The organism is Acinetobacter seifertii, assembly GCF_000368065.1.
Classification (GTDB): domain Bacteria; phylum Pseudomonadota; class Gammaproteobacteria; order Pseudomonadales; family Moraxellaceae; genus Acinetobacter; species Acinetobacter seifertii.
This window is the reverse complement of sequence record NZ_KB851203.1, coordinates 1-115343: the sequence shown is the minus strand read 5'-3', so window position 1 is coordinate 115343 and position 115343 is coordinate 1. Positions and strand designations below refer to the sequence as shown.

107 protein-coding genes, 1 rRNA gene and 4 pseudogenes (1 of these 112 running past the window's edge) are annotated in these 115343 nt (G+C 39.4%); 56 read left to right on the top strand and 56 right to left on the bottom strand.

From position 1 onward, the window contains the following. From F985_RS20610 to F985_RS20580, 7 genes are all read right to left on the bottom strand, one after another. Positions 1 to 268: the 5' end (the start) of a hypothetical protein gene (locus F985_RS20610; protein ID WP_004704868.1), read on the bottom strand. The gene continues 404 nt to the left of window position 1, outside the view; 268 of the gene's 672 nt are visible here — the first part of the coding sequence; its start codon is at positions 266 to 268; its stop codon lies beyond the left edge, outside the window. Between the two features lie 69 nt (positions 269 to 337). Further along, positions 338 to 1063, bottom strand: a complete 726-nt coding sequence (locus F985_RS20605) for an SH3 domain-containing protein (RefSeq protein WP_004704866.1) — start codon at positions 1061 to 1063, stop codon at positions 338 to 340. A 161-nt stretch (positions 1064 to 1224) separates the two neighbouring features. Then, complete coding sequence (locus tag F985_RS20600) at positions 1225 to 1440, bottom strand: hypothetical protein (protein ID WP_004704863.1); 216 nt, start codon at positions 1438 to 1440, stop codon at positions 1225 to 1227. Next, positions 1431 to 1679, bottom strand: coding sequence for a hypothetical protein (locus F985_RS20595; RefSeq protein WP_228128588.1), 249 nt, complete (start codon positions 1677 to 1679; stop codon positions 1431 to 1433). The genes F985_RS20600 and F985_RS20595 overlap by 10 nt, the downstream gene beginning before the upstream one ends. Before the next feature lie 580 nt (positions 1680 to 2259). Then, a complete protein-coding gene (locus F985_RS20590; protein WP_004704859.1) occupies positions 2260 to 2721 on the bottom strand; it encodes a hypothetical protein in 462 nt (153 codons plus the stop codon). Between the two features lie 521 nt (positions 2722 to 3242). Then, the gene (locus F985_RS20585) at positions 3243 to 3716 is read right to left on the bottom strand and encodes a hypothetical protein (protein WP_004704858.1); all 474 of its coding nucleotides are present in this window, start codon (positions 3714 to 3716) and stop codon (positions 3243 to 3245) included. An 8-nt stretch (positions 3717 to 3724) separates the two neighbouring features. Next, positions 3725 to 4231: a M23 family metallopeptidase gene (locus F985_RS20580; RefSeq protein ID WP_004704857.1), complete on the bottom strand. Its 507-nt coding sequence runs from the start codon at positions 4229 to 4231 to the stop codon at positions 3725 to 3727. 10 nt (positions 4232 to 4241) lie between these two features. Here F985_RS20580 and F985_RS20575 point away from each other — a divergent pair. Then, a pseudogene (locus tag F985_RS20575) lies at positions 4242 to 4475 on the top strand (IS3 family transposase); the annotation flags it as partial. 6 nt (positions 4476 to 4481) lie between these two features. Here the strand turns inward: F985_RS20575 and F985_RS20570 are convergent. The 3 genes and pseudogenes from F985_RS20570 to gshA form a co-directional block, all read right to left on the bottom strand. Further along, positions 4482 to 6095: pseudogene (locus F985_RS20570) on the bottom strand (type VI secretion system Vgr family protein); the annotation flags it as partial. Positions 6096 to 6262: 167 nt separating this feature from the next. After that, on the bottom strand, positions 6263 to 6778 hold the full coding sequence (locus F985_RS20565) for a disulfide bond formation protein B (RefSeq protein WP_004704854.1): 516 nt from the start codon (positions 6776 to 6778) through the stop codon (positions 6263 to 6265). A 14-nt stretch (positions 6779 to 6792) separates the two neighbouring features. Beyond that, positions 6793 to 8370: a glutamate--cysteine ligase gene (gene gshA / locus F985_RS20560; protein ID WP_004704853.1), complete on the bottom strand. Its 1578-nt coding sequence runs from the start codon at positions 8368 to 8370 to the stop codon at positions 6793 to 6795. Positions 8371 to 8538: 168 nt separating this feature from the next. On the opposite strand from gshA, the gene F985_RS20555 reads away from it, so the two are divergent. From F985_RS20555 to F985_RS20535, 5 genes are all read left to right on the top strand, one after another. Next, complete coding sequence (locus tag F985_RS20555; RefSeq protein ID WP_004704852.1) at positions 8539 to 9078, top strand: DUF924 family protein; 540 nt, start codon at positions 8539 to 8541, stop codon at positions 9076 to 9078. 60 nt (positions 9079 to 9138) lie between these two features. Further along, a complete protein-coding gene (locus F985_RS20550; protein WP_004704850.1) occupies positions 9139 to 9702 on the top strand; it encodes a CC0125/CC1285 family lipoprotein in 564 nt (187 codons plus the stop codon). A 13-nt stretch (positions 9703 to 9715) separates the two neighbouring features. Next, positions 9716 to 11026 (top strand): DUF445 domain-containing protein, encoded by a 1311-nt coding sequence (locus tag F985_RS20545; protein WP_004704848.1) that lies wholly within the window; start codon positions 9716 to 9718, stop codon positions 11024 to 11026. A 27-nt stretch (positions 11027 to 11053) separates the two neighbouring features. Further along, positions 11054 to 12208: a pyridoxal phosphate-dependent aminotransferase gene (locus F985_RS20540; RefSeq protein ID WP_004704846.1), complete on the top strand. Its 1155-nt coding sequence runs from the start codon at positions 11054 to 11056 to the stop codon at positions 12206 to 12208. Positions 12209 to 12313: 105 nt separating this feature from the next. After that, positions 12314 to 13681, top strand: a complete 1368-nt coding sequence (locus F985_RS20535; RefSeq protein ID WP_004704845.1) for an MATE family efflux transporter — start codon at positions 12314 to 12316, stop codon at positions 13679 to 13681. A gap of 56 nt (positions 13682 to 13737) precedes the next feature. Here F985_RS20535 and F985_RS20530 read toward each other — a convergent pair whose 3' ends face one another. After that, positions 13738 to 14571 (bottom strand): SDR family NAD(P)-dependent oxidoreductase, encoded by an 834-nt coding sequence (locus F985_RS20530; protein WP_004704843.1) that lies wholly within the window; start codon positions 14569 to 14571, stop codon positions 13738 to 13740. Between the two features lie 194 nt (positions 14572 to 14765). On the opposite strand from F985_RS20530, the gene F985_RS20525 reads away from it, so the two are divergent. From F985_RS20525 to phoR, 3 genes are all read left to right on the top strand, one after another. Then, positions 14766 to 15437, top strand: a complete 672-nt coding sequence (locus tag F985_RS20525) for a TetR/AcrR family transcriptional regulator (RefSeq protein ID WP_004704841.1) — start codon at positions 14766 to 14768, stop codon at positions 15435 to 15437. A gap of 255 nt (positions 15438 to 15692) precedes the next feature. Then, on the top strand, positions 15693 to 16403 hold the full coding sequence (gene phoB, locus F985_RS20520; protein WP_000650776.1) for a phosphate regulon transcriptional regulator PhoB: 711 nt from the start codon (positions 15693 to 15695) through the stop codon (positions 16401 to 16403). A gap of 9 nt (positions 16404 to 16412) precedes the next feature. After that, on the top strand, positions 16413 to 17771 hold the full coding sequence (phoR, locus tag F985_RS20515) for a phosphate regulon sensor histidine kinase PhoR (RefSeq protein ID WP_004704839.1): 1359 nt from the start codon (positions 16413 to 16415) through the stop codon (positions 17769 to 17771). 67 nt (positions 17772 to 17838) lie between these two features. Here the strand turns inward: phoR and F985_RS20510 are convergent, their stop codons facing one another. The 6 genes from F985_RS20510 to pncB form a co-directional block, all read right to left on the bottom strand. Next, on the bottom strand, positions 17839 to 19035 hold the full coding sequence (locus tag F985_RS20510; protein ID WP_004704836.1) for an alpha/beta fold hydrolase: 1197 nt from the start codon (positions 19033 to 19035) through the stop codon (positions 17839 to 17841). Positions 19036 to 19074: 39 nt separating this feature from the next. Then, positions 19075 to 19494 (bottom strand): hypothetical protein, encoded by a 420-nt coding sequence (locus F985_RS20505; RefSeq protein ID WP_004704834.1) that lies wholly within the window; start codon positions 19492 to 19494, stop codon positions 19075 to 19077. A gap of 130 nt (positions 19495 to 19624) precedes the next feature. Continuing rightward, on the bottom strand, positions 19625 to 20845 hold the full coding sequence (locus F985_RS20500; protein WP_025469222.1) for an acetamidase/formamidase family protein: 1221 nt from the start codon (positions 20843 to 20845) through the stop codon (positions 19625 to 19627). Between the two features lie 408 nt (positions 20846 to 21253). Beyond that, on the bottom strand, positions 21254 to 22105 hold the full coding sequence (asd, locus tag F985_RS20495) for an archaetidylserine decarboxylase (RefSeq protein WP_004704831.1): 852 nt from the start codon (positions 22103 to 22105) through the stop codon (positions 21254 to 21256). After that, on the bottom strand, positions 22102 to 22950 hold the full coding sequence (locus tag F985_RS20490) for a sulfurtransferase (RefSeq protein ID WP_004704828.1): 849 nt from the start codon (positions 22948 to 22950) through the stop codon (positions 22102 to 22104). Before F985_RS20490 ends, asd begins: the two co-directional genes overlap by 4 nt. Before the next feature lie 150 nt (positions 22951 to 23100). Further along, positions 23101 to 24315 carry a nicotinate phosphoribosyltransferase gene (pncB, locus tag F985_RS20485; protein WP_004704827.1) on the bottom strand — a complete coding sequence of 405 codons (1215 nt, stop codon included), beginning with the start codon at positions 24313 to 24315 and terminating at the stop codon, positions 23101 to 23103. A 168-nt stretch (positions 24316 to 24483) separates the two neighbouring features. On the opposite strand from pncB, the gene dtd reads away from it, so the two are divergent. After that, entirely contained in the window at positions 24484 to 24927 is a 444-nt protein-coding gene (gene dtd, locus F985_RS20480) for a D-aminoacyl-tRNA deacylase (protein WP_004704823.1), read from the top strand. A gap of 40 nt (positions 24928 to 24967) precedes the next feature. Here the strand turns inward: dtd and F985_RS20475 are convergent, their stop codons facing one another. From F985_RS20475 to serB, 3 genes are all read right to left on the bottom strand, one after another. Continuing rightward, positions 24968 to 25447: a hypothetical protein gene (locus F985_RS20475; RefSeq protein ID WP_019458571.1), complete on the bottom strand. Its 480-nt coding sequence runs from the start codon at positions 25445 to 25447 to the stop codon at positions 24968 to 24970. Positions 25448 to 25700: 253 nt separating this feature from the next. Next, a complete protein-coding gene (aciT, locus tag F985_RS20470) occupies positions 25701 to 26036 on the bottom strand; it encodes a ciprofloxacin tolerance protein AciT (RefSeq protein WP_004704819.1) in 336 nt (111 codons plus the stop codon). Positions 26037 to 26445: 409 nt separating this feature from the next. Next, the gene (serB, locus tag F985_RS20465) at positions 26446 to 27669 is read right to left on the bottom strand and encodes a phosphoserine phosphatase SerB (protein ID WP_004704817.1); all 1224 of its coding nucleotides are present in this window, start codon (positions 27667 to 27669) and stop codon (positions 26446 to 26448) included. A 59-nt stretch (positions 27670 to 27728) separates the two neighbouring features. On the opposite strand from serB, the gene F985_RS20460 reads away from it, so the two are divergent. From F985_RS20460 to F985_RS20390, 15 genes and pseudogenes are all read left to right on the top strand, one after another. Further along, on the top strand, positions 27729 to 29036 hold the full coding sequence (locus tag F985_RS20460; RefSeq protein WP_081401403.1) for a hypothetical protein: 1308 nt from the start codon (positions 27729 to 27731) through the stop codon (positions 29034 to 29036). 239 nt (positions 29037 to 29275) lie between these two features. After that, entirely contained in the window at positions 29276 to 30397 is a 1122-nt protein-coding gene (gene ribBA, locus F985_RS20455; protein WP_004704813.1) for a bifunctional 3,4-dihydroxy-2-butanone-4-phosphate synthase/GTP cyclohydrolase II, read from the top strand. 11 nt (positions 30398 to 30408) lie between these two features. Continuing rightward, on the top strand, positions 30409 to 30879 hold the full coding sequence (ribH, locus tag F985_RS20450) for a 6,7-dimethyl-8-ribityllumazine synthase (protein ID WP_001007829.1): 471 nt from the start codon (positions 30409 to 30411) through the stop codon (positions 30877 to 30879). Positions 30880 to 30882: 3 nt separating this feature from the next. Then, complete coding sequence (nusB, locus tag F985_RS20445) at positions 30883 to 31332, top strand: transcription antitermination factor NusB (protein WP_004704812.1); 450 nt, start codon at positions 30883 to 30885, stop codon at positions 31330 to 31332. 19 nt (positions 31333 to 31351) lie between these two features. Then, positions 31352 to 32269 carry a thiamine-phosphate kinase gene (gene thiL, locus F985_RS20440; RefSeq protein WP_004704810.1) on the top strand — a complete coding sequence of 306 codons (918 nt, stop codon included), beginning with the start codon at positions 31352 to 31354 and terminating at the stop codon, positions 32267 to 32269. Next, positions 32247 to 32780 (top strand): phosphatidylglycerophosphatase A family protein, encoded by a 534-nt coding sequence (locus tag F985_RS20435; RefSeq protein ID WP_000380679.1) that lies wholly within the window; start codon positions 32247 to 32249, stop codon positions 32778 to 32780. Before thiL ends, F985_RS20435 begins: the two co-directional genes overlap by 23 nt. Positions 32781 to 32788: 8 nt before the next feature. Further along, positions 32789 to 34153, top strand: a complete 1365-nt coding sequence (gene glmU / locus F985_RS20430; RefSeq protein WP_004704807.1) for a bifunctional UDP-N-acetylglucosamine diphosphorylase/glucosamine-1-phosphate N-acetyltransferase GlmU — start codon at positions 32789 to 32791, stop codon at positions 34151 to 34153. A gap of 12 nt (positions 34154 to 34165) precedes the next feature. Beyond that, positions 34166 to 36004 (top strand): glutamine--fructose-6-phosphate transaminase (isomerizing), encoded by a 1839-nt coding sequence (glmS, locus tag F985_RS20425; RefSeq protein WP_004704805.1) that lies wholly within the window; start codon positions 34166 to 34168, stop codon positions 36002 to 36004. A 158-nt stretch (positions 36005 to 36162) separates the two neighbouring features. Beyond that, positions 36163 to 36972, top strand: a complete 810-nt coding sequence (locus F985_RS20420) for a heteromeric transposase endonuclease subunit TnsA (RefSeq protein WP_000085285.1) — start codon at positions 36163 to 36165, stop codon at positions 36970 to 36972. Continuing rightward, the gene (locus F985_RS20415; RefSeq protein ID WP_004704804.1) at positions 36956 to 39046 is read left to right on the top strand and encodes an integrase catalytic domain-containing protein; all 2091 of its coding nucleotides are present in this window, start codon (positions 36956 to 36958) and stop codon (positions 39044 to 39046) included. Before F985_RS20420 ends, F985_RS20415 begins: the two co-directional genes overlap by 17 nt. Beyond that, positions 39043 to 40695 (top strand): AAA family ATPase, encoded by a 1653-nt coding sequence (locus F985_RS20410; RefSeq protein WP_000181344.1) that lies wholly within the window; start codon positions 39043 to 39045, stop codon positions 40693 to 40695. The genes F985_RS20415 and F985_RS20410 overlap by 4 nt, the downstream gene beginning before the upstream one ends. A gap of 2 nt (positions 40696 to 40697) precedes the next feature. After that, a pseudogene (locus F985_RS20405) lies at positions 40698 to 42017 on the top strand (Tn7-like element transposition protein TnsE); the annotation flags it as partial. A gap of 351 nt (positions 42018 to 42368) precedes the next feature. After that, complete coding sequence (locus tag F985_RS20400) at positions 42369 to 42656, top strand: hypothetical protein (RefSeq protein WP_000384516.1); 288 nt, start codon at positions 42369 to 42371, stop codon at positions 42654 to 42656. Positions 42657 to 42660: 4 nt separating this feature from the next. Beyond that, entirely contained in the window at positions 42661 to 44565 is a 1905-nt protein-coding gene (locus F985_RS20395) for a Dam family site-specific DNA-(adenine-N6)-methyltransferase (RefSeq protein ID WP_004704801.1), read from the top strand. Between the two features lie 2 nt (positions 44566 to 44567). Continuing rightward, on the top strand, positions 44568 to 45026 hold the full coding sequence (locus F985_RS20390; protein ID WP_000215928.1) for a DUF7226 domain-containing protein: 459 nt from the start codon (positions 44568 to 44570) through the stop codon (positions 45024 to 45026). A 185-nt stretch (positions 45027 to 45211) separates the two neighbouring features. On the opposite strand, the gene F985_RS20385 is transcribed toward F985_RS20390, so the two are convergent. After that, entirely contained in the window at positions 45212 to 45709 is a 498-nt protein-coding gene (locus F985_RS20385; RefSeq protein WP_004704799.1) for a GNAT family N-acetyltransferase, read from the bottom strand. A 190-nt stretch (positions 45710 to 45899) separates the two neighbouring features. Here F985_RS20385 and F985_RS25455 point away from each other — a divergent pair. After that, a pseudogene (locus F985_RS25455) lies at positions 45900 to 46046 on the top strand (LysE family translocator); the annotation flags it as partial. On the opposite strand, the gene murI reads toward F985_RS25455, so the two are convergent. The 10 genes from murI to hutC all read right to left on the bottom strand — a co-directional run bounded on the left by murI (position 46033) and on the right by hutC (position 58215). After that, positions 46033 to 46830, bottom strand: a complete 798-nt coding sequence (gene murI, locus F985_RS20380; protein WP_004704794.1) for a glutamate racemase — start codon at positions 46828 to 46830, stop codon at positions 46033 to 46035. The pseudogene F985_RS25455 and the gene murI overlap by 14 nt on opposite strands. Before the next feature lie 23 nt (positions 46831 to 46853). Then, positions 46854 to 47492 carry an HAD family hydrolase gene (locus F985_RS20375; RefSeq protein WP_025469220.1) on the bottom strand — a complete coding sequence of 213 codons (639 nt, stop codon included), beginning with the start codon at positions 47490 to 47492 and terminating at the stop codon, positions 46854 to 46856. A 99-nt stretch (positions 47493 to 47591) separates the two neighbouring features. After that, positions 47592 to 49418 (bottom strand): DUF885 domain-containing protein, encoded by a 1827-nt coding sequence (locus F985_RS20370; protein ID WP_004704791.1) that lies wholly within the window; start codon positions 49416 to 49418, stop codon positions 47592 to 47594. Between the two features lie 253 nt (positions 49419 to 49671). Next, positions 49672 to 50592: a formimidoylglutamase gene (gene hutG, locus F985_RS20365; RefSeq protein WP_025469219.1), complete on the bottom strand. Its 921-nt coding sequence runs from the start codon at positions 50590 to 50592 to the stop codon at positions 49672 to 49674. A gap of 10 nt (positions 50593 to 50602) precedes the next feature. Then, a complete protein-coding gene (hutI, locus tag F985_RS20360; RefSeq protein WP_004704782.1) occupies positions 50603 to 51808 on the bottom strand; it encodes an imidazolonepropionase in 1206 nt (401 codons plus the stop codon). A 51-nt stretch (positions 51809 to 51859) separates the two neighbouring features. Next, on the bottom strand, positions 51860 to 53272 hold the full coding sequence (locus F985_RS20355; protein WP_004704780.1) for an amino acid permease: 1413 nt from the start codon (positions 53270 to 53272) through the stop codon (positions 51860 to 51862). Positions 53273 to 53336: 64 nt separating this feature from the next. Continuing rightward, a complete protein-coding gene (gene hutH / locus F985_RS20350; RefSeq protein WP_004704779.1) occupies positions 53337 to 54875 on the bottom strand; it encodes a histidine ammonia-lyase in 1539 nt (512 codons plus the stop codon). An 87-nt stretch (positions 54876 to 54962) separates the two neighbouring features. Beyond that, positions 54963 to 56639, bottom strand: a complete 1677-nt coding sequence (gene hutU, locus F985_RS20345; RefSeq protein WP_002054061.1) for a urocanate hydratase — start codon at positions 56637 to 56639, stop codon at positions 54963 to 54965. A 251-nt stretch (positions 56640 to 56890) separates the two neighbouring features. Then, entirely contained in the window at positions 56891 to 57466 is a 576-nt protein-coding gene (locus tag F985_RS20340) for a HutD/Ves family protein (protein WP_004704778.1), read from the bottom strand. Continuing rightward, positions 57463 to 58215, bottom strand: a complete 753-nt coding sequence (gene hutC, locus F985_RS20335; RefSeq protein WP_004704777.1) for a histidine utilization repressor — start codon at positions 58213 to 58215, stop codon at positions 57463 to 57465. The genes F985_RS20340 and hutC overlap by 4 nt, the downstream gene beginning before the upstream one ends. A gap of 355 nt (positions 58216 to 58570) precedes the next feature. Here hutC and F985_RS20330 point away from each other — a divergent pair, with 355 nt between their 5' ends. Continuing rightward, complete coding sequence (locus F985_RS20330; RefSeq protein WP_004704775.1) at positions 58571 to 59683, top strand: acyltransferase family protein; 1113 nt, start codon at positions 58571 to 58573, stop codon at positions 59681 to 59683. A gap of 35 nt (positions 59684 to 59718) precedes the next feature. Here F985_RS20330 and zigA read toward each other — a convergent pair whose 3' ends face one another. The 3 genes from zigA to F985_RS20315 form a co-directional block, all read right to left on the bottom strand. Further along, on the bottom strand, positions 59719 to 60984 hold the full coding sequence (zigA, locus tag F985_RS20325) for a zinc metallochaperone GTPase ZigA (protein WP_025469218.1): 1266 nt from the start codon (positions 60982 to 60984) through the stop codon (positions 59719 to 59721). 148 nt (positions 60985 to 61132) lie between these two features. Beyond that, on the bottom strand, positions 61133 to 61813 hold the full coding sequence (gene zrlA / locus F985_RS20320) for a D-Ala-D-Ala carboxypeptidase ZrlA (protein ID WP_004704772.1): 681 nt from the start codon (positions 61811 to 61813) through the stop codon (positions 61133 to 61135). A gap of 158 nt (positions 61814 to 61971) precedes the next feature. Further along, positions 61972 to 63360, bottom strand: a complete 1389-nt coding sequence (locus F985_RS20315; RefSeq protein WP_004704770.1) for an amino acid permease — start codon at positions 63358 to 63360, stop codon at positions 61972 to 61974. A gap of 357 nt (positions 63361 to 63717) precedes the next feature. Between F985_RS20315 and fahA the strand changes: the two genes are divergently transcribed. From fahA to F985_RS20295, 4 genes are all read left to right on the top strand, one after another. Next, a complete protein-coding gene (gene fahA, locus F985_RS20310) occupies positions 63718 to 65025 on the top strand; it encodes a fumarylacetoacetase (protein ID WP_004704767.1) in 1308 nt (435 codons plus the stop codon). After that, complete coding sequence (gene maiA / locus F985_RS20305) at positions 65012 to 65644, top strand: maleylacetoacetate isomerase (RefSeq protein ID WP_004704760.1); 633 nt, start codon at positions 65012 to 65014, stop codon at positions 65642 to 65644. Before fahA ends, maiA begins: the two co-directional genes overlap by 14 nt. A gap of 16 nt (positions 65645 to 65660) precedes the next feature. Continuing rightward, positions 65661 to 66209, top strand: a complete 549-nt coding sequence (locus tag F985_RS20300; protein WP_004704758.1) for a VOC family protein — start codon at positions 65661 to 65663, stop codon at positions 66207 to 66209. Positions 66210 to 66504: 295 nt separating this feature from the next. Beyond that, positions 66505 to 67284, top strand: coding sequence for an IclR family transcriptional regulator (locus F985_RS20295; RefSeq protein ID WP_004704756.1), 780 nt, complete (start codon positions 66505 to 66507; stop codon positions 67282 to 67284). 65 nt (positions 67285 to 67349) lie between these two features. Here F985_RS20295 and hppD read toward each other — a convergent pair whose 3' ends face one another. Next, the gene (gene hppD, locus F985_RS20290) at positions 67350 to 68405 is read right to left on the bottom strand and encodes a 4-hydroxyphenylpyruvate dioxygenase (RefSeq protein ID WP_004704754.1); all 1056 of its coding nucleotides are present in this window, start codon (positions 68403 to 68405) and stop codon (positions 67350 to 67352) included. A 519-nt stretch (positions 68406 to 68924) separates the two neighbouring features. Here hppD and F985_RS20285 point away from each other — a divergent pair. After that, positions 68925 to 69395: a 2-thiouracil desulfurase family protein gene (locus F985_RS20285; RefSeq protein ID WP_004704752.1), complete on the top strand. Its 471-nt coding sequence runs from the start codon at positions 68925 to 68927 to the stop codon at positions 69393 to 69395. Positions 69396 to 69410: 15 nt separating this feature from the next. Here the strand turns inward: F985_RS20285 and F985_RS20280 are convergent, their stop codons facing one another. From F985_RS20280 to pncA, 3 genes are all read right to left on the bottom strand, one after another. After that, complete coding sequence (locus F985_RS20280) at positions 69411 to 70754, bottom strand: MATE family efflux transporter (RefSeq protein WP_004704748.1); 1344 nt, start codon at positions 70752 to 70754, stop codon at positions 69411 to 69413. Between the two features lie 177 nt (positions 70755 to 70931). Beyond that, positions 70932 to 71870: a bile acid:sodium symporter family protein gene (locus F985_RS20275; protein ID WP_004704746.1), complete on the bottom strand. Its 939-nt coding sequence runs from the start codon at positions 71868 to 71870 to the stop codon at positions 70932 to 70934. A gap of 54 nt (positions 71871 to 71924) precedes the next feature. Continuing rightward, positions 71925 to 72569 carry a bifunctional nicotinamidase/pyrazinamidase gene (gene pncA / locus F985_RS20270; protein WP_004704744.1) on the bottom strand — a complete coding sequence of 215 codons (645 nt, stop codon included), beginning with the start codon at positions 72567 to 72569 and terminating at the stop codon, positions 71925 to 71927. A 329-nt stretch (positions 72570 to 72898) separates the two neighbouring features. On the opposite strand from pncA, the gene dapA reads away from it, so the two are divergent. The 5 genes from dapA to F985_RS20245 all read left to right on the top strand — a co-directional run bounded on the left by dapA (position 72899) and on the right by F985_RS20245 (position 76726). Further along, the gene (dapA, locus tag F985_RS20265; protein WP_004704743.1) at positions 72899 to 73792 is read left to right on the top strand and encodes a 4-hydroxy-tetrahydrodipicolinate synthase; all 894 of its coding nucleotides are present in this window, start codon (positions 72899 to 72901) and stop codon (positions 73790 to 73792) included. Between the two features lie 15 nt (positions 73793 to 73807). Further along, positions 73808 to 74407: a lipoprotein-34 precursor (NlpB) gene (locus tag F985_RS20260; protein WP_077165362.1), complete on the top strand. Its 600-nt coding sequence runs from the start codon at positions 73808 to 73810 to the stop codon at positions 74405 to 74407. 36 nt (positions 74408 to 74443) lie between these two features. Continuing rightward, positions 74444 to 75163 (top strand): phosphoribosylaminoimidazolesuccinocarboxamide synthase, encoded by a 720-nt coding sequence (gene purC / locus F985_RS20255; RefSeq protein ID WP_002119240.1) that lies wholly within the window; start codon positions 74444 to 74446, stop codon positions 75161 to 75163. 192 nt (positions 75164 to 75355) lie between these two features. Further along, on the top strand, positions 75356 to 75559 hold the full coding sequence (locus F985_RS20250) for a hypothetical protein (RefSeq protein ID WP_025469217.1): 204 nt from the start codon (positions 75356 to 75358) through the stop codon (positions 75557 to 75559). Positions 75560 to 75886: 327 nt separating this feature from the next. Then, positions 75887 to 76726, top strand: coding sequence for a formate/nitrite transporter family protein (locus F985_RS20245; RefSeq protein ID WP_025469216.1), 840 nt, complete (start codon positions 75887 to 75889; stop codon positions 76724 to 76726). 15 nt (positions 76727 to 76741) lie between these two features. Here F985_RS20245 and F985_RS20240 read toward each other — a convergent pair whose 3' ends face one another. From F985_RS20240 to F985_RS20230, 3 genes are all read right to left on the bottom strand, one after another. After that, positions 76742 to 78007, bottom strand: a complete 1266-nt coding sequence (locus F985_RS20240) for a replication-associated recombination protein A (RefSeq protein ID WP_004704731.1) — start codon at positions 78005 to 78007, stop codon at positions 76742 to 76744. A 105-nt stretch (positions 78008 to 78112) separates the two neighbouring features. Then, a complete protein-coding gene (locus F985_RS20235) occupies positions 78113 to 79282 on the bottom strand; it encodes a PQQ-dependent sugar dehydrogenase (RefSeq protein WP_191013303.1) in 1170 nt (389 codons plus the stop codon). A 111-nt stretch (positions 79283 to 79393) separates the two neighbouring features. Then, positions 79394 to 79852 carry a YcgN family cysteine cluster protein gene (locus F985_RS20230; protein WP_004704725.1) on the bottom strand — a complete coding sequence of 153 codons (459 nt, stop codon included), beginning with the start codon at positions 79850 to 79852 and terminating at the stop codon, positions 79394 to 79396. A gap of 193 nt (positions 79853 to 80045) precedes the next feature. Between F985_RS20230 and F985_RS20225 the strand changes: the two genes are divergently transcribed. The 8 genes from F985_RS20225 to ahr all read left to right on the top strand — a co-directional run bounded on the left by F985_RS20225 (position 80046) and on the right by ahr (position 85332). After that, entirely contained in the window at positions 80046 to 80204 is a 159-nt protein-coding gene (locus F985_RS20225) for a DUF1328 domain-containing protein (RefSeq protein ID WP_002053759.1), read from the top strand. Positions 80205 to 80376: 172 nt separating this feature from the next. Further along, positions 80377 to 81114 carry a dienelactone hydrolase family protein gene (locus F985_RS20220; protein ID WP_004704724.1) on the top strand — a complete coding sequence of 246 codons (738 nt, stop codon included), beginning with the start codon at positions 80377 to 80379 and terminating at the stop codon, positions 81112 to 81114. Positions 81115 to 81296: 182 nt separating this feature from the next. Next, positions 81297 to 81659 carry an HIT family protein gene (locus F985_RS20215; RefSeq protein ID WP_004704723.1) on the top strand — a complete coding sequence of 121 codons (363 nt, stop codon included), beginning with the start codon at positions 81297 to 81299 and terminating at the stop codon, positions 81657 to 81659. A 141-nt stretch (positions 81660 to 81800) separates the two neighbouring features. Continuing rightward, positions 81801 to 82835 carry an A/G-specific adenine glycosylase gene (gene mutY, locus F985_RS20210; RefSeq protein ID WP_004704717.1) on the top strand — a complete coding sequence of 345 codons (1035 nt, stop codon included), beginning with the start codon at positions 81801 to 81803 and terminating at the stop codon, positions 82833 to 82835. A 47-nt stretch (positions 82836 to 82882) separates the two neighbouring features. After that, complete coding sequence (locus tag F985_RS20205; RefSeq protein WP_004704715.1) at positions 82883 to 83419, top strand: M23 family metallopeptidase; 537 nt, start codon at positions 82883 to 82885, stop codon at positions 83417 to 83419. Positions 83420 to 83428: 9 nt separating this feature from the next. Continuing rightward, a complete protein-coding gene (locus tag F985_RS20200) occupies positions 83429 to 83674 on the top strand; it encodes a hypothetical protein (RefSeq protein ID WP_001287364.1) in 246 nt (81 codons plus the stop codon). Between the two features lie 30 nt (positions 83675 to 83704). After that, a complete protein-coding gene (locus F985_RS20195) occupies positions 83705 to 84265 on the top strand; it encodes a DNA-3-methyladenine glycosylase I (RefSeq protein ID WP_004704714.1) in 561 nt (186 codons plus the stop codon). Positions 84266 to 84303: 38 nt separating this feature from the next. After that, a complete protein-coding gene (gene ahr / locus F985_RS20190; protein WP_004704713.1) occupies positions 84304 to 85332 on the top strand; it encodes an NADPH-dependent aldehyde reductase Ahr in 1029 nt (342 codons plus the stop codon). A 2-nt stretch (positions 85333 to 85334) separates the two neighbouring features. Here ahr and F985_RS20185 read toward each other — a convergent pair whose 3' ends face one another. Continuing rightward, positions 85335 to 86759 (bottom strand): aminotransferase-like domain-containing protein, encoded by a 1425-nt coding sequence (locus tag F985_RS20185; protein WP_004704712.1) that lies wholly within the window; start codon positions 86757 to 86759, stop codon positions 85335 to 85337. 90 nt (positions 86760 to 86849) lie between these two features. Between F985_RS20185 and F985_RS20180 the strand changes: the two genes are divergently transcribed. Further along, positions 86850 to 87224 (top strand): hypothetical protein, encoded by a 375-nt coding sequence (locus F985_RS20180; RefSeq protein ID WP_004704710.1) that lies wholly within the window; start codon positions 86850 to 86852, stop codon positions 87222 to 87224. Here F985_RS20180 and F985_RS20175 read toward each other — a convergent pair. Further along, positions 87208 to 88110, bottom strand: coding sequence for a LysR family transcriptional regulator (locus tag F985_RS20175; protein WP_004704708.1), 903 nt, complete (start codon positions 88108 to 88110; stop codon positions 87208 to 87210). The two genes, F985_RS20180 and F985_RS20175, sit on opposite strands and share 17 nt — an antisense overlap. Before the next feature lie 120 nt (positions 88111 to 88230). Between F985_RS20175 and dkgB the strand changes: the two genes are divergently transcribed. Further along, a complete protein-coding gene (dkgB, locus tag F985_RS20170; protein ID WP_004704707.1) occupies positions 88231 to 89034 on the top strand; it encodes a 2,5-didehydrogluconate reductase DkgB in 804 nt (267 codons plus the stop codon). A gap of 4 nt (positions 89035 to 89038) precedes the next feature. Next, the gene (locus F985_RS20165; protein ID WP_004704706.1) at positions 89039 to 90229 is read left to right on the top strand and encodes an MFS transporter; all 1191 of its coding nucleotides are present in this window, start codon (positions 89039 to 89041) and stop codon (positions 90227 to 90229) included. Between the two features lie 41 nt (positions 90230 to 90270). On the opposite strand, the gene F985_RS20160 is transcribed toward F985_RS20165, so the two are convergent. Further along, positions 90271 to 90924 (bottom strand): START domain-containing protein, encoded by a 654-nt coding sequence (locus tag F985_RS20160; protein ID WP_004704705.1) that lies wholly within the window; start codon positions 90922 to 90924, stop codon positions 90271 to 90273. Between the two features lie 51 nt (positions 90925 to 90975). Beyond that, positions 90976 to 91797, bottom strand: a complete 822-nt coding sequence (gene dapB, locus F985_RS20155) for a 4-hydroxy-tetrahydrodipicolinate reductase (RefSeq protein WP_004704703.1) — start codon at positions 91795 to 91797, stop codon at positions 90976 to 90978. A 184-nt stretch (positions 91798 to 91981) separates the two neighbouring features. On the opposite strand from dapB, the gene F985_RS20150 reads away from it, so the two are divergent. Next, positions 91982 to 92305, top strand: coding sequence for a hypothetical protein (locus F985_RS20150; RefSeq protein WP_004704701.1), 324 nt, complete (start codon positions 91982 to 91984; stop codon positions 92303 to 92305). A gap of 113 nt (positions 92306 to 92418) precedes the next feature. On the opposite strand, the gene dnaJ is transcribed toward F985_RS20150, so the two are convergent. The 4 genes from dnaJ to F985_RS20130 form a co-directional block, all read right to left on the bottom strand. Beyond that, positions 92419 to 93531: a molecular chaperone DnaJ gene (dnaJ, locus tag F985_RS20145; protein WP_004704700.1), complete on the bottom strand. Its 1113-nt coding sequence runs from the start codon at positions 93529 to 93531 to the stop codon at positions 92419 to 92421. A gap of 104 nt (positions 93532 to 93635) precedes the next feature. Continuing rightward, positions 93636 to 94013: a hypothetical protein gene (locus F985_RS20140; RefSeq protein ID WP_004704698.1), complete on the bottom strand. Its 378-nt coding sequence runs from the start codon at positions 94011 to 94013 to the stop codon at positions 93636 to 93638. Between the two features lie 139 nt (positions 94014 to 94152). Beyond that, a complete protein-coding gene (locus tag F985_RS20135; RefSeq protein ID WP_004704697.1) occupies positions 94153 to 97278 on the bottom strand; it encodes an efflux RND transporter permease subunit in 3126 nt (1041 codons plus the stop codon). Beyond that, the gene (locus F985_RS20130) at positions 97275 to 98381 is read right to left on the bottom strand and encodes an efflux RND transporter periplasmic adaptor subunit (protein ID WP_004704696.1); all 1107 of its coding nucleotides are present in this window, start codon (positions 98379 to 98381) and stop codon (positions 97275 to 97277) included. The genes F985_RS20135 and F985_RS20130 overlap by 4 nt, the downstream gene beginning before the upstream one ends. Positions 98382 to 98531: 150 nt before the next feature. Here F985_RS20130 and F985_RS20125 point away from each other — a divergent pair, with 150 nt between their 5' ends. From F985_RS20125 to F985_RS20110, 4 genes are all read left to right on the top strand, one after another. Next, the gene (locus F985_RS20125) at positions 98532 to 99155 is read left to right on the top strand and encodes a TetR/AcrR family transcriptional regulator (RefSeq protein ID WP_004704695.1); all 624 of its coding nucleotides are present in this window, start codon (positions 98532 to 98534) and stop codon (positions 99153 to 99155) included. A 171-nt stretch (positions 99156 to 99326) separates the two neighbouring features. Continuing rightward, positions 99327 to 102011, top strand: a complete 2685-nt coding sequence (gene ppc, locus F985_RS20120; RefSeq protein WP_004704694.1) for a phosphoenolpyruvate carboxylase — start codon at positions 99327 to 99329, stop codon at positions 102009 to 102011. Between the two features lie 297 nt (positions 102012 to 102308). After that, positions 102309 to 103604 (top strand): solute carrier family 23 protein, encoded by a 1296-nt coding sequence (locus F985_RS20115; RefSeq protein ID WP_004704691.1) that lies wholly within the window; start codon positions 102309 to 102311, stop codon positions 103602 to 103604. 79 nt (positions 103605 to 103683) lie between these two features. Beyond that, a complete protein-coding gene (locus F985_RS20110; RefSeq protein ID WP_004704688.1) occupies positions 103684 to 104574 on the top strand; it encodes a LysR family transcriptional regulator in 891 nt (296 codons plus the stop codon). A 9-nt stretch (positions 104575 to 104583) separates the two neighbouring features. On the opposite strand, the gene F985_RS20105 is transcribed toward F985_RS20110, so the two are convergent. The 3 genes from F985_RS20105 to ilvD all read right to left on the bottom strand — a co-directional run bounded on the left by F985_RS20105 (position 104584) and on the right by ilvD (position 108826). Beyond that, positions 104584 to 105315, bottom strand: a complete 732-nt coding sequence (locus F985_RS20105) for a sulfite exporter TauE/SafE family protein (RefSeq protein ID WP_004704683.1) — start codon at positions 105313 to 105315, stop codon at positions 104584 to 104586. Positions 105316 to 105393: 78 nt separating this feature from the next. After that, positions 105394 to 106683, bottom strand: a complete 1290-nt coding sequence (locus tag F985_RS20100) for a hypothetical protein (protein ID WP_004704681.1) — start codon at positions 106681 to 106683, stop codon at positions 105394 to 105396. Between the two features lie 313 nt (positions 106684 to 106996). Then, complete coding sequence (ilvD, locus tag F985_RS20095; protein WP_019458622.1) at positions 106997 to 108826, bottom strand: dihydroxy-acid dehydratase; 1830 nt, start codon at positions 108824 to 108826, stop codon at positions 106997 to 106999. 348 nt (positions 108827 to 109174) lie between these two features. Here ilvD and fmt point away from each other — a divergent pair, with 348 nt between their 5' ends. Then, positions 109175 to 110137 (top strand): methionyl-tRNA formyltransferase, encoded by a 963-nt coding sequence (gene fmt / locus F985_RS20090; protein ID WP_004704677.1) that lies wholly within the window; start codon positions 109175 to 109177, stop codon positions 110135 to 110137. Then, positions 110134 to 111438 (top strand): 16S rRNA (cytosine(967)-C(5))-methyltransferase RsmB, encoded by a 1305-nt coding sequence (gene rsmB, locus F985_RS20085; RefSeq protein ID WP_004704676.1) that lies wholly within the window; start codon positions 110134 to 110136, stop codon positions 111436 to 111438. The genes fmt and rsmB overlap by 4 nt, the downstream gene beginning before the upstream one ends. A 42-nt stretch (positions 111439 to 111480) precedes the next feature. Here rsmB and F985_RS20080 read toward each other — a convergent pair whose 3' ends face one another. Then, positions 111481 to 111624 carry a methionine/alanine import family NSS transporter small subunit gene (locus tag F985_RS20080; RefSeq protein ID WP_004704675.1) on the bottom strand — a complete coding sequence of 48 codons (144 nt, stop codon included), beginning with the start codon at positions 111622 to 111624 and terminating at the stop codon, positions 111481 to 111483. Positions 111625 to 111636: 12 nt separating this feature from the next. Continuing rightward, the gene (locus F985_RS20075) at positions 111637 to 113115 is read right to left on the bottom strand and encodes a sodium-dependent transporter (RefSeq protein WP_004704674.1); all 1479 of its coding nucleotides are present in this window, start codon (positions 113113 to 113115) and stop codon (positions 111637 to 111639) included. 631 nt (positions 113116 to 113746) lie between these two features. Here F985_RS20075 and F985_RS20070 point away from each other — a divergent pair. Further along, positions 113747 to 114439 (top strand): TIGR04219 family outer membrane beta-barrel protein, encoded by a 693-nt coding sequence (locus F985_RS20070; protein WP_004704673.1) that lies wholly within the window; start codon positions 113747 to 113749, stop codon positions 114437 to 114439. Positions 114440 to 114485: 46 nt separating this feature from the next. Here the strand turns inward: F985_RS20070 and F985_RS20065 are convergent, their stop codons facing one another. Together F985_RS20065 and rrf are read right to left on the bottom strand one after the other, a co-directional pair. After that, positions 114486 to 115082, bottom strand: a complete 597-nt coding sequence (locus F985_RS20065; RefSeq protein ID WP_004704672.1) for a glutathione S-transferase family protein — start codon at positions 115080 to 115082, stop codon at positions 114486 to 114488. A gap of 186 nt (positions 115083 to 115268) precedes the next feature. Then, a 5S ribosomal RNA gene (rrf, locus tag F985_RS26365) occupies positions 115269 to 115343 on the bottom strand; the annotation flags it as partial.

Here is a 115343-nt window from a genome sequence, read left to right as displayed (position 1 = left end):
ATTTTTCGTCCTCTTTATAGATAATTACGATATCCTTATTAAGAGGTTTTTCACTTACTATACAGCCTTCATCAGAATCTAATAATAAATAAATTTTATTATCTAAACTCTTTTTTATTTTTCTAATTTTTTCAGTAGATTCAATAAATTGGCTATTATTTACTTTCTTTATTTCAAAAGAATTTGCATAAGCTCCTTCAATCAGATATTGAATAGTACATACGTTTAAACCTAATAAACATACAAAAATTAATTTTTTATAAATCACTCGTATTTTCTCGCATCACTAATAAAATTAATATTTATAACCATTCATAACTTTACTATATGAATTTTATCAAACTTCAACTTTCCAAGCTTTATTAGTAACTATTTTTCTATTCTTTACATTTAAAACAATATTGTAAGCTGCCGCACCACCATCGTTAAAAGTATTTAAAATATAAATATTATTATTTAAATAATATATTTTAAAATCAGCAAGCTCATTCTTGTCCCCATCGATACCATCTTTAGGGAAAAAATATTGCTCGAGCTCAATTCTACTGATTTCCATTCTGTTATCTTTTTCTTTAACAATAATTTTATCAAGTTGTAAAAAATTATTGTCAGGTAGACTACCATCTGTACCAAAGAATTTTTTATCATTAAAATACTTATATTCACCTTTAAAATTTTTATAAAGTTTAGGATCTAAAATAGCCTTTTTTGCATACACTTCTACTATTATATTTTTATCACTATAGATAACCTTTTCTCTAGAATATTGAGATAGCTTAATAGAAGTGTAACCACTGAAATTATTTATTCTATTTTTATAGACAAATCCTGTTACACCATTGCTTGCATTAACTAAACAAAAATTATTAGTTTCTTCATCCATCACACAAGAAACAATTTCATTATTATTTAATTTGGATGTAACTTTCGAACTTAAACTTGAATTTTCCCTTACATTCACATACCCATCTTTATCTTGAATAAAACCAAAATCAGCATATGAAGTCTCAATAGATCCAATCATGAAAGAAGTAAAAACTATAAATTTAAGATATTGTTTCATTTAAGCTAAGCTCATTATTTACTTTGAATGATCTCTGTTATAATAATATAATCAAAATTTAAAAAATCATAGTTATTCTTTATCACCATGACAATCATTTTAATATTTCTACCAAGCCGTAATTTATGTACTACAATAACATAATCACCAAATAAAAAATATTATTGCTGCAAGATCTTAATCGAATTAGTATTATTTTCGTATTTTATATTCTTAATAACCTTGCACTCACCTTTACCTTCTATCAAAAAATCAACAAATTCACTATGTGCAGGCATATTAAAATTATTATCTGCATAAGCGGCATTAATATTAAAATATACAATTATTTTCTTAAACACAAACATAATCACAAAAAAACCATTAATTAAAGACATTTTCTTATATAATCTTTTTTATCCAAAAGATTCATTGGAATATTATTTTCTTCATCATATGTAATGTCATATAATTTATTATCCTTCCTATCAATTCTTATCCAACCAAAAGTCGCACCATAATTAACTCCACTTTTACTTTTAACAAAAATTTTTATAAAATCTTTTTCAGAAAAATCAAAAATTATATCATCCTTATTAATACCATTAAAATCAAAATTCTTAGATGCTATTAACATCAGATCATTCTTACATTGCTTTTTTTGATCATAAGTAATTTTATAAATTTCTGCATTGCATCCCGAAATTAGAAATAATGTAAATAAAAAACAACCAACTCTCACTATACAACCTCTATAAAATCAAGAAAATTACTATGATTATTTTAAAATTTTAATAAAATATTAAAATTAAATAAGCCCAAAAGTAAGTTAGTCTTATTTAATACAACTAAAAATATTTAATAAAGATCAAATAACAACTATTATTTATCCTTAAAGAAAAAGTTTTTTCTACCATCTATAACATAATGGGAATAAAGATAATTTTTCCAAATTTCTTATGGCTATTAGCATCAAATATGTATAGAACATTATTTTTTTCTCCCACCTTACGTGAATAAGTTTTATCCACTTGAAAACCCAAAATAGAGAAAACACAATTTTCTGATGTTAGTGTTAAAATCACTTCCCTAGTTGCAACATTATATCCTAAAAGTTTTATGAGCCAGAATAATGATAGGTATCACTCCATATATCTGTATTTACAAATGTATGGTTAGCAAATAGTAAAATTAAGAATAATATTGAATATTTCATATTATTTCCGCAGCATTTTAATTAAATCACTTCCATCATCATATTTTATATTTCCTATTTTTTTACAAGAAGATTCTTTATTAATAACAAAGTTAATAAATTCTGAGTATTGATGATATTCAACTTTAACTGTTACTAAATTATCCGCATCCTGTAATATCTTATATTTATTTGGGGCATCTTGAGAATGAATTAAAATATTAAAATCTATATTGCATACACCATTTAAATTACTTCTACATGTATAATCTTTTACTAACATATTTGTTAATTGATTAGAAAAAAACCTAGAAATAGTTTTTCTATCAGCATTCTCAATAATTTTATTTCCATCTACAGGATAATTTTTATATAAGTTTGTGATTAAAATTTTTGAGTCTTTAAAGCATTTCTCTTCATTACTTGCATTTGCAACACCATATAAAAAGAATAAAAAAATAAATGTAAATAATTTGTATTTCATAAATTACACCTAAGCTGGTGCTTTATTTTATAAGAAAACTTACAAAAAAACATCATAACAATATTTTTATTTAACACATCTATAATTATATTTTGCATATATTTTTAGAATTACACATTTTATCTTATACTTTTATTAAAACTCACATAAAGTAATATTTTTTAGCTTAAAGTATTTTTAAATTCAGTCCCATCCAATTTTTCTAAAAAAATTTCTTGCTAGTTTTTTCCTCATGTACATGATTATGTACAAGAAGGTATTCAAACTCATAATTGATAAGTGAAACTATACACTCAAAGATTTGGAAGTGTTGTAAAGAAATAAAAAAGCCCAACTATGATAGAGATAGTTGGGCTTTAAAATAGAGTTAATAACTTAACATGTCTTATAACAGGTTAGATAAAAATCATCTAAAAATCTAGAATTATTTTAGCTCTTCATTAAAACTACTATTAATGAAGTAATTTTATATTTTCTAAATAAATATAATAATTAACGACTCTAATCAATTTTTTTAAATTCTAAACACCATTCGCTTCCCACATTTCAACAGCTTCTTGACATTGCTCAAGAGAATGGAATGCAAATACTCTAGCATCTTTCATTGTAATTCTAATAGCATCAGAATTTAAATCGAATACATTTTTCTCAATAGAACATTGATAATTCTTTAATTTATAACCGTTTAATTTCTTACATTTTGGCTGTTCTAAATTTTCATCAAAAGTATACCAATCATTTAAGGTTTTACCCATACAAGTAATTTTATCCTGAGCATCCATTTGCGGTTTTGAATTTTCCTTTTTTTTATCTTTTACTTGAGAAACAGTAGTTTCTTTTATTAGTGAGTCACTAGCGTTACTTAACTGTGACTTTATAACTGAATTTGATTCTTTTTGCTGTTCATTAGATGCATTAGATTCTTTTTCCAGTTTGTTAAAATCATTGCAAGCCGTCAAAAATAAAAAACTTAGCGCTATTAAAATTTTATTCATTACCAATCTCATAATGTTGAATTGTCTAAAAAAGTAGTAGGATCTATTAGATCAGAGCGTCGTTGATAGGCATTATTGCCACGAACTGTTAATGGACTAGTATCTTTAGGATTAGAATACATCTCCAAATGCAACATCATACTTGGAACTTGTACTGTGAGTTTACCGACATAGCCAATAGTTTGTCCGCGTTTTACATCATCTCCAACTTTTACTAAGGACTTCCCTGCCAGAACCTCGCCATAGCGTATAATATGTTTTTTATGTACAATTTCAATTACATCAGTACCAGAATAAAAAGCTTTTACTACACGTACTTTTCCATCAGCCATCGCTCTAATCTCAGTTCCTGTTGGTGCATACAGATCACAACCTGCGTGTTTACGGTTTCCACCATTCCGATTAGAACCAAATCGAGCAAATCCATTTTTATATGAATTTGTCCGTATCTTTAAAGGGAATAAATATGAGCCATCATCTTTTGGCTTATCTATTCTTATTTCAATGACTGGCATAGGATTCTTCAATATGGGGGATAATGCAGTGACTGAAAGCTTCTTTCATACATTGAAAGGTCATGTGGTCCATGGCAGTGTGTTTGCCACTCGAAAAGAAGCGAATGCTGTCTTGTTTGACTATATTGAGATTTATTACAATCGGGTCAGAAGACATTCTGCAAATGGCTGGTTAAGCCCTGAAGCCTTTGAGAAGAAATATTTTAAGAATTTAGAGGGATTTGTTGTCCACGATACTGTCTAGGATCAAGCGCTGCGCTTCATGGATGCGCCCAGTCACAAATGGACGGTCAATATTGCCGTCAAAGAAATCAATGACAACCACTTCACCAATACGTGGCAAGAAACGTGCGCCATAGCCTTCTCCTGCCCAAGGAGTCAGTACATCCACCCAAGCCGAGTCGGTATCGTTATCATTGCTACCTGCACCACCGTCATGGCCATGATCATCACTACGGGTAAATAGAAAACGTACCTTAATGCGCCCCCATTCATCGACATGAATGGTTTCTCCTTGTGGTCCCACGACTTTCGCTCTTTGTGGGTAGGCAATTGGTCGATGCTGCTCTGGATTATATTCAGGTGCAGTTTTGATTTGACGGCGTATTAATGTCAGCTCATTACCTTGACGCTCTATATCATCATAACCCTGTTGATCCCAACGACTTTGGGTTAATAACTGGCTAACCTGCTGGTGTAAATCTTTAGGTAAGTTATTTTGGTTATAGAAGTTTTTAGCAATGATCAAGAACTCTTGATCTGTCCCTTCATGCTGATCAATTTCCGGGTGTTCACGTAGATTAAACCAATAACCGACTTGGCTATCGCGGACACTACTATAGGCTTTAAAGTATTTGGCCCGACTCGCATGCATGTCGGTGAAGTGTTGATTTAATTTTTCTAACTGACTACTGCCTGAAGCGGTTGCCTGATCTTCCCCTTTTAAATCTTGCATCCAAGCGGGGCTTACGTGCCATGCTTGCTCAAGACTTAAACTGGCTGAATCAAAGTTATCTGAATGTGTATGCGTGGTAACAACCGAACCATTACCCTCTTCTTGTGCAAGGGCATCGGGTTGCCAGCGCTGCACATGTACAGCTGTCGGTTGCAAACTTCGCACTGCAACAAAACCAGTAATACTATCTTGATATTCGGTTGCGCTACTTCTGTGATAGCGAATACTACGACGCTCTAAAGCCTGATACTGGCTATTGTCATCAATGAGTCTTAGTTTTTGAGCTTGTATTGGCGCAGTAAAATGCGGAACAAAAAGCTCTGACTCATCAATGAGCCAACTAATGCCTTCACTTCGCCATAAGCGCGTAAGAAAGTCATAGTCAGACTCATTGTGCTGCATGGTGAAAGGTCGAATATCATAGTTTTGACTTAACCCACCCAAGTCTAGACTTAAACTCGCAGCAAACAGTGGACTTTTTTCTTGCCACTCTTTAAATAGAACTTCGGTAATTTCTACGATACTTTTATTCATGAAAACACGACTATTACGGCGTTTGTGCCATAAATTTGTCGCATCTTCTATAGTCAGCTTATAAAGCGTTAAAGCACCATCGCTTTGTCCATAACTGGCTTCAGTCACAATACCTGTTGTTCGGAACAATTGTCCCGAATCCGTGACCTGATCAACAGCGACTTGCACACCAATAAATTGCTTCAATGCAATTTGGGCATTGGTTGAAAGACAGATCAAATCTGCCATTAGACCACCATTCAGCTGATGTTGGCCTTCTATACGTTGTAAGAATATTTGGTTATTGAGTAGTTCATTAGAGAACTGTACATGGATAGCACGTTTCTGAGCATTTAGCCCTATTTTTTCCAAGACACTAAATATATTAAAAAGCATTTTTTTATAATCGTAAGGATATATAAACGGGTGCACTTTATAAAAAACAGAACTATCTGTCTACAAAATTATGCGCTATTTTTATCAATTTTTCTTATATTCTCACTTATTCTAAAGTGATTAAAAAAAGCCCAACTTAAGTTGGGCTTTTTTTAATCATATTAAACTTAGTTTTTAGCCGTCTTAAATACTGGATAAAAACGGAATAATTGCCATAAACAAACCAGTAATAGCAAAACAAAATACACTAATGACCAAACTGGCAAAGACTGACCTAAAAAGGTCCAATCAATAGCAGCACATTCACCTGAACCAGAAAGCACTTCTTGTAAAACAGCTTTCATCGGTAAAGCATCAATCAGGTAATTTAAACCCGGTCCACAACTTGGTACTTGGTCTGGTGGTAAATGTTGTATCCAGACATGACGGCCTGCCACACCTACAGACCATAAAATTGCAATGCCTGCTAAAAATGCGTAGAAGCGTTTAATCGCATTGGAAACTGGGTTATGCAAAAATGCGATGAGTGCCACAAAACCCATTGCCATTAAGCCAACACGTTGAAAAATACAGAGCGGACATGGCTCTAAACCTTTTACATGTTCCAAATATAACGCAAAAGACATGCCGACAATGCTTGCCAGTACAAGCAGTCCACTCACCAAACGGTAACTTAATCGCATGTAAAACCTCGTTTTTATCTATATTGTTCAAGATACTGATCAAAGCTGATCTGACTATCTTGTTCAAGTTGTTCTTGCTGCTGTAAAGATTGTGCAGCCAATTGTTCAAAATATTGTAAAGTCTCTGCACTGATTTCATGCTTTTCATAACTTTCAGCATGCATCTGTGCCATATGACTGCCAAAGCTCCAAGTTCCACCATGCTTTAACGTGTCATCAATCACATGTGCAGATAATGTTTCATCTACTTCATCAATGCGTTCTTGCATTACGGTCAAAGCCGAGCTGTACAGATTTGTCACATAGGTCTGATCGAGTAACTTGGCACAAGCCTGCATGTTTGAAATATGCTGACGTGCCCAGTCCTCAATATGATAAGACCCATTTAAATCAGTAATGGTTGCGTTTGGCGCTCGACCACGGTTAACCACTTCTGTCTGGTTCTTCTCAATCAAATCTTGCTCAGCACATAACAATTCAGGGCTATCACTGAGTAAGCAATAAAGCGCCAGTGCTTCAAGGAAACCAGCCGTTGTTTCATTTACACCAATTGGTGAATATGGATTTACATCTACTGCACGGAGTTCAACATAACCCACGCCTCGATTTTGCAAGGCTTGAGATGGTGTTTCACCCGCATGCGGTACCTGTTTTGGACGCACGAGACTGTAATATTCATTCTCGATTTGTAAAACATGGTCATTAATTTGCAACGGTTCACCAGAGGCATCATTTAACCCTAAACGGCTAAATGGCGGGTAAGGAGAATGTACTGCTTTTTGTAAACCAGCCAGATAACCAGATAGGTTGTTGTAGTGAATACCTAAACTTTTTTGTGCCGAGTTTTGGTAGCCTAAACGTCCCATACGGAGTGCTGTAGCATACGGTAAATAGTATGACCCTTTGATTAAAGGCAATAAATGATGTTGATGTCCGGTCAAAAAACAACGACAAACCGAAGGACTTGCCCCGACTAAGAACATTACCAGTGGTGTTAAACGAATAAAGTTACGAATAAGTCCAAAATAACGGTGACTACGATAATCTTGCAGACTGAGTGATTTTAATTTTTCGTCAGTTTCATGTGCCTGCAAAGCAGAAAAAAGAGAATCTGGAAAAGATAAATTATAGTGTACCCCCGAAATGGTCTGCATACGGCGACCATAACGGATCCCCAAACCACGGCGATAAAGCGTTTTAAAGCGGCCAATATTAGAAGTACCGTATTGAGCTAAACGAATTCGTTCTTCGTTGTCATCTAGCATACATGGCATAGACAACGGCCAGAGCTTTTCACCATTTTCTAAATGACGGTGTACAACCGCATGAATATCGGTGAGTTCATGCAAGGCATCACCAATCGTTGGCTGTGGTGAAGTAATAAACTCCATCAAGGCTTCTGAATAGTCAGTCGTAATTTTTGGATGTGTTAAAGCTGAACCTAATGCCTTTGGATGTAACTCTTGTGATAAGAACCCATTACTTTGCATACGTAGGCTTTCACGTTCTATTCCACGTAACATGCCTTGTAGTAGCGACGAATCCACCCAAGCAGGAATAACTGATTGAGATGGTGTAGTGGGTTGACTCATGCATTTGCTCGCTTATAAAAGATCACTATATACAAAATCGTGACATGATATGGATGTTGATATGATCACATCATTTCAGTTTGGCAATTTTTATCACAATCTTGTTATTTAAGACACGAAAGAATTGTGATTTTATTGAAGAATAATTGCTAAAGAGTTGTCAATATCATGAACGATCAAGACATTTTAAACTTCTGGTTTTCACCTGAACACCGTTCACTTTGGTTTGCAAAAAGTGATGATTTTGACAAAAAAATCCGTGATCAATTTGCAGACATTCATCGTCAGGCGACTCAAGCAGAACTTTGGTCTTGGCGAAAAACAGCAGAAGGTCGTCTTGCAGAGATTATTGTGCTAGATCAGTTTTCTCGCAACATTTATCGTGATCAACCTGAATCTTTTGCTTATGACAGCCTCGCTTTAGCTTTGTCACAAGAAGCAATTAGCTTGCAACTCGATGCACAGCTTAATCCTGACCAACGCTCATTTTTGTATATGCCATTTATGCATAGTGAATCAAAATTGATCCATGAGTTTGCTTTAAAGTTATTTCAACGCCTCGGCAATGAAATTAATTTAAGCTTTGAGAAAAAGCATAAAGTGATTATTGATCGCTTTGGACGTTATCCTCATCGCAATGCCATCCTCGGACGTGTTTCAACACCAGAGGAAACCGAATTTTTATTAGAACCGAACAGCAGTTTTTAAGACTGCTCTATTTTTTAATGCTGAGTTATCCATTCTTCCATGCTCAGCTGGGAGTTCACCATGAAATATCTCTCTCTTTGTTTAGCTTTAGGCACTGCCTTAACTCTAGGTGCTTGTTCTACCATACCTAGCAAACCAAAAACTTTCGATCAACTTGGCCAGTTTTCAGCCTATCCGTTAAATGCACAAACGTTCCGAATCAGCTTCCAAGCTGACTCAAACATGAGCTATGGAACAGCTGAAGAAATTACCTTGGTGAAATCAGCACAAACGACTGTACAAAAAGGCTTCCGCTTTTTTAAAGTACAAAATGACCCAAGTAATCAAAGCCAGAAACCACCTCGTCAGGCTGTGGTTTACCCAGCTGCGCCAAGCTTTTACCCGTATGGTTATGGTCGTCGTTATCCGGGTTTCTGGCATGATCCGTTCTATGATTTCCCACAAGTGGTCAATATCGACCCTGTTCAAGTGTCGTATACTATTGAATGTTATCGGGATCAAAAGCAGGCTCCTCAAGATGCTTTTGATGCAACGTTAATTCTCAAATCAATCGGACAAAAATATGGCTTAAGCCCGACAGGAGAATTGCTGCCACCGCCTGAGCCTCCAGTAAAACAAAAATGAATAGGATGACCGTATGAATATGGCAGAAGAAGTACACCATGCACCCAATCTGAAGCGCAGCAAATACTTTGCGACGATGGCGCTGGTTATTGTTGTAGTGTTGTGGATTGGCTTATTGGTTGCCAATCGCTTTTTGCCAGAGTACACAAACTTAATTCATATTTTAATGTTAGGTGCAGAAGCTGGCGTAGTCGGTGGACTTGCAGACTGGTATGCCATTACCGTTCTGTTTCGAAACCCATTTGGTAAGCTTCCTATCCCTAAATTTTTGCGCGATCATACCGAAATTATTCCGCGCAATAAGGCTCGTATTGCAGAGTCAATGGGCCGATTTGTGCAGGAAAACTTCCTGTCACCTCAAGTGGTTGAACGAAGCTTAGAAAAAACTGACCTAAGCCTCGCCATTGGACAATGGCTAGCAAGCCCACAAAACAACACACAAGTGGTACAGCTCATTCAACAAACGGTACCGAAAATTTTTGAGTTTGTGAGCCAAGAGCAAATTGCTAATTTCGTGCAAAACAACAGCGTGCAATGGGTACGCAATACGCAAGTCAATAAACTTGCCAGTGAAATGTTACGTGCGGTCTTGGAAAATGACTTCCACCAAGACGTATTGCAGCGTGGTCTCGATATCGCGCATGAGTGGGTCGTACAAAACCCTGATAAAACTCGTGAATTGACCCGAAAAATGTTTAAAGCGCTGGGAGTCTGGTCACTGGCAAAGGGTGCAAGCTGGATTGGTATTGATGTTCAGCAGCGCACCATCGACTCATTGATTGAAAAAGTAGAATCAATGCTAGCTGACCCTGAACACCCATGGCGGCAAGAAATTGAAACTGTTGCTCACTCTCTCATGCTTGAGCTGGCAAAACCAGATAGTGTTGCGAGCCAACGTCTAAATAGCGGTAAAGATGCACTGCTAGATAGTCCTCAAGTCCTGAACTTCATTAGCGGTGCTGTGACAATTTTATGTGATGCCATTAAAGAAGATTTAATGAAAGAAGACTCTGGCATTGCAATGAACCTACGTGCAGCAATCCAGCAACTCGGTGAAAACCTTGTTCAAAATACCAAAGTACGTGAAGTTCTCAACAAAGAAATGACAGGGCTTGCACTGACTTTTACCGATCAATATAGCGATAAAATCATACGCTATGTGAGTGAACGCATTCATGAATGGGACTCACGTGAAATGATTGGAAAAATTGAAAATGAAGTCGGTGGCGATTTACACATGATTCGCGTAAACGGCGTTGTAGTTGGTGCATTTATCGGTTTAACTCTAGGTGTAATCCGCGCAGCAATTGAATCGATTTTATAACCCTAATCATTTCTTTAAGAGAACAACATGCTACAGCTTCAGTCAAAATTGCCCGCACAAGGGGTCACTATTTTTAGTACCATGACGGCAATGGCACAGCGTTTGGGTGCACTTAACCTTTCACAAGGTTTCCCTGACTTTCCTGCACCTCCTGCTTTGCTCGAAGCCCTCTCACAGGCAACTTTGGCTGGACATAATCAATACCCACCAGGTGATGGCATTCTCGCTCTGCGTGAACAGCTTGCTTTACAGTTTCAACAGCGCGACCAACTTCAACTTGATCCTGTCACACAAATCACGATTACACCTGGCGCGACCATCGCTATTTTCTGTGCCATACAAGCCTGCATCAACACAGGTGATGAAGTGATTATTTTTGACCCGAGTTATGACAGCTACAGCCCTTCTGTTCAGCTAGCAGGTGGCAAAGCTGTTCGTATTGCTCTGCAAGCACCTGACTTTAAGGTTGACTGGCAGCAAGTTAAAGATCTGGTCAACGACAAAACCCGTATGATTGTGGTGAACACGCCCCACAATCCAACTGGCACCATATGGGAAAAACAGGACTGGTTAGAGCTTATTGAACTGATTCGAGATAAAAATATTGTGGTTTTATCTGATGAAGTGTATGAACACTTAGTTTTTGACGGTCAGCGACACTTAAGTGCATTGCATTTTCCAGAGCTTAGAGAACGTAGTTTTGTGATTGGTTCTTTTGGGAAAACCTTTCATGTGACAGGTTGGAAAACAGGTTACTGTGTGGCTTCACCTAAATTAATGGGTTTATTCCGTCAGATTTACCAATATGCGAATTTCTGTGGCACGACACCTTGTCAGATTGCCTTAGCGCAATATATGCAACAGCATCCGGAACATATTCGGGAACTTTCACAGTTTTATCAAACTAAGCGGGATCGATTTAATCACGCAATTCATAATAGCCGTTTTTTACTTAAGCCATCTCAAGGCACTTATTTCCAAAACCTTGACTACAGCCAGATTAGACCAGATTTACACGATGTTGAAATGTGCCAGTTTCTTGCCGAGCAACATAAAATTGTGGCCATTCCAGTTTCGGTGTTTTACCAACAAGCACCTGAGTCTTTACGCCTCATTCGTTTCTGCTTTGCTAAAAATGATGAAACATTGCAAAAAGCAGGAGAAATCTTGAATGAATGTTAATAAATTTAGAAACTTAGCATAGCAAAACACTACAAGAAATTTCCTCTAAATATGCTAAGTTGAATATCTGCCCCGCTCATCAAAGAGATGGGCGATGGAGAATACATGCCACCAAGACAGTCTTTAATTCATCAGCAAAATCTATGGAAAACATTTTTTGTTTTCTTATTGCCACTCATTGCAACCAATATTTTGCAGAACTTGTCCGGCACTATTAACACCATTTTTGTTGGCCAAATGATGGGGGTCGATGCAATTGCCGCAGTTTCTGTATATTTCCCCATTTTGTTTTTACTGCTGGCTTTTATTATCGGAATTTCAACGGGTACGACTATTTTAGTCGGGCAAGCATGGGGTGCGCAGGATATAGAAAAAGTTCAAAGTGTCGTAGGGTCTACTCTGTTTATGACCATTATTGGCGGTATCATTACCGCAATTATTGGTGTGTTTTTTGCCCATGATATTTTAGAGATTTTAGGCACCGACCCAAAGGTCATGCATCTCTCGTTGCCTTATGTGCAGTGGATGTTGGCAGGTAGTCCACTTCTCTTTGTCTATATTATCTATACCTCTATTTTACGCGGTGTAGGTGACAGTACGACACCTTTACTGGCACTTGCTTTAACTAGTGTAATTGGCGTAATTATTACCCCTATATTGCTTAAGGGTTATTTTGGTTTTCCTGCTCTCGGTATTATTGCACCGGCTATAGCGTCTATTATTAGTTATATTGCGATTCTAATTTTTCTGGCAATTTACCTAAACAAGAAAAAGCATCCGCTTCGACCGAACCGCCAACTTTTGCAGCATATTCGTCATAACCCAGACTTAAGCAAAATCATTTTGCGCCTAGGTGTGCCAACTGGTATTCAAATGATTACCACCTCTATGGCAGGACTCGTGATTGTAGGTTTAGTCAACCGTTTTGGCGCTCATGCGACAGCTGCATATGGTGCTGTAAACCAAGTACTCAACTATATTCAGTTTCCTGCTTTATCAATCTCAATTGCAGCTTCAATTTTTGCAGCACAAGCCATTGGTGCAGGTAAATCAGATCTACTCGCACGTGTTACCCGCACGGCTCTAGGTATGAACTTTTTATTTACGGGTACTCTAATTGCTCTTGGCTATCTATTTTCAAAATATTTGATGGCTTTATTCATTACCGACCCAACTGTGGTGATGTTAGGGCAGCAGCTTTTATTTATTGTACTTTGGGCAATTTTATTCTTTGGTGCAGGTGCTATTTTTGCATCCATCATGCGTGCCAGTGGTACCGTAACAGCCCCAATGCTATTAAACATATCGGCTATTTTATTTATTGAAATTCCATGTGCTTACTGGTTTAGCTCTATGTGGGGACTTAAAGGAATTTGGTTTGCTTATGCTTTGGCATTTGTCAGCCTCTGTATTGTTCAAGGCTTGTATTACCAGTTTATTTGGAAGAAAAAGAAGATCAAAGTTCTTATTTAGAATGCATTAAGCCTTATAAAAAAAGCCATCAAATGATGGCTTTTTTACGTTAAAAGTTATTTCATTAATTTGGTCACAATGGTTGAAGCACGTTGGTATCCTGTCGGGAATAAACGTTGGAATGCATCCAGAATTTTTGCATCACTACCAATGAGTAAACGACGCTTATTTTTCAAAACTGCATCCAAAATTTGACGAGCCGCTTCTTCTGGTGGGGTACGCAATAACTTGTCAAAATTTTGAATCGATTTTGTCGGATCCATACCCAAGGTGTTCAAGCTATCACTCATTTTTGCAGCTTTAGCAATATTGGTGCGGATACCACCCGGATGTACGCACAACGAGCTTACGCCACATTTTTCAATATCTAGCTCTTGGCGTAATGACTCGGTAAAACCACGCACCGCAAATTTAGTGGCATTATAGCCAGACTGAGTAGGTTGAGCAGTTAAACCAAATAAGCTCGAAATATTAATAATATGACCATCTTGAGTTTGCTTAATAAACGGTAAAAATTCTTTAGTACCGTAAACCACACCCCAGAAGTTAATTCCAACGATCCACTCTAAATCTTCATAGGTCGCGCCTTCTACAGTTGAACCTAAGGCAACCCCGGCATTGTTAAAAATGAGATTAACAGAACCATGATCTTGCACGGTTTCCTGTGCCCACTGTTTTACAGCTTCTCGGTCAGAAACATCCAGCTTTTTAGTTGTTACGCTAATGTTGCTGTAGGGTTTTAATAGCTCAACAGTTTTCTCTAAGCCCTTTTCATTAATATCACTCAAAGAAAGATGGCAGCCTTGTTTTGCCAAGAGAATTGCTAGTTGTTGCCCAATGCCAGAACCTGCGCCCGTAATTGCAGCGACTTTGTTTTTAAAATTTTTCATTGTCCATCCTTTGTTTTTCGATTTGCACAATCGGTTCATTGCATGTGCACTTTAGACTCTTTTAATATAATTTTGACAATATTCATTGTCAATATAGTACACTGTAATTTCAGATAGATTGGCACAATTCTGCTGACGGCTTTATCATAGGCCCATATTTGCCGAAAAACCGATAAATCAGGAAACCATTTTTTATGGCGACAAACGACTCAACCAGTAAAAAGAAAACAAAAACTGTGAGTAAAGAACGTCAGTTCAAAGGGTTATCTCTTACTGAGCGTAAAGAGGCACGCCGCGAAAAACTGATTGAAGCAGGTATTGCAACTTATGGAACTCTCGGCTTTTTTTCAGTGACGGTAAAAGATGTTTGCCAAGAAGCAAAACTCACCGAGCGCTATTTTTATGAATCTTTTAAAAAGAGTGAGGATTTATTCCAAACTATCTTTTTAAAAATGATTGAAGAGTTACAACAAAACTTAATGCAAGCTGTGATTAAAGCTGCGCCAGATCCAGAAAAAATGGTCGATGCTGGCTTAAGGGCACTGCTGACAACCTTAAAAGACGATCCAAGACTAGCTCGTATCATCTATGTTGATGCAGTTCTTGTTCAAGAATTACATAATCAGGCCACCATTCAGGAAACACTTGCTCAGTTTGACCGTATGATTCAAGCTTTCGTTATGCTGACCATGCCGCAAATTCAACATCATGAAAATGAGCTATCTTTAATCGCAACTGGCTTAAACGGATACGTGACACAAATTGCGATTCGCTGGGTGATGGGAGGCTTTGAGCAGTCTCTGGAGCAAGTTTTGACAGCTTGCCGTATTGTTTTCTTATCTTTATTGGCACAAGTTTCAAAATAATATTAAAGTTTTTTGACACGACTTTGACCCAAGAAACCTATTGGAAAGCAAACTGGTAACACATTGAATGATTTTAAGAAAATTTATGTTTTCCTGTCATCATTCGGTCATGTGCTTGCCGTATTTTTGTCACAAATTATTGCTAAATTCGATTTTATAGACTTTTCTGCAATGAAATTGTCATAATTAATCTTTGTAATAAGCCTGTCATAACTACAAAACGGTTCACCGTTAAAATCTACAAGGTATTACGCTGTGAAAGATGACTATATTTTAATTGTCGATGATGAGCTTCCTATTCGTGAAATGATCCATACTTCTTTGGACATGGCAGGCTTTCAATGTTTACAGGCTGAAGATGCTAAACAGGCTCATCAAATTATCGTCGACCAACGTCCGGCGCTTATCTTGCTCGATTGGATGTTACCTGGAGGGGTGAGTGGTGTCGACTTATGCCGCCGCTTAAAACGCGATGAAAATTTAGCAGAAATTCCAGTCATTATGCTCACCGCTCGCGGAGAAGAAGACCACAAAGTACAAGGTCTAGATGCCGGTGCAGACGACTATATGACTAAGCCATTTTCAACACGTGAACTGGTTTCTCGTATTAAAGCAGTTCTACGCCGTGCAAATGCATTAAGCGGTGAAAAAACAATTGATGCCAATGGTTTAATTCTTGATCCTGTAAGCCAGCGTGTAAGCTTTGGCAACAGCATTTTAGATATGGGACCAACTGAATATCGCTTGCTTGCATTTTTTATGACCCATCCAGAGCGTGCATATACACGTGCACAGTTGCTCGATCAGGTATGGGGCGGTAATGTATACATCGAAGATCGTACCATCGATGTACATATTCGTCGTTTGCGTAAAGTCTTAGAACCTTTTGGTGTTGACCGATTTGTTCAGACAGTACGTGGTACAGGTTATCGTTTCTCAACACGTGCAGATTTAGCCGCAGGTTAACCAAAATTTATGTATGAACCCTACCCCGTCCCTGAACAGGTACGTGAACAAAAACTTTCTCGTTACAGTAGTTTATGGACGTTCGCTAAACAAGATTTACGGCTTTTATTATTTTTCCTGATTATTGCGGGTTTAGTCGGTTTAGGGGTTGGGTATTTCTGGAGCTGTATCTTTATCGCCTTCGTGGTGTTTTTTGCACTCCAGTTACGTTCTTTATATTTGGTCAATGATTGGATTGCCAATAATCCTTATGATGTTCCTCCCAACTTAAGTGGTATTTGGGGGGCACTATTGTTTAATGTGTATCGTGCTCAGCGTCAGGAACGTATTGTTCAAGCCGAAATGGTTGGGCTGATTGACCGCGCTCAATCCTCTTTAGTTGCGCTTGCTGAAGCAGTTGTACTCATTGATGATCAACATCAAATTGAATGGTGGAACCCTGCCGCAGAGCGTTTATTGGGTATTAGCCCACTCGACCGTGGTCGCAACTTATTAACGATTTTGCGCCAGCCTACTTTTATTGAATATTTTAACAACATTGATCAGGCACCTGACGGCATTAAGCTGCATTCCAACTTTGATGATGATCGTTATGTGCAAGTCAAACTCACACGGTTTGGTGGTGAAAGCCGCTTACTTGTCGCTTACGACGTAACGCGTATGCACAACCTTGAGCAAATGCGTAAAGACTTCGTCGATAATATTTCGCATGAGCTTCGTACGCCGTTAACTGTGCTCAGTGGCTATATCGAAACATTTACCGACCAAGAAGATATTAGCCCACGCTGGAAACGCGCATTTGATCAGATGCAGTCTCAAACTAAGCGTATGAACGCGTTAGTGAATGATTTACTGCTGTTATCAAATTTAGAAAATAACAAGAAAATTGCAAAAAACCAGATTATTGAAATGCCGAGCTTAATGAATCAACTGTTTGATGATGCTCAAGCCTACAATGCCGATTATGGGCATACACTCAATTTACATATTGATAGCCACTGTGACCTCATCGGTTCAGACATGGAAATTGCCAGCGCATTTAGTAATTTAATTACCAATGCCATTAAGTACACGCCAAAAGGCGGAACCATTACCATTGGCTGGCACGACGATGGTGAACATGCTTACTTTAGCGTACAAGATACCGGTATCGGGATTAATCCAAAACATTTACCGCGTCTGACCGAACGCTTTTATCGTGTAGACAGTGACCGTAGTCGCCAAACAGGTGGAACGGGTTTAGGCCTTGCGATTGTAAAACACGTACTTATGCAGCATGGTGCTTATTTAGACGTGCAATCTAAAGAAAATGAAGGATCAACCTTTACCGCAGTTTTTCCAAAAGAAAGACTATATAACATGAGCTAAAATTATCGCTCGTACATATAAAAAGCCGACTCATGAAAGTCGGCTTTTTTGTCACATTTAAATCTATTTATTTAAAATTAGAGCAATAAGATTTAGCCTGATTTTTCTCAATGACATTTAAAAAGTTGGTGGCAAAAGTGTTGCTCTGGCGTAATGCATCACGATGATCTCCGCCATCAATCGTTTGATAAATGGTTGGTTTTTTTAATTTACATAACTGTTGGTAATAAGCATATGTTCCTCTCGGGTCAACTAAATGGTCTTTAGAACCCTGCACGATCATTAACGGTACAGTCGGCACCATATTTTGAATGGACTGCTGTTTTAGATAAGCCAAAAGAGGTTTTAAGTCTGCATCAGCTTTAAATATGCTCGAAGGAGATTTCTTCAAATCAGATTGAAGTTCAGATAAACAGCGGCTACGTCCTTGAGTCAGCACAGTGTTCATTTCTGGACTGACTAAGTTTTCAGGAACAATGCTTGGTTCAGCTGCTTGTGCGCCCAATAATACAATCGGGAAAAAAGCAGCCACACTAGGTTCTGGGTTCGGATTAGTTTTCACATATTCTGCAATACCTTCATATTGATAACCGCCTGGCGCAAGCGCAATCGCTCCTTTTAAATCCAGTTCAGGCGCATCTTTTTGGCCATAAGCAGATATTGCAATTGCCGCAGCCCCGCCTTGGCTATGTCCCATGACTAACCACTGTTTATTGAAATCTTTTGGCTTCAGCACATGTAATGCTCGTACGGCATCGACCACCGTATGCAGTTGGCTTTTTGCATTCATATAAGGATGCCCACCCGGTGTACCTAAACCCTGATAATCAGGTGCAACAACTGCGTAGCCTCGTGCAAGCCAACTATCTAAAGCTTTAGAAGCAACTTCTTGATATGAATGAACTGGGCCACCTACATAGTCACCCGAAGGTGCGCAGGTGTCAGCAACTCCTGTCGTACCATGTGCCCAAGCAAGTATAGGCCAGCCATTTTTAGGCGGTGTTCCTTTCGGTAGTAAAATAAATGCTGAGGTAACGATAGGTTCACCGTTCACACCTCGACTACGATAATTTATTAACAAACGCTGATCGGCGTGAGGAAATAAATTCGTTACATCTTGCTGTGCTATAGACAGTATTGAACCTGGTTTATCGTTCACAATTTGCTTGTTCAAATCTGTAATTGGCGTAGCCATAGCAGAGCCAGACACTAAACAAGCACTACTAAATAAAATTTTAAAAAACAAATTACTTTTTTTAATCAAGGGATTACTCCTCTACTTTCTAATCATTTCAAGTTGAACTTATAAAAAATATGCCCCTATTGCATATAACGAACCCAACAAGAGGCAAATGAAAGAACTTATATACCAAAATAGATCACTATTCCCACTAAATCTAGCCTTTAACCACGGAAATGCCAAACCACGCAAAATAAATATAATCGCAACGAGAGAAATAATAATTTTTTCAACTGGCAAACTGATAAAGCCACTTGCTGCACAAAAAGCATAAAAAGAAAAAATACAAAGAATAAAACCAACCGAAATTGCCATAAAATTCGGATACCAATCACCTCTTTCAACCATCTGGACAATACTTTTTCCAGCCCCTAAAAACCGAAAACCATTTGCTCCCCAGAACACACAAATAAAATGAAGTAATGCAGCGCAGAATGTTAATATCGCAGCAAGATATAGTGAGACGTTCGGAAGTAAGTTCATTAGATTTTATAGTAGTAAATATATATGAGACTTATTATACTCAACTATAAAATATATAAAACTTATTAATAGTTAAAATGAGATTTAGCTTGATATTTAAAATATTAAATACCAAGCACAGATCATCTAATTATTTGCTCTCAAACTCTTTAAAATCAGCTTTTCTGATTTTTGCGTGAATACCTTTAGTTTTATCTACAACTTGTGAAACTTCAAAATCTGTTGCAGCACTTAAATACGCATATGCTGTCGCTTCATCAATACCATATTCTTGGTTTAAGAAACGGATGGCTTCACGTGTAGATTTCCTCATTGCTTCATCTAGATCTTCATCAAGTCCCGGCGTAATCCAAAACTCAGCATTTTCAGCTAAAGGTTGTTTTAGCTCTTTGCCCGGTATTTTGTCTTTACCCGCTTTAAGCAAGGTAAATTTTAGTGTTGCACGTGCTGAAGCTTCGAGTGCAGTTAATGCGACTTCACCATCCCCTTGCGCGAAATGGCTATCACCCGTATAGAATAATGCGCCTTTGACCTGAACAGGATAATAGGCTGTTGAACCTGCACCTAGTTCATTAATATCAATATTTCCGCCATACATTGCGGGTGGTACAGAGTGAACAGGCTCAGACGTATTGGCTGCTACCCCCATAATTCCCATAAAAGGATACAGCGGGAAACGTATTGATTTACCCGATTCTGTTTTTAATACACCTTCGTACTCACCTTTAGCATTTTTTTCAATTGGGGTGAAAATCGATACATTTCCATAGCATTCAGGATGCTCAGCCGATGCATTTTCTTGCTTTACTTTCTTAGGAAACTCACCCACTAAAGCACCTTTACCATGTCGATTTGAAATAACACCGTAAGGTACACGCGGCTCAACTTTAAGTACTTCAACTTTTAAAATATCGCCGGGCTGTGCGCCTTCAATTGCAACAGGACCTGTCACAATATGTGGCCCATCTTTATGAAAATCATGCTTTAAATTTGACTGGGTAATTGTTTTTGCTTCTTCCAATATTTCATTAGATTTTACACCTTTCGATTTAAAGAACTTTTCAGCATTACGCCCTTGGTCTTCAAGCAAACCTTCATGAGAAACCGTATCAAACGTTACAACACTACCCGACGGAACAGTAAGCACAGGTTTAGCATCTCGATTTGGTAAATATCCCCATGTAATCGTATTTAAAGTAGAAGGAACATAATAATTACCTTTATATTCTCCAGTTTGAATTTGAGTAGGCTGTTTTGAAATTTGGTTTAAAACTTTAAAATCATCTGCATGAGTGAGTGAAATGCAAAATACAGATAAAACCGAAGCTGTCAGCTGTTTAACATTTAACATGATTTCAGAACCTAAATATAGAAAGTTAGAGTAAAGTCCTGAATAATTAGCAAACATTATGCCAAAGCTAATTTTTTATAATATGTAAAAGGAACTTAATGTTTATAAAAAAATAAATAATTTTTTAGATTTAAATACTTATCTTCAAATAAAATTAAAAGTACGACTTAAGTCTAAACCAAATATCTATTTTCGTTTTTATTTACGAACGTTAAATATTCTTGATCATTTCAATCATACATATATATGTCTAGTGCATATAATGTCCTAATTTAGACCATTAATAATATTATTTCAAAATAATATAAACAAGAACATAATAATATATTATATTTTTACATCACTTAAATTTAAAAACCCTGAATAACTTTATTCAGGGTTCATATTTTATATAAGTTATATAGCTTATTAAACTGTATGCCCCATACGTTCGCCCATCACAACAACAGACTCAGCTTTAAAACGCTTTTCCCACTCGACCTTATCTTTTTCAAATAAGATAACCGCAGTAGAACCTAAATAAAAACGGCCAAGCTCAGCACCTTTTTCTAGCTTTAACTGATGATGTTGTAATTCGATACGACCTGAAGGCTTTACCTTGCCTGTTGCTACAGTTTCAATACCAGCAACAATCATAGCGCCGACTAAAACAACAGCCATACGTCCAAGTTCAGTATCAAACAAACACACCATGCGTTCATTACGGGCAAATAATCCCGGTACATTTTCAGCAGTCACCTGATTTACTGAAAATAGCTCACCCGGTACATACAACGTTTCAGTTAATGTACCTGCAAATGGCATATGAACACGGTGATAGTCGCGTGGTGAGAGGTAAACTGTTGCAAACTCACCTTCTTGGAAAGGTTGAGCAAGTTGTGGGTCGCCAATGAGTTTCTCTACAGAGAAGCTTTGGCCTTTTGCCTGAAAAACTTCGCCAGCAGTAATTTTACCAATTTGTGAAATAGCGCCATCTGCTGGTGAAACAATGCTATCTGCATTTTCGTCGACCAAACGTACGCCATCTTTTAAAGCACGGGTAAAAAAGTCATTAAAAGATTTATATTTCAGTGCATTGCCTTGTTCAGCAATCGATAAATCAATCCCATACTTAGTTTTAAATGCTTGAATAACAGCAGTTTTTATAACTGGATTTTCACTCGCAGCAACTTTACCCACTACACGGCTCAATTGATGTTGAGGAACAAGATTTTGTGCCTTAATAAATAATTCTTTTTTTAATCGAGATGTGAAACTCACGACGGTGATTCTCCAGTAATAATAGGACTATCGAGGCGATTGCCCCATTCACTCCACGCACCATCATAGGCTTTTGCTTCCCAACCCAAAAGTCTAGCCAAAATGTAGGCCAAACCGGAACGGTGATGTGACTGGCAGTACACGACTACAGGTTGCTGTAAATCGAACCCAAGTTGTTCAAGGCGCTGCCGCGTGCGTTCAAGCGGATGCAATTTTAGATGATTTTGACGATTAAGTGCAGTACTCCACTCAAAATGAAGGGCATTTGGAATGTGACCACCGCGTCGCGCTGCTAAACGGATACCACTATATTCATCAATTGTTCTACAGTCCCATAACTGAATACTTTCTTGCTCGACTTGCTTTCTTAGTTCCTCATAGTTCACTCGGTACTGAGTAGCATGCGATAAATCAATTTGAATTAAATCGGTAACAGGAGAAACTTTTTCGACTTCTGCCGTTGTGGGTAAGCCTGCTCCTAACCATGCATGAATACCACCATTAATTAAACTGGTACGCGTAAATCCTAAGCAATGTAAATTCCAGATTAAACGCCCAGCCCATGCCCCACCTTCATCGTCATAGACCACAACGTGATGATTTGGTGAAATATTCAATTTTTCAATCAGCGCTTGTAAGCCAGATTCATCAGGCAAGATGCCAGTGGCTTCTTCATGTTGAGCCACCAACCATTTAGGTTGTAAATGAATTGCATGTGGAATATGAAGTTGCTCATAAACAGATGCACGGCTTAAATCCACAATACGGATATATTCATTGCCTAAATAAGGCACTAACTCTTCAGCTTCTATGAGTAAATCAAGTTTAAAATCAGGAGGGGTCATCGTCATGGTTACTTTTTATACCAGCTTAATTTCATCTTAGCATAAGCTTATATCTATCAAACTCTGATTTTCTGCTACCATTTAGCAAAAAATCAGATATAAACATTCTTAAGCGCCAAGTCTTTGCCAAGTCGTCAAACGACATTGTCATTAAACAGCTTCATCAAGCTCTTCAATTTGGAAAACCTGACGCAAATAGGCCAAGAACGTATCGTTGTCGGTCATGGTCTTTCCTGGACTATCCGAAATTTTAGCAACCGACTGACCGTTGCACTCAACCAGTTTCAACACAATATTGAGCGCTGTTTGTCCCATATCATTGGTCAAATTGGTTCCAATACCGAAACTCACCTGAAAACGATCTTTAAAGTATTGGTGAAGCTCCCATGCCTTTGGCAAATTGAGTCCATCACTAAAGGTGAGCATTTTGGTTTTAGTATCAATTTTTAACTTACGATAATGCGCGTAGGCTTTATCGCCCCACTCATATGGGTCACCACTGTCGTGACGTAAGCCATCAAATAGTTTAGCGAAATACAGGTCAAAATCTCTTAGGAAAGCATCCATTCCAACAACGTCAGTCAAAGCAATTCCTAAGTCTCCACGGTACTCTTGTACCCATGTTTCTAAAGCAGCTTTTTGAAAGTCACGTAAGCGCACATCAAGGGCCTGAAACGCTTGTAGGAATTCGTGCGCCATGGTTCCAATTGGCGTGATATTTAATTCTTTAGCCAGTAAGACATTACTTGTACCACGGAACACATGTGGGACACTTTTATGAAATGCAGCCACCACATGTTTTTGCCATTCAAAGCTATAGCGACGGCGAGTACCAAAGTCGGAAACTAAAAATGGAGGATCATTCGGTTGTTGAGATTTTTCGTATTGCTGAATTAATTCGAGTTTTGCTTTTAAACGGCGTTCGCCCTCGGCCCAAACTTCATCTGTTCGAATGCGGCTAAAATATAACTCGTTTACAATCGCCAGCACAAAAATCTCGAACATCATGGCCTGAACCATTGGCCCCTCAATACGAATATCTAGACGGCCTTCGGCATCTATACTGGCTTGAATAAAACGACGTTTGAGTTGGAATAATTCTAAATAATCGACAAAATCACTTTTAATAAAACGCAATTTTCTTAAGTATTGCAATTCGTCTTCTTTATATTTGAGATTACATAAATGGTCGAGTTGCTCATTTAAGTCATCCAAAATATCCACTAATGGATAAACCGTATCTTCTAAGTTTCTGCAACGAAAATGATAGACGCTATGAGTTTGCGGAAATTTGTGCAAAACCACTTGTAGCATCGTAAATTTGTACAAGTCTGTATCAAGTAAAGAATGGATAATTGGAGACATAGTCAATGATTATTCGCTTGCTTCTTTGCATTAAAGCATATTTTTATAGATGAATTATGGGCTTTTATACCATTGTTGCAGCTCCATGAAATTTCCTTTTAAAAATCATTTAAATTAATTTCTGCTAAACTGCATCAATTCAAACAATTGCAGAAACTCTCTCTAACAATGCGCGCTTTAATACAACGAGTTCTTGAAGCTAAAGTGGTCGTAGACGGTGAAACGACCGGCGAAATCCAGCATGGCTTATTGGTTTTTTTAGGAATAGGCCGAGATGATACCTTCGCCATGGGTCAGAAGCTTATCGATAAAATTTTGAAATATCGTATTTTTGATGATGAGCAAGGCAAAATGGGCTGGAACGTCTCTCAGGCAAATGGTGGGATTCTGCTTGTTTCTCAATTCACCCTGATGGCTCAAACCCAAAAAGGTTTACGTCCCGACTTTGGTCCAGCCATGCCACCTAGCGATGCAAAAGCACTCTATGAACAGTTGGTTGAATATACCCGTTCACAGTTTCAAGAAGTTCAAACAGGCATTTTTGCAGCCGACATGAAAGTACATCTCATAAATGATGGGCCAGTCACTTTCAATCTGGAAGTTGAAGCATAAATATAAAAAAACTCCCGATTGGGAGTTTTTTTATTAGATCTTAACGACCAGTTTTTTCTTTAATAAAAGCACGTGCCTGACGTACTTTCTCTTTTACTGGTTTTGGTAATTTTGGTGGAATGAGTTTAGCTGCTTGGTTAAACCAAACAAGCAAGCTGAAATCGCCTTCCATTTTAATGCTACCGTTTTGCATACCTGTCATAAATGCAGTTGGATCGCCTTTTAATAATGTTTTTACACCTTGTTCACTATCTGCAAATTGCAAAATAAAGTCAGCTTTTTCAGGTGAACCCGCGACTGTGTCGATGTGACCATGGTTAATAATAATTTGGCGAGCAACACCTAAGTCAGTACCAATTTGAATACGGAATGCACGGTCATGAACTAGTTCAATAAACTTAGGACTTGTACGTGCCAACTGTTTCATACGAAGTGCCAAACCTGCTACCAATAAATCTAACGGGTCTGTACTAACATCAACAAGTGGTAACTTAACTACAGGTATAGAAGAAAGTTTCATGAACATTCACGCCTATTGTATTTTTATGAAAATCTTGGGGCAAAACTCGACAAGGGCTTCCCTTTGACTGTTTTGTGCATCGACTGATGATATTCTAATTGGCAACGCAATCTATATATGAAACGTCAACAGACCACGCTATCGTAGCATAACTGGCTATTTTTTAATAAATGCTTTGTATAATAAAAATCATGTTTTCGTAAATAAAAAAGGCATGCTGTGCATACCTTTTTAGCGTTAGATAATACTTTAATTATCGGCTAGAACATTGCTGTTGGTCATCTTCATATACTGGCGTATGTTCTATATATTGGCGATTTGCCAAAGCCTTTTGTGCCTGTTTATCCTCACGTAATAAAACAAATGTGACCATTACCATCGCTAGACTTAGTGCAGTTAAATAACTATATGTGACTGGCATTTCAAAAGTGACTTGAACTCCAAAACGGACCACTTCCAATAGCCCCCAAAAAAACATCCCTGCAAGCATAAAACCAAGCCAACGACGGTAAGGAGAAAAGAAAACAGCAACAAGCGCGACAGCAATTAAGCTGAATCCGGCGATAGCGGCAAAATTCGCTGTTACCATAGAAACCTCCGTCTTAATGAAAACGTCTAAAAACATTCGGTCTGATCTTCAGACCTCATTCCAAAAACAACTTTAATTCATGATTTGTGTTGAAGCTTAGAAAGCATTATGGATGTTTTTTTTTAGAAAAAAAGACCTGTTATTTGTCGATGCGACACACTTTGTCGCAACATTCTTTTGTCATTACATTTTTCTAAATTTCAAAAAGTTCTACGTCCTATATGGCATCAATTCTGGCGTGTCATTACAAAAAACTATGCTGTTTTTTTACCTGAAAATAAGTTTTTTTCAGTTTTTTTTATTGCCTTTTTTCTGTGCATAATTTTGTCATAACTTGCTTGTTTTTATGACTATTCTGCATAAAAAAAGCGCTACTCTTGAGCAGCGCTTAATGATTGTTCAGTATTATTTAAGCACGGTTCAAATCTTTGTCATGCATACCGAGTAAATACAGTACACCATCTAAACCAACGCTTGAAATCGCCTGATTCGCATTTTGGCGAACAAGCGGTTTAGCGCGATACGCTACGCCAAGTCCTGCAATCGCAAGCATTGGTAAATCATTTGCGCCATCACCGACAGCCATTGCCTGCTCTAATGAAATATCAAGTTTGTTGGCAAGCTCACGTAATAATTCAGCTTTACGTGCGCCATCAACAATTACACCTTTTACTTCACCAGTTACAACGCCATCTTGTACGTCTAAAACGTTGGCATGAACTTCATCAATACCTAATTTACCTTGTAAATATTCAGCAAAGTATTGGAAACCGCCAGATAAAATAGCCGTTTTATATCCAAGTGCTTTTAACGTTGAAATAAGGCGTTCTGCACCTTCGGTAATGGTTAAACGCTCAGCAATTTTAGGTAAAACAGCAGCATCAAGCCCTTTTAATAATGCAACACGGGCGCGGAAGCTTTGCTGGAAATCAAGTTCGCCTTGCATTGCTCTTTCAGTAATTTCAGCAACTTGTGCGCCTACCCCTGCTTCAATCGCTAATTCATCAATCACTTCTTGCTCAATTAAGGTTGAGTCCATATCGAAGCACACTAAACGGCGGTTACGTCGATAAGCGTTGTCTTCTTGAACAGCAACATCAATATTTAATTCGCTTGAAAGAAGTAAACATGCAGCACGCATTGCTTGTGCATCTAAAGTTGGACCACTGCTTAAACCAAACTGTACACAAGCGCGACGAGGCAATGTACTGTCCTTTTCAATGTCTACACGACCTGATAAACGAGTTACAGTTTCGATGTTAAAGCCTTGGCTAGACACAATTTGTGTAACGGCTTGTAAGTGTGCAGCAGTAAGCTCTGGTGCCAAAGCCGTGACGATATAACGGGTTCGCCCACCTTCACTTACCCATTGATCGTATTCTGCGCCCGAGATTGGTTTAAAGCGCACTGTTAAGCCAATATCATGTGCTAAAATCAAAATCTCTTTCATTGCCAACGCTGTCGCAGTTTCATTATCTGAAGCGACCACGATGCCCAATGTCAGTTGATTATGAATAACGGCCTGACCTACATCCAGTATTTGCAATGAATGTACGGATAGTACTTGCATTAATCGGGTAAACTGGTTTGGTTGGTCCGGTCCTAAAAAGGATATAAGAATGATTTCTCGCATGAATTGACTCTAGTCTGAGTGACAACTATTGTAAGAATCATAATCGAATTTCAATATAATTGCCTTGGAAGTTTAACTTGATTGCGCCTAGACAAGGGCTATTTGCTAGCCTACTGATCATTAGTTTTGCATTGCATACCTTTTTATTGGTGATTGCAACGACACACCAGCTCAATGAAAACCGTGCGAGCCAAGGTCAGCTCATGACCAGCCAACTCGTAGCAGACAGCTTATCTGAGCTTGAACCTGCCAATACGGTATCTTTGGCTCTTATTGCCAATCGCTATGCGACCAATCCAAGTGTGGCATCTATTCGCATTCTTGATGCCAATAAACAAGTCCTAGCGACAAGCGGCATGTCAAAAACTCGCGAAGGTGAAGTTTTTGTTCGTGATGCTCTTCAAAACGAGAAGAAAGTCGGTTCTATTGAAATTACGCTTATTCAACCAAGTATTGGCGAAATCCTTCGTACCCAATGGCTGGCGATTTTAGCTTCGTTATTCTTACATGTTTTATTATGGCTTGCTTATCGTGCCATCGCTCGTCCAACCCGTAGTGAATACCTAGCACGTATTAACGAAGAAAATCGTTTAAAACATGAGATTCAAGAGTTAACTCAAGCTCTCGCGCTTGAAAAACAAAATACAGTAACTTTGGTTGCACAAGCTCAGCAACAAGCTAAAGCGAAACCACTTGTTCGCCCACAACCAGAAAAAAGCACAGAATCTACAAACCAAGATAGTTTGGCACTCAACATTCAGTTTTATGACCCTAAACAGTTATTAAGTAGTGTTAACCAGTCTGTTTCTATACCTTATTTTAAACTTTGCCAGCTCTTCTTAAATAAAAGTATCGAGCTATGCACAAAGCATTATCATTTAAAGACTACAGATATTGAGGTCGTAGATGAGTTTCATGCAGAAGGCTCAACACTCGCAATCTCAACTTCACATTCACACGCGGTAGAATGCCTGCTCATGGTGGGAACAGTTTTCCAATTACTGTCAGACGTTTTATATAAACGTTACCGTGAAGATAAACGCTTTGCACTACAAACGCGTAGTGCTGTGTGTCATGCCGTAGAAGCAATGCAAATTGATGCCAAAGAAGCAGCTCAGCGTTTAGCACAACATCTGCATGCTAAAGAGTCTGCGCTTTATCTAGATAATGATCAGCTTAAAGCAATTCAAGACAGTTATCAGCTTGTTGCAATGCCAAACCCGAGCAATATTATGACTCGTCATGCATTTATGATTAATGGTATGAATGCTGAATGTGCAGAGCTTGCCCAAAATATTCGAACTGAAATTTTGATGGGCAAAAAGTCAATTCCACAAAATGATAGCCCGAGCAGTGCAGCATCTTAAAAGTCATTATGCGCATTCAAACCTAGCCTAAAGGCTAGGTTTTTTTATTTAAATTCATGGTATTTATAATCAAGAATTTTATTTTCTTATGCTTTATTGAGATAAGTAAATCCAGATCTATTATGTTGAGTTGTAAATTTGGATAAATCAGAATCATAGGCAAAATTCTTTAAACAGCGTAAACTATGCAAAATTTATTAAATAGAAATTGTCTTACGACAAAAAAAAGGTGAAAGCGAATGCCGCTGAGTCGTGTTGAAGATCTTGTCGCCGATATTCGTGCAGGCAAAATGGTTATTTTGATGGATGACGAAGATCGCGAAAATGAAGGTGATCTTGTCATGGCAGCAACGCATGTGCGTCCTGAAGATATCAACTTCATGATTACCCATGCACGTGGTCTAGTTTGCCTAACGTTAAGCCGTGAGCGCTGTAAACAGTTAAATCTACCTTTGATGGTTGATCAAAACGGCGCTCAGCACAGCACAAACTTTACGTTATCAATCGAAGCTGCCGAAGGTATTACAACAGGTATTTCAGCAGCAGAGCGTGCGCATACAATTCAAACAGCTGTCGCAGCGCATGCAAAACCAAGCGATATCGTACAGCCGGGTCATATTTTCCCACTCATGGCTCAACCAGGTGGTGTTTTACACCGTGCAGGTCATACCGAAGCAGGCTGTGATTTAACACGTTTAGCAGGTCTTGAACCAGCTTCAGTCATTTGTGAAATCATCAATGAAGATGGCACAATGGCACGTCGTGCAGATTTAGAAATTTTTGCTGAGAAGCATGGTTTAAAAATTGGTACAATTGCCGACCTAATTCACTACCGTATGACCAATGAGCAAACGGTTGAACGTTTGGATCAAAAAACCATTCAAACTGAATATGGTGCATTTGAACTTTACCGTTATCGTGAGATCGGTAATCCGGACATTCATTTGGCTTTGGTTAAAGGCGAGCCAAATGAAGGTGTTACAACAGTACGTGTTCATGGTTTCAGTCCAATTCGCGATTTGCTTAAGCTCAATAAAGCTGATGGTGAACCTGCGTGGAATCTAGACCGTGCACTACAGACAATTGCAGCGAGTGATCGCGGTGTTTTAGTATGGATCGGCCAAGATCATTTGCAAGACTTGGGACCAGCGTTGGATGATTTAAATAAGCCAAAACCGGTGAAATCCAATGCAGCACTTTCACATCAATATCAAACGATTGGTGTCGGTGCTCAAATTTTGCGTGATTTAGGTGTTGAAAAAATGAAGCTTCTTAGCTCACCATTACGTTTCAATGCTTTATCTGGCTTTAATTTAGAAGTAGTGGAATATATCACTGCTGATCAAATCACAACGAAATAATCGAGGTTGCTATGGCAATTCGCCGTATTGAAGGTTTATTACATCTCGCAAGCGAAGGTCGTTATGCGATTTTAGTGGGTCGTTTTAACAGCTTTGTTGTTGAACACTTATTAGAAGGCGCGATCGACACATTAAAACGTCATGGCGTAAATGAAGATAACATTACTGTTATTCATGCTCCTGGCGCATGGGAACTCCCGATCGTTGCTAAAAAATTAGCTACATCAAACCAGTTTGATGCGATTATTGCACTTGGTGCAGTAATTCGTGGCAGCACACCACACTTTGACTTTGTTGCTGGTGAATGTGCGAAAGGTTTAGGTGTAGTCGCGTTAGAAAGCAGCTTGCCTGTTATCAATGGTGTATTAACTACTGACAGCATCGAGCAAGCAATCGAACGCTCAGGTACAAAAGCAGGAAACAAAGGTAGCGAAGCTGCTTTAACTGCAATTGAAATGGTTAATTTATTAAAGGCAATTTAAAGCATGTCTCAAACACTGCAAGCCGCTTATGCAGCAAAACGCAAAGCACGTCGTTTTGCTGTACAAGGTATTTATGAGTGGCAAATGAGTCACAACCCTGTACATGAAATTGAAGCGCGTACACGTGCGGAAAATGCAATGCACAAGGTCGACTTAGGCTATTATCACGAACTACTGACTCAAGTCATTGCTCAACGTGAAGAACTTGATGCATTACTTATTCCGGTACTTGACCGGGAACTTAGTGCACTTGATGGCGTGGAACTTGCGACTTTACGTTTAGGTGCTTACGAGTTACGTGATCATTTAGAAATTCCATACCGTGTGGTACTTGATGAAGCAATCGAGCTCGCTAAGCATTTTGGCGGAGCAGACAGTCATAAGTACATCAATGGTGTATTAGACCGTCTGAGTTCGACACTGCGTAGCGCAGAAAAACAGCAAGCAGATTAATTAATAGGCTTGATGTTCTATGGCTGAGTTTTCAATTATTGACCAATATTTTAATCGACAATCAAATTCAGATGTCGCACTTGGTATCGGTGATGACTCAGCCTTAATTACTCCCCCTCCAAATCAACAATTAGTGATCTGTGCAGATACACTGGTTGCTGGCCGTCATTTCCCTCTAGACACCTCCCCTCATGCTATTGGTTGGAAAAGCGTTGCTGTAAATCTTTCAGATATTGCTGCAATGGGTGCTAAACCCCACAGTATTTTACTTGCAATCAGCTTACCTCAAGTTGACCATGAGTGGCTTGAAGGTTTTAGTCAGGGAATCTACGACTGTTGTAATCAGTTCGGTGTTGCCTTAATTGGTGGAGATACCACCCAAGGTCCTCATCTCACCATTACCGTTACCGCAATGGGCTGGATAGAAACCGGCAAAGCCGTGTTACGTTCAGGCGCAAAAGTCGGTGATTATGTTTGTGTAAGTGGTCAGGTGGGTGATGCAGCTTACGGTCTTCAGCATTTGGGACATCCGCTGCAGCAAAGACTCGATTATCCGACACCACGTTGTCAGCTTGGGCAAGAGCTTAAAGGACTTGCCTCTAGCATGATTGATGTTTCAGATGGTTTAGCACAAGATTTAGGACATATTTTAAAAGCATCTAAGGTTGGAGCACGACTTGCCTTAGAAAAATTACCTGTTGACCCAGTATTGCAACAATTAAAAGAACAACAACGTTGGCAATATGCACTTGCAGGTGGTGATGACTACGAATTATGTTTTACAATAACACCGCAAAATTATGGAAAACTTTTGCAAAAACAACTGGACGTTAAGATTACAATGATTGGACAGATCGTTGAACAAACAAAACTAACTTTTGAGCATTTGGGTTCAGATTACCCGCTGCAAATTCATGGATACCAACACTTTGCATAAACCGCCGATTCATTTTAAGAACATGTCTTGGTTCAACCGCTGCATCGTTTTCTGTGGGGTTGGTTTTGGATCTGGTCTCGCCCCTAAAGCACCGGGTACTTTTGGCTCTGCTTTTGCCTTACTTTTTATTCCTATTTGGCTATCTCTCGGATTTAACTTAAGTTTAATCGCTATTATCATCATGTCTTTGGTGGGTATTTATATTTGCGGTCAAACAGCAAAGGTTATAGACGTACACGATGATGGTCGAATTGTGTGGGACGAATTTGCAGGTCAATCTATTACTCTCCTGCCTTTAATATTTTTTAATATAATGTCGTTACAATGGGCACTAATTGGTTTTTGCTTATTCCGCCTGTTTGATGTTTGGAAACCTTGGCCAATCCGTGTGGCTGACCAGAAAGTTGCTGGCGGCTTCGGAATTATGCTGGACGACATCATTGCAGGGCTTTGGGCGGCACTATGTATCATCATATTTATTACTTTCTGGGGCGTAACGCCATTTAAGTAGGTTTACTCATGTCAACTACCGTCATTATCCTTGCTGCAGGCAAAGGAACGCGAATGCGTTCTCAACTACCTAAAGTATTACAGCCTTTAGCTGGCCGCCCGCTACTAGGACATGTTATTAAAACAGCAAAACAACTATTAGCAGAAAATATCATTACCATTTATGGACACGGCGGCGATCACGTAAAGCAAACGTTTGCACAAGAAAATATTCAATGGGTTGAACAAGCAGAACAGTTAGGTACAGGTCATGCAGTAAAAATGACTTTACCAGTACTTCCTAAAGAAGGCGTTTCACTCATTTTGTCAGGCGATGTGCCATGTATTAGTGCGACTACTTTACAAAAATTATTAGATGCATCAGTTCAGACAGGAATTGGCTTAGTGACGCTCACTGTCGATGATGCAACAGGTTATGGTCGTATTGTTCGCCAAAACGGAAAAATTCAAGCGATTGTTGAACATAAAGATGCAACTGAAGAACAGCGTCAAATTAAAGAATTTAATACCGGTATTTACTGTGTTAGTAACGCAAAGCTTCATGAATGGTTGCCTAAACTGTCAAATGACAATGCGCAAGGCGAATACTATTTAACTGACATCGTTGCGATGGCAATTGCAGATGGCTTAGAAGTTGCCTCAGTTGAGCCAGAGCTGGCTTTTGAAGTTGAAGGTGTGAATAACCGTTTACAACTTGCTGCACTTGAACGTGAATTTCAACAACAGCAAGCAAAAGAGCTGATGCAAGAAGGTGTCACTTTTGCAGATCCTGCCCGTTTTGATTTACGTGGTTCAGTGAAAGTTGGACATGATGTTCGCATTGATGTGAATGTCATTATTGAAGGTGACTGTGAACTCGGTGACTTTGTAGAGATTGGTGCTGGCTGTATTTTGAAAAATACAAAAATTGCCGCAGGAACCAAAGTTCAGGCTTATAGCGTTTTTGATGGTGCAATTGTTGGTGAAAATACCCAAATTGGTCCATTTGCACGCTTACGCCCAGGCGCTAAATTGGCGAACGAAGTACACATTGGTAACTTCGTTGAAGTCAAAAACACAACCATTGGTCTTGGTAGTAAAGCTAACCACTTCACCTACTTAGGTGATGCCGAGATCGGTGCTGACTCAAATATTGGGGCAGGTACAATTACCTGCAATTATGATGGTGCAAATAAACACAAAACCACTATTGGCGATGCAGTGTTTATCGGTTCTAATAGCTCGCTGGTTGCGCCTGTGACTATTGGAAATGGAGCAACAGTCGGTGCGGGTTCTGTGATTACGAAAGATGTAGCTGAACAAAGTCTCTCCTTTGAACGTGCTCAACAAATTTCTAAGGCAAATTATCAACGTCCCCAAAAGCGTGAAAAATAAGAGGATTGAATTATGTGTGGTATCGTCGGAGGCGTTGCAGAACGTTGTGTAACTGAGATTTTAATCGAAGGTTTAAAACGTCTTGAATATCGCGGTTATGATTCAGCAGGCGTTGCTGTACTGAATAATGAAGAAGTTTTACGTGAGCGTCGTGTAGGTAAGGTGATTAATCTTGCCGATGCAGTTGCTGATCAGCAGCTCACTGGGGTAGTTGGTATTGCTCATACACGTTGGGCAACACATGGTAAGCCAACTGAAAATAATGCTCACCCGCACATGTCGGGTAAAGTGGCAGTCGTTCACAACGGTATTATCGAAAACTATCAAGAGCTTAAAGATGACCTTCAAGCTCTAGGATATGTATTTACTTCTCAAACAGATACAGAAGTTGTCGCTCACTTAGTTGCAGAAGCGCTAAAAAGCACTGACAGCTTACTTGAAGCAGTACAATCTGTTGTTCCTCAGCTTAAAGGTGCATACGCACTGGGTATTATCCATAGCGATTACCCAGATGAGTTAATCACTGTACGCGAAGGTTCACCACTGGTGATTGGTGTAGGTATTGGTGAAAACTTTATTAGTTCAGACCAACTTGCACTGTTACCTGTAACTAACCGTTTTATGTATTTAGAAGAAGGTGATATTGCTCGCCTGACTCGTACTTCAATTGAAGTATTTGCAAACGGTGAACCTGTTGAACGTCCAGTGAAAGAGCTTGACGCAACAGTAAGCAATGCTTCAAAAGGTGAATACAAGCACTACATGCTCAAAGAAATTTATGAGCAACCAGAAGCAATCAAACAAACGATTTCTCAAGCACTTGACGGCAACAGCTTACGCGAAGACTTCTTGCAAAATGCTGAAGCAGACTTTAGCAAAGTTCAAAGCGTACAAATTATTGCATGTGGTACAAGCTATCACTCAGGCATGATCGCGAAATATTGGTTTGAACAACTGATTGGTGTGCCTTGCCAAGTTGAAATCGCAAGTGAATTCCGCTACCGCTCACCTGTAATTGTTGAAAATACGCTTTATGTCTGTATTTCTCAATCAGGTGAAACAGCCGATACTTTAGCTGCATTACGTGAAACTCAAAAACGTGCTAAAGCAAACAAGCTCAGCATTCAGACTCTAACTATTTGTAACGTTGCGACGTCTTCAATGGTTCGTGAAACTGATCACCACTTATTGACCCTTGCTGGGCCTGAAATTGGTGTTGCATCAACGAAAGCGTTCACGACTCAGCTTGCTGCACTTATGCTACTCGTCTTAAAAATTGGACAAGTAAAACAGCGTATTAGCAATGTCATGATTGAAGAGATTGCTCGCGAATTGTGGCACAGCCCGAAAGTCATTCTTGATACGCTTAAGAATGATGCTGAAATTTTACGTTTATCAGAATTGTTTGTTGAAAAACAACACTGTTTATTCTTAGGCCGCGGCACACACTATCCAATCGCTTTGGAAGGTGCATTAAAGCTTAAAGAAATTTCATATATTCACGCAGAAGGTTATGCGGCTGGTGAGTTAAAACATGGCCCATTGGCACTTGTTGATAACGAAATGCCAATCGTGATTCTTGCGCCAAATGACGAAATGCTTGATAAGCTTAAGTCGAATATGGAAGAAGTTCAGGCGCGTGGTGGTGAATTATTCGTTTTCGCTGATGAAAATAGCGGCGTAGTCGAAAAAGAACGTCAACACGTTGTACAAATTCCAGCAGTAAACGAATGGCTTGCTCCAATCATTTATAGCGTACCAGTTCAGTTGTTGTCTTATCACGTTGCTGTATTACGTGGTACAGACGTTGACCAGCCACGTAACTTGGCTAAGTCAGTAACTGTAGAGTAATAATCAGACACGCTATCTATATGCGTGTGTTTAGACAATATAGTTTTAAACTGAACATTAAAGTTCTAAACTGTAACAATATAGTTCTAAACTAGACATTAAAGTTGTAAACCAGATAGACCCAGCTATACTGATTAAAAAGTAGGCTGGGTTTTTCTATGAGTAGAGCACCGAGATTCTTCACACAAGAACAAATTAGCAAAAGAATAAAAAGCGGTCGTGGACAAGGTATGGGAAAAGATTACCAACCATGGCTGACTATTCAGGATGTACCCTCTCGTGGGGTCTCTCATCGTATCTACTCTCATAAAACGCAAAGAGTTCATCATTTACTTTCTAATTTGGAACTGTATGTTTTTTTGATTTTAGATTGGTCTAGTTTTGTTCAGGATATTCGGGAACAGTTTCCCTTGAATCTAGACGACACAAAAGAAATCTGTTTAGAGCATGGTTTGAGACATCCCAGCATACAAGGCTCGGAACAGGTTATGACTTCCGATTTTCTGATTGATACAAATGATAAGAAAAAACCTCAATTCGTTATTCAGGTAAAACCATTAAAAGAACTCATCAAAGAAAGAACAATTGAAAAACTCGAAATTGAACGTCGATACTGGGAGGTTAAAGAAATCCCATGGAGTATTGTGACGGAACAAAATATTCCCACAACTGCCCGAAAAAATCTTGAATGGTTGAGCCCTTTTATTACTGAACATTTAGAGCCTGATATCTGGGATAGCCTACATACAATTTCTTATTATTTTTTAAAAAAACCAGGGATTTCTATCATTAAACTCTGTAAAGAGATTGATATTCAGGAAAAAACTACAGCTGGAACGACCCTACAATATTTAAGAACACTTATAGCAAATCGTTTAATTAAATTTGATATCCAACAGCCATTCCAGAAATTAAAAGGGTCTGACTTAGTGTTTGATTTAGAGGTGTCTTATGTGGCAAATCAATGAGGTCGTTAAATTTGATGAAAGCCACTACCGGATTTTATTCTTTCAATCTGGCGAAATCATATGGATTAATATGGAAGAAGCCAAAGGAGTTCCAACTTTAGTTCTTGAAGAACAACTTTCACAATGGATTGATGAAAAACGCTTATTTAGAAGCTCAGACCCTTATGAATATCTTAAGTCTATAGAGCCACCCGTAAACTCAGTCGCTTTTGAAAAACGTGCTCAGGCTTACCAAATTATTGAACCAATCGTATATGACACAGGCTGTTTTAATGAAGAGATTAGAGCTAAACGGGTTCGTTTAGTAGAACAGACAAATATCGCAACTAAGGCAACGATATACAAATACCTACGCCGCTATTGGCAAAGAGGCCAAATTCCAAATGCCTTATTGCCAGATTATAGAAACGCTGGTGCACCAGGAAAGCCAAGAACCTTAGCAGGTTCTAAAAAATCGGGAGCAAAACGTAAATTTGGCAATGGAACAGGTATTAAAATTACGCCAGAAATTGAAAGGCTCTTTCGATTAATAGTTGAATCTGAATTATTAAATGACAAGAAAATTAATATCACATCTGCTCATCGTCAATTTGAGGAACTCTTTGTTCAACATTACCCACATATAAAACAGGCAGATATTCCAACACGTAGACAATTTGACCATTTCTACAAACGTGAATATGAACTTCCACAAAGAATAGAAACCAGAACTCCTGTATTAAGTTTTCAAAAAGATATACGGCCATTAAGTGGAACTGCTACAGCAAATACGCTTGGGCCTGGTAGTCGTTATGAAATTGATGCAACTATTGCCGACATTTATTTAGTTGCTGATGATGATCGAAGCAAGATTCTAGGTCGTCCGATCCTATATGTAGTGGTTGACGTTTTCAGCAGAATGGTCGTGGGATTCTATATCGGATTTCATAATCCATCCTATGTTGTTGCCATGCAGGCGATTGTAAATGCTTGCAGTGATAAAGTTAGTTTATGCAAATTGCTTGGAATTGATATCGAGCCAGAACAATGGCCAACCCTAGGTTTACCTGATGCCATTCTTGCTGACCGTGGTGAAATGATGAGTCATCAGGTCGAACGCTTAGTACATGGTTATAATGTTCGTATTGAAAATGCACCTGCTTATCGAGGAGATGCAAAAGGTATTGTTGAACGCTATTTTGGAACATTACAGGCAGAATTCAAACCTTATGCTCCTGGAGTAGTCAAAGGAAATCGTATTCAAAAACATGGCGAAAGTGATTACCGTCTTGATGCGGTTTTACCTATTTCTGCCTTTGCCAAAATGATCATAAAGACAATACTTTATCGTAATCAGTATCATGTATTGGATACTTATGACAGAGATGCAGATTTTCCTCCAGACTTACCGTCTATTCCATTACACATATGGAACTGGGGAATTCAAAATCGTACAGGCCATCTTCGTACTGTAGATCCAGATACATTGCGAATCATGATACTACCTCGTAAGAAAGTTTCCATTTCCACTTCTGGTGTCAATTTATGGGGCCTGTATTACATTGGATCAGAAATACTCAGAGAAGGCTGGTTACATCGTAGTAAAGAAGTCACTCGCCCACAGGATCTCCAAGCGGCCTACGATCCAAGCTGTGTAGATAAGATATATTTATTCCCAAAACATGATAGTACGATCTATTGGGAATGCTCTTTATCAACCAAAAGTCGTCAATTTGCGGGTATGTCATTTTGGCAAGTGTGGGAGATACAAGATCAAGAAAAAAATCTACATGCGATTGAAAAGGATAATAGCAAAGCTGCTCGTAGAGAGCTGGATCAATTTATTCGTGACACCATTGCTGAAGCAAAAAAAATGGCGACCAACTCTGGTGTATCCAATCGCCAGCGTTTATCTGAAATAAAATCGAATAAAAAGTCTGTTCGTGAAAATGAGAAATTATCAAATACTTCCTTAAAACCTGATAAACACCCTAAAGATCAAGGAACCATTATTTCATTTAAGCCAAAACAAGATGAATCAAACTATCCGCAGTTCGTTCCAGGTCTTTTTGATGATGAGGATGATCAGTCATGACAAATCATATAATAAGAAATGCAGAATATCAGGACACAGGTGTTCATGCTTATAAAGACAATCCTTTCATTGAGGCCCTACCACCTATTCAAGAACCATTTGAAGATACAAAAAATCTTATCTCAAAAGTAACGCCTACTCTTGATGATCTAAAGCAAAAAAGAGTCATTCGTGCCCATAATATCCATCAGATCACAGGTTCCTTTTTTCAGCCTTTAGCAATGCATATGTTACTGAGTGAACGTATTTCTCTCATGATTCGTGGAGGGTATGTTGGACGTAATCCAAACACAGGAAAGTTGCAACAACACCTGCAAAATGGTTATGAAAGATTGCAAACACGTGATCTGAATGCCAAACGCTTTGATGAAACTGAATCCACTGCTCATAGCATGGCCATCATTGGCTGTTCAGGTAGTGGTAAAACGACCTCTTTACGAAGAATACTAAACACATATCCTCAAGTCATTTTTCACCCAACATTAAATCGCCATCAGATCGTCTATTTAAAGATAGATTGCTCGCATGATGGTTCACTCAAAGAACTTTGTCTCAATTTTTTCCGAGCAATTGATAAAATCATTGGTTCAAATTATGAGAAAAAGTATGGGATGAAAAGACATGGCGTAGAAACCATGCTTGCCCTCATGGCACAAACAGCCAATATGTTTGCCTTAGGCCTGTTAGTCATTGATGAAATCCAACATTTGAGTCGGGCAAAGTCTGGCGGTTCAGAGAAAATGCTGAACTTCTTTGTCACCATGACCAATACCATTGGTATTCCTGTGCTGTTCGTGGGTACACCTAAAGCTAGAGACATCTTTGATCTTGATCTACGTTCCAGTCGACGTGCGGCTGGTCTGGGATCTATCTTTTGGAATCCAATCCCACAATACCTACCTGATCAGAAGAGTCAAAACCCTGAGTGGATAGCATTTACCAATACCCTTTGGAAGTTGCAGTACTTGCAGAAAAGAGACCCTATCTTAAGTGATGAGATTCGAGATACCTGGTTTGATTTGAGCCAAGGTATTCTCGATATTGTAGTAAAACTTTTTATTTTGGCTCAGTTACGTGCCCTCGCAACGGGAGCAGAAACGATTACTGTAGAGCTGCTGAAACGTGTTTATGAAGATGAGCTGAAACTTGTACATCCTATGCTCAGCGCATTACGTTCAGGTATACCTGAAAGAATCGCTCAATTCTCAGATCTTGCTGTACCCGATATGGATAAGAAAATCATCCATCTTATTCAGAAAATCTCCGCATCTACCGTTGAATCCGAAGAAGACCAAGCCTTAAAACAATTGAGTAATGATGATCAACGACGTGTATATCTGATGCTAAAAGATGAATTCCCATCAGACTCCATCATCTTTGCCATTCAAAAAATTGTAGCGTTAAAACCTCAAATATCTAGACAACAGCTCTTGGCTGCTATTGTTCAAGCAATGGAGACAGACAATACACCGTCACAGGCACCAGCAACCAAAAAGAAAAACCAACGGATTAGCTTAAAACAATGGAATGAGCTAGAAGATACTGATCTTCGGCATATTTTTTCGATAAACCCAACCAGCCCAGAAAGTATTTATACCCAATTAGACCATCAAGGTTTAATTCTGCAAATGTCAGACCTGTTGTCATAGTAGGGTTTTATGCTCTGGCAACCTTTTCAAATGAAGCACAAACCGTTAAGCAAGTCCATATTCAATTGCCACAGCTTGAGTTAGCCAGAGCTTTCTTCTTCCAAAATGCTTATCTCACTCGATCTGCGCTTGAGTTGAATGTGCTGGCACAAGACTTTGATATTCAGAGCAAGACTGATCATTACCTAATTAATGTTCTTCCATCATGTGAAGGTTCACTTGCAACTTCTCATTTTAATAAACCAGGGTTTCGTCGATTCCTTGCATATCTACTTCTAAATAAAAATATAAGAGCTTCATATGAAAGCATCGCTCAACAGTGCCAAGCTTTTGAAAGCATTAATAATACGGTAAGAACATGGAACTTTAGTTTCATTCCACCCAATTTAACAGACGTAAACATCGAGGCACATGGTTATTACGACAGGTTAACCAATACATTTAAGATAGATGAAATCATTGGCTTTTCTGGGCTCTCCACCCATATTGATAAGCCTGTTTATTTTCATCATGATAAATTTTCTAAAGCCTCAAAAAAATCGGGTAATACCAGTACCATACCACCAAAGCCGAATCATGCAGAACCCAAACTGAATGATGAGGAAGAAGCAACGCCTAGTAATAAGCCTACTATTGTAGATGGTCCAACCACTTTACTTGATTTTGATGACCCGTTTGAAACAGGGAAAGTCGCAGATAAAACTGGCTCAAAAAATGCTGTTATCGTGGATGATGCCCAAGAGTATATTGATGAGTTAATTGGTGATGTGAATGCAGATGAGCCAGGAATTGGTGGCACAGTTAAAGCTGGTGATTTTGAGGGTTATGAGGATCAGACCGATGATGCTCATTTATATCTAGATCGCTTCTCAGCTTTTATAAAGATGCTTTATAAACTTGAAGAAAAGTATGGAATTCAATATTCACTGACTTTAAAAGTTCTACCTGAAGTAGAGGGATTTACCAAACATTTAAAGTCCGATAATAATCCACGCTGTATTGCTGAAGTACATTTTCTGCATCAAGGCCAGCATTTCATTTTACTGGAAGTTGATACATCCGATAATGCAACTCGCCTTTCAACACAATTATTAATAATAAAAGATATGAACTGCTGGGAAGAGGATTATGAAAAAATTCGTAAATTTGTGATTCAAAAAACACTCAATTGGCCGCATAGCTTCATCAAAAAAATAGCAGTTCAGCAAGTCAGATTTAATCACCCCCGTCTTGAAGAACATGGACAACAAATCGCCATTGAAGATTTAGAAAGTTGGGCTAGTCGAATTTATAACAAACTAATTATTTTTGATAACAAATGAGTAAATTATAAATTAAGTAATAACTTCTGAGACCGAACTTCACGTCAAAGTAGATAAAATCAAATAATAAAAATAAGTTAAAAAAATATGAAATTAGATTTGTATACATACTATTTGAATAGTATTCAATTTAAGAATAACTCCATACAAAGTCTATTTTGACTAATAGAATATTATTTTAAAGCAACATTTAACTGTCCACTTTCCAATAAATATTTGTCTAAGCCCCACAATAAAACACATAAATTTATGTGTTTTACACATTTTATTATTTATAAATAAAATAAATTAATTATTTTATTTAATATTTTAATGTGTTAAAATAATTAAAAAATGTGTTGATTGAATTGTATGGATTACATTGAATTTCGACGCCAACTTGGTAAGGCAGGTCTCACGACAGGAGAGTTTGCTGAATTGGTAAAGATGAGCAGTAATGCTGTGACCAATTGCTCAAAAAAAGGGGTTGTACCATCTCATCTAGCAATCATTGCAACGCTTATGGCTGTAATGGCCGATAACAAACTGGATTTCCGTGCAGTTTTTAATGAGATTGAGATAGAACCAAAGAAACCACGTGGTGGTGCCTCTAAAGGAAAATTTGGTGGCAGTAAACAAATAGTTTTACCAATGGAGTAACATCGTGTTAGCTAAAAAAAATGAAATACTCTATCAAGAGAAAGTAATAAATTGCCGCCCTCTATTGAAATGGGCTGGGGGGAAAACTCAACTTTTAACAGAAATTACCCCTAAAATACCAAAGAAATATGGTCGATATATTGAACCCTTTTTTGGTGGTGGAGCCCTCTTTTTTGCTTTAAAGCCAAGCAATGGGATAATTGCAGACAGTAATCCAGAGTTAGTAAATCTCTATCAATCTGTAGCAGATGATGTAGATGGAATTTTAGATCAGTTAAAGCAGTATCAAAATACAGAAGAAGTTTTTTATGCTGTTCGTAGTCAAGATTGGAAAAAACTACCTAATGTAGAAGCTGCTGCAAGAACTATATTTTTAAATCGGACTTGTTTTAATGGACTGTATAGGGTTAACAAAAAGGGACAATTTAATGTTCCTTTCGGAAAGTATAAAAATCCTAAAATAATAGATGAAGAAGCTTTAAGAGCTGCATCAATAATACTAAAAGACACTACTATTATTTGTGGAGATTATAAAGACGTATTAAGGAAACAAGCTCAGCCTGGAGACTTTATATTTTTAGATCCTCCATATTTACCTATTTCTGAATATGCAGATTTCCAACGCTATACCAAAGAGCAATTCTATGAAGAGGATCACACAGAATTGGCTACCGAAGTCCAGCGCTTACATGAATTGGGTTGTCATATCATCCTAACAAATTCAAACCACCCTTTAGTACATGAACAATATAGAAAATTCCCAATAGAAGTAGTTCAAACTAAACGTTATATTTCATGCAATGGTAAACGACGCACTGGGGAAGATGTTATTGTGACAATTCCACCAAAACCTCGATTTGATATTCGTATAGTTCCTGAAAGCTTATCTGAACAAATAAAATTATATCCTCCTACTCGCTATATGGGTTCTAAGAATAAATTATTATCTGAGATCTGGGGTGTTGCTTCTCAATTTGAGTTTGACACAGCGGTAGATTTATTTTCAGGTTCGGGCATTGTTGGGTATATGTTTAAATCATATGGTAAAACCGTTATTAGTAATGATTACATGACTATGGCATCTGTTTTTGCTAAAGCAATGATTGAGAATAATAATATTGTTTTGACCTCTGAAGAAACCTTATCATTACTTGAATCAAAAGGGCCCAATGATTCATTTGTAGAAACTAAGTTTAAAGACTTATATTTTTCTGATGATGATAATAAATTAATAGATATTCTTAGAGCCAATATTAAAACTATAAAAAATCCATATAAGAAAGCAATTGCTATGTCTGCATTAATGCGTGCTTGCTTGAAGAAACGACCACGAGGTATTTTTACCTATGTTGGCTATCGTTATGACGATGGGCGTAAGGACTTATCAATGTCGTTTCGAGATCAATTTTTAGATGCAGTAAATATGATTAATGCCTCAGTCTTTGATAATGGTCAGCAAAATAAAGCTCGCCTCGGAGATGCAATGACATTAAAGCATCAAGGAAATAAACTCGTTTACATTGACCCACCTTACTATTCACCATTATCAGATAATGAATATGTTCGCCGATATCATTTTGTAGAAGGTTTGGCCCGAGATTGGCAAGGTGTTGAAATACAAGAACATACTGTTACAAAAAAGTTTAAATCGTACCCAACTCCTTTTTCTTCTCGTAAAGGTGCAACGGAAGCCTTTGATCTATTATTTAAGCGGTTCCGTAATGACATACTTATAGTATCTTATTCATCAAATAGTCTACCCACACTAGATGAAATGTTGGCGATTATGTCAAAATATAAGTATCATGTAGAGGTAATCCCAATAGATTATCGTTATTCAATTGGCAACAAAAATGCCAACTCCAGTGATAACAACAAAGTTCAAGAATATTTATTCATAGGGTATTAGACGTGACAGTTATAGATACAAGTAATTTTCTGCAAGCTGATGATATTGAAAAAGTAATGTTAGTTCCCTTTGCCGTACATAATGGACACCATACTGATGATGCTATGGAAAATTATATCGGGGTTGATTCAAATGGACGTCAAGGACGTTACTATAGATTAGCTGCTGAAAAGCTGGGATTAGTCGAGTTAATTAGAAATAACCATACTATTTTGACTCCTATTGGGCAAAATTTTGTTACTTTCAATAAGTCGCAACAAGATCAATATATGGATTCAGCTATTCGAAACTTGCCAGTATTCGCCGCTGCCATCCAGTTTACCCAAAGTCAAACACCTCCTCCATCTCAAAGCCAATTAAAACAGTGGTTTATTAATTTATACCCTGGAGAGCAAAACACAGCTGAACGAAGATTTTATACTTTCATAAACTATTTGCGTTTTTGTGGATTTCAATACTAAGCAAAAATTAAACCCTGTAGTTTATAACTATAATGTTAAATGAAAAAATAAAGTCTTGAACTAAGTTTAAGACTTTAATGTAAAAATTTAATTTTATGAAATTTTTAACTTATTGATTTTATTAGACCACAAGTTTACAACTTTATTGTTCAAACACAGTTCTGTACACTCTCATACGATATTACTTAAAGTAAACATTCCATTTTTGGATTTATATCGCCAAAATTCAACGACAAAGACTCGCAATCAGCTCTTATAAAACCATGTCGAGAATAAAAATTTATTGCTCGCAAATTATGTGAAGTTACACTTAACACAACTCTATTATGCCCTTGGGAACTGGCAAACTCCTTAATCGCAGAAATAAGCATATTGGCAATATCACTGCCACGAAACTCTGGATTGACCCACATAGCGATGACATTAAATTCAAGTGCTGCATCTGCTATACCACCAACAATACCAATCGCTCGAGTTCTTTGCATCGCTAGAATATATTGATATTGAGAACGGCCAGAAGCACGAGCACGCCAATCTGCCTCACTATATTTCAAAGCATCCGCATATGTCACTGAAAAAGCATGAGGACTATCGAGTAGTGACTGTAGGCGAACCATTTTCAAAATTTCCCAGTCATTCTCTGTAGTATGACGGACTACAACTTCACCTAAGTTTTGACACATGTCATATCTCAAACTTTTATGTGTTTAAATTTAATTAAGGAACAAACTAATGCATGAATAGATAGTGAATTGAAATGAATTTTTCTTCATATTTAACTATCAGAATGACTATAAAGCAAACCCCATTCAAAACTAGTCTTCAACTCATCTCAAGATTTAGAAACTAACAATTACTACATCTAAACCGCTTGTTTCTGCTGATGTGGTCTGTGTGTTTTTAGCCAATTATATTAGCCAAAAATTAATTAAATCGAAGAAGCCCCAAAAATCTATGTCAGTGATGGGTGGACTCATTTTTATGGGGCTAGGCGTTTTTCTTGGCTTTAAAAATCAGTAGTTTCTACGGGTAAATGCTTACCTAACAAAGAAAAAGTAACATCCGCAACTTCCAACGGGTCTGAACTGGTCCAAATAATATGGTTCCCCTCATTTGGACTTTCAGAACTTAAATGATATTGATTAAGCTGCCGAATTAATTGCGCTGTTACAGCTTCGGAAGGCTCAATAATTTGAATATTACCACCTACAATTTCCTGAATCGTGTCTGAGACAAATGGATAGTGTGTGCATCCTAAAATAATCGTATCGACTTTTTGCTCGACCAACGGTGCCAAAATATTTTTTAAATAATCTTTAACCTCCGCGGTATGTGCTTTACCCGTTTCAATTTTTTCGGCTAAGCCAATACACGGCACCAAAGACACTTTAATATCTTGCGCATACGTTTCAATTAAACTTTTTAAGTTTTTACCCCTCACCGTGGTGGCAGTTGCCAAAACAGCAATATGCTTGCTCATGGTCATTGCCACAGCGGGTTTTACCGCTGGTTCTATAGCAATAAGCGGCACATTAATTTGCGCTCTAATGGTTTCAATCGCTACGGCCGTCATGGTGTTACAAGCAATCACGATCGCTTTGCATTTACCCTGAGCAACTAAGTTTGAAATTAAATGCGTGGTTCGTGAAACAATCCAGTCGCTTTCTTTGTCTCCATACGGCACATATTTCGAGTCGGCGAAATAGATAATGTCTTCATTCGGAAGCGCCTGCCGAATATGCTTAAAGAGAGACAACCCGCCTAAACCAGAGTCAATCATCCCAATCGGGTTATTATTATTCATGGTTTATCCTGCATTTCATAAATTTAGAAAAATTCTTTCATGGTTGCCAAGTCATTAAGCAGGACTTTGGGCTGAATGGTTTTTAATTTTTCGACCGATGTATAGCCCCAACCTACCGCAGCAAAATCAATACCTGCTTTATGCGCGGCTTCACCGTCAGTGGTTTGGTCGCCGACATAAATGGCATGGTTCTTACTTACGTCCAAAATGTTGAGAACACGCTTTATTCGCTTCGCTTTGCCAAATATAGACGAGCCGCCATCAATATGGCTAAAAAGCTCACAGAGTTCTTCACCCAGTACATTTTGACAGTTTTCTTTAGAGTTCGAGGTAATAATTGCGAGCGTATATCCCTGCTTATGCAGTTCAATTAGGTTGTCACGCATACCTTCAAACAAATGAATTTCTTCATCTCTTTCTTTCATTAACCGAATAAAGTCTTTCGCAATCCAAGGCAGTTTCCACCGAGAAACATTCATCTCTTTCATAATTTCTCTAGGCGTAAGTTGTTTGTAGTACTCAACTTCGTGAAGGCTTACCGTTTTAAACTTATACTTTGCGGAAAGTTGATTTAAAACGTTTAGAAAAAAATGAAAGGAATCGACTAAAGTGCCATCTAAATCAAAAATAATCGCTTGATATTGTTTTAAGGTTTTTTCCATTTCTAATTTCAAAAGTATATTTTTCATTATTATATTATGTTTTTTATACATTTTTAAATCAGGCCCAACGAGGACCTGACCTAAATTTCGGATTTTATTTTAAGCTGCCGCTTTTTGTTCCTTTATCCAATTTTTAATACGGGCATCGAGTATATTTAAAGGCAGTGTTCCTGCATTTAAGATCATGTCATGGAACGCTTTGATATCAAAACGGTCTCCAAGCTCCTGTTTCGCAAGCTCCCGTAACTCTAAAATTTTGAGTTGGCCCATTTTGTATGCCAATGCTTGGGCAGGAATAGCAATATAGCGGTCTGCCTCTGCCTGAATATCAGGTTCATCTAAAGCTGAGTGTTCGCGCATAAAATCAATCATTTGTTGGCGTGTCCACTTTTTATAATGTACGCCAGTGTCCACCACTAAACGACAAGCACGGAACAACTCACTCGAGAGTCGTCCATAGTCTGAAAGTGGGTCTTTATAGAAACCAACGTCTTTACCCAGTTGCTCTGCGTAAAGTGCCCATCCTTCTATATAGGCAGTGTGGTTAGGCTGCTTTCGGAACATCGGCAAATTTGGCAGGTTTTGGGCAATATCAATCTGCATATGGTGGCCGGGAATTGCCTCATGGTAAGCAGTCGCTTCCATTGATATTTTGGAACGTTCAGAGAAGTCCCCCGTATTTACATACACTTGTCCGGGACGTGAACCATCAGGTGTTCCTTGGTGATACTCCGCTCCTGCCGCTTCTTTTTCTCGATATTGCTCTACAGGTAAAACTTCGACTTTATTTTTGGGTAATAAGCCAAATAGCTTCGGCAACTCCGGTTGCATTTGGGCAATATACCCGCGATAAATCTCTAAAATTTCTTCACGAGATTTTGGGAAAACAGCGGGATTTGTTTTTAAGGATTGTTGGAAACTTTTTAGGTCATTAAAACCTTGTGCTTTAGCAATTTTCAGCATTTCCGCTTCTATACGAGCAACTTCTTTTAACCCAAGCTGATGAATAGTTTCTGGGCTCTCTAGTGTGGTCGTATTATTTTCTACATAAAAACGATAAAGCTCGTCACCGTTTGGCAAGCTCCATATACCCTCATGTTGTCGTCCATGGGGTAAGTAATCTTTCTGAATAAATGTACCGAGTTTTTGATAAGCGGGGCGAACTTGCTGATCTATGGCCTGTAGGATTTCGCGGCTTAAACGCTCTTGTTCTGCTTTCGAAATGTTGTTTGGAAATTGCTTTAATGGAGAAGCAAATACACTGTCTTTCCCTGCTGGAGTTGCAATGCTATTAATTTGCTTTGCCACTTTTTCAATTAAATATTTCGGTGGCATCAAACCATCTTTTTGCCCTTGTTTCGCTAACTGAATACCTTGATCAAGAATAAGAGGAATTTGTTTTAAACGAGCAATATAGTCTTGATATTGTTTAGCATTATCAAAGGGAATCGAACTAATAAATCCCGGAAATTGTAAATGTAGCCCCCACATTTGATTGAAAGGCATCTCATAGAGTTTCAAATCATAACTTTTAAGTGTCTCTTTTAACTGATAAATCATTAAATCTTTATTTAATTGATCTGTTGCTGAAAATCCTGTGCTATCGATTGCTTCAAAACGTTTTAAAAAATTTTGAGTAGTTTTTTTATCTTTCTCAATTTGATTTTTTGAAGACTCGGTCCATCGATCGTTGTAGCGTAAATCGCCTAATGTCGTGGCAGTTTCAGGATTATTTTTCAAAGTATATTCCCATTGTTCTTGTAAAAGCTGATTTAAAGCTTTCACCCGAGCAGAGACATTACTGTTTTGTTTAGCTTGTGATTTTTCGGTGGTATTTGTACTTATTTCGGGGGTTGTAGCATTAGACGAATGAGACATCCAAAATAAAACACTGATACAAGCAAAATGTAAGGTTCTGTTTTTCATTTAATTATCCAAACATATTTAACGAAGTTTAAAATATAGACAAAACAAATTACGTGCCAAGCAGCCTATAAAATAGTGTAAAAATCGAGTATTTTTTTAACTCAATGATTTTATAAATTAATTTTCTTTTTAATTAAATTATTTATAGTTGCTATCTATATTCCATATTTGACTTTAATTTACCAGAAAGTCAAAAAAAGCGCACATGAGCGATCTCAGTGCACTTTTTCATTTCTACATTAAAAATTGTTTCTCAAGAAAACAAATATTGATAAACAATATAGGCAGCCAGTTTTGCTGTTCGATTGTCCAAATCAAATTTTGGATTGCACTCGGCAATATCTAAAAGTTTGATTTTGCCAGTCTCTTGAATATGCTTAAAAATTGCTTCAAAAGTGGCTAAATCAATTCCTTTTACGGCTGGCGCACTGACCCCCGGTGCAACCGCAGCCGCGAAGACATCTAAATCAATCGTAACGTACAGGCAATCTACTTTTTCAATAAAAGCATCTACCGCTGCAAGCACGTTGTTTAGGTTAAAAATATTAACCTCATGATCGCGTAAATATGAACAATTTAAAGCATCGGCCGTATCAAACAAAACTTTAGTATTGGCATGGTTGGCAACCCCAATACATAAATAATTAAATTGTTTTTGATGCTGTTCTGAAAGCCTTGCTGCTTGTAAAAAAGGTGTGCCAGAGGTGGCATGCTCTGCTTCACGCAAATCAAAATGGGCATCAAAATTAATAATGCCTATTTTTTTATCTGGCGCGTGGGCTTGTACATATTGGAACAGACCACTAAAGCTACCAAATGCAACTTCATGCCCACCGCCCAACACAATCGGCTTTAAACCATTTTGCAGGTTGTTTGCGACTTGTTCAGCTAACTCGCTTTGTGCTTGCTCTAAATTCTCATATTCACAAGTCACTGTACCCAAATCGACCAGACTCACTGGGCGATGAATCGGTAAGTTAGCCAGTTGTGTACGAATCGCATCTGGCGCATCGGCAGCACCAACTCGGCCTTTGTTACGTTTCACGCCTTCATCAGAGCTAAAACCAATCAGGGCAAATTCGGCATGTTGTGTTTTATTTATAATATGGTGAATACGTTGATGTGCTTCACCCTCGCCATCATGTCGGCCTTGCCATTTAAATGTGTGATTCATATGACACCGTTTAAAAAATAACTTCTTGTCCATGCTGAACGACTCGCTTAGGCAAATCTCCGCCAAGCCAGTAAACAATTTCAGATGGATGCTCAATATCCCAAGCCACAAAGTCAGCGACTTTACCTTGCTCTAAACTGCCGTGCGTTTGCTCTAAACCCAGCGCTTGTGCCGCATGAATGGTGACACCCGCTAATGCTTGCTCAGGCGTTAAACGGAAGAGCGTACTGCCCATATTCAGCATTAAACGTACAGAAAGTGCAGGAGATGTACCCGGATTTAAATCACTCGAGAGCGCAATACGCACGCCATGCTTAATCAGGCTTTCAATCGGTGGGTATTGTGTTTCACGTAATAGGTAAAAGGCACCCGGCAATAACACAGCAACCGTACCCGACTCTGCCATAGCTTTGACATCATCTTCGGTCATGTACTCTAAATGGTCGGCTGACAAAGCATGATAACGCGCTGCCAAGCTTGAACCACCTAGCGATGAAAGCTGTTCAGCATGAAGCTTAACGGGTAGGCCCAATGATTGTGCCGTTTTAAAAACACGTTCAACCTGAGCGGGTGAAAATGCCAAATGCTCGCAGAACGCATCTACAGCATCGACTAAACCTTCAGCATGCAATTTAGGCAGCATTTCTGTACAAATATGCTCAATATAAGCATCGCTTTGATCTTTGTATTCTGGCGGTAAAGCATGAGCAGCCAAACAGGTGCTTTTTACCGTCATCGGTAATTTTTCACCAATTTGACGGATCACACGCAACATCTTGCGTTCATTTTCATAATTGAGTCCGTAACCAGACTTAATTTCGATAGTCGTTACACCGTCTTGCTGCATACAGCGAATACGCTTAAGGGCTGATTTAAGTAATTGTTCTTCGCTAGCTTCACGCGTTGCGCGTACTGTACTTGCAATACCGCCACCGCTCGCTGCAATTTCAGCATAACTTACGCCTTCTAAGCGCTTTTCAAACTCAACACTACGGTTGCCACCAAAAACACTATGCGTATGACAGTCGATGAAACCTGGGGTTACCCAAGCGCCATTTAAGTCAACTGTTTCGGAGTAAGTGTCGGCAGGAAGTTGTTGTTGTTTTCCAATCCAATGGATGAGATGCCCTTCGGTAACAATTGCAGCATCTTCGATATAAGAATATTGCCCATTTTGCATGGTGGCAATATGGCAGTTCTGCCAAAGTTTTTTCATTAGCCTATCCTCGAAACTGCCCAACAGTAAAACCATTGGGCAGTTGATTTGTTAGCTTTCCATTTCTATGTTTTGCTGGACAGGCTCACTTTCCTTTCCCAAGCTTTGCTCCGGCTTTACCCAAATGCGATACGCAATGGTTAACAGAGCAAGCCATGCCGCACCTACATAAATTGCAGGACGCGAGTCTGGGAAGTAACCCATCATCACTAAAATGAACACCATAAACCCGATTGCGAAAGCAGGAGCATATGGCCAGCCAAATACAGGGAAATCAAGTGCCTTAATTTCAGCAGTAGATAATTTACGGCGCATTGCCACTTGCGAAAGCAAGATCATGAGCCATACCCAAACAGTTGCAAACGTTGCAATTGATGCAATGATGACAAATACATTTTCAGGAATCAGGTAGTTCAGCACCACACCAATTAACAGCACGCCAGCCATAACCACAACAGTCATCCAAGGCACACCATTACGTGAAAGTTTCTTGAACACTTGCGGTGCTTGACCACGATTTGCCATACCGTACAACATACGGCCTGCACCAAATACATCACTGTTAATTGCTGAAATTGCAGCAGTTACCACCACAACGTTTAAAATATTTGCAGCAGATTTAATGCCTAAGTTTTCAAAAATTTGTACAAACGGACTGCCTTGGCTACCAATCTGGTTCCATGGGAAAATCGACATCAGTACAAAAATAGTGAGTACATAGAATAGTAAAATACGGACTGGAACAGCATTAATTGCTTTTGGTAAGGTGGTTTTTGGGTCTTGTGACTCACCTGCAGTTAAACCAATGATTTCGATACCGCCAAAGGCAAATACAACTACAGATAAACATGCCACTAAACCTGCAATACCATGCGGCATGAAACCATCATAAATCCATAGGTTTTGAAGCCCCGGTACAACATTGCTGTGATCAACATGGAAGCCATAAAACATAAGGCCTAAACCACCGATAATCATGGCAACAATGGCACTGACTTTGACAATTGAAAGCCAAAATTCGAGTTCACCAAAGACTTTTACATGAATAAGGTTGATTGCGCCTAGGAACATAATAAGAGACAAAATCCAGATCCACCGCGGTACATCGGGATACCAGAACCCCATATAAATACCAAACGCAGTGACATCGGCAATTGCAACAATCACCATCTCAAAAACGTAAGTCCATCCTGTGGTAAAACCAGCCAATGGACCAATGTACTGAGATGCATAGTGGCTGAATGAGCCAGAGACAGGGTTATGGACAGCCATTTCACCCAGTGCGCGCATAACGATATAAATTGCAATCCCTGCAACGATATACGCAAGTAATACTGAAGGCCCTGCCATTTTGATGGCAGTTGCCGAACCATAGAAAAGCCCAGTTCCAATTGCTGAGCCCAATGCCAAGAAACGAATATGGCGGGTGTTTAAACCCCGCTGTAGTGTGGAGTTTTGTGACATTTTAATCTCCAATCCTTGAGGAAATTTAGTTGGATTCGGCCACTCCATGTGACCGTTTTATCAATCACACTTCAGATAAACTAGGGAGCAGTTTTGGAATGAGTAACTTGTTTAGGCAACCACTCGCAAGCAATTCGCTAGCTTGTTCGATATCCGGAGCAAAGAAACGATCTTCGCTGTAGTAAGGAACTTGATCGCGCAAGATTTTACGAGCTTGTTCAAGTTTAGGCGAGCTTTTTAAACCTTCACGGAAGTCTAAACCCTGACAAGCGCCTAACCATTCAACAGCTAAAATGCCACGAACGTTGTCAGCCATGTACCAAAGACGCTTACCGGCATTCGGAGCCATCGATACGTGGTCTTCTTGATTGGCAGAAGTTGGTAAGCTATCAACGCTTGCAGGATGTGCAAGTGCTTTATTATCGCTCGCAAGTGCAGCAGCTGTCACTTGTGCAATCATAAAGCCTGAGTTAACACCGCCATTTGCAACCAAGAATGGTGGAAGTTGTGACATGTGGCGGTCCATCATCATCGAAATACGACGTTCAGACAGTGAACCAATTTCAGCGATCGCCAATGCTAAATTATCTGCCGCCATTGCAACAGGTTCTGCGTGGAAGTTACCTCCAGAAATCACATCACCTTGTTCAGCAAAAACAAGCGGGTTATCCGATACAGCATTTGCTTCAATTTCTAATACTTCAGCAGCCTGACGGATTTGCGTCAAACATGCACCCATCACCTGTGGTTGGCAACGTAAAGAGTACGGGTCTTGAACTTTGCTACAGTCTTCATGTGAATGTGCAATTTCACTTGAGTCTGTTAATAGGTCACGATAAGCCGCAGCTACATCAATTTGACCACGTTGGCCACGTACTTCGTGAATACGAGCATCGAATGGGGCACGTGAACCCAACATTGCTTCAACACTTAAACCACCACAAACCGTTGCAGCAGCAAACAAGTCTTCAGCTTCAAACAAGCCACGTAATGCATAAGCAGTTGACACTTGTGTACCGTTTAAAAGTGCCAAACCTTCTTTAGCAGCTAAAGAAATTGGTTCTAAACCTGCAACTTTTAAAGCTTCAACGGCTGGTAACCATTCACCCTTATAACGCGCCTTACCTTCACCAAGTAACACTAAAGACATGTGTGCAAGTGGTGCCAAGTCACCTGAAGCACCTACTGAACCTTTTAGTGGAATGTGTGGGTAAACTTCAGCATTAATTAAAGCCAACAAAGCATCAATTACTTTACGACGAATACCAGAGAAGCCACGCGCCAAGCTATTTGCTTTTAATAGAATAATTAAACGAACCATTGCATCATCAAGTGCTTCACCTACACCTGCTGCATGCGAAAGAACCAATGAACGTTGTAACTTTTCTAAATCTTCAGGAGCGATTTTGGTTGACGCGAGTAAGCCAAAGCCTGTGTTAATACCGTAAGCTGTACGCCCTTCATTTACAATTTTCTCAACGCAAGCCACACTTGCATCAATTGCAGATGAAGCACTTTCATCCAATTTCACTTTGATCGGGTTGAGGTACGCTTGACGTAAATCGGCTAAGGTCAGTTTTCCCGGTTGGATAAGTAATTCCATGTTGGCTTCCTAATTTTTTGCACTATATTCTGCTGAGACGGTGCTTTTCACAATTGCAAAAAGCACCGCTAGTTCTTCCATGTATTTTTATTGCGTGATCATTGGCAAGTGTAAGCCTTGCTCTTTGGCACAGTTAATCGCAATTTCATAACCTGCATCGGCATGACGCATAACACCTGTTGCAGGGTCATTGGTCAGTACGCGAGCAATACGTGCAGCAGCTTCATCTGTACCATCACACACAATCACAACGCCTGAGTGTTGAGAGAAGCCCATACCTACACCACCACCGTGATGTAAAGACACCCAAGTTGCGCCGCCTGCTGTATTTAACAACGCATTTAATAAAGGCCAGTCTGATACTGCGTCTGAGCCGTCTTGCATTGCTTCAGTTTCACGGTTTGGACTTGCAACCGAACCTGAGTCTAAATGGTCACGACCAATCACAACTGGTGCAGACAATTCACCGCTACGAACCATTTCGTTAAATGCCAAACCAAGTTTTGCACGTAAGCCTAAACCAACCCAGCAAATACGCGCTGGTAAGCCTTGGAAGCTAATGCGTTCACGCGCCATGTCTAACCAGTGATGTAAATGCTCATCATCAGGAATTAACTCTTTAACTTTGGCATCTGTTTTATAAATGTCTTCTGGGTCACCAGAAAGTGCTGCCCAACGGAATGGACCAATACCACGGCAGAACAATGGACGGATGTATGCAGGTACGAAGCCTGGGAAATCAAAAGCGTTTGCTACGCCTTCATCTTTCGCCATTTGACGGATGTTATTACCATAGTCAAATGTTGGGACACCCATTTTTTGGAAATCAAGCATCGCTTGTACGTGCTTCGCCATCGACTGTTTTGCAGCTTTTACCACAGCTTCCGGTTCAGTTTTCGCGCGTTCACGGTATTCATCCCAAGTCCAACCTACTGGTAAGTAGCCATTGAGTGGATCGTGTGCACTTGTTTGATCAGTCACCATGTCTGGACGTACACCACGGCGAACAAGCTCAGGTAAAATTTCAGCAGCGTTACCATGAAGCGCAATTGAAATTGCTTTACCTTCTTTTGTATAGCGGTCAATACGTGCTAAAGCGTCGTCTAAATCAGTCGCTTGTTCGTCTACATAACGAGTACGTAAACGGAAATCGATACTTGCTTGTTGGCATTCGATGTTTAAAGAACATGCACCTGCAAGTGTTGCAGCTAGAGGCTGAGCGCCACCCATACCACCTAAACCAGCAGTAAGCACCCAACGACCTTTTAAATCACCGTTGTAGTGTTGGCGGCCTGCTTCAACGAAAGTTTCATATGTACCTTGTACAATGCCTTGGCTACCAATGTAGATCCATGAACCTGCTGTCATTTGACCGTACATTGCTAGTGCTTTTGCATCTAACTCGTTGAAGTGTTCCCAGTTTGCCCAGTGTGGTACAAGGTTTGAGTTTGCAATTAAAACGCGTGGTGCATCTTTATGAGTTTTAAACACACCAACTGGTTTGCCTGATTGAACCAATAAAGTTTCGTCAGTTTCAAGATTTTTTAGCGTATCTACAATTTTGTCGAAACATTCCCAGTTTCGTGCTGCACGACCAATACCGCCGTATACAACTAACTCTTTCGGGTTTTCTGCAACATCCGGATCAAGGTTATTCATCAACATACGTAATGGGGCTTCAGTTAACCAACTCTTAGCCGTTAATTCAGTGCCGCGTGGTGCACGAATTTCTACATCACGAAATTTTGTTGTCGTTGTTGTCACAGTCGGACTCCTTCCTTTGAGCTTACATCAGCAGAACATCACTTGTTTCTGCATTTGTATAGTAATGTATTAACTTGTATATACATCCATATACTACACAAATATTTTCCGCCGTGAAGAGGGTGACTCATATTTTTTTAATAAAATTGAATAAGCTTATGAATTAAATTAATTTATTTTTATATCTAGCATAAAAAAAGCACATATCCTCTAATAAGACATGTGCTTTTTAAGACGTAAATAATGTCTTTTTATCGTTGAATTAACTCAATGACATAGCAGCTTTTAAGTTGTTTTTTGGGAAAATTGATTGATGTGACACCAGATTTTTTCTCAATTTTTAATGTCTCATGAGCAGCAATCTGAACGGAATGATCATCCACATTTACTTGTGTTTCACTACCCTGATTAAAAATAAAAATCAGGTCTGCCGAACTTATAAATGTCTGCTCCGCTGCATCATTCAACCACTGAAAACGGGCATGAAACTTTGAAGGATCATAAATTAAATTTAAATCTCGAATTACCCCATTTACAAGTTCACTTTGAACCTGACTCTCACCATGAAAAGCAAAAATATCGCCTTGGTTTAGCGTTTTGGCTGGAAGATCATCGACATGCAATACCATGCCCTGTCCATCGAGTACGCTAATAATGCGTTGCTTATTTGGAAAAAACGAAAATGGTCCGGAAGTGGTCACATCTGCCATCGAAATGCGCCAATCGAAATCGGCTTCACCTTGGCTTCTGGCAATTTCTAAAGTGAAACCCGCACCGTTTTTCCAAAGCATTTTTGTATATTGATCGGCCCTGATCAATTCAATCATGGATTAAATTTCCCTTCGAGATAATAACGACTACCCGGATAAATCAGACGTGCACTTGAAATGAGCTGTTTGTTTGACCATGTACGGCGACGGATGAGTAAACACGGTTCAGCTTTAGTAATCTTCAACCATTTACACTCTTGAGTAGATGCTAAAACCGCCTCAACAATGTGTTCACCTTCTGACACAGGCGCTTTTGCCATGAGGTAAGCATTTGGGGTAATGGTTTTAAAATCTTGTTGTAGATAATCTGGAATAAGCGCTGCATCAACCAAACGATCTTCGACCTGAACAGGTACATCATTTTCATAATGCACAATAATCGAGTGAAATAATCTTTGCCCTTCACGAGTCTGCATTAAAACGCTTTGCTCTGCATTTGCATAAATTTGTTCTAAGACTAAAACTTCAGCATGGTGCTTATGGTTTCGTGCAATAATCTCATCAGCGATATTATTAATTTGAAAAAGTGCAGTTCGACCTTGCCCTTCAGCAACGAAAGAACCAACACCTTGAATACGTACCAATAAACCTTCAGTTGTTAATTCACGTAGCGCACGGTTTACCGTCATACGGCTACAGCCGAGTTGATTAACCAGTTCACTTTCAGAAGGAATTTTTTTATTTACAGCCCAAGAGCCTTCATAAATCTTTTGTGAAATCAGTTGTTTTACGCGTTGATATAAAGGAACTGGACTATCAGCTTCAATCGAAAGCTCAGTATGTTCTTGTTTTGATGTTCTGGGCATAACTAATTACTCAAAAAAGGCAGCAGGCAAAACAGTATTTTAGTTGACATGCTATGTATATACAACCACATACAACATGTTAATTTATGAATTAAATAGATTTTAAAAAGTTTAAAAAATAAACATAGCTCAATAAGAGCTAATTTAAAGTTTTATGTAGAGAAATTCAAATATATAAGGGATTTATCAATATTTATTTAATAGTGATTTCTGCTATGCCTGTGCCCAATTCATGGATGTAAAAAGTATAGGCTTTTCTGGTTTACCAAATGCTGCTTAAAATTTTTATTTAAAATAACTGATCGATAGTATTCTTCTGCCACACAGTATATTAATAAAGCTGGAAGCACATCCAATGCGTAATTATAAAATAGATATTCTGCGTGGAATGTCTATCCTGTTGGTTCTTTTACATCATTTTAATATTCCTTATAAACTTAAAGATACATGGTTAGGTTTTGATTTTTTAGGTGAAGCATTTAGTACTGTCATCGCAAGAAATGGAAATTATGGCGTCACTATGTTTTTTGTGATTTCAGGTTTTTTAATTACCCATCACACGTTAAAACGAGACAAACAGTTTTCTGCAATTAACCTCAAGCATTTTTATATCCGACGGGCAGCACGTATTTTACCGTGTCTGATATTACTCATTTTAGGGGTCAGCATACTTGGGTCATTTGACTTAAAACCCTTTATGAACCAAGCACCCAATGGCATTGAGGTTTCCTATCCCTTAACCATATTTGCAGCTTTAACCTTCTGGATGAATATCCTGATTATTAAATTCGGTTGGGTAAACTATGCTTTGGGTGTGTTGTGGTCACTCTCTGTAGAAGAAGTTTTTTACTTTGTTTTTCCATTATTGTGCCTGTTCACACGTAGTAATAAGGTCTTTATTGCTGTACTTGCTGGAGTGATTTTATATGGACCTTATTTTAGATCTCTGCATTTTGGGGAAGAAAGCGGCGCCTATTTATATCATTATTTTTCAAGTTTTGATGGTATAGCGATTGGCTGTTTAACGGCGATTTTTTCTCATACATATCGACCAAACTGGACTTATAAAAAACCTCTTTCATGGCTAATTATTTTGAGCATGACCGCGCTATATTTATATGCGCCAATTAAAGAAGTCAGCACATGGGGTATTAGCTTATTTGCTCTTGCCACAGGCTTACTGATTTTGTGTTTTCAGCACCCTTCCGAAACACAGGCGCATAACCCATTGACTAAAGTGATGGTCTGGTTAGGGCAAAGAAGTTATGAAACTTATTTGTTTCATCTGGTTGTACTGGGTCTTATGAAAGTTGCCTTTGTTCCGGCTCAAACCGACGCTAGCATCAAAATTATGCTTTTAATTGGCTATCTAGTTCTAACTTTTGTTATTAGCGCAGCGATTGAAAAATATTATTCGACACCGCTTAACAGCTATATTCGAAAGATTTTCATTAAAGACAAATCATAAAAATAAGCCCCTTTAAATCAGGGGCTTTTGTTTTATTAAGCGATCAACATAGTTTCATCATCTTGCTTAAAAGGGTTCGACCAGTTCTGCCAAGCTTGTGGTCCTAAAGCCATTTCTTCATCACTTAATAAACAACGGTCTAAGCGTTCTATTAAGGCTTGCTCATCCATTTGCATACCAATTAAAACCAGTTCCTGACGTGCATCACCTGTACGAGCGTCCCAATTTTTCTTAATTTGCTCAATGCTGGCTAGGTCACTCGGCCAATCTTCTTCTGAAACAGCAGCCCACCAATAACCTGCTAGGCCGTGTCGAGCCATTGCACCCGCTTGCGACCATGAATAAGCTAAGGTAGGGTCAGCAGCCAACCAGAAAAAACCTTTAGAACGCACGACTCCTGGCCATTCTGACTGAACCAAATCATAAAAACGCTCTGGATGGAAAGGTCGGCGGGCACGGTAAACAAAGCTACTGATGCCATACTCTTCAGTCTCTGGCGTATGCTCGCCACGTAACTCTTTTAACCAGCCCGGCGCTTGTGCGGCTTCATCAAAGTCAAATAACTGTGTATCTAAGATTTTATCTAAAGCGATCTTTCCAAATTGAGCAATCTCAATTCGGGCACGCGGGTTTAAAGTTTTTAAAATTGCGATGAGCTGGTCTTGCTGCGCCTGATCAATCAAATCAATTTTATTCAGCACAATTACATCACAAAACTCGATCTGATCAATCAGAAGGTCAACCACAGTTCTTTCATCATGCTCACCCAAGGACTCGCCACGTTGTTGCAGGGAGTCTATTGAACTGTAATCTTTCAGAAAGTTAAAAGCATCGACTACCGTGACCATAGTATCAAGTCGAGCAAACTCATTGAGTGAGTTTCCATCTTCATCTTCAAAGGTAAAGGTTTCTGCAACAGGCAGTGGTTCTGAAATACCCGTCGACTCAATCACCAATTGGTCAAAGCGCCCTTCATCGGCTAAGCGTCTCACCTCAACCAGCAAATCTTCTCGTAGCGTGCAGCAGATACAACCGTTACTCATTTCAACCAGTTTTTCATCTGTCCTTGAAAGCTCCGCCCCACCTTCGCGTACTAATGCCGCATCAATATTTACCTCAGACATATCATTAACAATCACGGCAATACGGCGGCCTTCACGATTATTTAAAATATGGTTGAGTAATGTGGTCTTTCCTGCACCCAAAAAGCCTGATAAAACAGTGACTGGAAGCTTGGCAAATGAGTTGGCGATTGCAGTGTGCATGGCTTGATCTCTTCGAATAATATTTAAACTGATCATGGCTGGCCATTGAAATATGGCCAGATCACAGGCGTAATCTATTTCTAAACCACAATAATGTTATGTTATAACATAACTATTGATCAAGTTTTTATTCTGCTTTTATTCAAACCAACTCATTTAGTCTTTGAAAGAATTGCTTTTATAGTCACTGACAAATCGAGGTTCTATAGTGATGGTCAGGTCCCCATGATCGGAAGCCTTGGCTATCAATATGAATTTGTCCCGAAGCATAAACACCCAGACCCATATTAAGAGCTTGTCCCTTGGTTTCCCAGAACTGACAAAGTTTAGTTTTGGTTTGCTGAATATTGAATTGGTCTAAGTCGCTAGGCTGTTCTGGTCCAATTCGAAAATCAAGCGCTGCATTAAAGACATGTCGAGAAGCATCTGCACCACCTGCACAGCGGTTTAAAGATAAAGCTCGATAGGCTGATGTCACTTCAAAATCATTAATCACACCATCATCAACCAATGCTTTTAAAATGCTAAGCGTAGGAACGATGTTGGACCAAATCTCTCTCGGTGGCACCGCATAAGGCTCGACTCCACATTTTTGCCAGTCACGAGCTGAACGCAATAACTCATAATCTGGGACTAAATTGGCAAGCCCTTTTTGCTTAAGAAATTGCTTATAAGCTTGTACAGACTGCGCATGATCTGCGGTTGCAATCCAAACAATATAATCTTCGGGTTGTTGTTTTATTCTTACCACTGTTTTAGATGGCTGAGGCAAAGAGTGAGGATGCTTAGAAACCGTTGGCTTAGGTGTTTGAGTCGTACACGCGGTAAGAGAAAGTAAGATTAAACCTAAATAGGAATATTTCATAAATATGTTGCTCCTCCCTCAACATCGGGAAGCCTTAGTTATTCATTCAACAGATGTTATAATATAACAATTATAAAGTCCTTTAATTTCTGTTGTAAATTTTAAAAATAAAAAAGGACGTATTAATACGTCCTTTTTAGTTTCTAACTCAGACCTGATTACATATCTGCTTCTAAAGCATGTACAGGCTGCTCAGCTTTTAACTTACGGCGTTTAAATTGATAAGCCACCATTAAGCACAAAATCCATCCCGGAATCATCATCACAGCCACACGCATATCTGGCGTTAGCGACATGACAACTAAAATTCCAAGCATAAATACCATGCAGAGATAGTTGCTAAATGGGTACATGAAACTTGGGAATTTCGTAGTTTGACCTTGGCGCATCATAAACTTACGGAATTTTAAATGTGTCCATGAAATTACGACCCAGTTAATCACAATCGCTGCAACCACGAGCATCATGAGTAAGCCAAACGCTTTTTCAGGGAAAATGTAATTTAACAACACACATAAAATAGTGACTGCCGCAGAAAGGATCACTGCATTGGTTGGAATACCGCGTTTATTAATACGTGCAAATACTTTTGGTGCATTTCCTTGCTGAGCAAGGCCTAACAACATACGGCTACTGCAATAGCTTGTACCGTTATAAACTGAAACCGCAGCAGTCAAAATCACGAAGTTAAGTAAAGTCGCAACACCTTGGCTGTCTAAAGAAGCAAACACCATTACAAAAGGACTGCCACCTTGTGCCATTTGATTCCAAGGGAATAATGAGAATAAAACAAGAAGCGTTGCAATATAGAAAATCAAAATACGATAGATAATCTGATTTACCGCTTTAGGTAAGGTTTTGTCTGGGTCACGTGCTTCAGCCGCAGTAATACCGAAAAGCTCGATACCGCCAAAAGCAAAAATAATGACTGCCATTGCCATCACCAAGCCTTCAACACCAAACGGGAAGAAACCGCCTAATGCCCAAAGGTTACTGATACTTGCTTGTGGCCCTGCTGTATCGGTTGCAAGTAAATACGAACCGAAAGCAATCATGGCTAAAATTGCTAAGATTTTAACAATGGAAAACCAAAATTCCATTTCGCCAAAAAACTTAACGTGCAATAAATTAATACCATTAATGAGAATAAAGAACGTTAGCGCGGATGCCCACGTTGGGATTTGCGGCCACCAATATTGAATATACAGACCAATTGCACTTAACTCTGCCATACATACCAGTACGTTAAGTACCCAGTAGTTCCATCCTGACATGAAGCCTGCAAATGGTCCCCAATATTTATAAGCAAAATGACTAAAAGAACCACTTACTGGCTCTTCGACCACCATTTCACCGAGCTGGCGCATCATTAAAAAAGCAATAAATCCTGCAATCGCATAACCCAAGATTACCGATGGACCTGCCAATTTAATCGATTGTGATATACCAAGAAACAGCCCTGTACCAATCGCTCCACCCAATGCAATCAGCTGGATGTGACGATTACTCAAACCGTGTTTCAGGTTTCCTTGCTCTTGTGTTGACATATGATTATTCTCATCCTTGTCACGTAATTTTTTTCCAATAAATTACGTATATCATAAATTGATCAGATTTTCATAGAGATTGATGAAAAAATAATTGCGTTACTTTTCTCATAACCGCGCATGAAAACAGAAAATGCAAGAAATAACAATTATTATGCAATGTGTAATTAAATTATGTATTGCGTAATTTTATGAATTCAGTATTATAAGAACCATGAAGCAATTGGTTGTGCTCGGTCTATATCAAACTCATAAGTAAAAAAATGATCTAACCAAGGTTAAAACTTATTGAGTAGCTCAGTCCCTAGACCGAACTTTTATTTGTATAAGACACGAGATGAAGACAAGGAAGCGAAAATGGAACAAAAACTAAACTCTTTTATTGAAGTTTCACCTCAATCTGATTTCACTATTCATAATTTGCCTTATGGTATTTTTAGTAGAACAGCCGAAGGCGAGCGTCAGGTCGGTGTAGCTATTGGTGATTGGGTCATTGATCTCGCTGCTCTTGAAAAGCACGGTCTTTTAAAACTTTCAGATCAAGACACATACTTTAACCAGCCTACACTGAATAAATTTATTGAATCCGGCAAAGCTAACTGGTCTAAAGTTCGTAAAACATTACAGTCTCTTCTTTCAGTTGAAAATTTAACGCTTCAAGAAAATGAAGCATTACGTCAGGAAGTTCTAGTTAAGCAAGACAGCGTGACTTTACATTTACCTGTTCGCGTACCTGGCTATACCGATTTTTATTCTTCCAAAGAACACGCGACCAATGTCGGCTGTATGTTCCGTGACCCTAAAAATGCCTTGCTTCCAAACTGGACCGAATTACCTGTAGGTTATAACGGTCGTGCTAGCTCTGTTGTAGTGAGCGGAACTCAAGTGGTACGCCCATCAGGTCAAATCAAACTTCCAAATGAAGAACGTCCAGTTTTTTCTGCAACGCGTAAACTCGATTTCGAACTTGAAACAGCATTTATTGTGGGTAAACCAACTCAATTGGGACAGCCTATCTCGATTGAAAATGCTTGGGACCATATTTTTGGAATGGTTCTGCTAAACGACTGGTCAGCACGTGATATTCAGCAATGGGAATATGTTCCTCTTGGCCCATTCAATGCGAAAACTTTTGCAAGTTCAATTTCACCTTGGGTGGTAACGCTTGAAGCACTTGAGCCATTTAAAGTTGAAGGCCCGAAACAAGAACCAAAACCACTGGCTTATTTACAAGAAAATGTCGCAAATAGTTATGACATTAACTTGAGTGTTGAGATTCAAACACCTAAATCAGCACAAGCTGATGTGATCTGTAAAACCAATTTTAAATATATGTATTGGTCTATGTCTCAGCAGCTGACTCACCACACGATTGCTGGCTGTAACGTTCAGGTTGGTGACTTAATGGGTTCGGGTACCATTTCAGGTTCTACACCTGACTCTTATGGCAGCTTGCTTGAGCTGACTTGGAATACCACCAAGCCTTTAACACTTGCCAATGGTGAAACTCGTGGTTTCTTACAAGACGGCGATACGCTCATTATGAAAGGTCACTGTGAGAAAAATGGTATCCGTATTGGCTTTGGTGAAGTCCGAAACACTGTACTTCCTGCATTAGATTTTGATTTTGCAGAAACTTCGGAGCCAGATTATGAAGCTGTATAGTTACTTTCGTAGCTCTGCAGCTTACAGAGTACGGATTGGTCTCAACATTAAAAGTCTCGCTTATGAAACTGCACCAGTTCATTTGGTTAAAAATGAGCAGCAAAGTGAAGACTATTTAAAGTTAAATCGCAGTGCCTTAGTGCCAACTTTAGTGGACGGCGATTTAACCTTGTCACAGTCATTAAGTATTTTGGAATATCTGGATGAACAATATCCAGAAACCAAACTACTTCCAAATGATGTGAAAGAGAGAGCCAAAATCCGTGCTTTTGCACAAGCAATCGCTTGCGATATTCACCCCTTAAACAACTTACGCGTACTGAAATATTTAAAAAATGACTTAAATGTTTCAGATGAGCAGAAAAATTATTGGTATCAGCACTGGATTATTGAAGGCTTTCAAAGTCTTGAGCAGCAACTTCAAGATTCAAACGGACAATTTTGCTTTGGAGAACAAGCAACGATTGCCGATTGCTGCCTGATTCCACAAGTCTACAACGCGAAACGCTTCAAGATAGATTTATCTGCGTTTCCAAAAATTGAATCAATTTATCAACATTGTTTGTCTATCCCAGCCTTCTATAACGCGGCGCCAGAACAACAACCAGATTGGGAATAGTAAAAGGAGTTTCAACATGACATTTGCCATTAAAAAAATACATCACGTTGCATATCGTTGTAAGGATGCGAAAGAAACTGTTGAGTGGTATAAAAAAATGCTCAACATGGACTTTATCTTAGCTTTTGCTGAAGACCATGTTCCTTCAACGAAAGCCTTTGACCCTTATATGCATCTATTCCTAGATGCTGGTCAAGGCAACGTTTTGGCATTTTTTGAATTACCAACTCAACCAGAAATGGGTCGAGACGAAAATACACCTCAATGGGTCCAACACATTGCTTTTGAAGTTGAAGATTTAAATGCCCTAATGGCTGCGAAACAACATTTAGAAGAAAATGGCGTGAAAGTGTTGGGCGTGACAAACCATGGAATTTTCCACTCAATTTATTTCTTCGACCCAAATGGCCATCGTTTAGAACTGACTTATAACGATGTTCATGCTGAAGAAAAAATTGCAAAAATTACTGAAGAAATGAAAGCTGAAATGTTAGATGAATGGAGCAAAACCAAACGCGCTCCACACCACACTCACTTCTTACATGAAGAAGAGTTAGGAACCTAATTTTAAAACAGCAAACTAAAAAATCGGCATTGATTAGAATTGTTTGAATAAACGTTTCTATATCAATGCCGATTTATATTATTTAAAAACGCTAAATTTCTAGAAAATTGCGCTATAAATGAGAGCATAGTGATTTTAGAAAATTGTTGATTATTAAACATGCCAATTTCGCTAATAGAAAAAGGTGATTTCTATTTCTCGCGAGGCTCAGGCATGATGTAAATCGCAGCAATTTCAATTTATGTTTTGATCGTCACTGTTTAACAGCTGAAGTAAATTTATTAAGGGTATTTAAATGATTGAAGAAAAAGTATCTGGGGGGGTTCAATCACTTGAAGTCGGTTTATCTGTACTAAACGCCCTTTTGGAACACAATCAACCTATTATTCTCAAAGATCTATCTAGCAAGCTAGAAATGCATCCGGCTAAAGTACACCGCTATCTGGTTAGCCTTATTCGTATGGAATATGCAAAACAGCTTGATGATGGTCAATACGCCCTAGGCGATCAGGCATGGCGCTTAGGTCTAAACTGTGTTCAACATAGCGACACACTACAGCTCGTACAGCATTTAATTTACGACCTACAAAACAAAATTGGTTGCGGCATACAAATTAGTAAATGGTCGCCTAAAGGCCCTGTCGTGGTTCAGTCAATTGAGTCTAACCACCCTATTTCGATTGTTACTAAAGTCGGCTCGATTATGCCTTTAGTCAATTCTGCTGCGGGACGTTTATTTGCTTCTTATCTTCCAGAGCATTTTGTTCGTCCCTTAATGGAAGCCGAATGGCAAAAGCACCATGAACTTGGACTAAATATTGCGCCGCACAACTGGCAAGAATTTTTAGAACTTAAAGAAACCATTCGCCAGCAACAAATGTCAGCAGCGAAAGGTGATTTACTCACAGGTATTAACGCAGTAGGTCTACCAGTATTTAACTCAAACCAGAGCATTGAGTTTTGTATTGTGGCACTGGATAGCGAAATGTTTTTACCCGTCGACCCACAAAGTAAAATTATTGAAACGCTTAAAAATGAGATTAATTTAATTAATCAATATATTAAAAGCCGCTAATCAATAGCCATAAAAAAACCAAGAGCACTGCTCTTGGTTTTTTTAGATTAGAGACAAAGCAAAACTTATTTTGCTTCGAGAACGCCACGGCGAATTTGGTCACGTTCAATCGATTCAAACAGTGCCTTGAAGTTACCTTCACCAAAACCGTCGTCATCTTTACGTTGAATGAATTCGAAGAATACTGGTCCAATCATGTTTTGAGAGAAGATTTGCAATAAAAGCTTCTTCTGACCATCTTTAGTATTACCATCAAGCAAAATACCGCGCTGCTGTAATTCATTAGTCGGTTCGCCATGCTCAGGTAAACGGTCTTCCAACATTTCATAATACGTGTTTGGTGGTGGAGTCATAAATTGAAGACCCAAACCTTTTAACTTATCCCAAGTCGAAATTAAGTCATCACAAATAAACGCAATATGTTGAATACCTTCGCCATTAAAATCAGCTAAGAATTCTGCAATTTGACCGTTACCCTTGTCTGAGTCCTCATTTAAAGGAATACGGATCATGCCATCTGGAGCAGTTAACGCTTTAGATGTTAAACCTGTATATTCGCCTTTAATGTCGAAGTAACGAATTTCTTGGAAGTTAAAAATCTTCTCGTAGAAGTTCGCCCAGTACTCCATACGGCCTTTGTAGACGTTATGAGTTAAGTGGTCAATTTCATTTAAACCAGCACCTTCTGGGTGACGCTGTGCATCATCAAAGAAAACAAAGTCATTTTCATAAATGTCACGGTCAACCAAGAAGATTGGCATGCCACCAATACCTTTAATTGCCGGAATGTTAAGCTCCATCGGCCCAATATTAGATTGCATTGGTTCTGCACCAAGCTCAACAGCCTTTTTAAAAGCTTTTGCCGCATCACGTGTTTTGAATCCCATTGCGCAAGCAGATGGACCATGCTCATTAAAGAAGAATGAAGCATAAGATTCTGGCTGATAATTCAGGATAATATTGATATTTCCTTGACGCCATAAGTACACTTTTTTCGATTTATGCTTGGCTACTTTTGAAAAGCCGATGGTTTCAAAAATTGTATCTAATTCATTTTCTTTTGAAACAAACTCAATAAATGCAAAACCGCATAGTTCTAATGGGTTCTCTAAAATATCCATCTAGTTTCCCTCTGGTGATTACCTGATCCGTTTATTTCTGCTGATCTGGTCAGCTCCTTTCTCTATAGAATACGCATTTGCTGGGAGAGTGTTTGAACCGTCAAAATGCCTTAGCCCAACGCATCCTATGAGAAAAAAACCAATAATTAAAACGATGATTGAGTGAGCACAAAGCCAATGATTAATTTCCCTTCTATATGGTGTTTATTTTCCATACACACAGTCCTTTCTTATCTAAAAGTACGATTGAGATTTTTCAATAAACCTTTAAAAATCGCCTTTTCCTAAAGTCATTCCTAGATTTATGGAGGCCAACATCCTTGTTGGACCTCCAATGGCCATTTACCTTAAAACAGATGCTACTAAAAACAATTAAATTATGCAATACATAATTTAATTATGAATTGTGTAATTTATTAATCAAATTACGCCGTTTGTTTGCGCCTGATTTAGATTTCATATTTTATAAATCATTGGGTACACTCACATGGCTTTTAAAGTTCTAACGGCGGAAAACTCATGCTTTTAATCAGTGCCTGTTTAATTGGTGAACCTGTACGTTATGATGGTCAATCATGCCTGCACACTACACTTCAGCAATTATTTTTAAATAAAAAAGCCCACGCACTTTGCCCAGAGTTATTAGGTGGATTTAGCACCCCTCGTCTACCCGCAGAAATTGTGGGAGGAACAGGTCAAGATGTGCTTGATGGCAAGGCAAAAATTACTGATTCATCTGGTTTAGATGTAACCGAGCTATATTTAAAAGGCGCCTACCGCACTTTGGAAATTGCACAGCAAATAAAAGCAAGTTGTGTGGTTTTAAAAGAAAACAGTCCATCTTGTGGCAGTCAAAAAATTTATAACGGTACTTTTCAAGGCGAGAAGATTACGGGTGTTGGGATTACCACAGCACTGTTACAGCGCCATGGTTTTAAAGTGATTTCTGAAAACGAAATTGAAGAATGGTTAGCAGCACATCCCCTTTAACCATTGTCTGCTCAATCAAAGTCCTCTTAATTGTTTTCTAAAACGGAAACACAAAGCACTCAATATACAAGCTACTAAATAGCTTATGACTGCCATACTCCAGAAACCATAAATTCCCATTGCAGAAATCGAATGACTCCCCCAATACAGCCCTTTATAGGCCATCCACCAGCCACCACCCAATCCGAAACATAGCACCACGACTAAAAAAATCAGCATGGGTAAAATTGAGACATCCCAACAGCGCAGCAAAGAGGTGAGTAAGGTCATGAAGCCATCTAGAAAATGAGATATACAGACAATTAACAGCAGTGATGCAGCCAAAACCTGCACAGCCAAATCATCTGAATAGAAGGTGACAATTAAGTCCCGCTCCAACCATAAACCTAGGGACAGACTGCCACTCACTGCCATAATTACCCATATACTTTGTCTGGCAATTTTGTTTGCTTCTTCCATGTTGCCACTGCCCATAGATCGCGACACCAAAATGCTATAAGCCGAGGCAATTGAGGAGGGAAAAATAAACATAAAACCACCCGTGCTCGCGACAATTTGATGGGCTGCTGACACCACACTCCCAAAAGGCAAAATCAAAATAGCCACCGAACAAAATGCAACAACATCCATCAACGCCATGATCGCGGTAGGTATTCCTATTTTTAAAATCATACGCAGACTTTGTCGGCCATCTTCAACCGAACGTTCTGGTTGCTCAATAAAAATGTAGCTTTTCTCTAGGAAAAACAGGTAATAAACAGCCAACATAAACCACCGTACAATGAGAGTGGCTAACAAAGCCCCTATTGCACCGAGTGGTGGAATTGAAAATGAAGCGACACCATAAATCAAAAGATAGGACAAAATAATTTTAAGAATGAAAAAAATGCTATCTGATAGTAAAACCTTATGCGCATTTTCAGTGACCTGAGACAAAGCTGTACATAGGCGCATCAGTAAATGCGCAGGTAAAATAAATACCAAGACCCAAATACAGTTTTTAGTAATTGAAACCACATGTTCAGATGCACCAAATAATTTTGGTAAATCACGGAACAAGTAAAGCAAGCCAATACTCACCAATGCCGAACATAACATCAGCCAAATGCCTTGAATAAAGATTTGACGAATATGGGGTATGTCGTGGCAACCATATGCTTGTGAGAGCTTGAGTATCACACCTTGCAAAACACCCATCCCAATAACATAAATCACTGTATATAAAGATAAGGCTACCGATAATGCGGCGACATGGTCATTACTAAAATGCCCTACATAAGCAATATCAACCAATCCACTTAAAACTAGAATTAAATTGCTTGAGAGCATGGGAATAAATAATTTAAAAATCTGGTTCATCAAAAAAAGCCTTATTTTTTTCTTTGCGATTTATGTTGATATTCACGTTATTTTTAGTGCATCAATTCAAAGCAAAAGACATACCAGTTCTAAATTCAGCTTCCTCTAAAATATTCTTTAAATAAAAAAGCCAAACTATTCGTTTGGCCTTCTTTTGCAATGTATGTTTTTCTACAGTTATTCTTGTTTGTGTTTACTTGCCCAATAAGTGGCAAGCGCAGGACCAGAAATATTGTGCCAAAGGCTGAAAATTGCGCTTGGTACAGCCGTAATCGGGGAAGCCGCAAAATGCACTGCTGCAAGCGCCACGCCTAAGCCTGAGTTTTGCATACCGACTTCTACCGCAATTGCTTTACTGTCTGCATAAGGCAATTTAAAGAAACGAGCTGCGGTAAAACCTAATAAATAACCAAATCCATTATGCAGTATCACTACCGCCAAAATAAGCAAGCCGGATTGAAAAATAGCTGCTTTGCTCCCACCAATAATGGCTGCCACAATCGCGACAATTGCAATCACTGAAACTAACGGCATAACTTGAATATAGGACTCGACCTGACGTTTAAGCCAAGTTCGCAAAATCAGACCAATCACAATAGGCAGTAGCACCACCTGCAAAATTGAAATAAACATCGAAGCTGCATCAATCTTTAACCATTGGCTGGCCAGCAGATAGAAAATTGCAGGAGTTAATAGAGGTGCTAAAAGTGTTGATACCGATGTACAGGCGACCGATAAAGCCACGTTGCCCTTGGCCATATAGGTAATCACGTTTGAAGCTGTTCCGCCTGGGCAACACCCCACTAAAATAACGCCGACTGCAATTTCAGGCGGTAAATCAAATAATTTACACAGAATAAATGCTAAACCGGGCATCACCACAAACTGGGCAACCACTCCAATCAACACCGCTTTAGGGCTTTGCAATACCCCTTTAAAGTCATCAACGGTCATGGTCATTCCCATACCGAGCATAATAATCCCTAAGATCCATGGGATGTACGCTTTAAGCCAGACAAAAAACTCAGGTTGCCATAGTGCTAGAGCCGCAAAAACGATGACCCATAAAGCAAACGTTTTCTGAACAAATTGAGTAAAACGTAATAATCCAGACATGCTGTTCATCCATATCAAATCGCAATTAAAGCCCAAACAACATGAGCACTCTCTCTAACATTCACTCAACAAATCAGTCGATTGAATACGGACAACACCCTGTTGCTGCATCGCTTGCCATGCCTGTTCTAAAGAGCCGTTCAGATTAATACCTTTACAGGCATCTTCAATCACTAAAGTTTTAAAGCCGAGTTGAACTGCATCTAAAGCAGTCCATGCGACACAAAAGTCCGTAGCAATTCCGACCACATAAACCGTATCAATGCCGCGCTCTTTTAAGTAACCCGTTAAACCCGTCATTGTACTGTGGTCTGCTTCCATAAAAGCCGAGTAGCTATCAATATGAGCATGAAAGCCTTTTCGGATAATCAGCTGGGCCGTTGGGATATTCAAATCTGGATGAAATTCGGCATCATGGCTACCTTCTACACAATGTTTAGGCCAAAGCACTTGCGGTCCATAATCGAGCTCAATGGTTTCAAATGGCTGTTTACCCACATGGTTGGTAGCAAAAGAAATATGATTATCTGGATGCCAATCTTGTGTCAGAACGACATTTTCAAAACAACGCGCCAATTGGTTAATGGTTGGAATAATTGTATCGGCGTCGGCAACTGCTAAATTTCCACCCGGCGTAAAACCATTTTGTACATCAACTACGACTAAAGCCGAATTTTGTGGTTGTTTCTTCATTTTCATGCCATCTTAAGTCCCATTCGGGAAAAATATGCATTTTATCTTGCCATAAAAAAGACCGTAGCAAGTAAGGATTCGCAGAATTGAACCATATTGTCATATTTACTGTCTTTTACTTGAAATGATCAAATTGGCATTCTATGTTTTGCTCAAGTTTACATAGGGTTTATCAGTTAAGCATATTGTTCTTATGCGTCTGATCAGTCATAATTTGCATAATTGTCATTCAACAATCTGTTATTGTTAGAACTGGACAATCAAAATACTGCAACCATCCCACATTTTGTTTTTCTTACCTCAGATTCGGATGGATAAATAGGATATTTTTTAAAATGACTCAGCAAGCACAGACCATTCAAGGCTCAATCGTCGCAATTGTCACTCCCATGTTGAAAGATGGCGGTGTAGATTGGAAGGGTCTTGAGAAGCTGGTTGAGTGGCACATAGAACAAGGTACAAACAGTATTGTAGCCGTCGGTACAACCGGCGAAGCCTCAACATTGAGCATGGAAGAGCACACACAGGTTATTAAAGAAATTATTCGTGTAGCCAATAAACGTATTCCAATTATTGCCGGTACTGGTGCAAACTCAACCCGCGAAGCAATCGAATTAACTAAAGCAGCTAAAGACCTCGGTGCTGATGCCGCTTTACTTGTAACACCATACTATAACAAACCAACCCAAGAAGGCCTTTTCCAACACTATAAAGCGGTTGCCGAAGCTGTTGAATTACCTCTTATTCTTTATAACGTACCGGGTCGTACAGGCGTAGACTTGTCAAACGATACAGCGGTACGTTTAGCAGAAATTCCTAACATTGTAGGTATTAAAGACGCAACAGGTGATGTGCCTCGTGGTAAAGCTTTAATCGATGCTTTAAACGGCAAAATGGCTGTTTACTCAGGTGACGATGAAACTGCATGGGAACTTATGCTTCTTGGCGCAGATGGTAATATCTCGGTTACTGCAAACATTGCACCTAAGGCAATGAGCGAAGTATGTGCGGTTGCAATTGCTAAAGATGAGCCACAAGCGAAGACGCTTAACAATAAGATTGCAAATTTACACAATATTCTATTTTGCGAATCTAACCCAATTCCTGTGAAATGGGCACTACATGAGATGGGACTGATTGATACTGGTATTCGTTTACCACTCACTCCTCTCGCTGAGCAATATCGCGAACCTCTCCGCAATGCCCTAAAAGATGCGGGAATTATTTAATAAGAGCAATTTATGATGCAATTACGTCTTGGTTTAGTCCTTGCAGTTTCAGCCTTAAGTTTAGCTGGCTGTGGTCGCTTCGCACTCAATAATCACTCTTTAGATTATAAAAAAGCAAAGCAACTCGCCCCGCTTGAGTATCCTGCCGATGCAACTGTACGACCAGCGACGCCTTTGTATCCTGCACCAACAGTAGACCAGCTCGCTATCGATCACGCACCGAAGTTTGAAAACAAGCGTGGCAATCGTTTTGCATTGCCTCGCCCTGAACAAACTCAAGGTGATACAGCAGATACATCTGCTCAATCAGGTAGCGCGCTTAGTCGCCCTCAACTTGTAACAGATGGTAATAAAAACCCACTGTTAAAAATTGATGGAAGTACTGCTGAAATTTGGCAATACACCAAAGCAACCCTAAGCACGTTAAATTACAACATCATCGCTCAAGGCAGTAATCAAGCGACGATTAAAGTAAATGACAAAACTTATGTGCTTAAACTGACTGGTGTTGGCTCTAGTCATAGCCTTGCTCTCTTTAATCCAGACAACACTTTTGCAAGCCCTGAAGTTGCGGCAGAAGTGTTAAACCAGATTTACCAAAATTGGCCAGCCTAGTCGTTTACTAGGCATTTTTTTTTAAAAGGTTCCCTCATGTTAAAACAAACCTTGCTCTATACTGGTAAAGCAAAATCTGTATATGAAACAGACAATGCCGACCATCTGATTTTAGTCTTTCGTGATGATGCCTCTGCGTTCAATGGCGAAAAAATCGAACAACTAGATCGTAAAGGCAAGGTGAACAACCGTTTTAACGCCTTCATCATGGAAAAACTTGCTGCTGCGGGTATTGAAACGCATTTTGAAAAATTGCTTTCTCCAACTGAAGTTCTTGTTAAAAAACTTCAAATGATTCCTGTTGAATGCGTAATTCGTAACTATGCAGCTGGTTCTCTATGCCGTCGTTTAGGTGTAGAAGAGGGTAAAGAACTTACTCCTCCTACATTTGAATTGTTCTACAAAGATGATGGCCTAGGCGATCCAATGGTTAACGAATCTCAAGCGATTGCTTTAGGTTGGGCGACTGCTGAACAGTTAGAACAAATGAAAGTGTTAACTTATAAAGTAAATGATGTATTGAAAGCATTATTTGCTGAAGGCAACATGATCTTGGTGGACTTCAAACTTGAATTTGGTGTTTTCCATGACCGTATCGTACTTGGTGACGAATTCTCTCCAGACGGTTGCCGTTTATGGGACAAAGACTCTAAGAAGAAACTCGACAAAGACCGTTTCCGTCAAGGTTTAGGCGGTGTTGTTGAAGCTTATGAAGAAGTTGCAGCTCGTTTAGGCGTAGATTTATCTGACATCTAATTAGCCAGACTTTAGTAAGAAACCGAGCTGAATTGCTCGGTTTTTTATTTTCTAGGCACTAAAATTCAGGGAAAGTAGACAGATCTGTATATTTAATTAAATTATTACTTGCACAATATAAAAGCAAAGCACTAAAATCTAAAAAAACATTAATTGCATCACAATAATTAAATTTAAAGTATGGTGAGCCCTATGGAACTACTTAAGCCTGAAAAGAGATTAATGAATCACTCGATACAGTTTGGTGAAAATCCATTAGTGATTTTATCTAATTTTAGCGACTCTGCTTTGAAACAAGGTTGGAGCGAAGCTGAAGTGGAAACCGTCATTTCTGAAGCTTCTCAAGGTGACTATATGAAACTCATAAGGACTTTGAGAACATATACCTTACTTTAATTATTGTTACTGCTGTTATCTGATTTGCCGTAAATCTTTAGCGTCAACCCTATACCGATTTCTGACTTCTTCATCATAATTGCTCCCCTTTAACTCAGGCGGCAATTCGTCTTGTCATCCAAAGTTTTATCGACCTCTTCTTATATTTAGCTGTCCTATCTGGTTAATTGCTTTTATTCGCATAGTATTTTCCTTAGCGTCGTATCATTCAATTTATAAAAAGATACATAAAGCTGTTATGAATCAACTAGATTTATTCTGAATGCTGCCTTAACAATAAACAAAAATAATAAGTAGAAAATATTTATTCTATGAGGAGTAAGCATGATGGACCATGAAATAGAGGAAAAAAAGGTCGAGCAAACCTTAAGCTGGCGTGAAAAAATGGCAGTCGAAGAACATGAAAAACTGTCACCCCGTTTAGTCTATGAAATTATCCGCCGTGATGGTGCTGAAGAGCTGGATCGGCCAACGGCTGCACTGATCTTTTCAGGAATTGCGGCAGGTCTAGTCATCAGTTTTTCTTTTGTGTTTAAGGCGATTATCGCTTCTTATCTTCCAGCTGATGTAGTCTGGACCGATTTAATCACCAATGTCGGTTATACCATTGGTTTTTTGATCGCTATTTTGGGCCATATGCAACTCTTTACCGAAAATACCATCACCACAGTTGTACCTCTATTCAAGCCCTTTACTCTCGAAAAATTACAAGCTGTAGGCCGATTATGGGGGATTGTGATTTTATGCAACATCATTGGAACAGCTTTAGCGAGTTTATTTTTCCTCACTACTCACCTGTTTACACCCGATATTGACAAGGCACTCGACGAGCTAGCACATCATGTTGCGTCTTTTTCTGCGACCGAAAACTTGCTGAAAGGTATTATGTCAGGGCTGTTAATTGCTGCACTAGTCTGGATGCTGCCTTCAGTTAGCAATAAATTCCTACTCATCTTTTTCATGACATATTTGATAGGACTCGGTGACTTTACCCATGTAGTAGTAGGTTCTACCGAAATGTCTTATCTAGTTTGGCAAGGAGATGCCTCTATTAGTGAATATATTTTTAATTTCCTGATTCCAACCACCATTGGAAATATTATTGGTGGTACAGGCGTGTTTACCCTGCTGATTTATGGTCAGGTTACTGAGGAATTGGAACAATAGCAGGACTCAATAAAACTATTGTTCCTGCTGCCATCTGCGTTGCTGTAAGCGTTCGCCTTCAACCTCACGCTTATTTCTCGCGGACTCGTAGAGTTTGGTTCCCTTCAACTCAGGTGGCAAATAGTCTTGCAACACAAAGTGCTCTGGGTAATCATGAGGATAGAGATAATTGATGCCATAGCCTTGCTGTTTCATCAGCTTGGTTGGTGCATTTCTCAAGTGTAAAGGCACTGGTAAATTTGCCGTTTTCTCGGCAAGTTCCAATGCTTTGTTAATTGCTAAATAAGTACTATTACTTTTTGCACTTGTTGCTAAATAAACCGCGGTTTGGCCCAAAATAATTCGGCCTTCAGGCATACCCACTGCTTGAACAGAGCGGAAACATTCACCTGCAAGTAAAAGCGCATTTGGATTCGAATTCCCAATGTCTTCTGAGGCTGCAATCAACATACGTCTTGCAATAAAAACTGGATCTTCTCCGCCTTTAAGCATACGAGCCATCCAGTACAGAGCTGCATCTGGATCACTACCACGAATCGATTTAATAAATGCAGACACGAGGTCGTAATGCTGCTCACCCGATTTGTCATAACGTGCAATGTTTTGCTGGGCAACTTTTACCACCACAGCATTGGTAATGGTATTTTCAATTTCTGGCTCAAAAGTACTCGCAATTAAGTCTAGTAAATTAAGCGCTTTACGGGCATCGCCTGCTGCAAACTGCAAAAGGGCATCGTACTCTTCAATATGAATGTAACGTTCTTTTAAGAATTTATCGGCTTGGAGAGCATTGTTGAGTAGCGTTTGAATTGCCTCGCTGTCTAAACTGTTTAAGGTATAGACCTGACAACGAGATAAAAGCGCACTATTGACTTCAAAAGACGGGTTTTCTGTGGTCGCACCTATTAAGGTAATTTTTCCTTTTTCTACAGCCCCTAGTAATGCATCTTGCTGTGATTTATTAAAGCGATGGATTTCATCAATAAAAACGACTGGTGTTAGTAAGTCACCACTTTCTGCAATTACTTCACGTAATTCTTTTACGCCCGTATTCAGAGCAGACAAACTCACAAATGGGCGGTCTATTGCTTGCGCCAAAAGTAAAGCAATTGTTGTTTTACCAACACCTGGCGGTCCCCAAAAAATAATAGAAGGTAAATGCCCCTGATCAATCATTTGACGCAGTGGTGCGTGTTCACCTAACAAATGATCTTGCCCAATAATTTCAGACAAATCTCTCGGGCGCAGGCGTTCAGGAAGTGGAATATGGGTGTCTGACATCTCAAATAGCTTTATCGTCTTTTCACTATAGTCTATTGCGTCTCACAGAAATCTACAATTTGAATCTATGAGACACGTTCTTTATTTACAGGCTAACTCGTAGCATTAAGATGGTTTATCACTGAGTTTCAGCAAACGTGCATCCGGGCCATCTTCAATTACCCAAATTGAACGGTCTTGTGCTTCATGTAAACCACGAATACGTTGCTTCATCTCTAATCTTTGTATTTCTTTTACGGGTTTATGCTCTAAATCTACAACCACAATGGCTTTGGAAGATAACCCACCAATTAAGGCTTTATTTTGCCATGCAGGAAATTGTTGGCCTCGATAAATGATTAGGCTCGACGGTGAAATGACAGGTGTCCAATCAATCTCAGGTGCTTTAAATTCAGGGCGAGTATGGTGGTCTGGAATAGGCTCACCCGAGTAGTGGTCTCCATTTGAAACGATTGGGTAACCATAATTTTCACCTTTGGTAATAATATTAAGCTCATCACCACCTTTAGGCCCCATTTCAACTACCCAAAGTTGTCCTTTGCGGTCAAAAGCCATACCTAAGGGGTTACGGTGTCCAAGTGACCATATTTCCGCAGTAACCCCACCTTGTTTATAAAAAGGATTACCTACGGCTGCTGAACCATCCTCATTTAAACGCAAGACTTTGCCCAAATTACTCTTCATGTCTTGGGCAGGATCAAACTTTTGGCGCTCACCTGAACTGGCCCAAAGCTTACCATCTGCATCAAAGAGCATACGATGTCCATAATGGCCTTGTCCTGAGACTTTAGGCACCTGCTGCCAAATCTGTTTCACCTCTATAAGTTTTGGCTGATTAGGGTTAGATAAGTCTAATTTCGCACGTGAAATCACTGCACCAGATCCACCTTGCCCTTTAGCTGCATAACTGAGATATATCCAATGATTTTTGGCAAAGTCAGGATGTAAAACAACATCGCCTAAACCACCCTGTCCGCCATAGTTCACCGCTGGAACACCTTGAACATCTAACATTTGTTTATTTTGGGGGTTAAAAAGTTTTAACTTACCTTGTCGCTCAGTGACTAATAAACGATGGTCTGGCAAACTGGTAATCGCCCAAGGTTCATTAAAATGTGCGACTGTCTCGACCTGATAAATTTGTTTGGCAGCACTAGTTTGCTCTGTTTTTGCAGTTGTATTTTGTTCAGGATTTTTTGAGTTGGTATTGTTAGAACCACAAGCCATTAATAAGAAAAAGCTACTACATAATAAGGGGGCTGCTAGTCGTTTCATCATTTTTATCTCCTTCGCTTTTATTTTTATATAACGGAGATGGTTAAAAACTTTACGATTAAAATGTTACTTTATTATACGCTGTAATTAAAAATGTCCATTGGGAGCGTATTAACGCACCCAACGTACCACATAATCTTCAAGATCATCTTCATGTACATCAGTTTCAGGAATACAACGCCCTGCAACAGACTTTTTTGCCTTAACTACGCTTTGTCTCGTACCTGTATTTAAATAATGCCAAGAAGGTAAATTTTTACCCTCATTCAACCGTTTATACGCACAACTTGAAGGTAACCAGTGAATTGTTTTTAAGCTTTCTGGCGTCAACTGTAAACAGTCAGGCACTTGCTGCTGACGATTTGAATAATCTGAGCAACGCCCTGTACCACAATCAAGCAATTTACACGCTACCTTGGTGTAAGCAACCTCATGAGTATCTTCATCTTCTAGCTTGACCAAGCAGCATAAACCACACCCATCGCACAAAGCTTCCCACTCAGCCTGACTAAGCTGCTCTAGCGTGTAATTTTTCCAAAATAATGGACGAAGTGAGGTCTCGGTAGACATAGGTTTTAACAGCTGTATACATAAATCAAAGTCAGATTATAGCATTGAAGGCAGTGTGCTTAAGGAAAGAAACTGTATTTTTAGCATCACAAAATGATTGTTTAATATACATTTCAACCACATAAACGACACATTCCGTGCAAAAAAGCCACTATATAGTAAAAACACAATGAAAAATAAGGAGGACAACATTATGTTCCGTTGGGCAATAATTTTTGCAGTGATTGCACTCATTGCCAGTCTATTAGGGTTTGGTGGTGTTGCAGGGTTATCTAAAGACTTTGCCGTGATTTTATTGGTTGTGGCTGTAATTCTCGCAGTTATTGGTTTTATTTCGCGAGGCCGAACCTAATTCAATCATGACTACATAAAAAGAAGGAACTTGTTTCCTTCTTTTTTTATTGCCTAAATGTTTCTATCTTTTTCTTTTGACGTAGATTTTTACATAGTTATTAATATGAATTTTATTTTTTTATGCTTTAATCAAGCGTGTTTAAACCAAGTTTAATTTCAGGATTAATGTCATGAGTACAGCAATTAAAACCCGTGAAATTCAATATACTGCACCAGACGGCAGCCATTTAATTGGTTATTTTGCAGCTCCAGAAAGTGAAACACCTGTACCAGGTATTATTATTGGTCCTGAATGGTGGGGCCGTAATGAATATACTGAACAACGCGCACGTGAACTTGCTGAACACGGCTATGCGGCTCTTGCGATTGACATGTATGGCGATAAAAAAGTCACATCAACTGCAGCTCAAGCATATGAATGGATGATGCAGACATTTGAAGAGTTAGACACGGTGACTGATCGTGCCAATGCAGCACTTCAGACACTTGCTGCACAACCAGAAGTAAATAGTGAAAAACTGGCTGCAATTGGCTTTTGCTATGGTGGTAAAGTTGTATTAGACCTTGCGCGCTCAGGTGCACCACTTAAAGCAGTTGTGACATTCCATGCTACATTAGCACCGAAAGCACCTGCTCAAAAAGGCAACATTCAAGGTGAGGTTTTAGTTCTACATGGTGAACAAGACACCATGGTCACCTTAGAAGATGTTGCTAATTTTGAAAAAGAGATGCAAGCTGCTGAAGTTAAACATGAGGTAGTGGTTTTAAAAGGTGCTAAACATGGCTTTAGTAACCCGCTTGCAGATGAAAAAGCGAAAGCAAATGGTGTAGACCTTGGCTACAACAGCGAAGCGGAGAAACAAGGCCTTGCTAAAATGTACGCTTTGTTAGAACGTACTTTAAAATAAAAGAAGCAAATTTGGAGCAAATGTTTTTTGCATTTGCTCCCTTAAATGTTTATGACTTTGCAATATTTTTACTGTATTTTTTAAACCATACTTCAATAACTATACTCCCGTTGAGCTAGAGCAAAGCCTAGTCTTATTTCCCGCACTCGGGGTTTAATGGAATAACATGAGAGGATACAACAATGGCTGACAAGAAATGTCCGTATTGCGAATTTGATGAATATGACATCATTGATAAGAATGAATTTGCTGTAATTTTACCTGACCCAAATCCGTTGTCTAAAGGCCACTGTGTAGTGACTCCACTGCGCCATGTAAGCTCGTTTTTTGACATTACCTCTAAAGAGCATGAAAGCTTACTTACACTTCTTGAAATTGCCCGCCACGAAACCCAGCTTCGTCATCAGCCTGCTGGTTTTCATATCGGCTTTAATGATGGTGAAGTGTTTGGCCAAAGCTCTGACCATTTCCACATTCATGTCATTCCATACTACAAAAACCAACCGTTGAAACTTGATCAACGTTGGGGCGTAAAAGAGGATTAATCCTCTTTATGCTTGAAGCAGAGACCACTTATTTTCAAGTGATCTCTGTTTTAACAGGCTCGTTCTGGTTGCTTGCTTTAAACAAAACTTCTCTCCAATTTCAGCTATAATTTAGCCCTTACTTTTCTTCTATAGCTGTTCATGCCTGAATTTTCTTTTTCTGATGCCCTCTTAAACTGGTTCGATCAACATGGTCGTCACGATTTGCCTTGGCAAGTTGCAGATGATCCATACAAGGTTTGGGTTTCTGAAATTATGTTACAGCAGACTCAGGTGAAAACGGTTCTGCAATATTTTGACCGCTTTATGGAGCGCTTCCCAACGGTAGAAGCTTTAGGTCATGCAACTTGGGATGATGTCGCTCCTTATTGGGCTGGCCTTGGCTATTACGCTCGTGCTCGCAATTTGCATAAAGCCGCTGGCCTTGTAGCACAACAAGGTAAATTTCCTGAAATCCTAGAAGAATGGATTGCTCTACCCGGCATTGGACGCTCTACAGCAGGCGCACTTATGTCTTTAGGTTTGCGTCAGTACGGTGTGATTATGGACGGCAATGTGAAACGTGTTCTAGCGCGTTTCTTTGCCATTGAAGATGACTTAAGTAAGCCGCAGCATGAACGTGAAATGTGGAAACTTGCTGAAGAGCTTTGCCCTACGCATCGTAACCATGACTATACTCAAGCCATAATGGACTTAGGTGCAACTATCTGTACGCCTAAAAAACCGCTGTGTTTATATTGTCCAATGCAAACTCATTGTCAGGCCTACCAACAAGGTTTAGAACAAGAACTACCTTTTAAAAAACCTAAAAAAACTCCGCCTGTTAAAACGGCAGACGTTCTTATTATTCAGTGTGAAGATGAATGGTTCTGGCAACAACGCCAAGCCCATGGTCTATGGGGTGGTTTATTCTGTTTACCTATTTTAGAAAATGAACATGAACGACTGAGCATAAGCCAGCAATTTAAATTACAGCCTCAAGCACAAACTTTTCAGATTAGTCATAGCTTCACTCATTTCACATGGCTACTTAATGCTCACGTGTTCCACGTGGAACCTGATCAAAAAGAACATCTGGCGATTGAACTTAAAGGCCAATGGCTGACGCCAGAACAAGCAATTTCCAAAGGTGTACCAACTGCAATGAAAAAATTGATCTCGACTAGCCGTTCATGACATAGTGGTCAAAATAATTTTGATATAACTATGACAGGGAGTATTTCGTGCGACGTTTTGTTTCTCATCTCTCACTTGGTTTTCTCATTATTCTATTGGCAGCTTGTGCCAGTGCACCTAAAAAACCTACACCACTTTCCCCCACTCAAGTCAGTAAGCTCAAAAGTATGCAGCTTCCAAATCGACTACCTGTACCTGTAAAAGGTGTCGATCGAGATGAACTAAAAGACACGTGGGGAGCTGCTCGTAGTCAAGGCCGTAGCCATGAAGGCATTGATATTTTGGCTCCACGTGGAACCAAAGTGTATAGCACAACCGAAGGACTCGTTGCTGATCTTCGTAATAATAACCTCGGCGGCAAAGTCATCTGGATTTTAGGTCCAGCAGGAACATGGCATTATTATGCTCATCTTGACGGTCATAAACGTGGCCTAAATGTAGGTGACTATGTCAAAAAGGGCGATTTAATTGGATATGTCGGCAACACGGGCAATGCACGTTATACTTCACCTCATCTCCACTATGGTCTTTATCTAGATGGTAAAGGACGTGGTGCCGTTAACCCTTATTTATATTTACGCTAGGAACATTTTATGTCGGAAGCGCTGATCAATCGCTTAGTAGAGTTTGCCGAGTCGGGCAACCAGCAAAAGATCATTTTAAATGGCAATAGCTATCAAGGCTGGATCATGGAAATCAGTGATGATGCCCTGCTAATCAGTACCGGTTTTTCAGATAAAGTAGGCAAAGACTTTTGGCTAAAGTTTGAAGACTTAACTCAAGCTGAACTGTATTATTGGGATACTCGCCCAAATGAATGGGTGTTATTTAAACTTTAAAATTCTAAGATAAATATAAGGAGCATTATCATGAAAACTCAACGTTGCGGATGGTGTTCCGACGATCCCCTTTATATTGCCTATCATGATGAAGAATGGGGCAAACCGGAACACGACGAAGCACGGTTATTTGAAATGCTTTGCCTCGAAGGTCAGCAAGCTGGCTTATCATGGATTACCGTACTAAAAAAAAGAGAAAGCTACCGTCAACACTTTTTTAATCATCCAATTGAAGATATTGCTTCATTTACTGATGACTTTTTAGAACTAAAATTATCCGATGCAGGCTTAATTCGTCACTTGGGTAAACTCAAAGCCATTCGTGATAATGCGATTGCTTGGCAAGCGCTCAAAGCACTAGTTGGTGATGTACCGACATGGCTTTGGCAGTTTGTAGATGCAGTTACACAAAACAATGATGTTGCAGACTACCGTCAGGCTCCAGCACAGACTGAACTCAGTGTAAAACTTTCCAAGACTCTTAAAAAGAATGGTTTTAAATTTGTCGGTCCAACCACTTGCTACGCGTTTATGCAGGCTGTAGGTATGGTCGATGATCATGAAAACGATTGTCAATTTAAAGCTTCATAACCCACCAGAACGGTTCAAATCCGCTTAAGGAGTTTCCGATGAGCAACAATACGATTCAGGCCTATGCTGCAATGCAAGCAGGTGAAAAACTGGTTCCTTACCAATTTGACGCAGGTGAATTACAGCCGCATCAGGTTGAAGTAAAAGTTGAATACTGTGGTTTATGTCATTCTGATATTTCAGTTCTGAATAATGAATGGCGCTCGACTGTCTACCCTGTGGTTGCAGGTCATGAAATTATTGGAAGAATTGTAGCTTTAGGTTCAGAAGCCAAAGGTCTACAAATCGGGCAACGTGTCGGTATCGGTTGGACAGCTGAAAGTTGCCAATCGTGTGATGAATGTATTGGTGGTCAGCAAGTACTTTGTACGGGCAAAAATGTTGCAACAATCGTCGGGCATGCTGGTGGTTTTGCCGATAAAGTTCGTGCAGGTTGGCAGTGGGCAATTCCCCTTCCTGAAGATTTAGACCCCGCAAGTGCAGGTCCTCTACTTTGTGGCGGAATTACCGTTTTTGATCCACTCCTCAAACACAAGATTCAGGCAACCCATCATGTGGGTGTGATTGGCATTGGCGGTTTAGGTCATATGGCGATTAAGCTCCTTAAAGCTTGGGGTTGTGAAATCACGGCATTTAGTTCTAACCCAGACAAAACAGAAGAGCTCAAAGCAATGGGAGCCGACCATGTCGTCAATAGCCGCGATACCAACGCAGTAAAAGCTCAAAAAGGTAAATTCGATTTATTGCTGAGTACCGTGAATGTGACTCTAAATTGGTCTGCTTTTATTGCAACACTGGCACCAAACGGAACCTTACATTTCTTAGGTCTTACGCTTGAGCCTGTTCCTGTTTCTGTTGGCTCTCTTATTGGTGGTGCTAAGTCAGTGACTGGTTCACCTACAGGCTCACCTGCTGCACTACGTCAGCTTTTAAAGTTTGCTGCACGCAAAAAAATTGCGCCTCAAATTGAGCTGTTTCCAATGTCACAGCTCAATGAAGCAATTGAACGTCTACACTCAGGTCAAGCACGTTACCGGATTGTACTTAAAGCAGACTTTGCAGAATAAAACTAACTCGCTGTTTTAATCTGTTGCCGTGACCAGTCCGCCAAGTGTTTAATCGCTTGGCGGACATCTACTGTTAACTCATGACCTGCATTTAAACGAATAAAATGTCTATAGCGTTCATCCTCACCAAAAACATGCCCGGGAACTACGGTAATTCCGTGAGATTTTGCAGTGTAATAGAGCGCCAAACTATCTACAGTTTTAGGTAACTGCATCCATAAGGCATAACCTCCTTCTGGTTGGCTCAATGCAATTGGAATACCTTCGAAAGCATTTAAAATACAACTACGATACTCCTCGACTTGCCGCATCAAATTCGGTCTTAACTGCTCTAAATGCTCCCTGTAACCACGACTATAAATAAAATCAGCTAGGCCTAATTGTAGCGGTGTATTAACCCCAATATTACTGGCTACCAGCTCAAGCCTTAAATGCTGTAGCTTCGCGCTTAAACAGAACCATCCTACGCGATATGCACTCGATAATGACTTAGAAACCGATCCACACCAAATTACATAGCCTTCACGGTCCCAATAGCGAATAGGTAATGGTCGCTCACCACTGTAGCCACACTCTCCATAAATATCGTCTTCAATAATAAAACACTGATACTTTGCTGCTAATTCGGCAATCTTTTGTTTTTCTGCATTACTTAAACAGTATCCCAATGGGTTCTGATAGTTGGCTGTCATTAAGCAAACTTTAGCTAAACCCTGCTTCATAAATGATTCTAAGCGCTCAAGATCGATACCACGATGATGCGCTGGAATCTCAATAATCTGTCGTTTTAAACTGGCTATAAGCTGTAGTTGTCCATTAAAAGTAGGCGTCGGAATTAAAATACTATCGCCTACTTCTGTTAGATGTTGAATCACCAAAGATAAAGCAGGCATGCAGCCATTGGTAATAAAAATATCTTCTGCCGCGATAAAAATCCCATCTTCACGCCAATGATCAGATAGTGCTTTTCTTAACTGCTCATGACCCTGTTTATTACAATAAAGAAAATCTTGGGGCTGACAATTTTTTAAAGCGCGTTGAATAGAGCGGCGTAAACCCTCAACAGGAATAAAATGAGGTGTCAACTGAATAGAGCCTAATGGTACAAGATGACTTTGTAAGGCAGCCTCCTGAATTTGGTTATGTAACTCCAGATTGGAGACTTTTCGCGGCAAAGATAAGAAATCTGGACTATCCGGAATAGGACTAGATCGGGTACGAGCAACCACAAAATAACCTGACTTTGGCTTTACATAAATAAGTCCCCTTGCCTCAAGCAATTCATAGCAACTTTTTGCTGTACTTAAACTAATGCTGTGCTGACGGGCAAAATCTCGTAACGAAATAAGCTTCTGATGCGGTTTCAGCTCATCTTGATAAATACGATGTGCTAATTGATTGGCAAGAACCTGATATTGAAAAGTCATTCTGTGCTGCTTTTTTAAAAATTTCTGTATCTGTACTGCTTTATAGAACACCTTTAGGCTATAGAAATCAACTCCAAGAGTAGTAAGATAATGAAATTAAAAGCTATATTATTGTTTACCATTATTTTGACAGGTTGCCAGTCACAACCCAAAACTGAACAGCACAGACATACGGTTTGCCAGAGTTTAATTGAAGGTTATTTAAAAATGACCAACCAACAAGACTACAAACTAGAGCAGCGCAGTGATGATAAAGCCAATACAATTTCTCATTATCAATACAAACGTAATAACTCAAACGAAGTTGTCATGGTAAATTCGGTTTATTCAAACTTATATTTTAGTTGTCGAGAACAGCAACAAAGCTATTTTCTGTCTCAACATTCATCACAAGGACAAACGACTCCTATTTTAGAAGTTCATTTTCCAAGTGATGCTTATGGTAGGTTCAGAGACAGGTTTTAAAACCATCTTTTAATTGATCTGCCAAAAACTCAATGAATAAACGGATTCGTTTTGGTAGATGCTCTTGTTGATAATAGACAGCATGGATGCTTTGATATTGATGTTCTATTTGATCTTCAAATAACGCGGTCAATCGTCCCTCTTGAATATCTTTCCAAATTTCAAATTCAGATAGCCGTGCAATACCATGTCCTCTAACTGTAAGCTGACGCACAGTCTCACCACTTGAAGCTTTAATGTGTGCTTGTGCGAAAAAATATTCATCTCCGACTTTAATCGGCCAGTTATTAATATAATCAGGTCTGGTAAAACCAATCAAATCATGATGCTCAAGTTGTTCAGGTTGAGTCGGTGTACCTTTGATCGCCAAATATTCTGGACTTGCCACAATATATAAACGACTCTTACACACTAACTTGGCATGAAGACTCGAATCATTGAGTTCCCCAAATCGAAATGCCACATCGGTCTTATGTTGTAATAGATCAATCACCTGATCATTACTATTTATTTCGATTTCAATGTCGGGATAGCACTTACGAAACTTATGCATTAATGGTGCAATCACGTGCAAAACAAACGGCGTTGCAGAATCAATACGAATCAGTCCCGCGGTACCCTGATCAGACTTTTGCAAATCTTCTTCGGCAGCATTCAGCTCATTTAAAATTTTACGAGCCTTGATAAGAAACTGTTGCCCTTCTTGTGTGAGTTTCAACTTACGTGTTGTTCGCTCTAATAAAGTCACGCCTAACTTTGCTTCTAAACGTGTAAGAGAGCGACTCATTCCTGAAGGCGTTTGTTTTAAGTGTTCTGCTGCGGCTACAAAGGAACCTGTATCAACAATTGTGATAAAGGCAACCAGTTCTTCAATTGTTGATTTCATGACTTATTCTATTATTGACTAATCATCAAAGATATTTTGCTTATTCATCTATTTTTTCGCAACAATAATCCAAGCAAAATGCACCTCAAGTTAAATGATTATTCAAATTTAGGTGAACGCATGAATATCCCACGTTTTGGTCTAGGAACTTTCCGCCTTAAAGAACAAGCGGTGATTGATTCTGTTAAAACAGCTTTAGAAGTAGGTTACCGTGTAATTGATACAGCTCAAATCTATGAAAATGAAGCTGCGATTGGACAAACCATTGCTGAAAGTGGTGTAGCGCGTCAGGACTTATTTCTAACCACAAAAATCTGGGTAGATAATTTTGCGCAAGATAAGTTTATTCCGAGCTTAAAAGAGAGCTTACAAAAACTTCGTACTGACTATGTCGATCTTACTTTGATTCACTGGCCAGCACCAGATTTAGGGGTTTCTATTCCTGAAATTATGCAGCTTTTACTTGAAGCGAAACAACAAGGTCTTACCAAACAAATTGGTATTTCAAACTTCAATATTGAGCTTACCCAGCAAGCCATTGACACAATCGGTGTAGAGCATATTGCGACAAATCAGATTGAGCTAAGTCCTTATCTTCAAAACCATAACCTTGTAAATTTCTTACAAGACAAGAATATAGATGTCACTTCCTACATGACACTGGCATATGGCAAAGTGCTTCAAGACCCCGTTCTAGCTGAAATTGCAGCAGCGCATAAAGCAACAACAGCACAAATTGCATTGGCATGGGCATTGCAACGAGGTTTTGCAGTCATTCCATCTTCGACTAAACGTGAAAACCTGATTAGCAACTTAAAAGCACAGGATATCGAGTTAACTCCAGCTGAAATGCAAATGATTGCTGAACTCGACCGTAACAGTCGTGAAGTTAGCCCAGAGCCATGGGCACCAGTTTGGGACTAAACTCATGAACACTCAATCAAATACGGCGTTCTCGTTACTGGCATTGGCAATTGGTGCCTTTGCCATTGGCACGACGGAATTTTCTCCAATGGGATTATTGCCGAATATCGCTCATGATTTAGGTATTTCAATTCCAACAGCCGGAATGTTAATTACGGGTTATGCACTTGGCGTGATGTTAGGTGCTCCGTTCATGACCCTATGGTTTGGTGGTTTTGCTAGACGTAATGCACTGATTTTTCTTATGGCGATCTTTACGGTCGGGAACCTGCTTGCAGCATTTGCTCCAAGCTATATGAGTTTATTAGGTGCACGTCTCATTACTAGCCTTAACCACGGCGCCTTCTTTGGGATTGGTTCTGTTGTAGCAGCTAGCATTGTGCCCGCACATAAACAAGCCAGTGCTGTCGCCACCATGTTTATGGGTTTAACCATTGCTAATATTGGTGGTGTACCTTTGGCAACATGGGTAGGACAAAACATTGGCTGGCGTATGTCTTTCCTTGCAATCTCTTTGCTTGGTGTGATTACCATGCTCACTTTATGGAAGGCACTGCCACAAGGTATGGTTGCCCAAAAACCAAATGTGAAAGCTGAGTTAAAAGTATTAACACGTACTCCTGTAGTACTGGCTCTACTCACCACAGTGCTCAGTGCGGGTGCAATGTTTACGCTATATACCTATATTGCGCCAAGTTTGACTGAGTTTACCCATGCTTCACCGACCTTCATTACGTTCATGTTGGTATTAATTGGTGTTGGTTTCTCAATCGGTAACCATTTAGGTGGTCGTTTTGCAGACTTGTCCATCAACAAAACTCTAATCGGTTTTTTCATTTTGTTGATTGTCATGATGGTGATTTTCCCAGTGCTTGCACAAAGTCAGGCTGGAGCAGCCATTGCCTTAGTAATCTGGGGTGCCGCAACCTTTGCTTTAGTACCGCCATTACAAATGCGTGTAATGTCAGTTGTTCATGAAGCACCAGGACTTGCCTCCTCGGTAAATATCGGTGCGTTTAATCTAGGTAACGCAGTCGGTGCGGCAGCAGGTGCGGTAGTACTCGATTTAGGTTTGGGTTATAACGCAGTATCATTTGCTGGCGCATTACTGGCTGGGTTAGGTTTGTTGTTAGTTTTATTTCAAATCAAACGCGAAAGCAGCTCTGCACAAAGTTTGCAGCAATGTTCCGACTAATAAAAAAAGCGCCTCATCTCAGGCGCTTTTTTTATTGCTTATTATTTTAAAATATCGGGCAATTTAGGTTGCTCATAAATCGGGTTCATTACTTCCCGCTTCATTTTAAGCAGCATCTGATATGGTTGCTGCTGAACAAACATATTTACAAAGCTTAAAGGAATTGAACCTGCTGGGTCAGCATAACCACTCGTGGTTACTTTAACTTTGTTATTCGCTAGTTTCTGGAATGTCCATTCACCTTCATAACGAGTTAAACGAACCACATCGGGCTGAATCGGATAATTACTATTAATCGCTGTGTTCTTAATCGTAATAGTGCCATTAGCGGCTTTACTCATTTTCCCTTTCACCACAACATCGCGGTCTTTTAGCGGAAAAGGAAAATCCAACACCATATATAACGTAAATTCGCCCTTCTTCTCATCCTGAGAAAGCATTTCAACTTTACCCATATAAGGCACCCACTGCGCTGCGCGATTTACATCTAAAATCACCGCCACCGCACGCTCAATGGGTACATCAAATGTTGTTTCAGCTTTGTACTGAAAGACAGGGTTATCAGCCTTCTGATAGGTCCACACTTTAATATGATTACGGTCAAGGCTGAGTTTCGCCTTGTCTGTAGAGGCAGCCCCTGCATAGAGGCTGCTTAAGCAAAGAAGAGTGGTCAAAGCAATTTGTTTTTTATTCATGTTCTGCTCTATCTTGTTTTTCTCGCCACATGTAGGACGTGTACAGATGGCTTACACCTGTACGTCGTTCAACCCTAAAACATCTTTCATGTCATATTTACGCGCTTCACGACCTACAACCCATGCAGCAGCTCGTACTGCACCAGCAGCAAAGTTCATACGGTTCGTGGCTTTGTGAGTGACTTCAACACGCTCACCTTCACCAATAAACATAACAGTGTGTTCACCTACAATATCACCACCACGGATGGTTTCAAAACCAATGGTTTGGCGGTCACGTGGCCCTGTATGCCCTTCACGACCATAAACAGCAACTTCTTTTAAGTTACGGCCTAAAGTATCAGCAATCGCTTCACCCATCATTAACGCTGTACCAGATGGTGCATCTACTTTATGACGGTGGTGAGCCTCAATCACTTCAATATCTACTGTATCGCCAAATACTTTAGCTGCAAGCTCAAGTAACTTGATTGATACATTTACGCCAACAGAGTAGTTCGCCGCATATACTACAGGTGTATGTGTTGCCGTTTCATCAAGCTCAGCTTTTTGTTCATCGGACATACCTGTTGTTCCAATCACCATGGCTACCCCAGCTTCACGGCATAGCTTTAAATGCTGAGCAGTTGCAACCGGTGCAGTAAAATCAATGATGACATCACAGTCTTTAAGAACTTCTGTCAAACTTCCTGAAACCTTTACCCCCACTGAGCCAATTCCTGCAAGTTCACCAGCATCAGTGCCGACCAAACTACTCTCTGGACGTTCTACTGCTGCAGCCAATTGATAACCTGCTTGTTGAACTGCCTGAATAAGTGTGCGACCCATACGGCCACCTGCGCCCAAAATACCAATGCGTGGAGCTGCTGACATAATCCTTCCCAATCTTGTGTTTTACGTAATTGGCTTACTATATCAAAACTCTTTGCTCACAATAAAAAGTAAAAAATATTTTTTAAGATGAACCGAAATTTAATCAGTTTTCACAAAAGTTAAAGAATTGATCTGCACACTACCGAGCCACGAATGAAAAAAAGATGACTATAAGGAGTTCAGCATGCATTCGAAAATTATGGGCTTAATAGCCGTTATGGGGATGATGAGTTCAATGGCATTTGCAGAGCCTGCAATCCAACCAGGGGACACACTAGAAAGCTTATCTAAAGCACGCATTATCACGAATGTAAATGCGAAAGCGGCGATATCTACAGCTCAAACAAGCATAGCAAGCAATACTACTGCTGAAGTTAAAGTTGAAGATATTGACCCAATCATTGAAGAAAAAACTGCCGATGTAGAAACAGTAAAAGTAGCTCCAGTTGCATCAAGCGAACTTATTGTAAGTGTTGACGACATCGATGTTGCTCACCCTACAGAGTAAGCAGACGTAATTTTCTTTTAAGCAGAATAAAAATAATAAGATGAATCAGCGCAATAAAAAGGCGGATATTTTTGAATATCCGCCTTCTTTTTAATTTACGATCTAATCAAGCATTAATCGAATAAACGATCAAAGAATGATTTTTTCTTTGGTGAAGAAGCACTGTCTTCGCCATCGAAAGATGCTTGTAATTCTTTGAGTAACTCACGTTGACGAGACGTTAAGTTGACTGGTGTTTCTATGACGATACGGCAAAGTAAATCACCCACCATGCTGCTACGTACAGGGCGAACACCCTTGCCACGTAAACGGAATAATTTACCTGTTTGAGTTCCCTCAGGGATCTTCAAGCTAACACGACCTTCTAAAGTCGGGATTTCAATTTCTTTACCAAGTGCAGCATCCGCAATGCTTACTGGTACGTCCATATATAAATCGGCGCCATCACGTTGGAAAATTTCGTGTTCACGAACAACCACTTCAACGTATAAGTCACCCGCTTGACCATCACGGATCGCCTCGCCTTTACCACTTAAACGAACGCGGTCGCCATTATCTACACCGGCAGGAATAGTAACTTCTAATGTTTGCTGGCGATCAGCTACGCCTGAACCATGACATGCATGGCATGGGTTTTTAATAATTTTGCCTTGGCCACGACATGTGCCACAAGTTTGTTGTACAGAGAAGAAACCTTGCTGCATACGTACTTGTCCTGAACCATGACAAGTTTTACAGGTTTCTACATCTTTTGGATTTTGAGAGCCTTTACCATCACACACATCACATGGTGCCGGAGCAGTAAAGGTAATTGTTTTTTTAACCCCTTTTACAGCTTCTTCAAGGGTAAGTTCCATGACATAGCGTAAGTCTGAACCGCGACGTTGGCGTTGCTGACGTCCGCCGCCACCAAACGCTCCACCAAAGATATCACCGAACTGGCTGAAAATATCTTCTGCACTGAAACCGCCAAAGCCACCACCAGCGCCACCAAAGCCGCCTTCAAATGCATTATGTCCCATACGGTCATACATGCTGCGCTTTTCGCTGTCGGATAAAATCTCATAAGCTTCAGAAGCTTCTTTAAACTTTTCTTCAGCCTCGGCATTGTCAGGGTTTCTGTCAGGATGATATTTCATCGCCAATTTACGATAGGCTTTTTTGATCTCATCATCACTTGCGGTTTTTGAAACGCCTAAAACCTCATAATAATCACGTTTAGCCATGTTTGGCGGTGCTCCTCACGGAAATTTTATCAATACTCTATTGCCGACTAAATGGGGGGCTTTAGCCGAATTTACAAGGGGAAAATGTTTAAAAAATAGATATATTAAAAAACTGCCTTATTTTTTAAATATTTAGACAAGCCTTTTAACCATGCATTTAATAAAAATAACCAAGCAATAGCGCTAAAAACAACACCAGCAACTGTTGATGCCGTTACCCAAAGATTGCTGTTCCATGCAAAAAAGAAGAGAGGAATAAACCAAACAACAGCAAAAACTGACATGAAGAGGAATAGAATACCATTGCGCATAATCCAGAGCGCATGGGCATGAATCCAAACTTCAGCATTATCCACAACAGCTACTTTACGAGCGACCAGATAAGCAAAGGCCGCGAAAATAACCGTAAACAATGCAAGAAACATGAACGCATAAGAAATTACAATATAACGGCGATGCTGTTCGATATGGTCTTGCCCCATCTGTATTTCACCTCAATTCGCTGCACTATGCCTATTTTTTATGCAGCGAAGTAATCCTGTATTTTTTGTGTAAAGACAGGTGCTACTATATTGGAGTTTTCAATATTTCGCACCTTTATTCACAAAAAAATTATGTATTTTATGCGGTTTTTTTCACCTTAAACCACGCAGCATACAATGCAGGTAGGAAAAATAATGTCAGCATGGTCGCTACAATCAGTCCGCCCATAATTGCAACAGCCATTGGACCGAAGAAAATACTCCGCGAAAGTGGAATCATCGCTAATACAGCTGCCAAAGCCGTCAGAATAATTGGACGGAAACGGCGTACTGTTGCATCAATAATCGCTTCCCATGTTGGATGCCCTGCTTGCCTATCTTGTTCAATCTGATCAATCAAAATGAGCGAGTTACGCATAATCATACCGGACAAGGCAATGGTTCCTAGCATAGCCACAAAACCAAATGGTTTATTAAATAGAAGTAAGAACAGAACAACACCGATTAAACCTAATGGCGCAGTCAAGAACACAATCGTTGCCCGAGACAGACTCTTCAGCTGAATCATCAGTAATGTCATCACAACCGCTAAAAACAGTGGCATACCCGCATTAACTGAACTTTGCCCACGTGCCGACTCTTCGACAGTTCCACCCACTTCAATCAGATAACCACTTGGTAACTCAGCGCGTAACTTGTCCATTGATTCGGCTAACTCACCCACAACAGTTGCTGGCTGTAATTTAGTACGAATATCTGCACGCACAGTAATCGTTGGTAAACGGTTACGGTGCCAAATCAGGCCATCCTCAAACTTATATTCAATTTTCGCAATCTGGGCTAACGGTACTGTCGTTCCATTGGCTGTTGGGACTGCTAAACTTGCCAGTGAAGCGACTTCAACACGCTCAGCTTGATCTCCACGTAAACGGATTTCAATGAGTTCACGCTTTTCACGATACTGTTCAATTGCACTACCTGTAATTGAAGCGTTCAGGAAGTTCGCCAAATCCACACTAGAGACACCCATTTGTCGAGCACGGTCTTGATCAATCTGAATTGCAATAATCTTACTTGGCTCACCCCAGTCCAAATGCACATTGGTGGTATTCGGGTTCTCACTAATGACCTTCGCAACCTGCTGCGCCTCTTTACGTACCAGATTGAGATCTTCACCTGACACGCGATACTGCAATGGATAACCCACAGGTGGACCATTTTCTAGTAATGACACACGAGTACGAACTTGTGGAAGCAGCTGTTTAATTTGGGTTTCTAAAGAGCGACGAATTTCATCACGGTCATCAAGTGAGGTCGCTAAAACCACAAATTGTGCAAAACTAGCCTGTGGCAATTGCTGGTCTAACGGTAAATAAAAACGCGGTGAACCTGTACCCACATAAGCCACATAGTTATCAATACCTTTTTGTTTAGACAGAAACTGTTCAACCTTTTTCACCGCTTGTTCTGTAGCGGTTAATGAAGCCCCTTCTTCAAGTTTTAAATCGACTAAAATCTCGGTACGGTTTGAAGGTGGGAAAAATTGCTGAGGAACCATTTTAAACATCAGCACAGAGAGCACGAATATCCCGACTGTCGTTGCAATTACAGTTTTACGATAGGTCACGCAAAACTCGACCATTTTCCTAAAACGTAAATAGAAACTAGACTGATAAGGATCGTAATGATGGTCCTGTGAAATCTCGATAGTTTGTGCTTGCGGTTTTTTCGTTAATCTTGCCCATAAACGAACATACCAAGGTGCTTGATGTCCTGTCTTAGTAAAATCAGGCAGTAGTTTTTCACCCAAATAAGGCACAAATAAAACTGCGGCAACCCAAGACACCAATAAGGCAATGGTCACTACCTGAAAGATCGAACGCGTGTATTCACCTGTACTAGACTGTGCCGTAGCAATAGGTAAAAAGCCCGCTGCCGTAATGAGTGTCCCTGTCAGCATTGGAAATGCTGTGGTTTTCCACGCAAATCCAGCGGCCTTAATTCGGCTATAGCCCTGCTCCATCTTAATTGCCATCATCTCGACCGCAATAATCGCGTCATCGACCAGTAAGCCTAAAGCCAAAATCAGAGCACCCAGAGAAATCTTATGTAGTCCGACATCGAATACATTCATGCCGGCAAAAGTCATTGCTAAAACCAAAGGAATGGAAAAAGCGACCACTAAACCTGTACGGAAACCTAAAGAGAAAAAGCTCACTAACAAAACAATAATGACTGCTTCAGCAAGTACTTTCACAAACTCATGAATACTGCGTTGCACAGCTACTGGTTGATCAGACACCTTCTGCAGTTTCATACCTAAAGGTAGAGTCTTTTGCAGTTGGGCAAATTCCGTTTCCAGATTTTTACCCAAGGCAATAATGTCACCGCCCTTACGCATTGATACGGCAAGGCCAATACCATTTTCACCCATAAAACGCATACGAGGTTGAGCCGGTTGACTAAAACCGCGGTAAACATCAGCGACATCACCAAGTTGAATGGTTTTGTTGCCTACCAGTAAAGGCGTTTTCTTAATTTCATCAACGCTCTGTAAATGTCCACTTACACGAATTTGAATACGATCCGTACCGGTTTCAAAGAAGCCAGCGCTTGCCATACTATTTTGCTTTTGTAAGGCTTCTTGAATTGCAGAGAGAGGAATACCGAGCTGAACTGCTTTAGTGTTTGAAATCTCAATCCAGATTTTTTGGTCTTGTAAGCCAACCAATTCGACTTTGCTAACATCCTTGACGCGTTGCAGCTGTAATTGCAAACGATCGGCATATTCTTTCAAAAGTGCATAGTCAAAGTCCTTGCCTGTCAGTACATAAATATTACCGAAAGTATCACCGAACTCATCATTGAAAAAAGGGCCTTGTACACCGCTTGGGAGTTCAGTGCGAATGTCATTGACCTTTTTACGAACGTTGTACCAAACATCAGGAATCTGTGCCGACTTCAATGAATCCTTGGCAAAGAAAGTAACCATAGACTCACCCGGGCGGGAGTAGGCCATAATCTTTTCATACTGCCCTGTGGTCATCAGTTCCTTTTCAATGCGATCAGTTACCAACGTTGAAACTTCTTTGGCAGTCGCTCCAGGCCAGTAGGTTTTGACGACCATCACTTTAAAGGTAAAAGGCGGATCTTCACTTTGTGATAGTTTTGAATAAGAGATTGCACCGATAATGCCAAGCAACAGCATGAAATAAAGGACAATGCTTTTATTATTCAGTGCCCATTCCGAGAGATTGAATTTCATGGCTTCGTTGCCCCCTGAATTTTCACCGCACGGTTTTCACGGTCAATCGGATGAATCTTCTGCTTATCGCGTAGCAAATGAACCCCACCAATCACAACCCAATCATTTGGTGTTAAACCCGATAATACTGGCACACTATCTCTGCCATATGCCCCAACGGTTACAGGTACTTTACGTAAAGTTTGGTTGGCATTGACTACCCATACATAAGCTTGATTATCTGTAGCTGAAACACTCGAAAGAGGAACACTCATGACATTAGTTTGAGTCGAGCTAAAAAATACACGTGCACTTTGTCCAAGCTGAATAGCAGATTGGCCTTCTTTGAGTGCAACTTTCACAGTAAAGGTACGAGACTGATCAGCCGCAGGAGAAACTTCACGTACATATCCGGCAAATTTTTCATTCGGTTTAGACCACAAAGTAATCCAAGCCGCTTGACCAACTTTAATCTCGGCAACTGCTTGTTCAGGTACACCAATGACCACTTCACGCTCACCATCAATCGCCAATTGATAAGCTGCTTGACCTGCTGAAACGACTTGTCCAATTTCAATATTACGCGCTGTAATCACCCCGTTTTTATTAGAAATGAGTTGGTTATAACCAGTTTGGTTTGCAGAAACTTCATAGTTAGAGCGGGCTTGTTGTAACGCTGCTTGAGCCGCGTCGTACTGATTTTTGACCGTATCAAATTGTGAACGGCTTACTGCATTGACAGGTAATAATTGTTGAAAACGTTTAAGTTCATCTGATGCTGTTTTCGCTGCTGCCTGTGCATTTTGTAATTGAGCTTTGGCAGCATTTAATTGTAGCTGAGCATCTGCTACATCGAGCTTTGCTAATACTTGTCCAACTTTAACTCGGTCGCCGACATCGACATAGCGAGCCGTAACTTGCCCACCCACCCGAAATGCCAAGGCAGTTTGTTGTCGAGCCTGTACATCTCCTGCATAGCTTTTTAATTCGTTTAGTGTGGTCGAAGGCTGCGTCACCATCACATAGGGTATTTCTTCTGTTTTGGGAGCCTCTTTACTACACCCCATTAATGTGACCGTGCAAACAATCACCATACTCATGATGAGAGGTTTTAACAGATTCATATCTTATCGCTCTTATTCAAACTGATTTTTTAAGGCACAATATGCTTGCATCATAGTTTGTTTGTTTTTTAATTAATATACCCATGGGGTACATTAATTAAAGAAAAACTTATAAATATCTATTTTTTTAAACTTTTATTAGAGGGTTTTGTGCAAACAGTTAATCAAAGTGGTCGTCCTAAAGATCTGGAAAAGCGTGCTCGTATCTTACAAGCCGCTAAAGCTATTTTTTTAAAATCTGGTTATCACGGTACCAGCATGAACCAGATTGCACAGGAAGCCGGAGTTACTAAACTCACGGTTTATAACCACTTTCAAGACAAAGCAAACCTGTTTATCTGCGCGATTACAGAAACTTGCGAAGAGACTCTAGGCACTAAACCATTTGAATTAGATGCATCGGCAGATTTTTATCAAACACTATATATGGTGTGTTCGCGTGCCTTGCAGATTATTTATTCACCTGAAGCATTAAAGCTTGAACATGTGTTATTTGAACTCGCAGCAGAACAGAGCCCTTTAGCTGAACAATTTTTCACGGCATCCCATACCCGACTTCAAAATCTGTTAGCCGCGTTCTTCCAAAAAGCAGCTGAGCTAGGTTTTATTCAGGCCGATAATCCCGTTTATCAAACAGAGCTTCTTTTAACGTTGTTGCTTGGTGTACGTCACCATAAAGTTCTACTTAGGATTATTGCTGTACCAAATGCGCAAGAGTTAGACCAGATTATTCAAGATGCAATTCATTTATTCCTGCTTAAATATCGGAATTAAACCAAAGTCCGATTGCCAAAAGTTGCACTGAGTGCATGTCATCTTTTAAGTCGCTATAAGCGAATTAAATGTTATTTTTTAAGCAAAAATTCACATTTTCTTACGCTCAAAGCTTGGAATGTTTGTTAATCGCGCTATATTCGATAAGAATAAGAACAGGAGAAAAATAGCATGGTTCAGCAAATCGATGCGCCACTGCGTGAGGATGTCCGCTTACTTGGCAATTTGTTAGGTGAAACCCTAAAACAACATGCAGGACAGGAACTGTTTAATCAGATCGAGCAAATCCGTGCGCTTGCCAAAGGTGCACGTGATGGTCAAGCTGAAGCCGAAAAGCAATTAGAACAATTATTTTTAGAACTGCCCGATGAAGAGCTATTACCTCTCACCCGCGCTTTTTCTCACTTCCTCAATTTTGCCAATATTGCCGAGCAATACCATGTCGTGCGTAGCCGCAGACAGGCAGAATTTGATTCGGAGGCTAATTCTCCAAATCCACTTGTTCACTTATTTCAAAAATTTAAAGATAAAAGTATTTCGACAGAAAAACTATTTCAGCAAATTTGTGATTTAAATATTGAACTGGTACTTACGGCGCACCCAACCGAAGTCAGCCGTCGTACCCTCATTCAAAAATATGACGATATCAACGCTTGTCTTTCACAGCTAGATCAGCAAAAGCTTACTCCACGTGAACGTCAAAACGCACTTGCGAACTTAAAACAGCAAATTAGTTCGGCTTGGCAGACAGATGAAATTCGTCAGCACCGCCCGACTCCTGTCGATGAGGCAAAATGGGGCTTTGCAACCATTGAGCAAACACTTTGGAATGCTGTACCTAAATTCATTCGTGAATTAAATGAATTAGTTCAAGACAATTGCCAACAAAACTTACCACTCAATATTGCGCCAGTGCGCTTTGCTTCTTGGATGGGTGGAGACCGTGATGGTAACCCGAACGTTACTCATCAAATCACTCAAGAAGTGCTGTGGTTATCACGCTGGCAAGCTGCTGACCTTTACCTGAGAGATATTGAAAATTTACGTTGGGAACTTTCAATTCAGACCTGTTCCGAAGAAATGATTCAAGCGATTGGTAGCCAACATGCAGAACCTTATCGTGAGTATTTACGTGCTACACGTGAACGCTTAAAAGCAACTCGTCACTGGTTAGCGCAGCGTCTACAAGGTTTAGAAGCAGATGACAGCAATGTAATTAAAAGCAAAGATGAGCTATTACAACCATTATTGCTGTGCTATCGCTCTTTAATTGACAGTAACCTTCCAGAAATTGCAAATGGTCAACTTCTTGACTTTATCTACCGTGTGAACTGTTTTGGTATTGAATTACTTAAACTTGATATTCGCCAAGAATCAGGTCGTCATCGCCAAGCCATTTCAGCCATTACCGAATATTTAGGTTTAGGTAATTTTGAGTCATGGACTGAGCAAGCACGCCAAAACTTCCTCATTCAGGAACTACAAAGCAAACGTCCACTTCTACCGAAATATATTAATGAGCCAGAAGGTAGTTTGATTGGCCACCCAGATGTTCAAGAAGTATTTGCAACTATGCGTACTTTGGCTGACCAACCGCCTGAGTCGTTAGGCGCTTATATTATTTCGATGGCTGAATATCCAAGCGATGTTTTAGCTGTATTGTTACTGCAAAAAGAAGCAGGTATTCAGCACCCTTTACGTGTGGTGCCTCTGTTTGAAACTTTAAAAGATTTAGATGGCGCTGCAACAACCATGAATACGCTGTTCAATATGCATTGGTATAAGCAGCACATTCAGGGTAAACACGAAGTGATGATCGGTTACTCCGACTCAGCAAAAGATGCTGGCTTTATGTCTGCCAACTGGGCGCAATATCGTGCTCAAGAAGAACTGACTGCTATTGCTCGTACACACGGCGTACAGTTGACCCTATTCCATGGTCGTGGCGGCTCAATTAGCCGTGGTGGTGCCCCAACCCAACAGGCACTATTCTCACAACCACCAGGTTCAATCTCTGGCGCAATTCGTGTGACAGAACAAGGTGAAATGATCCGCTTCAAATTCGGTCTAGAAGGTATTGCAATGCAAAACCTTGAAATCTATACCGCAGCAACACTTGAAGCGACACTGTTGCCACCACCAGAGCCTAAAGCAGAATGGCGTGAACTCATGAACCGTATGACAGATCATTCTGTGAAGGTTTATCGTCAAACAGTTCGTGAAAATCCACATTTTGTGAAGTATTTACGTACTGTCACGCCTGAGCTTGAATTACAAATGTTGCCTCTAGGCTCGCGTCCAGCAAAACGTAAAGTGAGTGGCGGCATCGAGTCTTTACGAGCCATCCCATGGGTATTTGCATGGACTCAAATCCGTTTGATGTTACCTGCATGGTTAGGTACAGGTGCTGCCATTAATGAAGTGATTGCCGACCAACAAAAAGCAACACTTGATGAAATGCTTCAGCAATGGCCTTATTTCCAAACGCTCATTGATATGTTGGAAATGGTATTGTCTAAAGCCGATGCCAACATTGCACTCTACTACGAATCTCATTTAACCGAAGATGAAGATTTAAAAGTACTCGGCAACCAGTTACGTCAGCGCCTAAAAGATGCTGTACAAACTTTATTAACCTTAAAAGATGAGTCAAAACTTCTTAGCAATAATGATGTTCTTGATCAATCTATGCAGGTTCGCAAACCATACTTACTTCCTTTGCATCTTTTACAGGCTGAACTCATGAAACGCCGCCGCGATTACCTAGCGGAGCGTCAGGCAGAGAATACCCCCGTTGACCATGCACTGATGGTCAGTATTGCGGGTATTGCTGCTGGTTTACGCAATACGGGTTAAGCTTTTTTACCAATCGTTTGACAAAGCAGCACATCACAGATGTGCTGCTTTTTACTTGCAAAGTTCCCCATTTTTCATAAATTTTCCCCGATTTTTTATTTTTTTAAAAATTTTTTTAAAATCATAAAATTAAGCTTTATTATAAAAAAATAACTAATTCCGCATATTTAGAATTATTAAGATTATACCAATCGTTAAAAAATAATTACTTTTCTCCCATATACTTCTCTCTAGAGATTAAATGCCTTCCCAAGAAAGGGTATGATTGCACCAATTAAAGAATAATGAGCTTATTTTATGTCCAACTGGTTTCCAAAATGGCAGCCTTACCAAGGTGATGTTGACCATCGACCGGTCTCTACCAATGAATATCTCCCACCAGTTCAAAGTGCCGTTTTAGGTATCCAACATGCATTTGCCATGTTTGGAGCCACTGTTTTAGCGCCGCTACTCATGGGTTTTAATCCTAACCTTGCTATTTTAATGTCCGGTATCTGTACCATCCTGTTTTTCTTAATTACAGGTGGTCGTGTTCCAAGTTACTTAGGATCAAGTTTTGCCTTTATTGGTGTGGTTGCAGCAGCGACTGGGCACATTACAGGTTCGGGTGCCAATCCAAATCTGTCTATGGCTTTAGGTGGAATCGTAGCGTGCGGTATCTTTTACGCACTCATCGGTTTTATTGTCATGCTTACGGGTACGCGCTGGATTGAAAAACTCATGCCGCCTGTCGTGACTGGCGCAATTGTGATGATTATTGGTCTAAACCTTGCACCTGTTACCATTAAAGGCGTTGCTGGTCAACCATTTGAAATGTGGATGGCATTAATTACTGTGCTTTGTATGGGCAGTATTGCAGTCTTTACCCGTGGTTTATTACAACGTCTACTTCTGTTGGTTGGTTTAATCTTAGCTTATGCAATTTATGCCGTCACGACCAATGGTTTAGGTCTAGGTAAACCAATCGATTTTAGCCAGATCTCACAGGCTGCATGGTTCGGTATTCCAAGCTTTTCACATCCTACTTTTGATACTAAAGCTATGCTAATTATTGCGCCAGTTGCACTTATTTTAGTAGCAGAGAACTTAGGCCATATTAAAGCTGTAGGTGCAATGACTGGTGAAAACCTAACGCCACAATTAGGCAAAGCATTTGTTGCAGATGGTTTGGCAACAACGCTTTCTGGTAGTGTCGGCGCGCCGGGGATGACCACTTACGGTGAAAACATTGGTGTGATGGCAGTCACTCGTGTGTACTCAACTATTGTATTTGTGATTGCAGGCGTCTTTGCAATTTTCTTAGGTCTATCTCCAAAATTTGGCGCGGTAATTAGTACCATTCCAAGCGCAGTTTTAACAGGTGCATCTATTGTCGTATTTGGTCTAATTACCATTGCCGGTGCAAAAATCTGGATCGAGAACAAAGTTGATTTTTCTAACAATAAAAACCTGATTGTTGCTTCTGTGACGATTATTTTAGGTGCTGGTAACTTTGAATTATTGTTCGGTAATTTCAATTTAGGGGGTATTGGTACAGCAACATTTGCGGCCATTATTCTCAATTGGTTGTTCAGTTTAAAAGATAAAACTTAAATTCAAAAAGGCAGCGTAAGCTGCCTTTTTTCATTCCGATTTAGTATGATGAATTTTTGCGTTTCAATGCGTTCCTATCATGCGTTTTGATTTTTTTGATTTACAGCTGGTCCTTCATATTGTCTCGACTGGTAGCCTAACTAAAGGTGCGGACCGCTCTGCTATTTCTCTTCAAGCAGCGAGTGAGCGTATAAAAAAACTCGAACAGTATTTTGAAACACCTTTATTTATTCGCCAAACCACAGGTGTAGAACTCACCACAGCAGGACATGCTTTTGTAGAACATGCTCGTCAGCTTTTAGCACAAAAAGATCAACTCGAACAAGAAATGCAGCGCTTTAAGTCTTCTACAATACAAGCCTTAACGCTTTGGTGTAACTCTTCTGCTCAAAGCGAATATTTGCCTCCGTTATTACCGCAATATTTAGTGCTTCATCCCGAAATGAATATCGATTTGCACGAAGCAGAAAGTTCAGAAATTGTAGATGCATTAACCCAAGGAATTGCGAGCCTTGGCTTGGTCTCAAGTTTTTTTGATACCCGACATTTGCAAACTAAAGAATTTGCGAGTGATCCTCTAGTTTTGATTTGTCCTGCTACACATGAGTTAGCACAATATCAACAGTTGAATTTGGTAGAGGCTTTAAGCTATGGTTTTATTGGCCTTAAAGCCCACCACTCTTTGCAACAGTCCATTGAAACTCAAGCTAAATTATTAAGCTTTAATATACAGTATCGTTTGCGCTTGCCTAACTTTAGCGCAATTGCTGAAGTCGTTGCCAAAGGCGTTGGTATTGCAATTATGCCTGCCCGTGCGGCACAGCGCTTGCAATCGGACTACAATTTCCATTCGATCCAATTACTCGGCGCATGGGCAAACCGAAAACTACTTTTGGCAACACAAAATTTCAACCAGCTGCCTAGCAGTTATAAGCAATTTGCAGATTTTCTATTAGAGCATCGCCCTTAGAAATTTGGTTTAGTGCAAAATCATATAAAGACCTAATGACACCAAACCTATAAAAAAGATACGGCGAAATAACTGCTCATTGAGTCGATAACGGATTTTTTTACCGATCCACATTCCAATGAGTGCAGCCAACAATGCAGCAAAAGAAAAACGATAGTCCAGTGTTACTCCAGACATCGGGTTATGGTGTAAAAAGACTGCAAGACAAATGGTAGAAACCGTAAACGTTAATCCCAAAGCCTGAACCAGCTCGTCACGTTTTAAATGTAAAGACTGCAAATATGGCACCACAGGAATGATAATAACGCCTGTGGCTACGGTGACTGCCCCACCAATATATCCAATAATCGGCGATAACCAGCGCTCATGTTTCCCTAAGTGTGGAAGCTTTTTGACACTCAGTCCATAAAGCCCATATAAAGCCAACATACAGCCTAATAAAATCTCACTACTGTGCCCATGACTTTGACTTAAAGTGGGTAGAAAGCTCCATATTGAACCAACCACAATGCCTACGAGTAAGGTCCAGAAACGGCGAATAAAAGCCCAAACATGCCCCTCAGCAAAAAGCTGCCAAACATTGGTGACCATTGAAGGAACAATCAAAAGAGATGCAGCCTGAAAAGGGCTCATTGCGATGGTGAGTAAACCCATTGATACTGCGGGCAAACCTAGGCCAATCATGCCTTTGATCATGCCAGCAAAGGCAAACACCATCATAATAATTGCTAAAAAAGTCACTGTTTATCTCCGATTCCCTACATGGTTATGCTACGGAAAAAACAGGTTTTGCCCTATTCTTGTTTTTAGGAGTAGGCCTCAATTAGAAGTTGAGGCCGTCTTGTATTTTTCTTCTAAAACATTACTAAAAATACTTTCAATCATCCAAACTCGGTACAAGCTATTAAACACATAGCTGTGACCATCAATACGTAGTTCTAAAACCGGCAGATCAGGCTGATGCTTGTCTTTGCAAAGTGCATCATTTTGTTCCAAGAGAGAAGGGACATCCTGTTCGGTTAAGTGCTCAATACCGAGTTGCTGTTGTAACTCTTGAAAATGCCTCTGGAAAGATAGGTCTTTTCCTTTCGTCCAAACTGCCTGCAAAATAGTAAAAATTGCATCGAGTTGCTGACTTTCCGGCACACTATAAAAAAGCTTTGCCATCTCAAGCGTACTTTCTTCTGTAGGACGACAAAAAGGTGTAAAAGCCACCTCAGTACGTTTAGAAACACGGGTTGCCAAGCTCCAGTCAAACCAGTCTCTGCCTTGGTAACTAAGCGGATAGACTTTTAACTGAATATCATAATAGTCTGCGAGTTCTTCTTTAATATATGCGAGAAGTAACCAGCTCATTGGATCTTCTAAAGCAATAAATACATCAAGCTCAGGGTGAAGAGCCTGAATTTCATTGAGTGCTTCAGCATCATTAATCAAATGTTCACGCCATTCGATATGATTAATTAAAAAAATCGGAATACCTGTCAGTAACTTTTGTTGTTTTAAACGACGGGTTAGACGTAATAAATCATCCACTGCGTGATATTTACGTCCACCAAATTCAAAGTACGCTGCCTGTACAGGCTCATCTGTAAAAATACGTTCTGGGAAATGCTGTGGCATCTGATGCTTCACCGCCATGGCATGTAAAGTACGTAACTTTCCATATTGCTGTTGCCAAAGCATGTGAAAGATATCTTCAAGTAAATGGAAGAAGTTCCGACCTTGTAATGGAGTTCTTTTTAGTATGACAGTGGCTTGTTTTAAAGCTTCTTGGCTTGGGATTTCTGGGAACTCATCAAAAGCAAAACGATGCTGATTTGCTAAAATCTTGGCATCATTTAAACAATAATTCTGCCACTCCTCATGCGTCATGCTGTTTGGAGGTTCAGAAGCTGTATGAGAAATAATAATTTTTAAAGGTTTAAGCTCATCACTTAAAATTTCATCTAGCTGAGACAATTGCTGAACAGCCAGATAGCTATACACATCATCAAGTCGTAAATAAATACTTAAACCATTTTCCGTGGGTAACACCGCTTGACGAGAAGGTTTTTGGTAAAACCAGCTCGATCGGATAGGGTCAAACCAACGGCGTAGCAGTGACATGAGTAGTGCCTCTAAAAAATAAATCCTAAGCGAGATCAAAAGTTATTTGATCATAGTGCAAGGTTAAACAGTAGTCGAGATAGAAAAATGACTACCTAAGTTCGCGCAGAAAATATGTCATGTTATTTCGCGAGTTTCTGCGTAGGTGAAGATTTTATCACCATTTTATGGCAAACCCATAGAATGATCTGAAAACACCTTTTTCTACAAGCGGATTTTTTTTACCAGACATAAAAAATGCACCCATAACATGATAGCAATTCATCGTGTTAATGGGTGCATGTTTCCTATTCAATTATTAAAATTGAACATTTTATAGAACGCGTACAGCTCCTTTTGCCGCACTTGTTGTATGCATTGCATAAACTTTTAACGCTTTTGATACTTTACGTTTACGTTCTTCTTTCGGATGCCAGCCTTTCGCTTCCTGAACTGTACGGCGGTGCGCCATAGTCGCATCATCAACGTTCAAGTGAATCGTACGGTTTGGAATATCAATTTCAATGGTATCGCCATCTTCAACTAAACCAATTGCACCGCCTTCCGCAGCTTCCGGCGAAACATGTCCAATGGAAAGACCTGATGAACCACCAGAGAAACGACCATCTGTCACCAATGCACAGTCTTTTCCTAAACCTTTCGATTTAAGATAGCTGGTTGGGTAAAGCATTTCTTGCATACCCGGACCACCACGTGGACCTTCGTAACGAATCACCACAACGTCACCAGCTTTAATTTCATGGCCCAAAATTGCATCTACAGCGGCATCTTGGCTTTCAAATACGCGTGCTGTACCCGTAAATTTAAGGATCGATTCATCTACACCCGCAGTTTTCACGATACAACCATCAAGCGCGATGTTGCCGTATAGAACTGCTAAACCACCATCTTTAGAGAATGCATGCTCTGCATTACGAATCACGCCTTTTTCACGGTCACCATCTAAAGTTGAGTAGTAACGGTTTTGTGAGAATGCCACTTGAGTTGGTACGCCACCCGGAGATGAACGATAGAACTCATAAACGTCGGCATCTTCAGTACGAATAATGTCCCACTTATCTAATGCATCTTTTAAAGTTTTCTCATGTACAGTCGGTACAGATACATCAAGTAAATTCGCACGATCAAGCTCACCTAAGATCGCCATAATGCCGCCCGCACGGTGAACATCTTCCATATGAACATCTTGTTTTGCAGGTGCTACTTTTGAAAGTACAGGAACTCGACGTGATAATTCGTCGATGTCATCCATGGTGAAATCAACTTCAGCTTCACTTGCCGCAGCCAATAAATGTAGAACTGTATTGGTTGAACCACCCATTGCAATATCAAGCGTCATCGCATTTTTAAATGCAGCCTTAGTTGCAATTGAACGAGGTAAAATACTTGCATCTTCTTGTTCGTAATAGCGCTTAGCCAATTCGACAATAAGCTGACCTGCTTTTAAGAATAATTTTTTACGGTTTGCATGCGTCGCAACAATCGAACCATTACCCGGTAAAGATAAGCCTAAAGCTTCGGTTAAACAGTTCATTGAGTTTGCAGTAAACATACCTGAACATGAACCACAGGTTGGACATGCTGAACGTTCAAATTCTGCAACTTCTTCGTCTGTATAACTTTCATCAGCCGCAACAACCATGGCATCAACAAGGTCAATCGCTTTTTCATTACCGCGGAATTTAACCTTACCCGCTTCCATTGGTCCGCCAGAAACAAAAACTACTGGAATATTTAGGCGCATCGCAGCCATCAACATTCCCGGTGTAATTTTGTCACAGTTAGAAATACACACCATGGCATCTGCACAGTGTGCATTCACCATGTATTCAACCGAGTCTGCAATCAAATCACGTGAAGGTAATGAATAAAGCATGCCGTCATGCCCCATTGCGATACCGTCGTCCACTGCAATTGTATTGAACTCTTTAGCAACACCACCTGCTGCCTGAATTTCTGCTGCGACAAGCTGCCCTAGATCTTTTAGATGGACATGGCCCGGAACAAATTGAGTAAATGAATTGACCACCGCAATAATCGGTTTGCCGAAATCTTCATCTTTCATTCCTGTTGCACGCCATAAGCCACGTGCGCCAGCCATATTTCTTCCGTGTGTCGATGTTTTTGAACGATAGTCAGGCATTTGTGTTTCCAACAAGTTGTGCTTGAGCGGAATTTCTTCCACTCTAGCTGAATGATACTGATATAGCGTTAGATCAGTCGGAATATTGACTCATCATCATAATTTGATCATTCTCCATTCTATAGAAGCAAATAATATAGGGAAAGCCAATAACGATAATACTCAGTCAATATTTAACAAAACTTACATGAATAATTTTTTATTTTTTTATAACCTTTTTTTATCAATAAAATTTTTTCAATAATTTTTTGTTCACTATTAAAAAACTAAAACGCTCGATCGCTATGAGTTTAGGGCTTCAAACGTTTTTCACGTATACTACCCATAAACTCTTTTTGGATTGCATTTGTGAAAATTATTTTTGCTGGCACCCCCGAATTTGCTGCAACAGCATTGGCGGCTTTATTAAAAACTTCCCATGAAATTATCGCGGTTTATACTCAGCCAGATCGTAAATCGGGTCGTGGACAAAAATTAACGCCATCCCCTGTGAAACAGCTTGCACTTGAACACAATATTCCTGTTTATCAACCACTCCACTTCAAAGCTTCCACCGAAGAAGGCTTGGCTGCTCAACAAGAATTGGCTGCTTTAGGCGCTGATGTGATGGTGGTTGCAGCCTATGGTTTGATTCTTCCACAAGCTGTACTCGATACACCTAAATATGGCTGTTTAAATATTCACGGCTCATTATTACCACGCTGGCGTGGTGCAGCGCCAATTCAACGTGCGATTGCAACAGGTGATGAAGAAACTGGTATCACCATCATGCAAATGGCTGCCGGTTTAGATACAGGCGATATGATGTATAAAACCTATTGCCCAATCACTGCCGAAGATACTTCTGCGACTTTGCATGACAAACTTGCAGATCAAGGTGCAACAGCAATTTGTGCAGTACTTGAGTCAGAAGAAACACTACAAAAATATTTGGCAGAACGCGAAGTTCAAGACGAAAGCTTAACGGTCTATGCTCATAAACTCGTAAAGTCAGAAGCTCGTATTGATTGGTCAATTGATGCTGTTCAAATTGACCGAAATATCCGTGCATTTAACCCTTGGCCAGTCGCTTTTGTTCAACTTGATGAAAATAATGCACTGCGTGTTTGGAACTCAACAGTTTCTAGTCAAAGCAAAGCAGATGCCCAAGCTGGTGAAATTATTGCAATTGATAAACAAGGCGTGCATGTTGCTTGCGGTGAAAATACATTTGTTTGTTTGACGAGTGTGCAATGGCCGGGTGGTAAAGCATTAAATGCTCAACAAATTGCACAAACTCAAAAACTTCACGTAGGACAGATTTTGCCATGAGTCAGGTTAATTCAAATTCATCACGTTTTAACCTACGTTCTCAAGTCGTCCAGACGTTATTAAAAGTTCAGCAAGGACAATCACTTGCTAGTATTTTAAATACACAGCTCAATCAAGTGGCAGAGCGTGACCGTGCTTTATTCCATGAGCTTGTATTAGGTACATTGCGTCAATGGTTTGCCCTTAAATCAATTAGCTTACCTCTACTCAGTAAGCCTTTAAATAATGAGACAGTAGAAACCTGCCTATACGTTGGTCTTTATCAAGTTTTATGTACGCGTATTGCAGCACATGCTGCCATTTCGGAAACAGTAGATGCGACCAAACAACTTGGATTCCCTGCACTCAGTGGCATTGTAAATGCTATTTTACGCCGAGCTACTCGTGAAACTGATGATTTTCAGCAAGGTTTACAGCAAGCGCATGGCTTACCAAGTTGGCTCTTTAAGCGACTAAAAAAAGATTGGGGTGAACAAACCGAAGCACTCTGCCAATCATTAAAACAAGTTGCACCTTTAACTTTACGAGTGAACCAGCGACACATTGGTCGAGATGCTTATTTAGCAAAACTACAAAGTCTAGATATTCAGGCACGTGCATGTGCTCTATCTGAAGCAGGTATTGTTCTTGAGCAATCTGTACAAATTACCCAGCTGCCTGGTTTTGAAGATGGATGGTTTTCTGTACAAGATGAACATGCACAGCTATGTGCAACTCTATTGCCTGATTTAAACAATAAAATAGTGATTGATGCTTGTGCTGCTCCAGGTGGTAAAACAGCTCACTTGCTAGAAAAATTTAAACCAGCACAGTTAATCGCAATTGATCAGGACGCGAGTCGTTTAGTCCGCGTGACTGAAAACTTAAACCGACTAGCACTAGATCAAAGCCATACTGAAATTCTGGCTGCCGATGCAACCGAGTGGACTCCGACTGAACCAGTAGATTGTATCGTGCTTGATGCACCTTGTTCTGCGACAGGTGTCATTCGACGTCACCCTGACATACGCCTATTACGTCAATCCACCGATATAGCGCAAACCATTGAGCTACAAAAGCAGATTTTGGAACACATGTGGCAACAACTTAAAGTTGGTGGCACATTGCTCTACATCACTTGTTCAATTTTAAAAGCTGAAAATGAACAACAGATGATCGACTTCTTTGCAGAACATACCGATGCAAAAGAAGTGAAAATCGAAGCAGCTTGGGGAGTTGAACAAACTCATGGCAAACAATTGTTGCCACAAGCTCAATCTGGTGATGGATTTTATTATTGTAAAATCCAAAAAATCGCATAAAAAAAGCAGGCTTAAAAGCCTGCTTTTTTTTCTAGACCAATATCAAAGTGTGTGCTGGTCTTTTACTTCTTCTAAAACTTCATCTAACTCTTCAGGATGCTTAGATAAATGTAAGATGGATAAAGCCAGCCCACCCCACACAAACACCATTGAAATGATCATCATCACGATTGCCGAAGTATTCATTCCTTTATCCTCCTAGCGATCTTTCATTTTGCTTAACACGATAGCAACGACTGCACAGAAAATCACACTGCCCCAGCCGAATATACCTTGTAAGCTCATACTATAAGTATCATAGCCATTTTTGATCAAATTAAAAACAGTCATAGAAAGTGTTGTTAATAAGATTAAAGAGGTAATAACAGTTAAAGTGAAGTCCCAACCTTTACCCAATTGAATAGTTGAAATTCGGTTTACATGGTCACGAAGCTCTTTAAGTGCTGAACGTTTAAACCAAGCTACACTAATAATTGAGATCAATGCACCACCAATAATCCCAATGTTATTAATAAAGTGGTCAACAATATCAACAAGCTTAATTGCATTTACACTTGAGAATAAAATAATTGATACAAGCGCACTACCACCACCAATAATGGTTACAGCTTTCTTACGTCCCCACTTTAACTTATCTTGCATCGCTGCAATCGGCACTTCCAAAATACTCACCATTGAAGAAATACCAGCTACAAATAATGAAGAGAAGAACAAAAGACCAAATAGGTCAGCACCAGAACCTAAACTTGAAATAATTTTAGGAAATGCAATAAATGCGAGTCCAATACCACCACTCACAACATCTTTAACTTCAGTACCTGCCGCATGCGCCATAAAACCAAGCGCAGCAAAAATACCAATACCCGCTAAAATCTCTGTCGATGCATTGGCAAAACCAACAATAAGACCAGAACCTGTTAAATTGGTTTTTGGTTTTAAATAGGATGCATAGGTCACCATGATCCCGAAACCAACAGAAAGTGAAAAGAAGGTATGACCGTAAGCAGCTAACCAAACTTTATAGTCCATCATAGCAGACCAGTTTGGGGTAAAGAATGCATTTAAACCTTGTGCCGCACCAGGTAAACGCAATGACTGAATCACTAGAATAGTAAATAAAACAAATAATAAAGGCATGAAAATCTTATTCGATAATTCAACACCTTTTTTCACTCCACCATATAAAATGATTAAAGTCAGTGCCCAAATTCCTACAATTGGCCAAAATAGATGACTTACAAATTGCAAATCAAAGCCTGTTGCTTTTGAGGTCTGTAAGTAAGTATTGAAGAAGAAGCCTTCTGGGTCGCTTCCCCACATTTGACCAATAGAGAAATAAATATAACTGCCAGCCCAAGTCAGTACACTTGCGTAGTACAAACCGATGATGATACAAACACAAACCTGCCACCATCCTAAAGTTTCTCCACCCTTAAACAAAGCTCTATAGGCTTTAGGAGGTGAACCTGTACTACGATGACCTACCGCATAATCTAAAAATAGTAACGGTAAACCAGCAGTAATCAGTGCAAGTAAGTAAGGAATAAGAAACGCACCACCACCATTTTCATATGCAACGTATGGAAAGCGCCAAATATTACCTAAGCCTACAGCCGAACCAACGGCTGCAATAATAAAACCAGATCGTGACGTCCAGTTTTCACGAGAATCTGTCATAGAACACCTAATGTTAAGAGATTACTTATTTTTACTGCTATTGTTGATTGTTATTCCGCATGCAAAAAAAGAACCAAAAAATACTTTTGTGTTTGTAGAAAATAAAATGAACCTTTTGAGTATTTTTCTTCCCTAAACAAACAAGCAAAAATAGAAAATTCTTCCTTAAAGATTTTTGTCCATTTTTTGCCCCTATATAGCTGAACAATACCTGTTTTTATTTCTTTTTACTGTAATTTCCATCTGAAATTTTACGTTTTTTTAGAAATTTTGATCTAGTCTGATCATTTTTTAACTGATATTAGTATTTTAAAGCATATTATTGTGCTGCTATATACAATGATATTTTCTACCATTTAAATTCTTTTAGATTTCACAAAGTGGATATATCAACTAATTTTTCTCATAATAATGAGCAAAACATCATTTTCTGTTTTCACAAAATTTATACTAAGTTCTATAAAATAATTTCCACAACAAAATACATATTTTTATATAAAAATCAAAAACATATAGTATTTAAAAAAATTAAAGCTCTATAAGTTTTTTTATACACTATTTTTCATCAATGCATAACTACCCAGATATCTATATCATGCGCTCAAAGATTTCTTTTTCTTAGGATATGATGATGAAGATATTAAAAATGTCTTTTTTAGCACTCGGGATGAGTCTTAGCGGATTTGCTCAAGCGGATTTTATAGGGGTTAAAGGAGACGTGAGTTACTGGTTTTACGATGGTAAAGCAAACATGTCTTCACAATTACCAGATGACCAAGATTTAGATCGAAAAGGTAGTGCTCAACTATCATTAGCTTTTGAGCACCCAATTCCATTTATTCCAAATGCAAAAATTCGCTATGTAAATCTAGATACGCAAACTAAGTCAGAAACCTTAGGCCAAGCTAACTATAAAATTAATTTAGATCATAGCGATTTTATTCTTTACTACGAATTATTAGATAATATTGTGAGTGTAGACGCTGGTCTTGGTGCAACTGTATTAAATGGTGATATCACTGCTTATACTGGCAAACGTGTGGATATAGATAAAACATATCCTATCGCTTATTTGTCAGGCGAAGTAAAACTTCCATTCACAGGTTTAAGTGCTAAAGGCGAAGCAACCTATACAAACTTTAATGATGCAAAAATTACTGATGCATTAGCAGAGGTAAAGTATAAATTTATCGATAATTTAGCAGTTGATTTAGGCTTGAAAGCTGGCTACCGCCTACTCAATATTGACTTAGATGATTACGATAATAATGACCTAAAATTTGAGTTTAAAGGTCCTTATGTAGGCTTAGAAGCACATTTCTAAATCAGATTCAGATATAAAAAAGAACTCTATATGAGTTCTTTTTTATTTAAATCATATCTACATAACCTGAATATTCTCGAATTCTTTGACACCATGCTCGAATATTTGGGTATAAATTTAAATCAAAGCCGCCTTCCTCAGCGACATGTGTGTATGCATATAAAGCAATATCAGCAATGGTTAATTGATTTCCAACAAGATAATCATACTCTACTAAAGTTTTATCCATAATTGATAACGCTTTATGCCCTTTTGGTTGTAAATTATGATATTCATCTATTCTTTCTGCTGGTAAACCTAAATATTTATTAATAAAACGAGCAACTGCAATAAACGGTTCATGGCTATATTGTTCAAAGAACAACCATTGGTACATTTTTGCTTTAATAAAAGGATCTGTAGGAATAAATTTTGTTCCTTCAGCCACATAACCTAAAATAGCATTGGATTCACTCAAAACACGACCATCATCCAGCACTAATACAGGTATTTTTCCATTCGGATTTAACGACAAAAAATCATCTGTTTGAGTTTCTTTGTTTAAAATATCAACATGGATCCATGTATGATTAATTTTTAATAAGGAAAGTAATAATTTAATTTTATAACAGTTACCAGAACCTACATCACCATAAATTATCATCGATTCACTTCCCTTATTATGCTTACTTAAAAGATTAATTTTCTTGTTATTTATAACAAAACTCTTTCTTAGAATTAATATATATCTGCTTTTATTGTCTACTTTATTCAGAGTTTTATATTTATTTTAATTTTAGCCATAAAGCAACACCCCGGTTTCTTTCGAAACCGGGGTGTTTGAATAATGAGCTGGCGATGACTTACTCTCACATGGGTAACCCCACACTACCATCAGCGCTAAGAGGTTTCACTTCTGAGTTCG

Bases quoted from the DNA above. Each gene is read 5' to 3' on its own strand.
- nusB (WP_004704812.1), top strand. From the start codon at position 30,883: ATGTCTCAAACACTGCAAGCCGCTTATGCAGCAAAACGCAAAGCACGT.
- F985_RS20370 (WP_004704791.1), bottom strand. From the start codon at position 49,418: ATGAAAAACAGAACCTTACATTTTGCTTGTATCAGTGTTTTATTTTGG.
- F985_RS20275 (WP_004704746.1), bottom strand. From the start codon at position 71,870: ATGTCTGGATTATTACGTTTTACTCAATTTGTTCAGAAAACGTTTGCT.
- F985_RS20180 (WP_004704710.1), top strand. From the start codon at position 86,850: ATGAAATTAAAAGCTATATTATTGTTTACCATTATTTTGACAGGTTGC.
- F985_RS20410 (WP_000181344.1), top strand. From the start codon at position 39,043: ATGACAAATCATATAATAAGAAATGCAGAATATCAGGACACAGGTGTT.
- murI (WP_004704794.1), bottom strand. From the start codon at position 46,830: ATGAATAATAATAACCCGATTGGGATGATTGACTCTGGTTTAGGCGGG.
- F985_RS20600 (WP_004704863.1), bottom strand. From the start codon at position 1,440: ATGTCTTTAATTAATGGTTTTTTTGTGATTATGTTTGTGTTTAAGAAA.
- F985_RS20240 (WP_004704731.1), bottom strand. From the start codon at position 78,007: ATGTCAGACACCCATATTCCACTTCCTGAACGCCTGCGCCCGAGAGAT.
- F985_RS20235 (WP_191013303.1), bottom strand. From the start codon at position 79,282: ATGAAACGACTAGCAGCCCCCTTATTATGTAGTAGCTTTTTCTTATTA.
- F985_RS20080 (WP_004704675.1), bottom strand. From the start codon at position 111,624: ATGAATACTTCGGCAATCGTGATGATGATCATTTCAATGGTGTTTGTG.
- F985_RS20260 (WP_077165362.1), top strand. From the start codon at position 73,808: ATGCAATTACGTCTTGGTTTAGTCCTTGCAGTTTCAGCCTTAAGTTTA.
- thiL (WP_004704810.1), top strand. From the start codon at position 31,352: ATGGCTGAGTTTTCAATTATTGACCAATATTTTAATCGACAATCAAAT.
- fahA (WP_004704767.1), top strand. From the start codon at position 63,718: ATGGAACAAAAACTAAACTCTTTTATTGAAGTTTCACCTCAATCTGAT.
- F985_RS20215 (WP_004704723.1), top strand. From the start codon at position 81,297: ATGGCTGACAAGAAATGTCCGTATTGCGAATTTGATGAATATGACATC.
- F985_RS20535 (WP_004704845.1), top strand. From the start codon at position 12,314: ATGCCACCAAGACAGTCTTTAATTCATCAGCAAAATCTATGGAAAACA.
- mutY (WP_004704717.1), top strand. From the start codon at position 81,801: ATGCCTGAATTTTCTTTTTCTGATGCCCTCTTAAACTGGTTCGATCAA.
- zrlA (WP_004704772.1), bottom strand. From the start codon at position 61,813: ATGAAATATTCCTATTTAGGTTTAATCTTACTTTCTCTTACCGCGTGT.
- dtd (WP_004704823.1), top strand. From the start codon at position 24,484: ATGCGCGCTTTAATACAACGAGTTCTTGAAGCTAAAGTGGTCGTAGAC.
- hppD (WP_004704754.1), bottom strand. From the start codon at position 68,405: ATGGATATTTTAGAGAACCCATTAGAACTATGCGGTTTTGCATTTATT.
- pncB (WP_004704827.1), bottom strand. From the start codon at position 24,315: ATGTCTCCAATTATCCATTCTTTACTTGATACAGACTTGTACAAATTT.
- F985_RS20415 (WP_004704804.1), top strand. From the start codon at position 36,956: ATGTGGCAAATCAATGAGGTCGTTAAATTTGATGAAAGCCACTACCGG.
- dnaJ (WP_004704700.1), bottom strand. From the start codon at position 93,531: ATGGCTAAACGTGATTATTATGAGGTTTTAGGCGTTTCAAAAACCGCA.
- pncA (WP_004704744.1), bottom strand. From the start codon at position 72,569: ATGAAAATGAAGAAACAACCACAAAATTCGGCTTTAGTCGTAGTTGAT.
- F985_RS20595 (WP_228128588.1), bottom strand. From the start codon at position 1,679: ATGTTAATAGCATCTAAGAATTTTGATTTTAATGGTATTAATAAGGAT.
- F985_RS20245 (WP_025469216.1), top strand. From the start codon at position 75,887: ATGGACCATGAAATAGAGGAAAAAAAGGTCGAGCAAACCTTAAGCTGG.
- F985_RS20330 (WP_004704775.1), top strand. From the start codon at position 58,571: ATGCGTAATTATAAAATAGATATTCTGCGTGGAATGTCTATCCTGTTG.
- F985_RS20505 (WP_004704834.1), bottom strand. From the start codon at position 19,494: ATGAACTTACTTCCGAACGTCTCACTATATCTTGCTGCGATATTAACA.
- F985_RS20230 (WP_004704725.1), bottom strand. From the start codon at position 79,852: ATGTCTACCGAGACCTCACTTCGTCCATTATTTTGGAAAAATTACACG.
- dkgB (WP_004704707.1), top strand. From the start codon at position 88,231: ATGAATATCCCACGTTTTGGTCTAGGAACTTTCCGCCTTAAAGAACAA.
- F985_RS20375 (WP_025469220.1), bottom strand. From the start codon at position 47,492: ATGGAAAAAACCTTAAAACAATATCAAGCGATTATTTTTGATTTAGAT.
- F985_RS20225 (WP_002053759.1), top strand. From the start codon at position 80,046: ATGTTCCGTTGGGCAATAATTTTTGCAGTGATTGCACTCATTGCCAGT.
- F985_RS20525 (WP_004704841.1), top strand. From the start codon at position 14,766: ATGGCGACAAACGACTCAACCAGTAAAAAGAAAACAAAAACTGTGAGT.
- hutI (WP_004704782.1), bottom strand. From the start codon at position 51,808: ATGAAAAAACTTTGGCAGAACTGCCATATTGCCACCATGCAAAATGGG.
- ahr (WP_004704713.1), top strand. From the start codon at position 84,304: ATGAGCAACAATACGATTCAGGCCTATGCTGCAATGCAAGCAGGTGAA.
- serB (WP_004704817.1), bottom strand. From the start codon at position 27,669: ATGCGAGAAATCATTCTTATATCCTTTTTAGGACCGGACCAACCAAAC.
- F985_RS20110 (WP_004704688.1), top strand. From the start codon at position 103,684: ATGCGTTTTGATTTTTTTGATTTACAGCTGGTCCTTCATATTGTCTCG.
- phoR (WP_004704839.1), top strand. From the start codon at position 16,413: ATGTATGAACCCTACCCCGTCCCTGAACAGGTACGTGAACAAAAACTT.
- F985_RS20400 (WP_000384516.1), top strand. From the start codon at position 42,369: ATGGATTACATTGAATTTCGACGCCAACTTGGTAAGGCAGGTCTCACG.
- F985_RS20355 (WP_004704780.1), bottom strand. From the start codon at position 53,272: ATGTCACAAAACTCCACACTACAGCGGGGTTTAAACACCCGCCATATT.
- F985_RS20585 (WP_004704858.1), bottom strand. From the start codon at position 3,716: ATGAATAAAATTTTAATAGCGCTAAGTTTTTTATTTTTGACGGCTTGC.
- F985_RS20250 (WP_025469217.1), top strand. From the start codon at position 75,356: ATGGAACTACTTAAGCCTGAAAAGAGATTAATGAATCACTCGATACAG.
- maiA (WP_004704760.1), top strand. From the start codon at position 65,012: ATGAAGCTGTATAGTTACTTTCGTAGCTCTGCAGCTTACAGAGTACGG.
- hutH (WP_004704779.1), bottom strand. From the start codon at position 54,875: ATGGAATTACTTATCCAACCGGGAAAACTGACCTTAGCCGATTTACGT.
- F985_RS20135 (WP_004704697.1), bottom strand. From the start codon at position 97,278: ATGAAATTCAATCTCTCGGAATGGGCACTGAATAATAAAAGCATTGTC.
- F985_RS20295 (WP_004704756.1), top strand. From the start codon at position 66,505: ATGATTGAAGAAAAAGTATCTGGGGGGGTTCAATCACTTGAAGTCGGT.
- F985_RS20115 (WP_004704691.1), top strand. From the start codon at position 102,309: ATGTCCAACTGGTTTCCAAAATGGCAGCCTTACCAAGGTGATGTTGAC.
- F985_RS20435 (WP_000380679.1), top strand. From the start codon at position 32,247: ATGGATACCAACACTTTGCATAAACCGCCGATTCATTTTAAGAACATG.
- F985_RS20130 (WP_004704696.1), bottom strand. From the start codon at position 98,381: ATGAATCTGTTAAAACCTCTCATCATGAGTATGGTGATTGTTTGCACG.
- purC (WP_002119240.1), top strand. From the start codon at position 74,444: ATGTTAAAACAAACCTTGCTCTATACTGGTAAAGCAAAATCTGTATAT.
- rsmB (WP_004704676.1), top strand. From the start codon at position 110,134: ATGAGTCAGGTTAATTCAAATTCATCACGTTTTAACCTACGTTCTCAA.
- F985_RS20550 (WP_004704850.1), top strand. From the start codon at position 9,139: ATGAAATATCTCTCTCTTTGTTTAGCTTTAGGCACTGCCTTAACTCTA.
- F985_RS20100 (WP_004704681.1), bottom strand. From the start codon at position 106,683: ATGTCACTGCTACGCCGTTGGTTTGACCCTATCCGATCGAGCTGGTTT.
- F985_RS20545 (WP_004704848.1), top strand. From the start codon at position 9,716: ATGAATATGGCAGAAGAAGTACACCATGCACCCAATCTGAAGCGCAGC.
- ribH (WP_001007829.1), top strand. From the start codon at position 30,409: ATGGCAATTCGCCGTATTGAAGGTTTATTACATCTCGCAAGCGAAGGT.
- F985_RS20160 (WP_004704705.1), bottom strand. From the start codon at position 90,924: ATGAATAAAAAACAAATTGCTTTGACCACTCTTCTTTGCTTAAGCAGC.
- hutC (WP_004704777.1), bottom strand. From the start codon at position 58,215: ATGCCCAGAACATCAAAACAAGAACATACTGAGCTTTCGATTGAAGCT.
- F985_RS20195 (WP_004704714.1), top strand. From the start codon at position 83,705: ATGAAAACTCAACGTTGCGGATGGTGTTCCGACGATCCCCTTTATATT.
- dapA (WP_004704743.1), top strand. From the start codon at position 72,899: ATGACTCAGCAAGCACAGACCATTCAAGGCTCAATCGTCGCAATTGTC.
- F985_RS20530 (WP_004704843.1), bottom strand. From the start codon at position 14,571: ATGAAAAATTTTAAAAACAAAGTCGCTGCAATTACGGGCGCAGGTTCT.
- dapB (WP_004704703.1), bottom strand. From the start codon at position 91,797: ATGTCAGCAGCTCCACGCATTGGTATTTTGGGCGCAGGTGGCCGTATG.
- F985_RS20175 (WP_004704708.1), bottom strand. From the start codon at position 88,110: ATGAAATCAACAATTGAAGAACTGGTTGCCTTTATCACAATTGTTGAT.
- F985_RS20385 (WP_004704799.1), bottom strand. From the start codon at position 45,709: ATGTGTCAAAACTTAGGTGAAGTTGTAGTCCGTCATACTACAGAGAAT.
- F985_RS20185 (WP_004704712.1), bottom strand. From the start codon at position 86,759: ATGACTTTTCAATATCAGGTTCTTGCCAATCAATTAGCACATCGTATT.
- F985_RS20220 (WP_004704724.1), top strand. From the start codon at position 80,377: ATGAGTACAGCAATTAAAACCCGTGAAATTCAATATACTGCACCAGAC.
- ppc (WP_004704694.1), top strand. From the start codon at position 99,327: ATGGTTCAGCAAATCGATGCGCCACTGCGTGAGGATGTCCGCTTACTT.
- F985_RS20150 (WP_004704701.1), top strand. From the start codon at position 91,982: ATGCATTCGAAAATTATGGGCTTAATAGCCGTTATGGGGATGATGAGT.
- ilvD (WP_019458622.1), bottom strand. From the start codon at position 108,826: ATGCCTGACTATCGTTCAAAAACATCGACACACGGAAGAAATATGGCT.
- F985_RS20340 (WP_004704778.1), bottom strand. From the start codon at position 57,466: ATGATTGAATTGATCAGGGCCGATCAATATACAAAAATGCTTTGGAAA.
- F985_RS20500 (WP_025469222.1), bottom strand. From the start codon at position 20,845: ATGTTAAATGTTAAACAGCTGACAGCTTCGGTTTTATCTGTATTTTGC.
- F985_RS20580 (WP_004704857.1), bottom strand. From the start codon at position 4,231: ATGCCAGTCATTGAAATAAGAATAGATAAGCCAAAAGATGATGGCTCA.
- F985_RS20315 (WP_004704770.1), bottom strand. From the start codon at position 63,360: ATGTCAACACAAGAGCAAGGAAACCTGAAACACGGTTTGAGTAATCGT.
- F985_RS20555 (WP_004704852.1), top strand. From the start codon at position 8,539: ATGAACGATCAAGACATTTTAAACTTCTGGTTTTCACCTGAACACCGT.
- glmS (WP_004704805.1), top strand. From the start codon at position 34,166: ATGTGTGGTATCGTCGGAGGCGTTGCAGAACGTTGTGTAACTGAGATT.
- F985_RS20280 (WP_004704748.1), bottom strand. From the start codon at position 70,754: ATGAACCAGATTTTTAAATTATTTATTCCCATGCTCTCAAGCAATTTA.
- glmU (WP_004704807.1), top strand. From the start codon at position 32,789: ATGTCAACTACCGTCATTATCCTTGCTGCAGGCAAAGGAACGCGAATG.
- F985_RS20075 (WP_004704674.1), bottom strand. From the start codon at position 113,115: ATGACAGATTCTCGTGAAAACTGGACGTCACGATCTGGTTTTATTATT.
- zigA (WP_025469218.1), bottom strand. From the start codon at position 60,984: ATGATCAGTTTAAATATTATTCGAAGAGATCAAGCCATGCACACTGCA.
- F985_RS20540 (WP_004704846.1), top strand. From the start codon at position 11,054: ATGCTACAGCTTCAGTCAAAATTGCCCGCACAAGGGGTCACTATTTTT.
- F985_RS20285 (WP_004704752.1), top strand. From the start codon at position 68,925: ATGCTTTTAATCAGTGCCTGTTTAATTGGTGAACCTGTACGTTATGAT.
- F985_RS20140 (WP_004704698.1), bottom strand. From the start codon at position 94,013: ATGGGGCAAGACCATATCGAACAGCATCGCCGTTATATTGTAATTTCT.
- F985_RS20590 (WP_004704859.1), bottom strand. From the start codon at position 2,721: ATGAAATACAAATTATTTACATTTATTTTTTTATTCTTTTTATATGGT.
- F985_RS20300 (WP_004704758.1), top strand. From the start codon at position 65,661: ATGACATTTGCCATTAAAAAAATACATCACGTTGCATATCGTTGTAAG.
- hutG (WP_025469219.1), bottom strand. From the start codon at position 50,592: ATGAATCACACATTTAAATGGCAAGGCCGACATGATGGCGAGGGTGAA.
- F985_RS20200 (WP_001287364.1), top strand. From the start codon at position 83,429: ATGTCGGAAGCGCTGATCAATCGCTTAGTAGAGTTTGCCGAGTCGGGC.
- F985_RS20475 (WP_019458571.1), bottom strand. From the start codon at position 25,447: ATGAAACTTTCTTCTATACCTGTAGTTAAGTTACCACTTGTTGATGTT.
- F985_RS20565 (WP_004704854.1), bottom strand. From the start codon at position 6,778: ATGCGATTAAGTTACCGTTTGGTGAGTGGACTGCTTGTACTGGCAAGC.
- F985_RS20420 (WP_000085285.1), top strand. From the start codon at position 36,163: ATGAGTAGAGCACCGAGATTCTTCACACAAGAACAAATTAGCAAAAGA.
- F985_RS20070 (WP_004704673.1), top strand. From the start codon at position 113,747: ATGAAGATATTAAAAATGTCTTTTTTAGCACTCGGGATGAGTCTTAGC.
- F985_RS20065 (WP_004704672.1), bottom strand. From the start codon at position 115,082: ATGATAATTTATGGTGATGTAGGTTCTGGTAACTGTTATAAAATTAAA.
- F985_RS20490 (WP_004704828.1), bottom strand. From the start codon at position 22,950: ATGACCCCTCCTGATTTTAAACTTGATTTACTCATAGAAGCTGAAGAG.
- F985_RS20605 (WP_004704866.1), bottom strand. From the start codon at position 1,063: ATGAAACAATATCTTAAATTTATAGTTTTTACTTCTTTCATGATTGGA.
- F985_RS20165 (WP_004704706.1), top strand. From the start codon at position 89,039: ATGAACACTCAATCAAATACGGCGTTCTCGTTACTGGCATTGGCAATT.
- ribBA (WP_004704813.1), top strand. From the start codon at position 29,276: ATGCCGCTGAGTCGTGTTGAAGATCTTGTCGCCGATATTCGTGCAGGC.
- aciT (WP_004704819.1), bottom strand. From the start codon at position 26,036: ATGGTAACAGCGAATTTTGCCGCTATCGCCGGATTCAGCTTAATTGCT.
- gshA (WP_004704853.1), bottom strand. From the start codon at position 8,370: ATGAGTCAACCCACTACACCATCTCAATCAGTTATTCCTGCTTGGGTG.